The sequence below is a fragment of the Acinetobacter bereziniae LMG 1003 = CIP 70.12 genome, from assembly GCF_000368925.1.
GTDB lineage: Bacteria > Pseudomonadota > Gammaproteobacteria > Pseudomonadales > Moraxellaceae > Acinetobacter > Acinetobacter bereziniae.
Map to the genome: position 1 here is coordinate 57,672 of NZ_KB849755.1, position 115,070 is coordinate 172,741.

The window sequence follows — 115,070 nt, forward strand, 5'->3', positions numbered from 1 at the left end:
GATGATTTATTTTATAATCGAATTGTCAAAGATGAACGGCATATCAATTGTGAAATCTTATATTATGCAGAAAATCAGACATGCTTATTTTCACAATGGACGATGAAATTTTCCCCAATCAATAAAAAGATTTCAGAATTTTTTATGCAGTATCATTTAGAAGCGTTCAATCCTTACTTACTCACTGACGAAACAACAGAAAAATTTATATCTATTTTGGCTTGTGAACCTGAATATCATGTCAACGAGTTTGTTGCATAAGCCTCTTTTGTGACAGAACCACCACATGATTTTTAATCATAGAGGTGGTTTTTCAGACTGAACTTAAATTGTTTTCTCTTGATCTATTCAAAGTTGCCGCTGTCTTTCCTCTTCATTAATTCGTTCAAGACGCTTTGACCAATATTGGAAGGCATATTGATATTTGGCAAAAAAAGCAAAAAACATAAAGGTTAAAGCAGGTTTTAAAACAATTTGTTCTGCTTCACCCGTTACCCTGTCATAAATACTTTGACCTAGAGATAAAAAAGTTAAAACCATAAACATAAAAAAGCTTAATCTTAAAAAATTATCGAAACTTTTTCCTTTAAACATTTTATCAAACATAATTAAGAATACATCTCATTATCATATAAATTATAAGTATAAAATATTTAAGGACTTTTACAAGCTCTATAGATTTACGGCGTAGGATTTCTCAAAATTTTCTTTAAATTTAACTTGCTACGTAAAGTTTCATATACTTACGTGCCTCACGCTTCAACTACATTTTTTCACACAACAAATAGAATAATGCTTCATGATAAAAAATAAGCACTTAATTAATTTGAGGTTAATGAATATGTCAATCGATAACAATCATTCTCCAACTGAAGAAAGAATTGAGAAAGCACAAGAAAAGCGTCGTATTCCGAAATATATTTTATTTATAGTTGCATTATTTTTAATCGCAATTATTGTCTATATGCTCTCTACATGGCGAGGTTAAGCGGATAAGCATTGTTTTTAAATTTCTAAACAACCAACTCAACATAGTCATGCGCTATTCAACATTGATATTTATTGTATAAAAAAGGGCTAAAAATTTTTAGCCCTTTTTTAAATTTTTTAGCTACTTAACGTTTGGATGTACCATTTTTTCAGGTTGAACCACTTCGTCAAATTGTTCTGGAGTGACAAAGCCTAGCTCTACAGCGACTTCTTTTAAGGTTTTATCTTCTTTATAAGCAGTTTTCGCTACTTTTGCTGCATTTTCATAACCAATGACAGGATTCAGTGCAGTCACCAGCATCAACGAGTTATGTAAAAAATAATCAATTTTTTCACGATTTGGTTCAATGCCTGCTGCACAATGCTCATCAAAACTATTACAAGCATCACCAAGCAACTGCACAGATTGAACAAGATTATATGCAATAACAGGCATATACACATTTAACTCAAAATTACCTGCCGCACCTGCAAAATTGATCGTTGTATCATTCCCCATCACTTGTGCAACCACCATCGTCATTGCTTCACACTGCGTAGGATTCACTTTGCCTGGCATGATACTTGAGCCTGGTTCATTTTCAGGAATACGCAGCTCACCTAAACCACAACGAGGACCACTCGCCAACCAGCGGATATCATTGGCAATTTTATTAAGACTCGCAGCTAAAGTTTTTAATGCGCCTGACGCGAATACAGCTGCATCACGCCCTGCAAGTGCTTCAAACTTATTAGGGTTGGTAATAAATGGAAGACCAGTTAATTTAGCTAATTCTTCAGCAGCTTTTTCGGCATAGTCAGGATGAGCATTTAAACCTGTTCCTACGGCTGTACCACCTAACGGCAACTCATATAGCCAAATCAAAGCTTGCTGTAAGCGCTTTAGTCCATGATCCAGTTGCGACACATAACCACTGAACTCCTGCCCAAGCGTCAGTGGTGTAGCATCTTGTAAGTGTGTACGACCAATCTTGACAATGTCATTAAATTCTTCAGATTTACGATGCAATGTGTCACGTAAACGTTTGACTGCTGGAATGAGTAATTCATTGATTTGTAATGCAGCAGCCACATGGATCGCTGTTGGAAATGAATCATTGGTAGATTGGGCACGATTGACATGATCATTAGGATGAACAGGTTTTTGTGAACCTAAAGGATTACCAAGTTTTTGATTGGCAATATTGGCAATCACCTCATTACAGTTCATATTGCTTTGTGTACCAGAACCCGTTTGCCAAACTACTAAAGGAAATTGACTATCCCAATTTCCAGCAATCACTTCGTCAGCTGCTTCTACGATATATTGGGATAATTCTTGCGGAATTTGATTGAGGCTCGCATTGGTAATCGCTGCGGCTTTTTTAACAAATCCCATTGCTTTAATCATAGGACGAGGCATATGTTCGGTGCCGATCTTAAAGTTTTCTACACTGCGTTGAGTTTGTGCTCCCCACATCGCCTCACTAGGAACTTCAACTTCACCCATTGTGTCGTGCTCAATACGTGTCTGCATTTTCAACCTCTCAATCGTCCGAATTTAATTTTCAAGTGACAGCTTATAATGTGATCATCTTTATGCAATGAATACAAGCCATTACCCCAGCGAAATCTTATGCTAAACAAATAGGCAACCAATGTAAATGATAATTATTTACAATTATGCATTTTCTACATATCAACAATTATTCAAGGTATTTTGGTAAAAACGCCATTCATCTTGAATCATTTGTTTAAGTGAGCGTTTTGCCTCCCACTTTAAAACATCTAACGCTTTATGGCTATTCGAAGCCACTTGATCAAGTTCATGTATTTGGTAAACCGCATCAATTTGATGAATTTGCTGTGCAGTTACATCCTCGATCGTATTGATTAAATCTTGAATCGAACTTACAGTCCCTGAAATATCAAAACTTTCACAGACATTGTTCTGCTCTTGTAGCCAATAGATACTGGACTGGATCGCATCACAAACATCAAGTACATGTACAAAACTACGCTCAGTGGTTTTATCTTGGGTATTGGCGTGACGGTGAACTTCAATCAAATCTCGCTGTTGTGCAGCGACCTGCAATGCTAATGGAACAATATTTTTCGGTAGCGGAGTGACAAACTCCCCCAATACACCATGTTCAAAAGCACCAACCACGTTGGATACCCTAAGCGTTGCAATTTTCCATTCCTGATCCGTTCTAAAGGTGTCCTTGATGATTTCTTCAATCATCTGTTGAGATTTAATATAAGGATTCGGATAAGAATAATTAAAAGCAATTTCTTCGTTTAAATCTAAACTCGATTGTGCATAAACCATAAGGCTAGAAAGATGAACCAGACTTCTGACCCCTGTGCGTTGCATTGCTCGCAATAAACTCATAATACAACTGACATTGTCATTATAATATTCAAGAGGTTTCAGATTAGATTCTTCAATGGATTTGAACCCTGCACAATGTACAACGGTATCTATTGAATATTGTTCAAATACTTTATTTAGTGCAGGAGTATTACGAATATCAATTTTGACAAATGGGATATACATTCCTGTAATAAATTCTAAACGCTCTAAACACTGCAGATTTGCATTGGCTAGATTATCAACAATGACGACCTCTTGCCTTTGAGCTAGCAAACTTAAAACCACATGCGAGCCTATAAAGCCTAAACCACCAGTCACTAAAATCATTGTATAGATACTCCTTTTAAAAATCAATTACTTGCATAATTTCGGTGTTTATTTGGTGCGTTCATTAATTCATCCACTAGCCAGAAAAACTAAAACCAACTTAAATATCCTTAACTTATTAACCTACATGATCATTAATTTAATCTTACCGCCTTACAAATATAGTGTGTGTTGCAGTTCAGTTATGGTTGGAAATATAAAATCCACATTTCATCCACTTTTACAAAAAATACCTTATATTGGAAAAATAGCCGTAGACCAATACTTTTATTTTTGTGATAATTCGCCCTTTAGATTAATTAAAAAAAACACATAAAAACAAAAGTTTATTAAATTAAAAAAGTTTAGTAAAACTTGATATCAAGTTTGGTCAAAGTAATATTTTGCAAATTAAACAAATCCACAGTGAATTCTATAGATATAAGGGATATTGTATTTATACATAACATTCCGTTTTTTCATATCGAGAATAAAAAATGTGCTCTAACTATGAAATTCCTAAACGAAGTGCCCTCACCCGACTTGATGTCGAGGTTGGTCCGTTAGATTTGGAATTAAAACCGCATATTTACCCAGGGTATCATGCACCAATTATCATGAAAGATTTTGATTTGGATTTCGGTAAGTTTGGGCTTTTGCCCGCTTGGGCTAAAGATTTTAAATTCAGTTCTTATACTTATAATGCAAGAACTGAAACTGTCGCTGAAAAACCGAGTTTCAGACACGCATGGAAGTACAGTAAATTTTGCTTGGTACCCGTCCAAGAATTTTATGAACCTAAGTACATAGATGGCAAAGCACACTGGTACACAATAAAGCGTGAAGATAATCAGCCTTTTACAGTTGCTGCTATTTATGATGATGCTGTAATTAAAGACTCAAAAGTCAGATCGTTTTCGATGCTTACGATCAATGCAGATCATCACCAATTCATGAAGCAATTTCACGCTCCGACAGATGAGAAGCGTTCAATCATTGTCATCCCAGAAAAATATCGCAAAGACTGGCTCAATGCCGACAATGAACATGCTCACGAATATTTCTTTGAGCTTACAGACGAATATGTAACATTTTCACGTGACCATTCATCTGAATCAGTCAAACAAAATGACCTCTTCTAATTTAGTATTGATTATCCACAGCATTTAAATTTGAAATTTCATTTATTACATTTTAAAATCTTGATTATGTAACATATTCAAGTGGTGTAATTTATGAACATTAACCTAGATGTCAGCTCATCAAAAGAAAGACTTATGAGTCTAAAGAATGTAAATCTAGACCACTTGAAAGGTTCTAAAATCATTGATATTAGAGAGCATTCTTTAAAATCTCAGCATATTCCTGACATATCAAAAATCTCATCATTTCAAGCAATAACTAATGCTTCAATCCCCTTAGTTTTAAACAAAATTGCTGCCGGTTTTCCCTCCCCAGCCGAAGATTATATTGATAAAACTGTCGATATGAATGATCTATTGATCTCAAACAAAGATGCAACTTTTATTGTCCAGGTTGAGTCTCTTTCAATGAAAGATGTGGGAATTGAAGTTAACGATTACTTAATTGTTGATAGAAGCATTCGCTCTCAACATTATGATATTGTCGTTGCATTCATCGACAATGATTTCACCGTGAAAAGATTGATGATTACACAACAAATGTCACATCATGAATTGTTTGATATTTTTCAGAAGCAATATGATTTTAAAGATTTACCAGCCGTTTGGCTCAAACCTGAAAACATTGAGTATCAGCCAATACTTCCTCGATCAGAACAAGAATTGGTAATTTGGGGTGTTGTCACCAAAGTTATTAAGAACTTCAAATGAAACATGAAGAAAAGATATTTGCACTTATTGATATCAATAATTGCTATGTCTCGTGTGAACGTTTCTTTAATCCAAAGTTAAACAATGTCCCAGTCATAGTTTTATCTAATAACGATGGGTGTGCAGTTGCCCGAAGCAATGAAGCCAAGCAAATGGGAATTAAGATGGGGGTTCCTTTATTCCAGATTAAAGATGTTGTACAGAAAAATCATGTTCAAGTACTTTCGAGCAACTATGCAATATATGCGGAAATGTCACGCCGATTTCATTCGATACTTGCAAGTTATGTGGCTCCACACGAACAAGAAATTTATAGCATAGATGAATGCTTTCTAGATCTTACAAGCTTTAAACATAACTATGATTTGGTGGAATACTGCCAAGGTATGCGAGAACGTATTCAGGAGTGGATCGGTTTGCCTGTTTCAATTGGTATAGGAAGATCAAAGACAGAAGCAAAAATCGCCAATAATATGGCAAAGAAAGGGAAAAGATTTAACGGAGTGTGCGATCTAGCAACCATGGACCCGAAACATCGAGATTACTTTTGGTCGCTTGTTGAGGTTAGTGAAGTATGGGGTGTAGGGAGAAAGCAGAATAAAAAACTTAATGAAATGGGGATTAAAACGGTACTGGATTTATCTAATGCGAACCCACCAATCATGGGTAAGATGTTCACAGTATGCATGCAGAGAACAGTTTTAGAGCTTCAAGGTATCTCTTGTATGCAAATTGATGATCAACCCAAGCCTAAACAACAGATTGTTGCAAGCAGATCATTTGGCGTCAAAATCACAGAGCTGCAGGACTTGAAAGAAGCAATGTCGAAATATGTTCAAGATGCCGTAGGTCGATTGAGAAAGGAAAAATTATTATGTGGTGTGATCACAGCTTTTGTTCAATCTAATCCTTTTGATGCTTCTGTGCCGTATTACAGCAAAGCTCAAACATACAAATTTTCAGAACCTACTGATTGTGTTTTAGATCTGGTTGAAGTCGCTTACTTGTTATTAGAGAAAATTTATAAGCCTGGCATCAAGTATAAGAAATGTGGTGTTTTTTATTCAGAGTTAATTCTGAAATCAAATCATATCCCCGACCTTCTTTCAGATCATCAAACTAGAATTACGAATGAAAGCTTAATGAAAGCTTATGAAGAAATACAAACAAAGTTTGGCAAAACCAAAATTTCAGTTGGTCCATGCTATTTTAAAGATAGAAAATGGTCTATGAGTCGAGATATGCTTTCAAAAAACTATTTTACAAAAAACGGATTAATTAAAGTTAAGTAGCATTAAAAAATTTATTTAAATTTATTAGCAAAAATAGCCCTTATAGGGCTATTTTTGTTCATGGTTATCGAGTTACTCTATCCCAAGCATCTTTAACCGCATGTTTTGCTTCTTCCCATTTCAAACGAGACTCTCTTTTGGTTTTTTCCCATTGAAGTTTTAAATCTGCTTCGACTTCTTCAAACTTTGTTTCATAAGGGTAATTGCTTCTAGAGATGTACCCTAATTGATATGCATCACGATAATCACGATCGTAGTCAACATCATCATATAAGTTAATAGTATCTTTGTAGTAAGGTCGAGTGTTATAGGTTTCGCGCCAATAAACGTCTTCATCTGTTGGATTTACAGCTTCAGAAATGCTTTTTCCAGCTAATCCTCCAACAACTGCGCCTACTACTCCACCGACTGCAGCACCTACTGGTCCACCAACAGCTCCAATAGCAGCTCCACTAACCGCACCACCTGTTGCTCCTACACCAGTACCAACCGGGTGTGCACCTGGTTCACCAGAAATAGGATCGGCATTTAATTGCTTACGTTGCTCTTTAGTCATATTCTGAACAACTTCATTATTAATATTAGAATTTGACATATTTAATCCTCTATTTTGTTAAAGTTTTTAAATCCAACTAATCATTCAACGAAGACAATCGTAGAGTAAATATTTATTATAAATATTAATATTTGTTATATTCTTTAGATAGGTTTGTTTAAAACAATAGTTCTATGAAAAATTAAAAATTATTAAAACCCTTATATCCATTGATTGACGACAATTATCTAAAAATTTCATAAATAATATAAAATTACAATACAACAAATTTAAACATCATTCTTCATCAATCAAACACAAATCACAATAAAACATGTACTTAAAGTATTAATTACTAACAATTAGATATAAATTACTCAAAAATTGAGTAATAATTTAATTATCATTAAAACATTTAAAAGAGATGGATCCGGAAATTTGAACAACTCCTATAAGTGATACTCTGCTCCTCAAATGATGTTATAAACATCAATATATGGAGTATTTTATGGCACGTAGACCAAGAAGAAATCATTCAAATGATTTTAAAGCTAAGGTAGCACTTGCTGCGATCAAAGCAGAAAAAACACTTGCTGAATTGAGTTCTGAGTTTGATGTTCATCAAAACCAAATTATTGACTGGAAAAATCAATTGATCTCAGCTTCCTCACAAGCTTTCGATCAATCAAAAGCTCCATCAGAACCTCCCATTGATCTTAAAAAGTTACATGCAAAAATCGGTGAGCAGGCATTAGAAATTGATTTTTTAGAAGGTGTGTTGAAGAAACTGGGCCGCTTCAACCACAAAAGTTAATCGATCACTCACTTCAGATTTCAGTATCTAAACAAGCTAAGTTACTGAAAGTCTCTCGTGGTTGTTATTATTATCGCCCAAAACCTGTTAGCTCATCAGATCTGAAGCTGATGCGATGTATTGATGAATTACATATGCAATATCCTTTTGCAGGCAGTCGTATGATGCGTGATTTGTTGAATCGTCAAGGACATCATATAGGACGACGTCATACACGTACTTTAATGAAGAAAATGGGTATTCAGGCGTTATATTGCAAACCAAATTTAAGCCAGGCTAATCAAGCTCACCGTAAATATCCATATCTGCTCAAAGGATTGGCTATTCAGCGCAGTAATCAAGTGTGGTCTACTGATATAACGTATATCCCTATGGCAAAAGGCTTTGTTTATTTATGTGCTGTGATTGATTGGCATAGCCGCAAGGTACTTGCGCATAGGGTATCGATTAGTATGGAGGTGGATTTTTGTATTTCGGCTTTAAATGAAGCGATTGAAAAATATGGATCACCTGAAATATTGAATACAGACCAAGGCAGTCAGTTCACCAGTGATGCATTTATTGATGTATTGAAATCAAATGGCATTCAAATCAGTATGGATGGTAAAGGTCGATGGGTAGATAATGTGATGGTTGAACGATTATGGCGGAGCGTTAAATATGAAGAGGTGTATCTCAAAGCTTATAGCAGTGTCACAGATGCGAAAAAGCAATTGAGTGCATATTTTGAGTTTTATAATCTGAAACGACCTCATTCGAGTCTAGACAAAATGACACCAAATGAGTTTTACTATGATCAGCTACCCCAACAAAACAAGGTGGCTTAACTAGAGCGGAATATCACTTATAAATACGCTTTTAGTTGTTCAAACAAGTGGAACCACCTCTATGCTGTATCTAAGAATAATAAATTTTATCATTATCGTTGATACTTATCACTGTAAACACAAATTCTTTAAATTTTATTTTTTGATTGATTGAGACCGTTTCAAGCTCATCCCACAACTCAATGAAAAAAAACTCAGATGTTTCTGAGTAGATCCAAACCGAAAATTCATTTTTCTCCTTTGTAAAAGAATTGAAGATTATATCTTTTTTCTTAACAATTTTATGTAATTTAAATTCCGCATCCTGTAGAACTAATTGATATATATTCAAAAGATACTGCCTTATAGATTCAAAATACAATATACACCTTTTAAATATTTAATACAGCTTAATTATATTAATTTATTATTAGTGATAAATTTCAATGGCTTAGAGTTTAGAATTTCAGAAATTTTTCCTTTCGCTTGTTTTGTTTTTTTAATATTTTAAATTCCAAAACTATTACTAAGAACAAAGCCTTATTTAATTACCTAATCTTTATACCCTTCAAAGCTTTAAACTCAAAGTTTTTGTACTCATATGAACACCCCATTAAAAAAGCCTGTTACCAGACTTAATATTAGATTATTTCTTAAAGAAAATATCTATAATGACTTAAAAAAATTCATCTGAAAAGATTTAATAATCTTTAAGAAATTTTAACAATCTTAAAAATTTTACCACTTAATGTACTTTGAAAAAACATTTCAAAGCTAGGTCGTATGTCTTCACCTTCAACTGTAATATATTTTACATTAGAAAAACATTGAGTATTAGCAAAATAATTATCTACCGTTGCTTGAATGAGATATTTAATTCCAAACTGATCTTTAACACTTATATTTTGTTTATGCATAGCGATATCCTAATAAAATTATGGTAGAAATAATTGATCTGCCTAAGTATTCAAAAAATAATCGTGTTTTATTTAAACAACTCTATGATTTAATTTAAATAATTGATTTATAGAGGTGTAGAAGGTACGTCCATCTAAATTTAAATCAACTTCAATTCCAGAGGAAAGAAGAACTCTTTTGCCAACTTCAACCATTTTAAAACCTTCACGTGTGCTTTGTATTTTATTTAAAGGAATTAAAGACACAAGAATTTCTGTACCATTTTTAGATTTTGCAATTAAATCATTTATTTTTAACAATTTACATCCTAAATTTAAAATTATCGACAATCTTAAAATTACTAATAATAATTTTTAAGAGAAAATAAAAAGCACTAAATAGTGCTTTTATTTAGTACTGCTTTTAACTACTTATAGAGCAACAATATTTACAGCAGTTGGGCCTTTTTGACCTTGTGCAATACTGAATTCAACAGATTGACCTTCAGATAGCGTTTTGAAACCTGAGCTAGAGATTTCACTAAAATGAGCGAAAACATCTGGACCAGATTCTGGTTGAATAAAACCGAAACCTTTAGTTTCGTTAAACCACTTAACAGTACCTTTCATGATATTTGAATTAGACATAATAAATCCTATTTATTTTAAAATTTTAGTCATTTTATTGACTATCGGTAACATCGAAATAATAAAGAATGGAGCTTAAAATCTGAAAAAAACGAAGGATTATGACTAATACTGCGGTACTTAGAGAAGATTTACCAAACATAACTTTTTCTAGTTAAGTAAATTATATATGAAAAATAACAATAATCAAGTTTTCTTTTATAGTTATTTTAATTTTACTTATAGAATTGGATTGTTTTTAAACTTACACATTGAAAATTATATGTTTTTTACCCCCTAAAATCTAATATTATTTTTTACACGCAATAAAAACCTCATTAGTAAATTCTACTTTTTAATATTATTTATTTCCATCAATTATACTGACCAATATAATTCATAATGAATTTTTTGATAATTTATTAAAAATTACCAATTGTTTTTTAATAATTAAAATTTCATATGTCTTAATAAAGCAACTTTTAAGAACTGTTTTTGAAATATGTAATCCTTAACCTTCAATTATTTTTAATGTTTTAATTAAAGAAAACCCTCACTGAGAGGGCTTTATTCTTCGCAACATTTAAAGCGCTACACTCATTGTATTTGGCAAGAGTATCAATAATCCTAATTGTCATATGCTAATTTAAGTAGATTTAAAAAAAATATCTAAGCCTAACGTTGATTCCCTAAAGGGATCAAAGAGAATTTTTTCATTGCACTCAACAGCTTTTTCTAAAAATTTTATTATTTTTGAAATTTCATTTATGGAAACTGGATAAATTTCGATTAGCCTCTTAAACTCATTGATTAATTGATTTAGCTGTCTGTCACTAAATAAATCGTAGTCTACATAAGAAAGTTCAGAAATAAGTGGGAGTGTTTCTTCATCAGAAATTGAAACTAAAATATCTGCAAAATTTTTTGGAATCTGATAGGCGGATAGAGACTGTTGACCGTCTTTAACTGGATTAATTGTCCAAATATGAATTAAATACATAGTTAGAATTTTGCCTATAGCTTTTAATTTTCATGCTTTTATATCAGTATTTTATTTTGTATACAACATAATGATGATTATGCAAATTTACCCTCACTTAGAGGGCCACGCCTCACTCAATCTTTCTGCATCAGCTGCGTGTCCATCAGTTGATAGTGCTTTAGCTTAACTTCTCCCTTTCTTTAGGAATCATAAAAACGCGGGGAGGAAATTCCTTAAAATCATGATTTTTCAACTTATCAATACAATATTCCACATAGTAGCCTAGTCTCATTAGGAAGGTTAGAATACAAGAAAGGATTAAAAATTTCCTTAGAGCCTTATAAAAGTTTGAGTGAGTTCATGTTTGATATCAATGATGATTTAAGAAAAATTGAAAATACTAATTTTTTTTCTAAAATGGGAATTAACAATATCGATGATGATAGAGTTATTTTAATAGAAAATTTAGGTAAAGCTTTTTTAAGTCATTCAGACGAGGACTTTCAGGGAAAATATAACAAACTTAGATGGTTACCATCAAGTATTTCCCAAGAAGACCCATTTTACAAAAAACAAAAGAATACCTCAGAATTATTGAACTTGAGAAAATGTATTAATAAGAAAATTTTAAATGCAACAAGAGACATGAATAAGGAGTTGTTCATAATACCTCCACATGATTTTAGTCTTGCAGCTCGAGATTCAATTTGTTTCTGTTTCAGACAGTTAATGACTGAAAGATATTTACAATTAGGTCAAAAATGGGAGTTTATTGCTGAGTTATATTATTTAGGCCATTATCCTATTGGATATATTGACAATAAAATTGTAGCTATTTAAGCCTTATTCTTTATAAATCCATCACAAAGGCAAACTTGAATAAGCATAAAAACAATGAATTATATAATTTTAGAACTTTGGCCATGTGAGGTATGAGGTTTGGCCAAAGTAATATTTTGCAAATAATGCTTTAGGCTTCATTCACTTTGGTAGAAGTTACCCCACTCAACACTGGCAACTTATACCGCGACTCGGCTGGTCTATTGGTTTTACCATACCAGCGGAATTCCTGAAAATCTGACTCATTATATAGTGCATAACAAACCATATTTGACTGATTGCCGCCAATACAAACCAGCTTACCAGTTTTGATATCTCGACCAGCAACAAAGCATACATGACCACCACCGCTACGAGTTTTAATCGCTACGCAACCATAAGCAGGTTTTAATAGTTTAGAGCCATAATTGACATAATCTAATGCACGGTACCAGTGCTTTGGATATGCAATACCTGCAGTCTTCAGACACCAAGCCACAAAAGTACCACACCAAGGTGTTTCATCTTCTTGCCACCAAGCACCAAGCGATTTTAGCCATTTTAGGATTGTTGGGTTATGAGCTGTTTTGCTTGTGTTTTCTTTTAAGCCTAAATGCTTCTTGGCTTCAATCATCCAAGCTAAATCATTTGTAGTGGATACTGCTACCGATATCAGTGTATTGACACCTGTTAAATTCAACTGTGGTTCATGCAACTCAGGCTGTTTTTTCAAACGTGCTAAAATCATAGCAACACCAACAAAAGCGCCTACGTATTCTTTCCAATTTTCAGGAATTGAGTTTTTAATTTCCTGAGGAATCAGATTCCAAATCATTAAAAAGTGCTCAGAGAATAAGCTTAAGGCAAAAAAAATGGCGCTTAATGCGCCGATCTGTACTGATTTAAGTTTGTATGACTGTTTCCAGTTATCGATTAATTTCATTTGATACTCCACGTGTTTGCTTGACGTTTTAGCCAAGACTCAATAAATGTGCTTCCTAAAATCCCTAATGCCGATGCTATTGCAATCAATGCAAGAGGATTGATGTCAGGAATCTGTAAAACAATTGCTCCAGCGATTGTTGATGTTGCACCTCCTAAAATCGTTCGACCTATCGCTAAACGCCACGTCAGTTTTTCATCAGAGACAAGCAACTTAGCAAATCCAATACACAGCCCTACTACAAGAATGAGTAGAAAATTTTTCTCATGCTCCTGCATGAATCCCCCTAATTTTTGGCAATAAAAAAGCACCCGGTCGGGTGCTCATATTTGGTTAATTTCATACTTCTATCTGAACCACAGTGCCCTGCGGTGCAGATCTTTTGATTTCATTATTTGAGATAAATACTCGATCACCCGTTTTGTATTCAACTGAACTGGTGCACATCACTAAGCCTGAATTATCAGATACTAAGATTTTGTAATTTGGGTGATTTGATGAGGTGATTTCACCTACAAATTCTGGTGTTTTTGGCATTAAATCCATCAATCGTTTTAGTGCATTACTCATTGACTGTGCGCTCCACCTTAATTGATTGGCTCACAATAGCGTTAGTAAATGAAACACTTACAGCATCAACTATGCCCCACCACTCACCATTAAATGCCAAAATTTCACCTGGTACACACTCACCGATTTCATGAGTAATTGGAAAATCAAAATCATGAGATTCAACTTTGCCTGACTTAGCTAGCTTAGATTTACCAAATCCCCCCATACTTACAGCATTAAATAAAGGGTTACTTACTGGCTCCAATAAAATGTCACCTGCAGTATTGCGTCTACGGATTTGACCAACATTGCCGTTTCTAGGATTTGTTAAAGTGATTGCGTTAAAATCCAGCAACTCATCAAAACTATCACCATGTTGAATCACAATGCTTTCAGGTAAATTTCGATCATAGTCATCTAAATTTAAGGTATCCCAAAAAGTCTTTTTATAAAGTGGTCTGATTGAAAGTGTATTACTTCCCTTTTCACTATAAACAAAGCCACCCCCAGCTTCAGCGATAAGCTTAATCGCATCGATTGGCGCAAGATTCGTATAGCTCAAGCTTTCAGTTTCAACAATCCAGCCAAGCTCATCAATAAGCTGCCAATCCAATACAGTCTCACTGTTCACCCGATATAGTTCAGCTTGAACAAGTTGCACTGAAGTTCGTTCATTCTCTTGTAAGTAAGAGCGTACCGGTGAATATTTACTTTCAAGAAGTGCCGTTGGACTTCGTCCAGTTAAATTGTATGTAGTATCAGCAAACTTTTGAGATTTTGAATATTCTTCATACATCATCATGTGAATATTTCCATTCACATTAATTTTCAATACATCTCCTTTTTCAAGTTTTGTCATTTCATGCTCTGTGACAGTAAGACTGTATGACCAACACCATCGGCTACGATCTGTGTTGTAAGAGCCATTAAGCACCTTAATTTCTTCATTAGTGCGCGTATTAACAATCGATACGTCATTCACGATATACCACCAATTTTTATTAACTATTGAAGAGATACAATCATCAACACCAAAATTTAATATGAGATTGTGGGCATCAATTTCAGTGCAAGCACAAACAAAATTAAAATCTGTATCACCCTCAAACTGCAGTTTTTCAGGTTCTGGCCAAGGGGTAATAGAGTGCTTTCTATAATGTACTGGCTTGGCTTTATCCCAAACAAAGTTACAAGTCGTAACCAGCTCCAAACCCTTATCCCAATCGATTTGATATTGCATTTCAAAGTACTGAGCCACATCAAAACTACATGTAAACTGCTTACGTTTACGAACTAGCTCAACCCAATCTATAGACCTTTGAACAAGTAATTTATTGGACTCCTCAAAAACCAAAGATTTCGTTATTTTAATTCGTTCATTGTCTTGCCATGCTATGCATGAATCTGATTTCAATCCTGTAGATTCCTCAAAGATTAATTTAATCGAATGGCTGAGACTTGATGCTTGATCATGCTTTATCTTTGATTCATGAATAATGCTTAAACCATGGTCATAAAAAAAGGCACTATTGAGTGCCTTAAGTATTGGTTTTGAAAACTTGAGTCCTTTATTGCTCAATATTTGTTTAGTGAGTTGATAACTTGCACTAAGTTCAGCAAAGACACCCAGATTGAAGTTAATATCAAATTGTGCATTTAAGTTTGGGATGAAACTTGTATTAAAGTCAGCTTCAATTGTGCAGAACTGATCAATTCTAGTGGCTTCAATTATTGCAAGAAAACTTGTTGAGACTTCACACACTAGATGACTAATCTGACCTTGAAACACTTCAATTTCAGCACCAAACCCATTCTGTAGTTCAGCATCAAGAAGATTTAAAGTGAAGCTTTCAGCAAATATTTCTGAATTAAATGCTGTGTAGATCTCAGCAATTAATGAGGCTTCTTGAATCTCGTCTAAACCGAAATTTAATACAAGATTATGAGCATCAATGCTCTGAAGTTCATCTTTAAAATTAAGGTTAGTTTGCAATGGATCAGGTGGCGTATAGTTTGGCACATCTACACCCCTTTATTTATTGAAGCGTTGGTTTTAAAACAATGGAATTGAGCATTAATGTTGATCCAGCCACCAAAGTTGGATTGTTTAAAGTGATATGTGTGCCCACTTCAAAATCCGCAACCACTTTGCCTGCAGCAGAAAATAATCGAGCAAAAATAGCTGTACCATTTCTCAGTACGATTGCTGCATCAGTTTGCTGTAGCTCAATGCTGTCAGTATTTAATTTCTTAAAACAAGGCTTGGGCAATGTCATTGTAACCAGACGCTTTGATTCATCAGCTTCAATTGTTGTATTAGCAGGCTTATCACTACTATAAAAAACAAAGGTAGCATTTTCGCTACCTTGATCAATATAATTTGTCAGAGCTTGAAGTTGAGTTAGCCCAGCTTCAATTGATGGTATTACTGCACTCATTTCGCTTTCACTCCATCAGCAATTACAGCGTTATACTCTCGTTTGGGATCAAAAGCCGTTACAAAGCATTCAATTCCTACAGCTAAGTTTCTAAAAGCATATGAACCATCGGACTTGGATAAAGTGGTCCATAAAAGCTGTTTATTACTTCGCTTAAATACACAGACTTCTACACCTGGATAAATCACATTTAGCTTTTTGGTGCTCCCTTTGATTTGTCCAAAGCCTTGATCACTGTTAGCAACAGTAATAACCGGTCTTTGTAATTTCAGTATTTTATATCCAAGATTTTTAATTCTTTCGTAATTAGGATTGTACCCACCAACAAAAACCCTCATTATTTTAATCAATTTTAATCTCCTCAATAGGAAATGCTAAGAACGATGTTCTTGATCTATCCCCTCCACTTCCAGAATTTGAAATAACAATATTTGAGTTTAAATCTATATCTTTTGTAATAAGAGGTAGATTTGTTTTACCTAAAAGTGGTGCATTTGCATCATCACCGTACATACACATGTACGCACCATAACAAAATCCCAAATGTTGAGAAGTGGTTCGTTCAAAAATTTGCAAAGGCATTGCTGTAGTTGTATTAAATGAATCGATTGAGGATGATAAAACTGAAGATATAGCCTTATTGTTGCCGTCCGTTAACCCATTTAACAAGTAATTCTTATTTTCAAAAACTACTCGAATATTTCCAACTGTTGCATAACCATTATCACTGTAACTGTAAAAATTTCCGTAATTACTTTCACCATAAGAAACAGTAGTTGAGGTGGTTTTTCTTGCAATGATTACCGGGTAGCTTAAAGCATCATAATTTAAGGCAGCAACTGGCAGAATTGCATAAATTTCAATAGGGAATGGGGTTGCCCAGCAAGCTAATATTGCAAAATGATATAGGCTACCTACACACATAGCTTTGCCATAACTTGAATAACCTTGAGCATAGGTGTAGTTGTTTGCTTGGTTACTGGCTTCATATCCATCCCATCGTGGTAACCCCCAAGCACTAGGAGACATTACATCCTTGGTCAGTTGAAATGCATTCAGATCATTAATAAAACCTGTAGAAGAGTCAAAGGTTTTCCCAATACAAACAGCTATGGCATTACGATGATCAACATTATTTTGAAAACACAACCTTACAAATCGGTCAGTATCATCAATATGTTTCATCTTATAAACATGAATATTTGCTAGTTCATAAACTAGTTGCCAGCCAAGTGGTGCAACAGATGTAGTGAAACCACCCGAAATGGTTGTAGGCGCATTGTCTATCGTTAATGTAACAGTGTTGCTTGTTACACTATCAATCACATATTCGCCAGTTAAATTAACAGCATTTAACTTAAGTACCCGGTCTGCAACATAACCATGATTTACTCCATAAGTTAAGACAACTTGATTGCCTGTAACCACTACACTTGAGACAGTCTGTGTGTTATATCCTTGGGAAAGCATTTTTTTAAAGCGATCAGGGAACAGATTTTTAGAGCCTGCACAAAAATCCAATCCAACATCTGAAAAATCAAACATTTTGGTTTGCGTTTGCTTCATAGCCATTTTTATTACTCATAAAAAAGACCGCTTTAAGCGGTCATATTTGAACTAAGTTTAAATTACGCGATCAATGTCACCGCGTAACATGACTTGGAATTGATCTGTAAGCTCAGTTGGTTCTGATTGTTTGACTGTGCGTATTGCCCAGACTGGGTACATTGCTGAGATCGAGTTAAAGCGCAATACATTACTATTCGCCCAACCTGTACCCCAACCCTCTTTTTTAATCACAAAATATGGGACCAAAGTAATCGGATTGATTGGCGCAAAATCAGCATTTGTGCTTCCTGTACCCACTTCACCTGAATATTCACCCACACATTTAAAAGTCGTGCCACTAACAAACACAATCGCCCAACGTTCTTGGATTGCACCTTTATTCGTTATTTGGATTGGATAAATTGCATCATTGTAATTAGCAGAAATCGCACCACCAGATGCCTCATCTGCCCAAACATTATTCCACGTCTGCTGAACAAATTTTTGAGTGTAACGCGCCTGCATTTCATCAATAACCAAAGCCGATCCTACAATGGTATTTTCTGCATCATAGTTATGTGTAAGTTGCTTAGTAAATGTAAGCTGCCCATTGATCTGAACATCACGCAACAAACCCATATCTTGATAACGATATTGAGCTGTAAAAGGTGGTGTAAGCGCATTTACTGCAAAGTCACCAGATAATGTGAATTTGCCATAATCATAATCAACCACATATTGATCAAATGGAACTTTTACCCCTTTTGAGTCAATCAATTCACACCAGGAGATACGAATATCGGGTAGCTGATACGTTTTACCTGCCACATGATCTGGCATTGCATAATCCTTGCTCGCACTGACAACGCAAATCCCCCCAATTCTGAAAATTGGCACTCGTCCATCAAGCGGTAATCGAGTTGCTGATAATCCTAAAATCTCTGCATCTAAAGGGATATAGGTGTAAGCTACAGCGTTATATCTAGCAGATGAAGCGTCGATCCACACGGGGACATTTAAATACGTCTTAGCTGCTTCCTCATACTCAAGTAATGGGTCATACCAGGGTTTAGCTTCAATCTCAGGTCGGTTCGCTACAGTAATTTCTGTTTTAGTATAAAAGTAGATCTCTACAAAGCCAGTATCATAATTAATCTTGCCGTGTGCCCGACTTGTTTCAATCCCCCCATTTTCATCTGCTGATAATGTCAACTGACCAAAATCTAAAGATGAAATTACAACAGTTAAAGATTGTGGTCGAATTGGAATGATTGGTGTTCTGAAGCTAAATTTATTCACTGGTGGCAAATCAGTTGTTGTCGTTAATGATTGAAGTACAACAGTGTTGTCGATGTTCGGCGTCCACGTATCGAGTTCAACAACGCCATTGCCATAATAAATTGCTCCCGATGCAATACCACTATTCGTTGCAGGATCTACATTTCGATATAAAGTGCCTGTGCGATCAAGAAAAGTATCATTTCCTATTTTAAAACGAACTGATCCATTTAAAATTTGCTCATCGTATCCAGATGACAGGTCGAACTTAACTTTTTCTGCAATGATATTTTGCGTTGAAGAATTTACACTTGATGTATCACGATAGCTCACTTGAATATTTGTAGCAGAGTAAGCCCTTAATTCAACTTCTTTGCCTTGAATACTAGAGGCTTGTGGTGAATAAAATGACATATTTCCTCACTTATGCTGTTCCGTATACAGCAGTAGCGGTATAAAGAGTCTCGAAAACTCGTTTAATTAATTTGGGGGTGACTTCACACTGACCACTGGCATATGTGATTGAGCCTTGCACTTGACCTTGGTCATTGACCAAGTTTCCAATACTTGAACTAATTGGCGTATCTGTAAGGTCCACATAATCGGTCGATCCTTCAGGTGTGCTTACAGGGATCTTTAAACTCACACTGTTGGGTTGAATGGCTGATCCGGTACCAATGGTAAATACAAGTTTTTGCCCAGCATCTGGTTCAATATTTGTTCTATTTTGAGTTTGCTGTGGTCCAAAGTTATAGGTCACAACAAAACTAGTATTTTTCTGTGGTAATTTCACAGGGATGATTTCACCAATACCGGTTGTGTAATTAATCGAACCTGTTGCATCCCCTGTAAATTTACCTTGTGCATTGCTGACAGCTTTTTTAGCAACACCTTCAAGCAACCAATCTACAGTTACACCTGGAGCAATCCCCTCTTTTTGTAACTGAAAAGAGAACTTTGCTTTATTCACGGGCAAATCAGAACGTGTGAATGTGACGATTGGCGTTCCCCACAATAACAATATTGGTGAGCCAACATCTGGTAAGGCGCCTGCTGTAAGAGTCCAAGATCCTGTTTCATAATTGATTCGACCTGAACCAAATGAGGTGCTTGAACCTTTTAACTGCCCCGAACCATCATCTTTTAACTCATAGAACTTACCTTGAGCCATATAAGAAATAGACAAACTTCCTGGTGCAGGAATTGGAACTAAAACACCTGTCCAGTTTGTACTTTGATTATTTTGCGTGACTGGAATGGAATAACTTTGAAAATATTGGCTAGGCGCTGCAGCAGGTGTAAATGTAATCTCAAGTGCCGTGCTTCCAGTTCCTGCAGATGCTGTCCATTGAATTAAGCCACGCTGATAATCAATTGTTCCAACCTGAGTACCTTGCACATTCTTAAGCAATCCGCCCTGATCTATAACTTGCTGACCAAACAGAGCGAATGAAATACTTGAAGGCATTATACTAGAACCAATGTAGAGGTTTTGGCTTGTACTAACTGTTGTCACAAAATTTGCAGAAATTGCGCCTGAATTACCCGGCACTAAAACAACACTCTCACCTGCAGCATTTACATCAACAATTGGTGATTCAGTTTGCGCTGATGGAATAAGCTGAGTAAACACTTCGCCCACATTAACTGTGTATTCACCTAGTTGTGCATCTGTCTTTAGCTTTTTTGATGAATAGTACAGACCTGTATCAGCAACCAGTGTGTCACGTATAATGGTTTGGCTTTTCTCGCCTGAATACCATTGTTTAGCAGAAAGTCCGACATAATCTTGATCAAGCGGATCGTTCAGAGAATAAGTTGCAACTTTATACTCAACCTGTTTACCATCCACAATCATGATTGCAATACGAGTTTCAACTTTGGTAATTCGTACATATTGCTCATGTTGCAGCGCTTTCCCTTCATTCGATACAAGTACAATCGTATCACCCACAGAAGATTCAACCTCTTGCGGAAACATAACCGCTTGAAGGATCTTCATGCCTTGATAGTGTGTGTCCTGTGGAATACCCGCCATTTGACCACCTTTAGCCAAATAGTTTTCAATGCGGTTCTGTGCTGATTTACGCTGATCTGTCCAACTTCTTGTACTGAATAAAAGCGCTGACACATTCGGATCTTTCGGCAATTCAGATACAAAGACTGTGGCACCCATAAGTTTATCAGTATCAGCAGTTGTGACAGCTGGAAAAATCTTTCTTAAAGACACATTACCCATGGTTCGGTCAAGTTCGGATATATCATCAAATAGATTGTTGCTTAGACCGTCAACAATGATTTTTCCATTGTATTTGCCGCCACCATCATCATTATCAGTCATCCGCTCAGGTTCATAAATCACCAAGTCTTTAGTTTCAATCGGCATCGCTTAACTCCAAAAATCGCAAAGTCACGTTATATTCGTCATCATCCGAAATAGATGGATGCTCAAGCACTGGACTCGCCTCAATTGCTTTGTCTTGATGATTGAACAAGACATTAAACTTTCGTTTATCATGAAAATAATTAAATTGAAGTTCGAATTTTTCTTGCAGGACTGACCAATCTTTTAACTTGCTTACAACATGACGTTTAAGCCACGCCATGCTTTTATCAGCAGTCAAAGTGATTGGTCGTCCTGACTTTTTTATGCCCTCTTGAATGATGAGTGCACCGTCTACAGCACGATCCTGCTTTTGTTCAATAGGGTTCCAATCAAACTCATCAGACCATAAAAAGCCGTCAGACAATGTGACGGCTTCAGATGTACTTTTTCGAACTAGTTTCATGATTATGTACTCTTTTTAATAGTTTCCAACTCACTCAAAATTGAATTGAGGTTTGTTTCAGTTGAAGGAGATCCATAAACAGTTGCCTTATTCTTTCCAGTACTAATTTCATACTTCACTGTCTTACTTGAATCACCAATACCCATTGTTGATGATGAATTTCCAGCATATTGAGTATATTTCTCCAATTGTTCTCGAACATAGTTTGCGTTTGAAGTACCTCCACCGCCTCCTGCAAATGATCCAACAACATCCAAACCATTTTTTGCAAGCCAAGAAGTTGATGCATTTCTATATCCATCACCCAACTTTGAGCCCTGAAGAATATTTTTGGCGATTTCGGCAGCTTTTTTATCGTCGTAACCCATTGCTTTAAGTTCAGCTTCAACTTCAGACTGATTAAATGCCAATCGAGTTTTTTCACCTTGGGTTGTTGAATGCATACCACCTTGCTGAGAATCCAAAGCCTTTGCCCAAGCCTCAGATGAAGAAAGGGCTTCTTCTCGGGCTACTTCACCCATGCGACGATAAGCACTCGTTACACGATTGGATACTCTTGAAGCGTGATTGTCAGCAGCTTTATTCATCTCATCAAAAGATTGAACCGTTGCTTTTCCAGTATCTTCAATTTGAACAGACAATCCCAATGATGCGGCTTTGGCTTTTGTTGATGCGATAACTGCTTGATCACCTGAAGCAACCGCAGCCTGAATGGTGCGTTCATAAGCCTGTCTTAAACTTTCAGCGGTAGCTTGACCACTGCTTTGAATAGTATTGAAATCGGCTAAAGCTGATTGGGCGGCAAGTTTTAATTGCTCTTTAGTTTTAATGCCCAATCTTTCAAAGGCTTGCTCAACGGGATTCATATCATCAGGAAGCTTTTGCATCACTTGACGAATTGCTTGAACACCTAGTTCAACCTGTTTTGTAGATATAACACCTTGAGTCTCAAACTCTTTTAACTTTGACATTGCAAAGTCAATTTCAGCTTGGGACTTTGCTGTTTCAAGCCACTTAACCCACGCTTGATAAGCTACTTCAGCAGATTGCTTGCCTTTTACGCCCATTAACTCAAGACTTGCGGTAAAGCTATTTAGGTTTGCTTCTTTTGCCTTGAACCCCTCTGAGACCCTATTGAGAGCAATATCTAAATCTAGACCAAGAGCCTGAGCTCCCTTTCTGCCTGCTGCAAGTTTGGAATCTAAAGAAGAAACAGCATTTCCACTTTGCTCCATAGCAGTAACAATACCTTTACCAGTATTGTCAAATTCAACTTTTAAGCCCCTTGCAGCTAAAGTTGTTTGAATTGTTTTTTGAGTTGCAATATCTGAAGCTTTAGCTGTTCCGTCAATCGCTGTTAATTGAGCATTCACCCAATCTTGAGCAGCTTTGATTTTTTCAGAATTTATTTTCTGAGTTTCAACTTGATACGCTTTTTCCTTAGCTTCAAGATCAGCAATACCTTTAAGAGCTAAATCAATAGAGGCTTGATTGCCTGTTTTTTTGGCTTTATAAAGTTGCTGTTCAAGGACCAGCCGTTGATCACTGATTGCTTTGTAATCAGCCGAGTGTTTAGCTTCTTGAGCACTCAACTGATCAAGTGTAAGTTGATTTTTAGCAATTGAATCTGCATTTCTTTGATCTTGGGTTTTATTTATTTCATCCCAGGCTTTTTTTCCTGCAGACTCAAATTTTAAAGCACCATCAGACGCCTTTGTATAATACTCGTTTGCTTTAGTTGCCATTGCATCTGCATTGGCTGCAAACTCTTTGCTTACATCTCCCCAAGTTAAAGCTGACAAAACATTATTTGAAGCAGAAGCTATACTATAAAATGCACCCGTCAATAGATTAGCTGCAATTCCAATGCCTTTAAAACCATCATTTAAAAAGCCAAGCGCAACATTTAATACTTGTAATAGCTTTGTAAGACCATTGGTTTTATCTGACGCACTGTCAACGCCACTGTTGAAATTGAATATTGCTCCTAAAGCAGTATTGAGTAGATCAAATGTTATTTCAAATGCATCACCTACGGTACTTGCCAAAGATTTTAAAGTTTCATAAGCAGAAACTAATACAGACTTAAGTGTTTCAATTGTGGATGTGTCAATCTTATTGATTTGCGAGCCAATCCACTCGAAACCTTGCCCCATATCATTGAGCAATACATCTAAATCTTGAATGTTGTTTGCAATGGTAACAAGCCACAGGGCAACAGTAGCAGAAGCACCATTAGATTGGTCCATCTTACCTATTAAGATTTCCCAACTGGTTGAAATTCGTTGTAATGCATTGCTAATCGTAGTTGGAAATTTATCGTAAGTGGCTTGAACTGAAGCTGATTGGGTTTGTAAAGCTTTAACAACTCGCTCGGATGATAATTCCCCCGCTTCTGCCATTTTACGAAGTTCTCCGGTGGTAACCCCTAAACCTCTTGCTAAAGCTTCAGCTAACCCGTAGCCACCCTCCATAATTGAGTTAAATTCTTCGCCACGAAGAACACCGCCTTGCATCGCTTGGATAAATTGGGTTACTGCTCCATCCGCAGCCTCAGCAGATCCACCACCAATCTTAATGGCTTGAGTAACAGTTTTAGTTAAATCCAAAGCCTGTTGCTGAGTAACCCCCATATCCTTGCCAACAGCGTTTAAGCGTGCAAACAAATCAGCAGTTGATGTTAAATTAGAATTGGTAGCTAATGCGACTTGATGAACTCCCGACATAGCTTGAGTGAAATTACCGCCATCTTGAGTTGCAATCTTAATTCTAGCGGAAAGGTTTGTATAAGAATCTGCTGCTTGAGCTAGTTCACGAATTCCTAATCCTACACCTACTGCTGCAAAAGCACTGGCAACGAGTGTTAGACCCGTTTTTAAACCATTTAAACCTGTACTTAACTTTGCGGAAGAATTATTGGTTTCATTGAGTTCTTTGGCTACTTGAGCACTCTCATTTGCAGTATTTCGAGCTTCATTTGATAAACTATTAAATCCATTTTCAGTTGATTTTGATGCATTTTGAGCTTTATTTAATTCATCAATAATTTGCTGTATTTTTTGTTCTAATTCTGAGGACTCATTTGAAACTTTCTGTTCGGCTTCAGCAACATCTTTTAAGCCTTCAGATGCTTTTTTTGCATCAGTTGAAACTTCATCAGAGATCATTTTAGCTGTAGCTTTACTTGTTTCTTCTGAAGCCTTTTTTAATCGTTCCGCTTCTTGTTTTATTGAATCTAGAACAGAATTTACTGAGCTTTCAGACTGCTTTACCGCGCTTACTAGACCTTTATTATCACCATCTAGAATAAGTTTAAATGTTAAGTTTTGACCAGCCATTACTTTTCCTCAGGCAATAAAAAACCACCCGAAGGTGGCATATTTGAAAAAATCTTTTAAGTTAGCATACTTCCACAATGCTTACACTTAATTGCATCAATACGAATCAGTTCTTTGCAAAAGTTACAATTCTTCTGTTCAACATTTTTTTCAGTCAAAGATAATAGATGATCATTTTTTAATGAACTATTTTTTTGACGACTATTGATAACATGTAAATGGATATTTTGACTACCACATGAACTGCAAACCTTCCCTCCTGATCTTCTCCAAATTTCATAAATTAAACCCGGGAAAATACCGAAAAAAAGTAAGACAATTGTTATGATAAAACTACCCTTCGTTTTAGGCTTGCCAATTCGTCCGCAAGTTGAACATTCTACTTTCTGACTCACAATCAACGCTCCCACTGAATTCTATAGATTTTGCCTTCAAGCACTGTAATCGTGTATTTCAATCCATCGATACTGTAATAAAAGTCAGTGAAGAATACTAATTTTCCTCGAGCATCTCGCCCCGAGTATTCATATTTACCATCTGGGCGTCCAAGTTTAGACATCATTGTCCCAACAGAATCATTATATTCAACAATATCAGTGGTAGTTCTAATGCTTCGAGCATCAACAGCAAAGGCATTCGCTGAACTTAAAAGTGCAAGTGCTAATAATAATTTTTTCATGAATATCCCCTCATTATGAGAACAGGATATATTTCGAATGTTTGTTGCGCAATGTGAATTTTAAATAGATTTCATCTCTTTATTATACTTTTCAAATCTTTTAGCATCCGCATGATATGACACGCGCATAGCACCACTAAAACTTAATAAAGAATTTCTTTCATTACGTTGTGCAGCTTTTAAATACTCTATAAATGTACCAAAGCTGTAATCCAAAATATCTTTATGTCGATGCCCTTTGCTGATTAAAAACTGAAATGAATCAAACCAAGTATTTTCTGATTTATTATTTTGGCTTTTTGAATCCTCTTGATCAAAATATGCTTTATTTACATTAAGAACATTTCTGAAAATATCCAAAAATACATCAGCTTCATTGTTCATTAAATCTGAAAAATATTTAACATCATAAATCGTGGTAAACGAACAAAGCATTATAGCTGAAACAATATGCTGTTTTACAATTGATTCAATATTTTCTTTTGAATAATCATTATTTAAATATTTGCGAATAATTTCAGCAAACTGAGACCATTGATCCAAGTCTTTTACCGTTATTTGTTTTAGCTCTAAATCATGAACATAAATAGATCTATTAGAAGCCAGAAAAAATTCATTCATTTTAAATTCCTAAATACAGGCACAAAAAAAGACGCTTTTGCGCCCTATGTGCCTGCAGTTTAATTATGCAGCTGGAATTGTGACCACGTGACCATATAAGCCAAGTGTAGGATCTAAACCTTTTTCAATTTCTGATAATGCTTGTCCTGAAATTTCATATTGACCAAGCTCTTCGTGAATGAGTGGAAAAGTTGTTTCTGGTGATTTTTTAGTACGCCACAAACGCACTGCCATATTTTTACCTGTAGCAGTATTAATTCCTTTAAAGAACAATTCATATTCTTTATTAAATTCACTTGCGATTGTGGTATGACTAACAACACCAGTTGTATAACTTGCTGTAACAGGATCTGCAATTGCTTCATTGAAAATTACAGTTCCAAACACGGCATCAAGCACATATTTATCGGCTGTAATTGCGGTTGATCCTGCTTTAAATGAAACCTGAGTCAGACTATACCCATCAAGTTTGATTTCATTACCTGCTTTAACTGTACCTAATACCTGATCAGTAACAACCTTGCTTGCAATTTCAGATTTCATACCTGACAAGATGTATTGCAAATTGGCTTCATCCACTTCTTCAAGTTGCCCTTTGAAATTAACACCTGTTGTTTTGGTTAATACAAAATCTGTAGTACGTTGTCCAGAAGTGCTTTCTTGATGCTCAACTTGATCAGTCGTGATTTCAAGTTCAAATTCAGGCACGTTCCCGATATTGCGCATTTCAGCAGCTACACCATTTGCTATTTCGGACAAGTAAAACTTACCCTGTAAAGAAATATATTCCTTAGCCATCTGTTTTGACCTCTTTGCTTGGTTTTGTTTGAGCAGATTTCACCTCTTCAATGATCTTATCTGTCTCTAATTGTTTAATTTGGGCTTCAGTAAGACCGCCCACTGTATCGCCCTTACTAAAACGCCCGACTTTTTGCCGGGCGATATATTGTTTTGTCATGATGACCTCTAAATAAATTTTTGTGATTCAAAAATGACTGTAATGTATGTGCATGTTGGACTGTAACCCTCTTTAACATCAATAAGTGTTAAAGGTCGAGTTGAGGAACGAGGTTGCCAACCAGATAAGAGTTTAATCACTTCTTCAGTGAGCTCGCCCGCTTCATCATTTACAGCATTGCCATTGGTCATTTGAGATTGAGCATTTCGACAAGCAACTGAAACCGCCCATTGTTGCCCAAGCTGATTAACCTTACCCGCACCTGCATCAGCCTTTTTGACAATCCGGGCAAAGTTCACATGAGCTGATGGCGTTATCTGCATCATTTCAGTGATTTTTGCTGAATTATGAGGGGTGTATATTTCCTTAAAACTTGGAATTTCTTTTAGTCTATTTGCAATTTCATCACGAACTGCGAAGAATGAGCTCATTAATAAAATCTCCTACAATATTTAAAAGTGATTCTTCATTTTCAGGATTTATTCCAAGCTGTGTACGTGGCGGCAAAACAACCTGTTTAACTCTGCGATATTGCCCACCCACATTAAAGGTGATGTATGCGCCATTTTTAGGAAGAATAAGCGCACCAAAATGAAGAGGCGCTGCATATTCAACGTTTGTACCAACCTCAACACCATTCGGCAAAACATTATAGGTATAGGAATTCATTAAAATGCCTTTATCCCTTAATGTTTGACCTCCTTGCATTTCAGCTCGCCATGACTGCACCCAAGGGTTTCCATCAACACTGACACCATCCATAAACCTTAATTGAACTTGGTCCAGTAGCTCAGATCCAAGTTCATTAAAAAGCTTTGATTCTTCACGCTCGTAAGCCCCTAATGATTTAAAGATCGCTTCAAGTGGTGAACTCTCAGCAGTGATTGTTATTGCAATAGCCATTTAACCTCACTTGATGCTTGGCATTCTGTTAAGAATATCGTCTGCAAAAACACAACCTCGATAAGTTGTACCGATTGGCATAGCTGCCGGTGAGTTTTTCGGCTTCTCTTCAGTGACCTCATTCTCTTGGTTCAGGATATTGAGTACAGCTTTACCATCAGCAATGCGCTTCAAAAAATCAATTTCAGCTTTATAGCGATTCTCTACTTCATCAGTAGGTTGCTGAAAGTAAAGGCGGTATCTTGCAATATTGCATGCTATTCGCTGTAGAGTGCTTGGAATGTTAGGAAGCGGTAAGCTGTACTTTACCGCCACATAACTATCAATCTCCTCTGTAGCGTCCTGTAATGCTTCAGCAATCGCCCCCTCAGGTAAAATTGATTTCAGAGTTTCAACTTCATTACCAAATCGCTTAATCAAATCCTCTTCAGTCGCATACATATCGCCACCTATTTAGATTCAGTCGAAGCCTTTTCGGATTGAGCCTGAGGCTGCTCTCTATCCTTTGCAGATTTTGGTTTTGAAGCATTTAAAGCATCCTGCAACTTAACTAATTCTGCTTTCAGATTTGCGACTTCAGCCTCGGCTTTTTCTTTGGCATCAATAAGCAAAAGCTCATTAGCTTTCAGATTTGCGACTTCAGCAGCAAGTTCAGTCAATTGTTGTGCAGAGCCATCCTGTTTAGGCTTTTCTGGCGCTGCCTCTTCCTCAATAGCACCAGAAACTAAAAGGGCTTGAATTTGTTTATCTTCAAGCCCTTTGATTTCCTCACCAGGTCGAAAATGACCAATGGATTGTTTTGCGATGTACTTTGGCATGTAATTCCCCTTAAACAATAAAGCCTGTACCACCACATACACCATTTTTATTCGATGGCACTGCAAGTGGGGCTGATTCAGTCATCAAGAAGATACCGCTTGGATCTTCGCTATACCATTGACGATCAAAATATTTGGCAACCGCACCATTAGCCAACATATTTTTGATTTTACATTGCGCGATTGATCCTTGGGTATCCGAGATAGCACCAAAATAATCATCAGGAATAAAGCGCTTTACACTATTTTTTAAGCGATAAGTAGCGTCATAAACCCACAATTCTTTTTCATCTAAGTAGCCTTTGAATGAAGCGCCTTCTTGAACGTTTAAGCTCGGTTTATAAGGCACGGCAATACCGGCGTAAGGCTTAACAAAACGTTCTTTAAACTCTTCATTAGTCGATAACGCTGCCCAAACTTTGCCTGACATAATATAGAGTTTAGAAGGACCGCCATTTGCTTCAAGCAAAAGTTTTTCAATTGATTCAATATCTGTTACAGGTTTAGCACCAGCCTGATTCCAAGGAGTTAATGGAGTGAAATTTAGCGATGCATCACGTTCATAATCAACCATGTTATATTCATAATCATCAGATTGAAGTAGATACTTCCCTTTAAGCAATAACTCTGTTGTCATCAATAAAACTGAATTATCAATAGCGTCATGATTTCGCTTCATTACAGCAATCTGAGCAATGACCATCTTTTCCTGATCAGATAATTGTTGGCTACCTGTTGAAATAATTCCTGCCGAACGCAAACGCTCAATTAGTGCTTCATCAAAAGCTGTAGCAGGTGTGACCATGTTTTTAGGTTTGTAATATGCAGGTTGAACGAATTCTACTTTAGCTGCGCGTTTAGTATCGAATGGTTTACCAGGTTGATGAGGTGAGACCAGAGGTGCTAAATCATGGACAGTGCTAATTTCTGCCAACGGCACTTCATCTCGATCAAATGAAGGGCGATTTGGGAATAATTTATCCATCAGCCAAGTGTCCATTGGCTTGTAGTTACTGTGAATTAATGCAAGCTCACCAACATCAAGCAATTCAAGTGGTGCGCCATTAACTGTAAAAGATTGAGGCATTTTAAAAATTCCTTATACTTTTGAAAATTCAATATTGTTTAAAGTTGCTTTGGCACGAGCTGAGTCGTATTTAGAAACCTCTAAATATTCCCCTGCAATTCGAACAGATTCGATGCTAAATACACCACCAAAGTAAATCGGGATTTCAATCCCATCTGCTGCCATTTGGGTTGCTTGTTGCGCGGTAACATCTTGACCACATACAACATTCCAATTTTTTTCATCTGTGGCATGCGTCACCACATTGGAATCAGATAAAACCAATAGATCCCCTGCTTTATATGCAGTTGCCGCAGTCACTTTGGCATTTGCACGGCGTAGTTTTTCAACATCTAAGTTGAAAGGTCGTGTCTCGCGATTCACACTTCCTAGGTAGGTTTTATTGCTCATTTATTAAGCCCCTTTTTTCTGGTCAGCGAATGCTTGAGCACCAGATGTAAACTTGTGAGGTTGATCTGAATTAGATGCACCACCCTGCCCACCATTCGCTTGATGACTGAATAAATGAGCAAATTGATTTGGAATATTATTTCCCTTTGGTTGTTCAGTGGGTTGTTGTGTACCTGCTGAAAATTGCTTTAATTGCTGAGATAAGAAGTTAAAAGATACGTCATCCATATCTGTATATGACTTCTTTTCTTCAGCGCTAAATTGCTTGTTTAGAGATGTTTCCAAAGCTGCAATATCATCAGCACGTTTATCAGCTTTGAACTTTTTAAGTTCATTTTGTGCCGCGTCGCGCTCTTCTTCAGCTTTCTTTTGAGCAGCTTTCGCCTGTTCGAGTTCAGTCACGTTAGTGTCCTCTATTGGATTTGAGTTAGTTTTGCTAGAAAAGGCTTGGATGGATGTTTGTGTGTCCGCTCCTACACCGCAAATTGTGATTTCATGCACACGCACATTTCTAAAAACATGCAATGGTCCAGTAAATTCCTGTCCATTTACTGTGATTGTTTTTCCTGCTGAAATTTCTTCAATACTTTCAGGATCTGCCCACCAAGACATTTGAAATGGATACTCTTCATCAGCATCACTCACAATTTCTTGTGCACGTGGATTAGATAGAAAATGACCTTTAGCTCTAAACTTATTGGTTGTTTCAAATTCAGTAGCAACCCCAACACGTAGACCGCCAAAATGCTCTTCCACTAATCCTATTTTTGTTTTTAACTGTATGTTTTGAAGATCGATTACTACTCCGCTTCTCCCCCAAAAATAATGATTATCTATGCGTCCACCGCTATAGACTTCCGCATCAAAAGTACGGCGCTTACTTGTTCCATCTTCTGCTAAAACTATGGGTACATTTACAGCGGTAAATTGATGTTTTAACTGATCTTTGTTTTCCTCTGGCATTTTTCATGCTCCATTAAAAAACCACCCTATTGGGCGGTTAATAAATCTTAAAAAGTTATAGACTTGATATAAGTAACAGTAGCTTTTTCTCAGCTAACTTACTGTGTTCATAAACACACGGATCATTGCATTTAAGAGCATTAGATAAAGTTTCGATTAACTTCATCTTTTCTTCAAATGAATATGTTTGATCAATTGAAGTCTTTCCATCCCAGCACCATATAATTTCTTCAGGTATGAGATTGTTATCAGTAAACTCTAATTCGATTGAATCAATAACCAATCCTTTAAGCTCCATATTCGTTTTGTATTGCAATATAGAGCCATCTCTTAAATGTAATTTCATTTAATTCACCAATGCTTTAAGTTTATAAATAACTACCCCGCTCGCGGCTTCAATTGAAACAACTTCAAACGATAGACCTAATCCCAATAATGTGCCCTGACCAGCATTCAATTTAGCTAGATCAATACCCAAGCCTTTTGCATTCTCAATTTGAATCATGATGTTAGATTCACCTGCAATCAGCAAAGGAGAGTCTAGAGTGATGACTTTACCCACTTCCATCGATGCAACTTGACTCAAAGTCGAAGATCCCGAAATTACTTCGCTCGTATTTGCTGATATTGCTTGAATCTTAGACATATCCTCCTTGATCCATCGTTTAAGCACATCCTCTGCAAGATTGATTGAAGGTTGATTAAGATAGCTTGTTAGCCTGTCATCATTTCCCTGCACGTAATCTATAAAAGTTTTGATTGCGCTTGGTCTTATTTCAGGATCTAAGGGAATGACTGTATCTGAAATCACTTTGAATAAATCACGGCTTGAATCTGTCATCGGTGCAAAAAGATCAGTTAATCTTGATGATGCAGTCCATTCAGCTTGAACTACTTTCTTTTGCTCCAAGAGATATTCTTTATCTAAAATCGTTTCGCTGATTTTATTGTCTACTAATTTCGACATATCCCCGTAAGTCATAGGACTTGTAGACCATCCCATTTCTTGAGTAACTTCGGGCAGATCTTCATCCGATGTAATACCGTATTTCTTCGCCTGAGCTTCTGTAAGCGCAATCACAGTACATCGACACATAAAACCCCACGGCGGGTAATACAACAGCCAAAATGGGTCATCTATGTGACGTATGATTTTGTTTAAAGCCAAATGCTCTGGTCTAACCCGGCTATCATCAATAGCCGAGTACATTAAATACGGCTTTTTAGTTTTGTTCCGCTGTTGTTGCTCCCAACGTCCGTGACTGTAAGCTGTCTGTATATTGGTTCTAAAAACATTACTTAAATATGCTTCACTTAGAATAATGTCATTATCAGCAACGTACTTTTTAAAATCCTCAAAAGTCGTACCATCTGCAATGGCTTTATTAACCCCCTTAATCACTGTTTGAATTTGCTCAATACTCGATAAAAACCCGACCGTTGTTGCCAATTGTCGGGTCTTTAAGTCTATTGAATAAAATTCATCAGGTAATACGATCTTTCGGGATTCAGCGAATTTTAATGCTTCAAGAAAAGTAACTGGTTTCATGGTACCTCTCTCACTTGGCAGTTACACAACCTAAAACACCAGCCGTAAACAAAGCCTGTTCTAAATTCGCTGTAAATTCTGATTGTGTTGCAACTGGTATTAACTGCATTAAATTAAAAGCCAACTCTTCAGGCGATTTACTACTTTGAATCAGTTCATTTACTTGTTTCTGATCGAGTAATTTAATCACCTCTTGAGAAGCTGTAAGCTCTTCAACTTCCAACTGATCAGCCGAAAGATTTTGCTTACCCGCTTTAAATTTGAAAGGTAAATTAGGTAATGCTTTGAATTGTGCAGATGATAGTGGTTGAGATTCAACAATATCCCCATCTTGCAAACCATACTCACGTTGAAAATATTGAGGAGTAAAATTTGCTCCAGCATTTTTTAAGTTCGTATCTCGTTCAGCTTGATCTTTATTTAAAGCCTTAGGTTTTTCACCTAACATGATTTTATGCTGTTCCCATCCATTCAAATTACACAATGCATTCATTGCCGCTTGTAATGTTGGGGTTACCAAACGAATATCAGATTTTAATTTATCAGCTCTGACATTCTCATGAACCTGTCCTAATGCATAACTCCCTTTTCCATCTGTACCACTGGTCAACGTTTGCCCTAAAATCACCTTCTGCATTTGTTGAGCTAATGTTTTATTAAACATCTCAAATGCAGATCCAGCAGTACCGCTAGCGCCTGAAGTTCCTAACACTTGAACATCATCTTCAGAATCAATTGATAAAACACTTTGAGCATGAGCATTAAGTAATGCTTGGTTCATATCTTCTGTTTCAGTGTCTTTACATTTACCTAAAAGGATCGGTGTTCCAAATCGTTCAAGAAATTTAGCCCAAAACTTAAATCCATTTTGTTTAAAGAAAAACAACCAATATAGCGTTGATAAAAGCGCCTTTCCAAATGGCTGCTCATAAGTTGCTTTACGGCGTGTGAGGAAGAATTTAAATACCTGATCGACTTCGTGTTCATTACCACCACCATCTTGGCGATATATCAATCTTCCATCATTTTTTGGCTCGAACCATTGCATTGGTTTTTCACCCACCCACTTGAATCCTATATAGCCATCAGCTTTTAACTCATAAACTGCCTCTTGAACTGAATATCCAAAGAACAATGCATTTAATGCGCCTGAAGCAATTTCAAAATACCATTCGTCAAATTCTGCCTTTAGCTTGATAGCTTCTGGAGTATCACTAGGTTCAATTCTGAAAGGCGTTGCAAGCAAAGCATCTATTCGAGTTTCAATGGATTGAGCTATCTCATCATCATCAAGCAATACACTTAATCTGTGACGTGTAATACCTGCCTTTCGTAAGACCTCATCATTATCTGGTCTTCTTCCAAAATGAGTAAAAAAATTTGAAATCGCTTCTTGAGTGTAAAGACTTCCATGGGACAAAGCCTTCTTTGAATCTTTGCCCTTTTTAGACTTTGCCATAATTTTACCTTTAATAAGTTCGACTTCCTGCACCTGCAGGTTTTTTACTTGATCTGCCTTTTATCAAAGGCTGTATCCCATATCGGATACCATCCATATGATGATTATTTAAGTCCAGTATCTCTGGTAAGACGTCCCCAGCTCGATTGACCTTATATGAATACAGTTTGAATTCTCTTGCTGTTTCAGGGCAGTCTGGATGCACAACGATTCGTTTAAACTTCTTCATGAATGTCACGCCATCCTCTACTGAACCAGGCCATTTATCCGCAGCTTCAATTTTGAATCCCTGCCGCTTCATGTAACTTATCGTTTCAGGTCGTGAATTATCAGCACGAATCTTATGAGTTCTTGAGCCAGGCACCTCATCAAACAATTGAGGTAAATGATCAATTTCACATCCAACTTGATGAGCTTCATTTCGAATATAAAGAACATCATCATGTATGTAGATACGATTTAATGTTGTAGGATCTTGAGAAAAACCCCAGTCTGAGCCATAGAAGACATCTGTCCAATCATCCTCAGGTTCAAATTCATCAACTACATAACGACCAGAGAAAATAATTGCTTGACTGAACTCAAGATAAGCGCCATGCCAAACATGTTCAAACATAGGCCATGCATTTTCATCACCTGCATTCTGCATTCGTATTGCACGTTTTCGATCCTCCTCATATTCATCAAGAAGCGTTCGAGGTGCAAAAGGGTTATTTGTCACATTGATTTCAATGACAATTGAATCTTCAGGTGCAAATTCTCCCCTTAAAAAATCATCAATTGGGTCATCTTTAGATTCAGGATTCCAAGTTGCCCAAATTTGTGATCCTTCAGCTCGCATAGTTGGTCGTAGTAAACGTAAAGATTTAGCTGATAATCTATTTGCTTCTTCAACCCATGCAATTTTGAATCCTTCAAGAGATTTAATTGAATCTGCCGTGTGGTCTTGCATACCTTGGAAAAGAATTACACCATCACCGCCAATTCGTTTTATTAAATCTCTTTGTATTTCGAATAAATGAGAAACTCCTAGCGCTTTTATCTTGTCTTCAATAAGCTGTTTACTTGAATATTTAATCGATTTTTGAATTTCACGAATACATACAGCTCGAAGATTTTTATCAATCACACACTCTTCAACAAGCTGCTCAGCAACAAAGTGCGATTTACCAGATCCACGTCCACCATGCGCCCCTTTATATCGAGCAGTTTTAAACCAAGGTTTAGCCCATCGTGGAGTTTTGATTCTAAGCTCCACTATGGGCACCTCTTAATCTACAAACTCTCGAATAATTTTGATTTCAAGATCCGCTCCATCTTTACCCATGTGTTCAACCTTAGTGGTTCTTCCATCAGTTTCCTGCAAAGCTTGTTTTAGAAGATTTTGCTTTACACGCTTATTTCGACCTGAATCGTCATACATTTTTTGAAGTTCTTTTAGACGATAAAATTTATTTGCGATAGGGATATCAATTAATCCTTCATCGAATTTTTTTCGAGTTTCTTCAAATAGATCAACGTATTTTTGACTTAGATTTTTGCCACGGCGTTTTGTTGGATCATATGCAGCGCATTGCTGTCTATCAATTTCAATGCCAAACTCTTGTTTTACAAGATCGGCTACTTCTTGAGGGGTATCACGACATGCAAGAGCTTGAACAATATATATTTTTACAGGCTCTTTTAAGGCTGCCATAAATACCTCTTTGTATCACTACGTATCACAAGATAGCCAAAAAAAATCCCCAATTAGGGGATCATTTTAAAATGTCTCAGTGCATCTTCCACTTTGGACCTATATATATCCGGACAAGGGTGAACTCTTTTATTTGAATCTTGTCGATTTGGTGATTGTCTATTCGTCAAACCATAATCGCTTTTAACATGCGCTATCCAGCATGATTTAAAACTACGATTATGTTTGCTTTTAAGAAACTCTTGAATCTGTTTATATGTAGCCATAAATATTCTCCCGTTTCTTATAATCTATTAAACTTAAGATAAATATGAAAGTAGAAATGTGATGCTCTTTGCTCAACCAACTAGACAAGTTCCGCAGCATTTTGTGATTTCTAAATCTGAAACAAACGGCGGGTTTTGAGCGACCTCAATCATTCGCTTGACGTTTTCGCTTGCTCCCCAGCGTTTGACCACCCCGATAAATTCCTCTACGTCATGACCTGCTAAATAATGCTTAGGTAAGCCTGTATGATCACTGTAGAGAGTTTCCCCTTCCTCATCACGCTCTACACCAATGTGATAGAGCTCATGCTCAATCAATGCACAAAATTCACGATCGTTCGCACGTTCACAAAAGCTTGCATCTACAGTAATGAGATAAACAGGAACAAATCCAAACCAGTCACGCATTTGTTGCTCTTGCCGAGCTTTACGCCAACCGCCCTGGTTAAACATCACTTTTTCACATTGACCAAGTACCATCCGTTTTTTAGCTACAGCGGCAGATGACGCCCAAGCGAATGCTAAAAAGGTTTCATCATCATGAAGTAATTCAGCAATGTGATCATGGTCAGGATTATGCAATACACCGCCAAGCGTCAGAAAGTTGGTTACTACCCATTCTTTTAGATCCGCTGCAGGTGCCAAGCGAATCGCTTCCTCTTCATCAGCTTGATCAATCAAATCGGTTGGTGGAAAAGGTCTGATCTGTTCAATCATCTAAATTCTCCAGTTGACCTTTAATCCAATTAATCACATGACCTGAAAGAATCGAATCAGGATGAAACCGCTCAATCTTATAGTCCATATCTTCAGCCAAATCATATTTGTTAAATGAATTTGCTATCTTCTTACCGCCACGACCCACTGCCCAAGAGCTACCAACAATCTCAATGAGTAAATTCAGTTTCACAATATAGAAATCAAACCGCCAATTCCGAGTTGATTCGAACTGAAACTTACGGCGATAACCTATTAAGTTTTCTTCTAGTTCTTGAAATAAAGTTTCTTCAGCTTCTAAATATTTTTGGGTTGCTTTTGGTAACGGTCTTGTTCTTGGTTTTCTTTTAAGTGGCTTCTTTTTGGTTAGGCTGGTGTATTGGTTAATATCCATAAAGGAATCTCCAATAAAAAACCTCCCGGAGGAGGTTTGACTTATGTTACCAAGGGCAACTTTCTTTTTCACCATTAGCAACATTTTCATATTTCGGGAAACTACGTTTCCACATTCCAGTTGCCGCCACTAATTCCACTTTAATACTCTTTGAATCTGCGATTTTTGATAAATCTACATCTAATCCGTATTTTTTCGTTTTTGGTGACGAACCAAAATAAATAGAATATTTGATATGGTTACTATCTTTGGTTTTATCAAACCCTTGATCAACCCCAACCCGTGCATGATTTAAATATATTTTTGAATAGTCTAAGTTGTAATAGCATTTCTTAAAAAATTCATCAAAACTACTCTCAACAGTACCCAATTCCTTATCAACAATGAATTGATATCTGGTATTGCTTTTTTCCTGAAGTTCTTGTGAGCTCTTAGGCATACCTACACAAGCTGTTAGAGTAAAAATAAAAGAGATAATGATGATTAATTTCATATTTTTAGTTAACTATGGAGATTATTGTTAATAAAAATATCATTGACGATATGTAGTATTCAACCCTAATTCAATATTCTTCATATACTTATTTATCTGCTTCACTCTCGCCTCACATTGATTCTTAAACGCCCACGTGGAATTGAGATGATTAAGTGAGAGTAAGCGCGCTTTATCTTCTTCGAGTAGTTTGAGGTTCTTTTGTGCTTCAGTTTTGTCCATCACAACCGACCTTGACGTTTATACTTACGTCTTTTGGCTTGAGAAACTTTGTTAGGTTTTGATTTGGTTGTTACTGGCTCTCGCCATTTGATTGAATCCCAATCACTGGCAATTCTATTTTGCAGGTTCGGCAAACGCTGCGCTCATACCTAATGCTGCTAATACAATTCGACCTAATCTCATGGCTTTCTCCCTGATAAAATAAAACCCCTTTCGGGGCAAAGTAAACGTAGCGAAAGGTTATAGGCTTGCTTGCTGACCTACTGCACGAACAAGAGCCATAATGCCTGTCTGAATATCAGTCTTGCCGATTTGCGCCCATCGTAATGGCTCAGCTTCTTTGAAACGATTAAATTCTTGGTACTCAGGACTAGCAAAATCATTAGGTGCATGCTGTGAGTTTTGTGCAGCCACTTGCTTTACTTCGAAGTCAGTACATAAACGATTCGCTAACTCTTTTTGAAGCAACAACAATTCAGCGCCTTTTTCTTTAATACGATTCATCAAGTCGATTTCTTCTTGAGATAGGTCACGATAACCTTTGATTTTTTGGTGTTGGTTTTGCATCTTCACTTTCCTTTAGGCATTAAAAAACCACCGCTTGGGTGGTTAAAGGTTTCGAATTCGAAAGGTTTAAAAAGATTCACTCTCTTGTAGACCAATATCAGACACTGCATGCAACAATATTTCAGTTTGTGCTGGATGTTTGCTCAAAAGTATACGCATTATCTCACGTCTATCGATTCCGCCATCATCAGAAGAAATCTGGCTTGATTTCATATATTCCGCACTATTAACGCCATTGGCAACATAACCAATTAAATGCATATTTTGTTTGCCTTTTGGCAAAACCTTTTCAACCTTAGTTTGAAAACTCATAAGATAAATCCTAAATTAAATTTGAGTCTTAAAAGTATACTAATCTTAAGGATAGATCAAGCTAAAAACAAAATTAAGTTATTGATATTTAAATATATATCAATATATATTTGAGTGCAACATTGGCGAAGTAGATTCATCTAAACCTGCACCACCTTCCCACACTTCCGACACTCTCTCACCCTAAAGAAATCTGAATATTCCCAAACGTGTCGGCAGAAGATTTGTTTGATTCGGAGCATGTTGTTCTCATTGGAAATAATGTTTCAAAGAGATAGACCTACTATCTTTTCTTATAAGTCTTATTACCCTTGCTGTTGATACAATAGTGTCCACCACGTGGACCAACACAATAATCTACGACAGCACAAGAGCAATCACTATTGTATGACTTATTGCTTGAGCTATGACTCTTAGAAACAGCTTGTCTTGTATTTCGAGTTTCTTGTTGAGCAAAATATTGAGGCTTGGTATCAGTTTTTACTTCGTAACAGCCAGCACCTTTGCATAGTGATTTAATTGATACCCATTGTGGATCTGAACCATTATCAATAATCCTTGACCACCCATTTTTAATCTCATAGATGGAAACTGAGTCACCACGTTCTTTTTTACCTAATATTTTACCATTAGGCTTATCTCGAACATTTAGAGTTGCGGTATTTACATATCGTTCTTCAATTACTGTTTCTTTACTTTCCTGTTCTGTAGAACCGTTATTATCTTTATCAGTACCAGCAACTAAAGCTCCTAAGCCAACTACCCCTGCAAATACCCACCCAATATTAGATTTTTTCATATATTTAATATTCATTTTTAAAATGTAAAGATAACAAAATTAGGCAATTAAATATAACAATAATTTAAATAGTACATAAAAAAGACGCCTAAGCGTCTCAATATTTTTGATCCCCAAAAGGAAGAGAGCTCAATCAAAGGTTTGACTGAGCTCTATATGCACAAAGTATCTACGCTAACTAAGTTAGCCATATTTTTGCTTACTTTCGTAAACATCACTGCCATAACTTTATTCGCTGTGGCTTAAATCCACCAAACAACAGGAGAAAGATGATGAGATTATTAATCCTTTGCATCTTCATTATCTTAGCGTTGATTTCACAATCAACATACTAAAATAATAGCAGCCTCACACGAGGTTGTTTCCTGTAGTTTACAATAAAATATTTTTTAATCAATCATAAAAGCAAAAAGCCCACATTTCTGTGAGCTTAATTAAATATTTTTATCAATGTAATTCATTATCAATTTGCTTAAATCCTTTTCCATTAATTCTTCTGTAATCCATAATACTTGAACCTTCCCCTTAGAATTAACTTTTACCTTAAAGTAAGTTGTAATTGAGTTTGAGTCTTTATCTTCATATATGAAATAATCTTTTTTATTTGTTTTTCTAAATAATTCTGATTGTTTAATACCATCTAGAGGTCCACCAAAACATATATTCATATATCCCTCAAATTTTTTCTGTTTAAAAAACATACTACACTAAATCAAAACTTATTTGTTGTTTTTTAGGTTCTACAATTCCAAACCTTGACCGCAAAATTCACCACTTCACGTTCATTTTCCCAATCAACTTGATTGTATTCATCTTCCAGTGGATGTGACCATGGACCAATATCGATACTTGGAGAAGTTGCACCACATTCATGGCAGCTTGCTTGAGCACTCCATTGAGTTTGTTTTTCTCCACAAACCTCGAAATCTATAATTTTAGAATCAACAACGATTGAACTACTTCCACACCACGGACATGGATCTGCTTTTACATCTGGACGCATATTATTTTCTTGATCAGAATGCCAACGATTTTCCATGTAAGCCTCATTATTATTTATGCAAAAAAATACCCACTTCATTCAGAGTAAAAGTGGGCATGGAAATCAATAACAGTTTAGTCTCGGATAAACCGTAATACGACCAGTATAGAAAAATATACCCTTATTTTTGTACCTATGCAATCATAAATTGTATTCTTCTGCCACAGTATAGAAATAGCCTCTTAAATGAGCGTCCAGATCTATTCTCCAATCACACAAAATATCTAGAGCATGTTTCTCGTACTTATCATAAATTTTAATGTAATTATTTCGTGCTATATTCATACAAGAAATTCGATGCCGCTCTGATTGATTGTAAGCATTTTCTTTTTTCCCTTCGCATTTACTGCACTCAACATGCTTTTTTTCATTTTTTGAAAAGACAAACCCTTTTCCATTACATTTGGTGCACATACCTCGTTTAAATAAAAATTGAATAAGCGCTGAACGTGCAACACCTTTTGCTGCTTCTTTGGTGGTTATCTGTTTGGTTTTAAAACCATCTTCTTTAAACTTTAAGCGAATTTCTGAAGTTAGTAGATTGTGAAGTAAAGCAAAGTGACGATCTGTAGGATTTATTGAACGTACTAATGCCCACAACATTGAATAAACTTCTGGACTCATATCCTGCATCATTAGAGCAGCACTATTTGCCTTACTTCCAAATGTTGAAGGTCCACCTACACCATCCTTAAATCCATCCATTGTTTTTTGTGCTAAGTCGAGCAATGTAAAATCAACTTTTGAGCGACTTGGAGTAAATAATAAACGGCGTAAATCGTAAACTATAGTCTCGTTTCGATGTTTTTCAAATTTTGCTGTTGCTGTCATAAACTCACCCTATCAACCGTCTAATTTCTTCAATCGCTTTACCGCTCTTTACCTGCTCAGTGCTATACCTAAACACTGAATAACCCAACTCTGTGGCTGAGTTATACTTTTCCATATCTGCTATGTAGCCTTTACCTCTTGTATGTCTGCCATTGCTCCAAATACCTCCCTCAACTTCAATTAAAATTTTGGTACCAGTAATGTGAAAATCAGCCCTCCATTTTCGATTTTCATTAAACTGATACTCTTGTTCATATCCAATTCCATAAGCCTTGAGATGTTGAATTAAAGTTGCTTCTCCATCACTTACAACACGTTCTTTTTTAATCAAATTACGGCGCTTAGGTTTCCTTTTCTTTGTCGCATAATTCTTCAAATAATCAGCAATTGAGATGCTAGACAAAATCAAACATCCTCCCAATCTTCATATTGATCGTAAAGTTCAGTTTCATTTTCTTGTTGATCTCTGAAATGAGCACAACTCGTGCATAAAAATTCAGAATGTTGAGGCTCATATCGAACATCCTCAGCAATGAAGCAGTCCATACACACTGGTGTAGATTCAAGATTCATGCTCACCTCGCTTAAAATCAGAAATTCGCTTATTCATGCAAACCCTCCACGAATAAATTGCTGAATCCTTTCACCGATCCAATGCATTACCGTAACAGCCATTGAGTTCCCAAGGGCTTTATAACGTTGTGTAGCTGATGCTCTAGGTATGTTTGTATAGTTGTCAGCAAAACCCTGCAAGCGTTCGCATTCAATCTCAGTTAAGTAGCGTGCAATGTATTTATATACGACACTTGAGGGCACAATCCCTCCGCCTCCACTTGCGCGCAGCGTTCCGTTTATTTGTTTTGAAATTTTTGGGGTGGTATCAGCAATCATTGCGTACGCTTGTTCACACAAAACGTTTTCTTGACCATTATTTCTGCCTAAACAATGCGCTGTTTTTGTATTAATTATTGGATCTTGGGTTCCATGAATTACAACTCCATGTCTGTCCATTTGAGTAAGTGTTGGTGCTTGTTCTTCTTTAAAACCTATGCCTTGTCCACCCGAATTTAATGATCTACCTATAATATTTCCTTGAATACCGTAGGAATGAATAACATATCCTCGATCACTTCTACCTAATAAAGTTGGTGCTTTTTCTACAGTAATAGCTGAGTTTGCGTTAGTTCCTCCAACACCAATCGCATGTTTTATATAGTAATCACCACAAAACGCCTCTTGATTGCCTAACCATTTTTTCTGGGCATGTGATGCAAGCAATGGAGGAACTATTGTTTTTCCGCTGACCGTTTCGCTTGTTCTGTTAGTGTGTATTCCACTATGGTTGGCAATACTTTCCCTCTCGCTTTGGCTCTTCTCAATATCCCCAAACATGCCTTTTCGCTCAAATAGTATTTCGGTGATACATTCTGTTCGAGCACTTGCGATAACAAACACTCTTTTACGTCGTTGGGCGAGTCCGAAATATTGAGCATCAAGGACTCGCCAAGCGACTTGTCGAGATGGTCCAAACACACAACCAGCGTTTTTCCATCGTCCCCCTGGTGGTTGTAATTCACACCCTTCACCTGCAAGCCCTGCCAGTAAGCAGCCGAAAGCGTTATCTTTTGTGTTGAGCACTCCGGGTACGTTTTCCCAAACGGCAATGACTGGCTCAAGTCCCCGAATAGATCTTGCTGAATCAATTTCATTGGCTAATCTCACAAACTCAAGGCTTAACTGTCCTCGATCATCATCTAAAGAGTTTCTTAACCCAGCTACAGAAAATGCTTGGCATGGGGTTCCACCAACCAATATATCTGGTGCTTCTACTTCATTACTTTTAACTTTTTCAGCAATGGTGGTCATATCACCAAGATTGGGAGTATCGGGATAGTGATGTGCCAAGACTTGGCTTGGAAATTTTTCTATTTCTGCAAACCAGACAGGCTTCCAACCGAGCTCATGCCATGCAACTGTAGCCGCTTCAATGCCTGAGCAAACAGATCCGTATTTCATATCGAAACACCTTTACCCTTAGGTTTAAAACCTACGTCAGCAAGATATGATTTCCAGTTTTGACGTTCTGTTGGATCTGATAGTTTTGCAGCAATGCGACCAGCAAGATTTTCGTATGACTCACCTGCAGAGCTGTACTTGCTCATAACTTCAGGATGATGAGCAAGTTTGTTAGCGAACATGTACAACTGGCTTGGTGATGCAAATGAGATGAAATCAGGATTTGTATCTTTGATTTCAGATTTTGGGTTTTGGTTGTACTTATGACGATTTTTAAGTAACCAGTCAGCAAAGTGATAAATCATCAAGTCATCACACAAATCACGACCTGCATTGAAAAGTTCAAACACTTTCTTTTCACGCTCAAACCAAACTGCTTCGATAATGTCTTTTGGAATTACAGAGGGATCTGCTTGATCTAATTCCAAACGAAGTTTTTTAAAACAAAGCCACCCATTTTTATTTTTAGATTCTAATGGGAGATTCCTTGGGAGATTCTGTGTCCCAAAATTGGTACTGGTCTCGGTACCAATTTTGGGACTGGTTCCAGTTCCATTATTGGTACTAGTACCGTTTTTGGAACCAGTACCTAAATTAACACCAGTGTCGTTTTTGGTACTAGTCCCCTTTTTGGTATGGGTATCAGTACTATCTTCACGTCCAAACACACCAATCAATTGATAAACCTTAACCCCATTCCCTTTTATTTCACCTGTAAATTGGATCAATTTTTTGAGTTCAAGTTCATCTAAAACTTTGATAATCGTTTTACGATTTAGCGTAGTGTCTTTTTCCAAGCGCTTTAAACTTGGGAAGCACTTATGATCATCCCCGGCTCGATCAGCAAGAGCTAAAAGCACAAGCCTTTCACTTGCACATGAGACTGAAGCTTTCCAAGCCCATACGGTCGCATCTAAGCTCATAATTCACCGACCTTTGGCTTTACATATCCACCAAATGAAATGACCTGTTCAGCTTTGATCAAACTCGTAATAACCTGGTGTGCTAACCAAATTGTGATCTTGAATCGATAAGCCATCTTTTGAGCCAATTCCTCTTTGGTTACAGCTGCATTTTCTTCGTTGTAACCACGCATTCTTAAATTGCCTTTTTTGATATCATGAATGTGATTCAACAAAAGCAACGTTGGTTCATAAAAAGATTGGATTTCCTGAGTCTGTTTATGCTCAGGTTTAGTTTGAAAATGACTATTCATGAAACCTCCGCAATCGATTGCTCAATTTCATCTAAACGGCGTTTATGAAAAAGCTCAGGCAAAGTGGCAGATCGTATTTCATTTTCTTTAGCCAATTGCCCATTTTCCAATAGATATAGATCGTTGGGTTGATAAGCTTTTACAGTCTGTAAATTATTAATTTTGATGTGATTCATAAATACAACCACATCACCTTTCATGAATTTGCTTATATAATTTTCATGTGATAGATTCGGTGTCATTCGATACTCCTTGAAACCAATGAGTTATTGAAACCGTGATGAACTACGGGAAGCCTGACCTCGAACATCAGGCTTTTTCAATTTCAAAACCTGCCGTATATTTTTTCATTTGCTTAAGTGCCGCTTGGTCTACAGCTGTCGCCAATTCAATTAAATTCTGTGTGAGTTGGTGTATCTCTTCATATTCTTGAGGTGTTACAACACCATCTTCATAAGCGTCATAAACAACTTTGTTAGCTTTTCCTGATTTGATGTTGTGTTGCATCATTGCTTCAAAGATTGAAAGCTCATGATGTTTACTTCGATCACACTCAACAGGCAGCAATGCATAACCAAGCTCATGCGCCCAAATTTTTAATAAAGCTGGGTTTTGCGTGTAATACAGAATTGCTTCCAGTTTTTTTATGCTTGGTAAGTGATTTGGCATATTGATATTTGCGTAATTACAAACTGTGTTATGCGAATCCCCTAGTACTTGGGCAATGTCTTTAGGAGTAAAACCAGGTGTTTTACTTATCATTTGCCAAATAGCGTTTTGAGCTTCTCGGCTTAAATTAATTTCCATATGTGAATCCTTTTAATCATTCACGTTTAATTTTTAAGAACAAAAATCGATACTTTGCTCATGGTGGTTCCTAAGCGACATTTGTAGATTGTTTATGCTGATTCCATAAAGCCTCTAGATTTCTACCTAGATCATATGAAAGTCGTTTTCCGCAAGCTCCTCGCTCTAAGTCACTTACATAGTTTTGCGAACAACCAATTTCAGTGGCGATCTTTGCCTGTGTTAATCCTTGGTCTTTAAGATCAGAAATCATTTTTTGCCATTGATTCATGTGAGCCTCCGATATTTTTATTAAATATATAGGTTTTCCGATATTTATACAATAGCCAAACCGATTGAAATATGTATCAGAATTCCGATAAAGCAAGTTGAGATTTATCTATGAGTACTTTGGGTGAAAATTTAAAGAAATTGCGTAAGGCAAAAAAAATGACCCAGAAGGAATTAGCGCAAAAGTCTGGAGTTAAACAATCGGTAATTTCTGAACTAGAAACTGGCACTGCTAAATCAACAGGTTCAATTCTTGAGCTAGCTAGCGCATTAGGCATTACCGCTGAAGAGCTTAAAAAAGGTGTAGTTAGTGAATTTGACAATAACGTTGTACCCATTAGTTCGAGATTAATCCCTGTTTTGTCATGGGTTCAAGCTGGATCAATGACATCTATAGAGGAAATAAATCCATTAGATATTTCTGAGTGGTTACCACCTTTAAGCGCTGATGATCCTGATGGTTGTTTTTATCTAAAAGTAGTTGGTATTAGTAATTCACCCACTTACATAGAGGGTGACTGTATTTTAGTAAATCCAAAATTTCAGGTATGCGATTTGATTTCTGGAGATTTGATAGTTGTAAGAAATAACACTGATGCAACTTTTAAAAAACTTGTCATTGAGAGTGATGAGCGTAAGTATTTACAGGCTCTTAATCCAAACTTCCACCCTAATATTATTGAATTTGAAGATGGAATGGTGTTGGTAGGTTTGGTGATTGATGCATTTAGACCGCTTGGTGGTTCTCGCCCAAAACGAATGAGAAAAAGTTAATTTTGTATAATTTAAAGAAAAGAGAACACTATGATCGCAACACTGAATAAATCTAAAACTGCGCTAACAATTAATCGCCAAGATTTTAAATTGGCTTTATCTAAAATTGGTGCAGGTATTGATAAACAAATCGCCTCATTAAAAAAAGCCAAGCAAAGTTATGATCCTGCTGATATTGCTCGAGAAGTGATAGATGAAGCTAATATCTTTGAAATGATTATTGAAGGGTTTAACGAAGCTGAGGAAACCAATTTAAAACTTACGGACATAACCAATATCGATGCTGCTCAAGAGTGGATAGATGAATTTTTAGAAAATTATTCAAAAGTATAAGTTCTATAAGTAAATTTCAATCTAAACAATGAAATAGGCCCATATAATGAAAGATATAATTTTTAAAAACTTTGAAGAGGCTGGACAAACTGTTTTAAAATTTTTATCTCAGAAATTTGGATTTAATTTATGGATGATCACTCGTACTGAAGGAGATAATTGGATCGTTCTTCAATGTGAAGATAAGGGCTATAATGTTATTCCTGGACAAGTTTTTTCATGGGCGGATTCATTTTGCTCCCACATGGTTTTAGGAAAAGCTCCTAAAATAGCTCCTCGTTCAGAAGAAATCCCCTTATATTTAAATGCCCCAATAGCAAAAAAAATTGATATTAAAGCGTATATAGGTCAACCCCTTATAAAAGAAGATGGAACCTTATTTGGTACTCTTTGTGCTATTGACCCCAACCCTCAATCCGAATCACTACTACAGGAAGAGGAATTAATTAATCTTTTTGGTAAAATTTTAAGCTATATTTTGCAAGTTGAATTAAGGGAAAATGAACAAAAACGTCAAAAAGAGTTTTTTGAAGCCGTAGCCTTAAGTGATTCTTTAACAGGGTTATTTAATCGCAGAGGATGGGATCAACTTCTCGCACAAGAAGAAGCTCGATGTAAAAGTTACGGTCATCCTGCTGCTATTTTTATGATTGATCTAAATAATTTAAAAATTGTAAATGATCAATTTGGACATTTTATCGGAGACGAATTAATAAAAAAGACAGCAAATCTATTAAAAATTTGCGTCCGTAATAATGATATTGTGGCTCGGATAGGTGGTGATGAATTTGCAATCCTCAGCATTGAAAATACAAAAGAGGGAGCAGAACTTTTATTTGATAGAATTCAAGAAATTTTTGCAAATGCTAACATCAGCATTGCTGTTGGCTTCGCAATTCGAAATCCTTCTTATAGTTTATTAGAAGCGGTTCAGGAAGCTGATGAAAAAATGTATGAAAATAAACGCATGATCAAAAATTAAGATTCAATCAATTTAGTAAACTTCACATCACAATTAGCGTGAGATTCCTTTTCCTTAAAAAACCTATGAAGAACCTATATTATGGAAACCGTATCATTTATATGTTTGTTAACTCTTTCTATATTTGGTTGCGATAATTCAGAACAAATATCACCTGAACGCCAACACCTTATTGAAAAATTTCAAGAAGTTGATTTAAAAATGACTATGTATCTTGCAACGCTAGCAGGTCCCTCTACCCCATTGGAAGAACGCAAAAAAGTTATTTGCGAGGATTTCCCTGTTACCTACGAACAAGAATACCTTCCTATTTCTTTAAAGCTGGCTGATCCAAAAGATCTCAATACAAGTAAAGATCTTCAAAAAACAATAGATTCATATAAAGCTAGATATAATATTGATTGCTAATACAATATTTTAAAAAAGAAACCCTCCTATGTGGGTTTTCTTTTACCTTAAATAAAATCCAAGACAAAGCAAAAATACACCTGGTAACATGCATAGAAGACCAACAGCTTTGGCATCATGGACACTATTTACATACTTATGAAAATAATGTGGACCAAATACAATTCCCACAAATGATAGTAAAAAACCAAAAATTATTAAGAATGGTGACATAAGCATGATCCATATAGATTGATTTTATTGTACATCACCTCAAGAGTTGTTTGATTTCGTTTACCTGTAACACCGAAATCTTATTATTACCACCAAGGTTACTGAAGGATAACCTGTAATGACTAAGTTTGACCTATCTCGCCCTGCTATATGTAGGGTTTTCTTTTGTCTATTAAAGTATAAAAATTCTTAAAAATATCGGAATAAAAATAAAAATATCGGATTACCTATTGACTAATAATATCGGAAATGCGATATTAATTTCGTCAGCTAACAAAAAAGCACATCCGACCTCGAAATCAAATGTGCTTTTACTCAATGAGTGAGATAAGTATGAACACAAAACCAAATTCAATCAATCCCATTGTTACACATCGTGTACAGCCTTTTAGCTTCTTTAAAATCGCCACTGTCAGTGGACTATTGACCGCTGGGGCAATCGGTCTTGCTTATGACCAAAAAACGACTGAATACAAGCCACCAGTTGCCATCCCAAATGTTACACCCTCTACTTACACTGTTGATGCTTTAAAGCTCACTTCTGGAACTTCGGGCAAAGCGGTTATCAAACTTGATAGCTTCCTAGTTTTAGTCAGCTTTGATTTTGAATCTCATCCAGATAGTTACGGCGTACCAGGTTCTGAATTTACAGCCGTTGATATTACAAATTTGGCGGTTGAACAAATTACAGATGTGAACGGTAAAGATTGGAATGATTTCACCGATTACAACGATCACAGAAATATCAATCAGATGATTGTTGGTTATATCGAACGTAATCGATTAGTGGAGGCAAACTAATGACCTCTATTCCTCAAAAGAAAACTGAATTTATCAGCAATGAAAACGGCGAATTCCGCATGCGTATTTATTCATACGAATACATACAAAAAGATGGCGAAATTTATCGAGTAAGTAAATCTGGCTATTTGTTTCTTATCGAATTTGCTGAGCACTTAGAAAAGCCTTGGATTCGCCTCAGTTTTGAGCGTGAACGTAAATTTCAAAAGCGTAAAGCATTGGCTATTGGACTTCAAAATTCAAATATCCCCTCTTATGAACGTCGTGCGTTTAAAAAACGTATGGGCTGGGTTGGAGCATAATCATGACAAATTCGAATAATACAAATATGGACCTTTGGAATTCTTTATGCATAACAGATCCAAAGAAAGTTAAGCCGATTACAGGTAAATCTTATAAAGGCTCATCACCTCAACCCTATTGGTTAGTTCAACGTGCTACAGAAACTTTTGGTCCTTGTGGTCAAGGTTGGGGAATTGAAATAGTTCAACAAGGTTTTCAGCAATGTAATGCTGAAACAATGATGCATTATGCGACAGTACGTGTTTGGTATATGCAAGACGGTAAAAAGTGTTCAGTAGAACACATGGGCGGAACAATGGCTATGTATAAAACCAGTTCAGGAAAAATGATATACGACGAAGATGCACCTAAAAAATCTGTCACAGATGCAATGGTTAAGGCACTTAGTTTTATTGGTTTTGCTGGCGATATTTTCTCAGGTATATGGGATGATTGGAAATATCAAGAAATGGCTGCAGCACATTATAATGAGCAAAAACAACAGTCCTCTCAAAATCAAAATAATCAGCAAAACTCTAGGCAGGCTCAACAACCTAATCGCAATCAAAACAACCAGGCTAATGGTCAGCAACAAAAACCATTGGCTCAACGTTTTAACGATGCACTTTTAGCTATAAAAGATGCGAAGAAGCCTCAGACGTTAGACAAAGCAATTAACACATTCAAAGGTACTCAATATGAGATTGGTATTTCGAATGCCTGCCGTGCTCGAGCTGATCAAATGGGATGGAATACAGCACCACCGATTAACCAAGTTCAACAACAAAATCAAATGCAGCACTGAGGAAAATAAAAAATGAATATTTTGAATGGAAATGAAGCATTTGCGGCTTTAATGGCTGGTAAAAATATTATGTGTCGCGCTGCAGGTGGGTTGATTGAATTTGATGATCTCGATCAATTTCCTGCCACAGTATTCGCAATGCCTGATTATGAGTTCTGTATCAAGATAGATGAGATCTCAATAAATGGCTACACATTCTTAAAACCTTATTCATTAGAAGAACTTTCAGAGGGTCAAGACATATTTTTACTTGGTAATACTGGGACCATTGTTAAAGGACAATTTATTCCTGAATATGAAGAACTGGTATTAGCTGTAAAAAATGGTTCAGTTCAACGCAACTTTGAAAGTGCTCAAAATCAAGCGAAAGCTATGCAAAGCTTACTTGGTATAAATAATGATTTGGTCTTAAAAGTTGTAGATTTTCATGAGTTCATGAAACCTGCAGCAAAATCCAAAAAAACTACACGTAAAAAATCCAATGATCCTCAGACTGAAAATTCAACGTCTGAGGTAAATGCTCATAAAAATGATCAGGAAAACATTACTGAAACAGCGCCTAAAATACGCCCTGCTTTTACAGTAGATGAAGTTGCTGAAATTGAATCAGATCCAACTTTAATAATTGAAAAATTTGCTGCGCAGATTGCAAGCTGTACGACTACAGAAGCTGTACTTTCATTACGCCCAGTGTTTTTTGCTAACGGAAATTTACAGCGTGAGCACACTCAACATTTATGTAAATTAACTGAAGATAAGTTACTCGAGTTAGATCCTGAACAATATTCGCCAAAAGTAATCAATGCTGATCATCAAATTTATATCGATGGTATTAATGCTTGTATTTCTAAGGAAGAAATTAACACCACCCTTTATGATTTGAATGATCAAGGTTTTAGCGAAGAACAAATTTCAGAAATTAATCTAACAAAAGTCTGCAAACTTGCTGAATTTCAGACAAAATTTTTTGAAAATATTCATGATAATCAATACAACCAGTTACTTACAGAACTACTGGAACGTGCTCAAAAATCAAATTCACCGGCTGAAGCGAATGCTTTGTATAAATATACAACTCAATGGAATGAGGAACAGCGTAAACCATTAGTTTTAGCAATTCATAAAAGATTAGCTGAACTGAGCCCACCTGAAAAATCTCAATCATCTTTGATGGTTCGTATTCAAGAAGCAAAGACATTGATTGATCTTGCAAAGCTTGAAGAGGAAATAACTCAGTGCGACCCAGCTATTCATGAACGTTTATTGAGTTATGCAAATCAGAGACGGACTGATTTAACAATGGCGACTGACACACCTTGGGAGACAAAATAATGAAAACACCATTAGATTTAAATTCTGTTTTATTTGCACAGCTTGAACGTTTAAGTGCTACAGATCTCAAAGGTGAAGAGCTTCAGGCAGAACTTCAAAAGGCAGACGCTATTGAAAAAATAAGTGAACAGGTTATTAAAAATAACAACATGCGTTTAAGTGCTGCAAAATTAGTTGCTGAATACAGAGGCTTAAAAAATGCCGATTCAGTTGAAATTCCGCAAAATTTAATTGGGTGATTTATGCCAAAGGGATCAGCAATAAAATATAGCCCAGAGCAATTAGATTTCATTAAATCAAACTGCTCATTGGGACGAAAAGAATTAACGGAAATAGTAAACACCAAATTTAATGAACAATTTAGTGTTGATCAGATCAAGTCATTATGCACTCGTAATAAATGGAATACTGGTCGAACAGGTTGTTTTCAGAAAGGATCTGTTCCATGGAATACTGGCACCAAAGGGCTTACTTCAGCGAATAAGACTAGCTTCAAGAAAGGACGTCCTACATGGAATGCTAAACCTCTAGGTTATGAGCGGATATGCTCAAAAGATGGATATGTTTTAGTAAAAATAGGTGAACCAGGTAAATTTGGATTAAAGCATAGAATTGTTTGGGAAAAAGTTAATGGACCAATTCCGGAAGGACAAGTAATTGCATTTAAAAACCAGGATAAAACAGATTGTCGAATAGAGAATTTGATTCTAATGAGCAAAGCTGAAATGGTTCGGTATAGCCAAAGTTTTCACAAACTTGCCACACCTCAAAACAATGAATCTTGTTTGTTAATGGCAAAGATTAAAAATGTTAAACATCAATTATATAAAAAGGTGAATGCATGAAAGTTCTTCTAAATACTCACCCTCTAATAGGTACGACATATTTAATTTGGGATGAGCTGAATAAATGGAGGAAGATTGATGGGTGTTCTTAAATATATTATCACTGTCGAAAGCGATAGTCCTCCACAAGTAATGCTCGGTCAAAATATTGGTGGTGGAATTGTTAAAGAATTGAAGGAAGTGGAAGTTGAATTAGTTTCTGCAGCACAGCTCGCCGAAAAATATAGTCTATCCACCACGACAATTAGAGACCGTCTCGCATCAATAGATCAAGGTACACCTGGCAAGGCATTATACAACCCTCGCTTAGCCCATGATTTACTTAGCATTAAAAATAAAAAAAGAGGCAGACCGAGAGCTAATTAGCTCTCACTGTCATTAAACATCTCAACTAAATCCTGCGCATCCGGATTGTAATAAGTGTTAATTAATATCCCAATTGTCTTATGTCCCGTAATTTTTGCTAAAACCTCAACCGGTAATTTACGAACCTTAACCATCCTTGTGATGGCTTCATGTCGAGTATCATGAAAATTGATTTCAGGCAGTTTTGCTTTTTTCTTAACCCTCATCCACATTGCACAAAATATATTCTTATCAATTGGCAACAATTTGTCATTTTCTGCAGGTATCAATGAGAGCAAGCGTTTGGCTTCTTTTGAAAGTGGTACGTTACGAGACTCACCATTTTTAGTCATTGGCAAATGAATAAAACCATCACGTAAATCTGCTCTACGCATAGATAATATCTCACCCTGCCTCATTGCTGTTTCCAGAGCAAACAAAAAAGCCCACGCGACATATTGTCTAGAACTGACAGGTGTTGTTGTACCGTCCCACTGCAACACTTTTAATAGAGTTTCTTGCTGTTCTGGTGAAATTCTTTGATCCCGTGATTTTTCTTTATTTGGCATTGTTACTGAGTGCCAAACGTTAGACTCAATCAAAAACAACTCTTTCATTGCATAGGTAAACACTGCAGAATAAATTGCATGTTCATTTCTTAATGTAGCTACTTTAACTTCTTTTTTTCTATTATTGCGCCATTCTGCAATATCTGCAGGCTTAAAATCATAAATTGACTTTTCAGCCAGGTTTGGAGCGATACGGTCTAAGTTTTTTATTTTAAAGTTGATGGTACGTGCCGATCGCATATGTCGACCGTGTTCTTCATAATATTTATTACATAATTGTCGAAATGGATAAGCAGGTTTTATACCTTGTTCAAGATCAGCTTTACCAGTTTTAAGTTCAAGTAGCTTAAGTGATGCCCATTGTTCACATTCTTTTGCAGTATCTCTGGTCGCTGAATATCTCTTATTATCAAAAGTTACAGTAATACGCCAACTTGATCCACGTTGTATTGGTTTTGGAAGCTTCATTATTGGTGCAGATTTGGTGTAGATTTAGATTTATTTTAGCTATTTTATGGAAAAAAGGAAGAAAATATAGGGAATTTAGTGCAGATTAAATAAGATCTATAGTGACTTTGGGATTTGAAAAATTTAACTAAGTTCCTGTTTATTAATATATTTTAATGATTTATTTTTTTTAAAATTGAGAATATCATAAAAATGTCACCTAAAATCATTGTATACTACCTATCATTATCAAGTTTGAATGTTGCAAACTGTCCATTCTCCAAGTGAATCGCCATCAAATGAGTACTTTATTACTAATCACTGCTGCTCCAAGTTCAATTCATGCATGGCATGCATTGGGGTTAGCTCAGGCTTTAAAAGCAAAAGATCAAGAATTTCGTGTGTTCTTCTATCAAGATGGTGTACAAGTTGCCAACAACTTGCAATGGATTCCTGATGATCAACGTAATTTATCTGTAGAGTGGCAAAAACTCGCAATTCGACTTCCTGTCTGTGTGAGTGCCGCTTTAGCGCGTGGAATAACAGATCAAGAAAATGCTAAACGCCATCAAATTCAAACACATAATCTTGCAAAAGGTTTTAATCTCGTTGGACTTGGAGAACTTGCAGATGCAGTCCAATCTACAGATCGTCTCATTCAATTCTAAGTTGATCTTCCCATTAGAGTGTTGCATTTAAAAGGTGATTTGTGTGAATACTGTACTCGTGGTTATAACCCAAGCAAACTTAACCAATCTGCAAGTTTATGAAAGCTTGTCTGCCACTATGGTTTTAGCTACTTTTGGTTGTAAAGTCAAAGTGTTACTCAAGGGTGCTGGACTAAGTTTGTTAAAATCCGAACTGGCGTTTGATGGTTTAAAACAAGCATTTAAACTCGCGTCAAACATGGTGGATAGCTTTGAATTTTATGATTTAACACCAGTTTTAGTAGAGAATATGAATAAAAGCTCTGCTTTTGTTACTCAATCACAACAAGAGATTGAGTTCATCAATTTGAATAGTGAATTTATTCAATCTTTTGATCGTGTTTTATATTGGTAAGATGGGCAAGGTAGATTTAAATGTCAGATAAAACACTTTACTTAATTCAATCATGCTTTTCACATACAGATCAAGTTTTAACCCAACTAGATCAAATATACTCAGTAGATGATCATATTCTTTTAATGGGAGATGCAGTGCTATATGTATGTGATCACCGTTTAGAAAAGAAAAAAAATCTGTATATCTTGGAAAATGATACAGAAATACTTGCCGAAAAAGTTCCTGAGCATTTTAAATTGATCAATTATGCGCAATTCGCAGAACTGATTTTAGACTTCACACGTTGTATCAGTTTAAAATAAACCGCTATTTTACCCTTTGTTATCTCCCAAGTAATTTAATTGCTTTCTCAATCGAGTTACATCATTTAGGTTGTTTTATGAGTTTAGAATTAGACCAAGACGGTCACTTAGTGGATTATACGGTTTGGAATGAACAGGTTGCTCAAGAGCTGGCACAGAGTTTAGAACTCGAGCTTACACCTTGGCATTTCGAAGTTTTATATGCAGTTCGTCAATTCTATACTCAATTTGGACACTCTCCTGCGACTCGCCCATTGATTAAATTTTTAATGAAAAGCGTAAGCCCTGAGATTGATAATGCAATGTTGCAACAAAAATTTAATACTGGACTGGTTGCTCGACATTTGAGTCGTTTGGCAGGTATTCCTAAACCCGCAAATTGTTTATGAACTATTTATATAAATTGATTCGTTCACATATGTATTAGCGTGAACGAATCCCTGTAGATTATGGCTTAGATAAATAGATTATTTCACTCTTTTTCTAAGTAAATCCCATTGGTATTTGAAAAAATAGCTCAACGAAAAAGTGGGATTGCGTATAGCCCTTGACTTAGTCTTACCATTTTTTTCTTTCTCATCAATTTTTCTATGATCATAATCTAAAAAATTACCTGTCAAACCCGGTAAAAACTGAAAAGACTTGCCTTGGGGATTAATTTTTTGGGAGTCAAACAAATGAATCAATCCAAAACGATGTCCCAACTCATGTACAACGACTTGATTAAATATATCTTCAGGGCATTTGAATAAGGTAACACTATCCCCACCACTACCAACGCCTTCTTCTTTAAAAACATTTGTTACAAAAACATAATTTTTAGCTGCCAAGCTTTTATCTTGGTATTTTTTATAAAATTTACTTAAATCATCTAAAAAATAGCTGGTATTATTTATATTAAGTTTATTTAAAGAAATATTTACATCAACATCATTTTTACGATACTTTCTAAAATCGAATGCTGGAGCATTTATTATTTCTACATTAATTAAGGCTTGGTTAAATGATCTATTTTGTAAAAAATCCTCATAATCATATGAACGTCTCGGTTTTTTTTCATTCGTAATCACATCTACAAAAATAACTTTTAAACTCGGAATCACAGCATTATGGTATAGCATGAGCTGACCGACAACTTCTTTACAACCATTTTTTTCTGCATAGACTAAAATCTCTTCATGGTTTTCCAATGCACTTTTACATGAGATATTAACTGCATTAGAAACTAAATATTTCTGATCATTTTCTTGATTTGATAATTTTTTGTTATTTCCAAAAGTACTAAGAAATCGATTAATATTCATTTCTGAAGGGTCAATCACAATATTTGGGTTTGATGCTTCAAACTTGAGAATAGTTCCATTATTTTTTAACTCAAATTCTTTATTTTTATCAATTGGATTTAATTCACCATCATTCTTGCCTTCAATTAGATTTAGCTCTAAATCTAGTGCTACACTATAGTTCTCACCTTGACCCGAACGATGAACATTAAGCCACTCTGTTGAATAAATCGCCAACCATGCAGGTATGTATTCTTTGCCATAAGGCAAAATTTTTGTTTTTTGTCCATGTGTATAAGTGCTTTTGAGTGTATCTATATCGCCAGTCACTAAAGCAACTTTAATCCTTTCTTCGCTAGATGTTAAGGGTTGATAATAGGTCATTTTTTTTAAAAATTCAGGTCGATACCAATCAAAACCATAACGACCATCAAACACTCTGTCCTCTGCACGTCTAAAATGAATTGTAAATTCTTGAAGACAGGTTTGACTTGTTTTTCCAACTGTTGGGCTTGATCCAATTGCCATATCATCGCTCCGTATTACATATTTCTAAGTTATTGAATTTTTAAATTTAAATAATTATCATTTGCCCAACACTTATGCCTTTCTATTAAAACAAATGGTTATTGATTGTTAATGATCTCAATATAAGTTTTAGGAAAAAATTTATTATTCAGGTTTAAACGCAAATTTTTTATTCAAGTTTGAATTATATATTTTTTAGTATCATGTGGTATAAATTTCACACACTTTAACAAAAATCACTATACTAAAATAGTAGGCAGGATTAGATGTGTGTCCAACATTCTTCTTAATATATAAACGCATGTATAAATGCTGTTATTTAAATAGCGTGTAATACAATTAAGCTTATTCAAAGATATTCAATTTTCTGTTCTGAACTGTTTTTAACGTTTTGATCATTCATATTCAATTCATGCTTGATTGATACAATCAAATCATGCCTGTTTACTTTTCTCCAAATATTTAAAAAATGCAGGTGTAACGATTGGCTTTACTTGACGTGCAGTAATCGCTTGCTGACATTCCGAACAGACCAAAATCGCAGTAAATTGATGCCCACATGTTGTATGTTCAAGTGCCATTGGTGCACCTAAGCCTTCATCCATCCACTTATCTGCCCATGTCACCATCGTCAGTAAAATTGGATAAAGCTCTAAGCCTTTCTCCGTTAAACGATATTCAAAACGCTCTTGTCGTTCAACATATGGAACTTTGTTAAGTATGCCATGCTCAACCAAACGCTTTAAACGTTCAGCAAGCACATGTCGGGTTACACCTAAATTTGCTTGAAAATCATCAAAACGACGCATTCCCATAAACGCATTACGAAGAATAAGCATCGTCCAACGATCGCCCAAAACTGACAATGTGCGCGCAATTGAACATGGTTGATTGCCTATTTCTTCCCACTTCATACAAACGTCCAGATAAGCTATTAGCATCTAAAATTACTTTATGTATACTATGAAAGAAACATGACAATAAAGATAGTATATTTAATGAGAATTTTTTTCTTTGAGTTAATTTTAATGAGCAAAATTTTTATCCTCCCCCATTACGTTATAAAGTATACACTATAATTAAATGATCAATTGCCTATCGATGATGATGCAGCTCAATGATGATTGAATAAAAACAATACATGTTATTCAATATTAAAATCGCAGGATATTTCAAAGAGTTAAATGCAATAAAAGCCCAATATTGGGCTTTTATTGCATGTTTCATGTTTAGTTGTTGAGCAATTTATCGATTACACCAAATTTCTTAAAAATACTGGCACGACGTTTTGAATAAATATTGGCTTTATTCAAATCACCTTTATAGTGATCAAATACACGTTTATCCATGATCTTGAACCACCAAGCAGGGATCAAGGCTGGCAATAACATACTTGCATAACCACTTGGTAACTCAGGTGCTTCATCAAAATGACGTAATGCCTGGAATGGACGTGTAGGATAAGCATGATGATCTGAATGACGCTGCAACTGATACAGGAACAAATTCGTCACAATATTATTATTATTCCAACTGTGTTCAGGCATGGTACGTTCATATTTACCTTTTTCATCCTTTTGACGCAATAAACCATAGTGTTCGATGTAGTTAATAATCTCAAACAGACCAATACTATATGCAGATTGCGTAGCCAAGTATGGCAAAATTCCTTTACCAAACAACCCCACCATTGACGAATGGAATGCCGCAGTCATGCCCCAACCTTGCAACAACTCATTGTCTTTACACCAAAATCCAAGCCCTTTTCGTTTAAGGCGGTTGGTTTCGATTTCAATTGCAGACTTAAATGATCCAATGACTGTTCGTGGTAAAAACTCATAAAAAGTTTCACCCATTTGTGAAGATGCAGGGTCTTCTGGAGTTGCTGCACGCTTATGGTGTCCATATGGATGCTCAATCCGGAAATGATTATAGCCAGATGGAACTAATGCCAAGTGTGACAAAATATGATCTATACGATCATGCTTATGACTGAGTTCATGCGCTGTATTGATGGCGATACCATTAATCGCCCCCATCGAAATACCCAAGAGTATCTTATCAAGCAATGAAGTCTGCTTACGACCAACCAAATAGCATGCATACACATTTGCTGCATATTGAATCGGAATAAAAGATTTAACTAATCGAGAATAATAAGGGTCTTGTTCAAGTAATTTTACATCTTCAGCAGTTGGATTGTTTTGATCTTTACCAATCAAGGAGTCGATGGCTGGAATAATCACATGCAAGACAATCGGACCACCCAGTGCAAACACTTTTTTAAGTGGCTTAGGCGCAACATGATAGCCCGCTAAAATCCCTAAACCAATCACTGGCAAAGATGGACTAATCATCCAAAGGTAACGCTTCTTATCAAGTGCCAAACCTGACTTTGGTTTTATGTCCAGCAATTGCTGTTCAGTCAGTTGAACTGGTGCATTCATGGCTGTATCTTCCCTATCTTTCTACTTACCTATATATTTAAATAAAGATCACTTGAAAGACAGTTGTAAGCGTCCATAAAACCTATGAAAAAGTCTTTGGCATCTTCAACATAGAGATTGTCCTTTACGCACATGTTTTAATGACATCAAACCTTTTTATTATTTGAAAATAGGAAATTTAAACCATACTTATGGATGCTTTAAGTAAAATTTTTGATGATATTCATCTCAACCATTCAGAATATATTTATCTTCAAGCGCAAGGGGATTGGTCATTTCAAAGCCCTAAACAAGAAGCTGTCATTGCACATATTGTCTTATATGGTCACGCTTATTTAGAGTTTTCCCCATCGATGCATGTCACCTTACACACAGGTGATATGTTTTTAATTCCTGCAGGTTTAGCCCACACCGTAAAAAATCAGCCCAATACACAACTGGTCGAAAACTTAAATATTGAATCTCTGTTTGATGGACTTAGACAGGATGCCATTGAATTTGGTCAGGGAAGCTCAGAAAAAACTTTAATACTTACTGTCCGATGCCATATGAATGCCATTATGGCACGCCCATTAATCAATGCACTTCCTCCCTTTCTACACATTCAAAATGCGCTGAGTGATGAAGCACCTGAGTGGCTTAAAATTGGACTTTATTTTGTATCCGCTGAAACGCGTAGAACTGTCGCAGGCAAAAATAAGATCATGGATCATGTGGTCAGCATTTTAATGATTGAGTCTGTACGAGATTACATTGAGCAAATGCAAGATCATAATAACTGGTTGAATGCTTTGATTCATCCTGAACTATCAAATGCCTTGGCAGCCATCCATAGCCAACCCCAACATAACTGGACTGTTGAAAGTTTAGCTGAAACCTGTTGTATGTCCCGCTCAAAATTTGCCAGCCTGTTTAACCAAATTATTGGCGAGACACCATTGGCTTATTTACAACAACATCGTTTACGTCTTGCCAGTCAACTGCTCAAACAAGGTCAACTCTCTATTCAACAAATTGCCCACCAAGTGGGCTATTCTTCTGAAACCGCATTCAGTCAAGCATTCAAAAAACAATTTGAGCTTAGCCCGAGTCAATACCGCAATCAACTCTAAAACTTTACGAGGCAGCTACAGAATACATAATCCAATAAAAAAAGCGCCGAAGCGCTTTTTTTATTGGATGTTTTCTCAATTATTTAATCTTAGCTTGAGATTTTAAATAACGAGAATAATCATCAAGCAATTGTTCACCACGGAATTTTTGGTACATTTGAGTCAACTGTTGAACTTCAGCAGGATTCATTTGGGCAATATCTACTTTTTTCACATTGGCAACCGCTACAACAACCAATTCATCAGGTAACTTCGCAGTAGTTACAGACCACATACCTGCTTTGGGTACAGGCTGACTAAATGCAGCACGCTCAATTTCGCGTTTAAGCCCCTGTGAACGCGTAAATGTCCCTGCATGTACAAAATTAGATTGGTATTTCGCTGTCACTGCTTGTGCAGGTAACTTTTTAAAATCTTCAATCATTGCATTTAATTTTGCATGTGCTGCATCAAATGCTTTTTGTTCAATCAACTGTGCTTTTACACGCGCTGTTGCCTGAGCCAGAGGTTGAGTGCCCGCTGGGTGGTATTTACGAACTTTTATCCATACCACATCACCATTGGCAGTTTGTATATTACCTGAAGCTGTTGTATTGCCGTTTTTAATATCTTCAGCAAATAATTTCGTTTTAACCGCAGGATCTGCTAAAACTGGATTAGTTGTTGCTAAATTCACATTCTTCGCTGATTGGACCTGTACTGTTTTCACTGCTTGTGCCACAACATCAAGCGAATCGCTATTCACAACCTGGTCATTTAAACTATTTACAGTATCAGAGAAGTAATTTGCAGATTTGTTTTTCAGCACTTCGGCTGTTAATTCTGCTTTTTTGCTTTCCAATGATGGAATTGTTCCAGCGGGTGTATTGACTTCAATAATATGATAGCCGAACTCTGTTTTTACAGGTTTCGCCACTTGACCATTCGCAGTTGAAGCCACAGCTTTATCAAAATCAGCACCAAACACACCTGGAGCATAGGCTGCAAGTGCACCACCTTTTGCTTTAGAATCTGGATCTTCAGAATATTGTGCAGCCGCTTGAGCAAAAGTCATACCTGCTTGAATTTTTGCATAAACCTCATTCGCCAAAGTTGCAGCTTGCTCAGGACTACGTGAATCCGTTGTAATCAGGATGTGTTTTACATCATGCTTTAAATTTTGCTTATATTTTTCTACAAATTGCGCATAGGCTTGATTTAACTCCGCATCAGACACCGCAGCATTTGGTTGAGTCAATGTCGCAGGACTAAGCACAACATAATCAACATCTACAGCCGCAACCTGTTTAAATTTATTGAGATGTTTGTTGTAATAATCCGCAATTTCTTGATTCGTCACTTTAACATTCGCTTTATAATCATCCAGCTTCACACTCGATAAAAATAATTCACGTTGTTCAGATTGAAGATTAGCAATTTGTTGAATATCAGATTTACTAATCAAAGCATTATCTGAAATCGTTGAACTCAGAATACTCAATGCAAAATCTTGACGAATATTTTGAATAAATGCCTGACTGGTTAAGCCTTGTGAACGTAAATAATTCGCATATAGATTATTCGAAAATTTACCATTTTCCTGAAAAGCAGGAATCTGTGCAATTTTCTGTTCAATCTGAGTATCGCTTAAAGTCACACCTAATTTATCTGCCTGCTGTCTTAGAAGACTTTGACTGATCAGATAATCAAGTGCTTTATTTGCAATAAATTCTTTATTCAACAGTGACTCGTCCCCATGCACACTAGGATTTGCCAATAATTGATCCGTATAGCTTTTGGTGACCGTTTCTAACTCTTTTTTAGAAATATCTTGACCATTAACAGTTTTAGCGACATCTGCTTTTTGCCCACCACTGAAATAACCTTCAATACCGACCACGGCAAATGGCGCTAAAAATAACACAAGGAGAACTTTACCAAACCAGCCCCTTATGAGAGTGCGAAACGATTCCATGAGTATTCCAATATTATATTTCGTAAGGATTCTAACTGAAATTGTGAAATGAATGAACGAGCAATCACTGATAATTTAATTTTATTTCATAAAAAACGCGCCACGAGGGCGCGCTTTCGATAAGCTCAGATTAAGCTACTGAGTCTTTTAAGCCTTTACCAGCTTTAAAGCTAGGTACTTTGCTTGCTTTAATCTGAAGCTCTTCACCAGTTTTAGGGTTACGACCAGTACGTGCAGCACGGTCTTTAACACTAAAAGTACCAAAGCCTACTAAAGTCACTGTGTCGCCTTTTTTAAGCGCTTCACCAATTGAAGCAATAGTCGCATCTAATGCTTTACCTGCATCAGACTTTGACAATCCCCCTTTTTCTGCAATCGCATCGATTAATTCTGATTTATTCATGAAGATTACGTCCTCTTATTTCGTTTGTTTAAGTTCCAAGGCTGTAGATCAAAGGCCATGACGACTTTATAGCAATGCTTTGGGGGGAAACGCAAGACTCCAAACACGCTTTTCTCAAAAATTACGACTAAAAATGAGTTTTTTTTTTGATTCACCCCAATTATTTCATTTTTTGAGCAACTGCTCTCGTAAGTTTTGGTTCTCTTCTACTAAGGCATCCACCTTGTGATGTAATTGCATTATTAAGTTCTCTAGGTGCTGAAGATCCTTTGCAGTGACCAAACCAATTCGATTAAGCGAATGATTTACGCCATGATCGAGAAGCTTTTCTACCTTGTCCTTAGTTTCTGTGACAGACTCTTTAGTTTTCTCCGACACTTTGTTCACTGTTTGATCAGCAACTTCAACCGTTTTTGATTCAAGCTCTTCTCCAACTTTGACTAAAGAGTCAAATAACTTATTGCCTTCTTCTTCAGCACGCGAAAAAGCCCCCAACCCGGCCAACCAAATCTGTTTTGTATATTTTCTAAAATCCAATGCTGATTTTTTATGATGTCTAGGTTTTGTATGTGATACATGCTGTTCATTTTGGTCTTCCTGAAGACCGAATTGTTCTTTATTGCTCTTTTTCATATCCTGCTCCATTTGCCCAAAACTCCAGCTTTTAATGACCTATATGACCAAATTATGTAGAAAATATATCTATAATATCAAATAAAACTATTGAACCTTTTGCTAAACTGTTCTACAAAAGCAAAGTAATTGTTTAATGTTAAGGAACACTTGCCAATTCAACAATGGTCATTCAATTATTTTTTTTATATGATTGTTGAAATAATGTGTTTCATATCACAGATGAAATTGTTTCAAAGTTATTTTAGAGATCGGATTCTCAATTTGTTATAGGAATGTTTTATGAATGAATCGCAACAAAAGCAAGGTCACTCTCGTTTGTTGCTAAACATTGTCATGATTATCTTGGAAACCATTTATTCTTTTGTATTAAAACATGATCGTGTTGTTCGCTTACAAGCTAAAAAATTTGTCGAACAGCAAATGACCATCAAGATAAATAGTTACATTCCTTATTTTGATTTCTATATTCAATTTACAGACCGTGGCATTTTGTTTGACTTGCAAGCGCCAGAAAAACCTGTCGATCTTTCTGTGAGTAGCACATTAATTGATTTAATTCAGATTTTTGTTTTTGCCAATCGCCGTAGTATGAAAAAAATGCGTTTGGAAGGTAGTGATATGGTGAAAGATCAATTTCGTGATCTGGTCATTCATTTAACTGCACCCAAACTCTTGTCCGATTGGAAACAGTGGTTAACTCATCCTGATGATGACAGTCAGACACGTGCATCAAAAAAACGTATTGCACCCTTACTTGAAAAAATTGATCAGCAACGCTCAAAGATCAACACCCTTCAGGTTGAGGTGAAGCAATATCAAAATCGAGTTCGACGTCTGCAGCAAAATCAACAGCGTTTATATACGGCTTTAGGTGTAATAGGCTTTCTATTTGTTGCACTAATCATGTATAATTTATGGCAAATATTCATGTAAAATATTTTATTAGATTTCATCCTTATAACAATAATAATTAATTCTGACTAATTTAGTCAGAATTAATCTTAAAAATACTTGACTAATTTAGTCAGGATTCATAAAATTCATACATCTAGTCTAAAACATGTGTATCGAATCATGCGCCTAACTACTCGCGGTCGCTATGCAGTGACTGCACTACTCGACCTAGCATTGCAGCCTACTGAACAAACGATTACGCTTGCAGAAATTGCAGCCCGCCAAACGATCTCTGTCGCTTATCTTGAACAATTGTTCGCTAAATTAAAGCGTCATGGCTTAGTTTCAAGTGTTCGTGGCGCGAATGGTGGCTATCACTTAGCGCGTCATGCTGAAGAAATTACTGTCTTAGAAATTATTGAAGCTGTAAATGAAACTGTGGATGCAACTCGTTGTGATCATAAAGGCAATTGCCAAAATGGTGCGATGTGTTTAACTCACGATTTATGGCAAGAACTCTCTCTCCATATTGCCGATTATTTAGCTAAAATCACCCTTGCCGATTTAGTCGCACGCGACAATGTACAAACCGTTGCGGTTCGCCAAAATTCAGCACCACATGATTCAGCCCTTTTATCGGTTACAGGTATTTGACATGAAACGTCCGATTTATCTTGACTATGCAGCAACTACGCCTGTTGATCCTCAAGTAGCAGAACGCATGATGGAGTGTTTAACCTTTGATGGTACCTTCGGAAATGCAGCTTCTCGCTCTCATGCTTATGGATGGCAAGCTGAAGAAAAAGTTGAATATGCACGTGAACAAGTCGCAAATTTAGTTAAAGCTGATCCACGAGAAATCGTATGGACATCAGGTGCTACTGAATCTGATAACCTTGCGCTAAAAGGTATTGCTCAATTTTATGGTTCGAAAGGCAAGCATATCATTACCAGTAAAATTGAACATAAAGCAATTTTAGATACCTGCCGTGAATTGGAAGAAGAAGGTTTTGAGATTACTTATCTTGAACCAGAACCTAGAACAGGTTTAATTACGCCAGAAATGGTTCAAGCTGCACTTCGTCCAGACACCATTCTTGTTTCATTAATGATGGTGAATAATGAAATCGGTACAGTAACTGATGTTGCTGCGATTGGTGAACTTACTCGCGCCAACAAAACCTACTTCCATGTAGATGCTGCGCAAGCTGCTGGTAAAGTTGAAATTGATCTTTCAACCATGAAAGTAGACTTGATGAGCTTCTCTGGTCATAAAGTTTATGGACCTAAAGGCATCGGCGCATTATTTGTACGTCGTAGCCCTCGCGTACGTCTTAAAGCACAAATTCACGGTGGTGGTCATGAACGTGGTATGCGTTCAGGCACACTTGCTACTCACCAGATTGTAGGTATGGGTGAAGCATTTGAACTTGCAGGTAAAAACTTACATGCAGAACAAGCGCGCTTACGTGTACTTCGTGACAAGCTTTGGAATGGTTTACAAGATTTAGAACAAGTGTTCTTAAATGGTCACCCTGAATATAACGTTGCAAACTACTTAAATGTAAGTTTCAACTTTGTTGAAGGCGAATCATTGATGATGGCATTGAAAGATGTTGCGGTTTCATCAGGTTCAGCATGTACATCTGCAACACTTGAACCATCTTATGTGCTTCGCGCACTTGGTCTTTCTGATGAGTTGGCGCATAGCTCAATTCGTTTCAGCTTCGGTCATTATACGACTGAAGAAGACATTGACCATGTGATTAAAATTTCTAAAGCTGCTGTAGAGAAATTACGTGAACTTTCTCCGCTTTGGGATATGTACAAAGAAGGTATCGACTTAAATTCAGTTGAATGGGCTGAACACTAAGTTTCTAAAATCAAACACGGCATTTTATTGAAAATCAGTGAAATGCCACCATATTAGACTGTAGCAATACATATTATTAACGCTGACCCCGAGGTTTGGAGAAGCATCATGGCTTATAGTGAAAAAGTAATTGATCATTACGAAAACCCTCGTAATGTTGGTGTTTTGGATAAAAATGCAGAAAATGTTGGTACAGGTATGGTGGGTGCACCTGCATGTGGCGATGTGATGCGTTTACAGATCCAAGTAAATGACAATGGTGTGATCGAAGAAGCACGCTTTAAGACTTATGGTTGTGGCTCTGCAATTGCATCCAGCTCATTAGTCACCGAATGGTTAAAAGGTAAAACTTTAGACGAAGCACAAGCGATTAAAAATATTGATATCGCAACTGAACTTGCTCTTCCTCCTGTAAAAGTGCACTGTTCTGTACTTGCAGAAGATGCAATCAAAGCTGCTGTTGAAGATTACCGTAACAAGAAAACTAAAGCTTAATATCTGTTGTTTAAGTTTTACAGATAATTTTTTAATGGAGTTTTCATGATCAATTTAACTGAAAATGCTGCAACTCATATCAGCAATTACTTAAAGAATCGCGGTAAGGGTGAAGGTATTCGTCTTGGTGTGAAAACTTCAGGCTGTTCTGGTTTGGCATATGTACTTGAGTTTGTTGATGATATCGATGAACACGATCAAATTTTTGAACAGTTTGGTGTTAAAGTTTTTGTAGACCCTAAAAGCTTGGTGTATCTCGATGGCATGGAAATGGACTATGTAAAAAATGGTCTAAATGAAGGTTTCGAGTTTAATAACCCCAATAAAAAAGGTGAATGTGGTTGTGGTGAATCTTTCACTGTATAATCACCCTGCACTTTTTTCATGTTAAAACAGTGTCTTGCACTGTTTTAATCATATTTAATTACCCTGTTTTCTTGTAAAACATCGTGGATGAGTATCTCCCATGAGTCATTTTGAGTTGTTCGATCTCCCTGAAGCACTCGATATTGATTTAGCAACATTAAAAGCTAATTTCTTAAACTTGCAACAGCAATATCATCCTGATAAATCGGATGATAAAGACAAAGCTTTAATTAAATCGAGTGAGATTAATCAAGCGTATAAAGCCCTATCTCATGTAGATAGCCGTGCAGCATATTTACTTTCACTCAAAAAGCAAGATCATCATTTAGATCAATCCATTAATGATTTTGAATTTTTGCAGTCTGCCCTCGAAATTCGTGAGCAACTCGATGAAGCAACCAATACAGAACAGTTGCATTCTCTCAAAAAAGAAGTGCAACAATGGATCGATGGCTTAGTTCGTGAATTCAAAATTGATTTTGATGAAGAAGACTGGGCTGAAGCACGTGATACTGTACGAAAATTGCGTTTTTTCCAAAAAGTCATGAATGATATTGATAAAGCCGAAGATCAACTTCTTGATGATGAAGATTTTAGCTTAGATGATGATTTCTAACTTTTAATTTTAACTACATGTTGAACATGACTTTGTTTTTAGCTTTTATTTTAAGGATGTAACAAATGGCACTCTTGCAAATTGCTGAACCAGGACAATCAAGTGCGCCACACGAACACCGTATTGCCATTGGAATAGACTTGGGTACAACGCATTCGTTGGTTGCTACAGTACTTTCAGGCAAAGCCAAAGTGCTGAATGATGAACAAGGTCGTGTGTTACTTCCCTCTATTGTGCATTATTCTAAAAACTCAACAGAATACGGTGATGCTGCAAAACCATTCATCACAACTGATCCCAAAAATACGATCGTTTCTGTAAAACGTTTTATGGGGCGTTCAAAAGCTGATATTAAATTTCAACATCCGCATACTTTAACAGGCACTGATAATGAAATGCCGACTTTTGAAACCACACAAGGTCGAAAAACACCTGTAGAAATCTCAGCTGAAATTTTAAAGCAATTAAAAGATCGTGCTGAAAAGAGTCTAAGTAATCCTGTAAATGGTGCTGTCATTACAGTTCCTGCATATTTCGATGAAGCTCAGCGCCAAGCTACACGTGATGCAGCAGAATTGGCGGGGCTGAATGTATTACGCTTATTAAACGAACCTACTGCGGCAGCCGTAGCCTATGGTTTAGATCAAGACACCAACCTTGCAACAGATCGTAATTACGTCATCTACGATTTAGGTGGCGGTACTTTTGACGTTTCTATCTTACGTTTCTCGCAAGGTGTTTTTGAAGTTTTAGCCACAGGTGGTCACACCGCACTCGGCGGCGATGATTTAGATCGTTTGATTGTGAAATGGGCAAAAAAACAACTTAATATTGAGACTTTGGATGATGCAGAATATGCACATTTCATAGTTTCTGCACGCAAAGCCAAAGAAGGCTTGAGTGATGCAGAATCTGTTGATATAAAAGTACTGACACACCATCTTACACTAGATCGCGCAACCTTTGAACAAATTATCCAAGTAGCACTTGATAAAACAATAAGTGTATGTAAACGCGTAATGCGCGATGCAAAGCTTACACTTGATGATATTCAAAATGTGGTACTTGTAGGTGGCTCTACTCGTTCTTATGCTGTTCAAAAAGCCGTTCGTGAAGTATTTAACCAAGAACCACTCTGTACAATTAATCCTGATGAAGTCGTTGCCATTGGAGCATCTATTACGGCTAATCAACTGATTGGCAATTCAAAAGATGGTTCATTACTGCTCGATGTAACCCCTCTTTCACTGGGTCTTGAAACCATGGGTGGGCTGGTTGAGCGTCTAATTTCTCGCAATACAGCAATCCCTGTAGCACGCCGTCAAGAATTCACTACCTATCAAGATGGTCAAACTGCCATGTTGATTCATGTTGTTCAAGGTGAACGTGATTTGGTCGAGCATTGTCGTAGCTTAGGGCGCTTTGTATTACACGGCATTCCACCTATGACCGCTGGTCAAGCGCGTATAGAAGTGACATTCCAAGTTGATGCCGATGGTTTACTTTCCGTGTCTGCAAAAGAAACCACTTCTGGTGTTCATGCCAAGATTGACATCAAACCTTCTTACGGTCTTTCAGAAGCAGATACCGAACGGCTTTTAATTGATGGTTATAAGTTCGCTGAAGAAGACAAGCATTTACGTCACTTGAATGAAACAAAGGTTGAGGCTCGTCGTGAACTCGAGGCATTAGAACAAGCATTGAAAGTGGACAGCAAATTACTCGATCCTGAACAATTGCAAGGATTAAATCTTGCAGCCGAACATTTAAAAGTACAGCTTGAAACAGACGATATCAAATCTATCGAACATGCTGTTGAGCAATTAAAAATTCATAGTGATGCTTTTGCTGCAGAACGAATGAATCAGCATATCGATCAAGCGCTCAAAGGCACTAAACTTGATGACTGGTCAAACTCAAACTAATTTATAAGGTAAAGACTATGCCACGTATTAAAGTACTACCTCATGCAACAATTTGTCCGAATGGTGCTGAGTTTGAAGTTGAACCAAATGCCAATCTTTGCCAAAGCTTATTAAGCAATGGTATTAAAATTGAACATGCCTGCGATATGTCTAAGGCATGTACAACATGTCATGTCATTGTACGCAAAGGTTTTGATGCACTTGAAGAAATGGATGATATTGAAGCGGATTTACTTGATCGTGCTTGGGGCTTAGAACCTGACTCACGACTTTCTTGCCAAGTTAAAATCACAGATGAAGATATGGAAGTTGAAATTCCTAAATACACCATTAACCATGCTTCTGAAAACCACTAAATAATTTTTAAAAGTGCTGAATAAAAAGCAAATAAAAACCACTCAACATGAGTGGTTTTTATTTGCTTTTACTTATTGCTCAGTCTTTAAGTGATAACAACAGACTTGAAAGTTCAATGTAAAATTTTAAACCTATCTAGCGAATTTCATCTTCAGCATTTAGTCTTGCAACACCTTGCGCATTGGTCAGTCGCTGCTGAACTTTAATACGATCGACCATTTTTTCAAGTACTTCAACCAGCTCTGGATACTCAAAGTTTTGCACTTCTTCTAAATTAAGCACCAAATGAAAACCTTTATATTCATAGTCAAACCATTGCTGATTTTCATTTTTACTGGCTGAGTATTTCTCCATGACCTGCCAAGTTCTCACTTTACCTTGAATACCTTTTAATTCAATTGGTGATTTTGGCGCACAGAGATAATCATTTTTAATCAATTTATAGGTTTCATCTGAAACAAGAATTTCATCAATATCCGCAGCGTACTGTAAACGCGCTGCCAAATTTGCATCGCGACCAACAATCGTATAAGCCATACGATGTACAGCACCGTAATTTCCAACGTGACAATTGCCCGTACTTACCCCCATACGGATATGCAATGGCGCATAGCCCATTTTCACCCAACGTTCACGTAGAAACTTCATTTGCTGTCGCATGGCAATTGCCATATCGATGCAGTTTTTAGCATCTTGTTCCACACCTTGTGAATCTGGATCACCAAAGAAAATCAGAATCGCATCGCCCATGAATTTATCAATAGTCGCACCATATTGCTTGGCAATTTCAGTCATATGACTGAGATAATCATTGAGTACAAATGCCAAATCATCAGGAATTAATGTTTCTGATAACTCAGTAAAGCCCTGAATATCTGAAAAGAAAACAGTGATCTTTTTACGTTTATATTCAATTTTCGCTTCAGTATCACCACGCATGATGGCTTGCCAAAGCTGCAATGGAGCATATCGACTGAGTTGATTTGATAACTCAATATAGCGATTCATTTCATTAAAATAGGTATTTTTTTTGATTTCTACACTTTTAATACGACGATTTTGATAATAATTACCGATATTAACAAACAAAATAATTCCAATAAAAGACAGCACAGAAAGTTCAGGGCTGGTTTGCTGGAAATAATCGTAAAAGCCAAAAATGAAAATAATATTGGTATAGAAAACAATAAAAGCAATCAAGATAGCCAAAGAAGCCATCATGAAAGAAATTTTACTGTTGATGGCGGTATAGATCAGCGCAAATAAAAGTACAAAAGAAACAACTAGACTTAAATGTACTGCTGCTAGTGCTGTCGAAACAACAATAACATCCACCAAAAAATAGATATTTTTACGGATTTTTGAGCCGTATGAATATTCCAGCCATCGAGAAAATTTGGGGCTGGCTAAGAAAATAAAACCAATAAAAAAGGGAACATAGAACTGATAGTTAGCAACAGGAGAAGTAAAATAATAAATGATAACAAGCAGTGCAATAATCAAATATCCCATAAAGCGCTGGAATATTTCAAATTGCTTAGGCTCTTTATCTAACATACGTTCAAATGGCAAAATATTTTACCTCGAATGTCATTTTATTAAACACTTCCCTTGTGCTGTTTTAAAAACTTAGTCCATACGCCAATCAAACGGCATATCACCTTGACCACGCAATGCCAACATTAATGTCTGACGCATATGTGCCAACACTTCATTGGTATATGGAACAGCTTGTAAACCAAATACAGGCTTAGGCCAAGCTACATCATTTTGATAACGCACGACATGATGAAAATGCAATTGTGGGACCATATTACCCAATGCAGCCACATTCATCTTGTCAGCGCGGAAAACACGTGACAGTTGACTAGATAACCAGCTCGACTCACGCAAAAACTGTTCTTGATCAGCTTGACTCAATTCATATAATTCAGTGATACCAGGTACACGTGGAATAAGAATTAACCACGGAAATTGCATATCATTCATTAAACGACATGTTGAAAGCGGAAAGTCGCCTACAAAAAAAGTATCTTGAGCAAGTTGTGGATGCAAACTAAACATATCTTTATAAATGACGCAAAATTAAAAGGATGGCTAATACTAACACATCGGTTTTCGTGTGAATATTGGTTATCTCGTGTTTCGGTACAAATAAACACAGTTTGCTTTGAACCTGATCACAATTACACTTTATAGAATCATTGTTTTTTTTCAAGATCATCTCTGAAAAAATTTCATGATTTTTTCTCAGTTCTGAATAAAGATTATTCATCTTCAACATATTGATAAATTAACGCTTTAATTCAGCAAGCAAGTTATTCAATAAATCTTGTACAAACTGAATGCGCTTCTCATATTCTTCCAACATCACCATCACTTTCAGACGTTGACCACCTTCCATACGGAACCAGGTCGGATGTTTTTGCATCATTTGAATGATACTGATTGCTTGCACGGGTGTATCAGGTGAAAATTCAATCACCCCACCATGTGCCCCAATATCAATTTTGGTGACTTCTAACTGCTCTGCCTTGATACGGATTTGATGCACACTAAATAACTGCTTGACGGGTTGTGGCGGCACACCAAAACGGTCTATCAGCTCCATCCGAATATTGTCTAATTTGTCGGCTGTATCTGTATTACTGATCCGTTTGTAGAACATCAGTCGTTGATGTACATCACCTAAGTATTCATCAGGTATTAATGCTGGCATGTGTAAAGTAATTTCAGAGGTGAGCGAAAGTGGTGTATCAAAATTAGGCGTTTTACCTTGTTGAATGGCTTTCGTCGCTTTGGCCAACATTTCCATATATAAACTATAACCGATAGCATTCATTGAACCACTTTGTTGTTCACCCAGTAACTCACCAGCGCCACGTATTTCTAAATCCTCTGTCGCTAACATAAACCCAGCACCAAGATTTGATGCTCTTGAAATTGCGTCTAAACGTTTTTCTGCATCACCTTTTAGACCTTTAAGCGAAGGTACCATCAAATATGCATACGCTTGATGATGTGAGCGCCCTACACGACCACGCAGCTGATGTAATTGCGCAAGCCCTAGCTTGTCCGCACGTTCAATGATAATCGTATTGGCATTCGGGACATCAATTCCCGTTTCAATAATGGTCGAACACACCAAGACATTATATTCTTTATGATAAAACTGCTGCATGACTTGTTCTAATTCACGCTCACGCATTTGACCATGTGCAACAGCGACACGTGCCTCAGGAACCAATTGACGAATATTCTCTGCAGCACGTTCAATGGTATCTACTTCATTATGTAAGATGTAGACCTGACCGCCACGAAGCAATTCACGCAAAATTGCTTCCTTCATGGTTTCATTAGTTTGCTCATTGACAAAAGTTTTCACAGCTAAACGGCGTGCCGGTGGCGTTGCAATGATCGAAAGATCACGCATTCCCCCAAATGCCATATTCAGCGTCCGCGGAATCGGTGTAGCTGTCAATGTCAGCATATCCACATCAGCACGCATGGCTTTAATGCGCTCTTTATCTCGCACACCAAAACGATGCTCTTCATCCACAATCATCAAACCTAAGTTTTTAAATTGCACATTTTCCTGAAGAATTTTGTGGGTTCCAATGACAATATCAACTTTTCCCTCGACCAAATCCTCAATTGTTTTGACATGACTTTTACTGGTACCAAAACGTGAAAGTACTTCAACACGGATGGGCCAATCAGCAAATCGGTCTTTAAAGGATTCATAATGTTGTTGTGCCAACAATGTGGTTGGAACAAGAACCGCCACTTGTCGATTGTTCTGAACGGCAACGAAGGCTGCTCGCATCGCAACTTCTGTTTTACCAAATCCCACATCACCACAGACCAAGCGATCCATCGGTTTGGCTTGTTGCATATCATACAATGTTGCTTCAATTGCATTGGCTTGATCTAGCGTTTCTTCATAGGCAAAGCCACTGGAAAACTGCATATATGCACTTTGATCCAATTCAAAACTGATACCCGGTTTTGACTGGCGTCGCGCTTGAATATGTAATAATTCAGCAGCGACATCGTGAATTTGTTCGAGGGCTTTTCGTTTCGCTTTGTTCCATGCATCAGTTCCAAGCTTATGCAAAGGCGCTAAGTCTGGATCACCACCACTAAAACGACTAATAAGATGTAGATTAGTCACAGGCACATAAACTTTTGCATCATCTGCATAGTTGAGTTGCAAAAACTCATAATCCTGATCATCGATATTCAGTGTAACCAAACCCGCATAACGACCAACACCATGATCGATATGAACTACAGGTGCACCAATATTCAGTTCAGTCAAACTTCGAATCAAAAACTCTTCTGAAACTTCCTGTTGACGCTTACGACGGCGCTGTACAACGCGATGTTCATAAAGCTGATTTTCAGAAATTACCGACAACTCATCACTAATCACTAGACCGCGGTCTAAAGGCGCATTTGTGATCGCAACGGAAAAATTTGATTGCTGAAAAATTTGGAAATTCTCTACAACAGGAATTTCCCCTAAACTTGCTCTTAACGCATCTTTTAAGGTTTCACGACGTCCAGCACTTTCAGCCACCAATAACACAGGATGATTGGCATCATCGACATATTTCTTGACGACCTTAAAAGGTTGCTCTTGCTTCGGATCAACAGGTAATTTTGGCGGTATTTCAACAGATAAATTAATACAGCCTGCTTTTAATTCAATCTGCTCTGTAGATGCAATAATTCTTGCAAATTGATTCAACTGTTCAAACAGTTGATTGGGCTGTATAAAAATTTCTTCAGGTGGCAGTAATGGCTGATCAATATTGTGCCGTCTATCTTCATAACGACGCATGACATCTGCCCAAAACTGGATTAAACCGTCTTCAATATACTTATCTGTAATGACAATTGCATTGCCTGGTAAGTACGATGTCAAACAACTTTGTGTCTGCATTGCAGTTTGGGTAAAAAATAATGGAAAATAAAAGTCTAATCCTGGCGATGCAATTCCCTCTAATACATCTTGATAAATTGGATTTTTCTTAGGATTTGCTGTTGGAAAGCTTTCCGCATAGCGATCTCTAAATATAGAGCGTGCTTCTTTTAAAGGAAATTCTTTTGCGGGTAATACAGTGAAATGCTCAAGTTTTGTTGTGGTTCTTTGGGTCTCAGGATCAAAAAATTTTAAACTGTCGATTTCATCATCAAACAGATCTATACGAATCGGTGCACTTTGCCCAGATGCATAGATATCCATGATGCTACCGCGTACCGCAAACCCACCGTGATCATAAACCGTATCGACTAAATGGTAACCTGCTTGAACTAGTTTTAATTTTTGTTGTTCTAAATCAAACTTCTGACCAACCTTAATATCAAAATGTTCCCCTAAAATCCATGATGTGGGTGCAACACGCTGTGCCAATGTTGTAGCCGATACCAACAAAATACCTTTTTGGGGCATATTGGCAAGAATAGACAGCCGTTCAGACACAATATCTTGATGAGGTGATAAACGATCATATGGCAATATTTCCCAATCCGGAAAAATTGTCGGTTTAACACCATAAAATTCAAGTTCACTTTCAAGTTGTGTTAAGTGCTGATTATTACGCGCGACCAGCACAAACAGTTGCTCAGACTTCTCCGTTATTTCCTTAAAAAGTAAGGCAGCAGAAGAACCAAGCATTGTACCAATCCAGCGCTTTTCGCCTGCTTTCAATTGTTTTAAATTAAGGTCAGAGATTTCTTGTTTAAACATATTTGTATCGGGTCTAAAAGACATAAGCCATAGTTTAACATGATGACTTTGTTGAGTTCAGTGATTTTATTTGTTCAATTTATTTGGCTGATGACTAAATACGACTAATTTCCCATCAGGATAAAACCCATGCCAACCACAAGGTAGACCGCCTGCATAATAAACCTGTAAAATCTCTTGCCAAATCGGTGGAAAATAGCCATTTGCATAACAATTAAAAATATAACCGATATCATGCATGATTAATTCGTGAGCTATTCCTATTCCATCAAATGTTGTCCACTTTTCAAGTAATCCATTCAAATTTTTTGTGAACAAATCGTAATAGTTATTTTGCTGTAATTGATAATCAATTCTTGAATTCAGTTTCCAATCAAAATCTTCTGGAAACTGTGAGTCAATGACTGTTTCCCAATCTGTAAATTTCTCCCAACTATTGTCCGTTGCAAAATCCATGGCTAAGCTGATGTCTGAAGTAATAAAATAATCTTTATTCGATGTATAAGGTTGACTAAAAAAATTATCACCCTCTAGAAATTGAATAAATTCTCCAGCTAGCTCAACAACTTCAACCCAATTATTTGCAATTAACATTAGGGTCTGTGGACAATTCGTCTATGTTTGCGACTATGTGTGGTTTTTAGACGATTCTAGGCGCGAAATACGAAATTTAGTCATTCTAAATAAGTAGTTCGTAACGACGAAGCGACAAAAAACACGCTAGTCCCCGCTGCGCCTTGCGCTCAAACAAAGCAGTGCTTTGTTCTTGCTCAGGGTTGTGGCTAAAATTATCTCAGGCTACGTTATGAAACTTAAAAATAGTCTCGCTATTCTCTTCATTTCCTTGCGGAGTATACTCCTCATACCTGCTCAATTTTAACCTACAACGCAAGCCATTTATGAAATGTCCACAAACCCTATCTATCTTTTCCAGTTCTTGTCATCATTAAAAAAATTCCGCACATGCTTCAAATCATTTATCTATATCTATGAATATACATTTTGCGAAAAAGTTAATAATCGTCATGGAGCCTAACATTTATATAATGATTTATTTTTCTCTTTTAAATTCTTTATAGTAATCATTTAGTTTCCGAACAATTTCTTTAAACTGCTTTAGATTTTCTTCAGTATTTCCTAATCTAGCGACATAACGACCAGAGGCTATTTCTAAATCAAGTTTTTCATTGATCAAGATTGCTTTATAAAACAGTGCCTGCAAATCATCAAAATTATTCAGTTTACGATTAGAAAAGTATTCAAGTCGTTCCGCCAATTCTGTATTTAAAACTATACCATCAACAACAAAACCATTTTCAGCATCAATTTGAATATGATGTTGTTGTAAAAAAGCTTGTTCCGCTGAGTTTCTATTGTTTTTAAATAAAGCTGCTATCTTCGTTAACATGTTTAAAACTCAACCCATAAACAATACAAACCGGTATCTTAACAAATTCAGCTAGAAATCGCTGTAAGAAGGACGTTTTCACGCCCTTCTTTGCTCATACCAATTAATGATTTATTCATCGCCCAAGTCATCTAAGAAATCTACGGTAGGTACAAAGAAAAGTGTTCCTGTTACAGCCGTACTAAAATCAAGCAGACGATCTAAATTTCCTTCATCATCCCCTTGAAACATATGCTCCAACATTTGTCGAGTGACGCTAAATTTTCGGGCATAACCAATAAAGAAAGTACCATATTCGTTCTTAGATGGATTGGAAAAAGGCATATTTGCACGCATGATTTTTAATTCATTGCCTTGCTCATCATGCGCCTTACTGACCACATTGTGTGCTGTTTTGGGTTTGACATCATCCCCCAACTCAACATCGTTAAACTTTTTCCGTCCAATCACTTTTTCTTGTTCTTCATCACTTAGCTCTCGCCACTTATCCATATCGTGCATATATTTTTGAATGAAGGCATAACTGCCACCTTTAAATAATGGATCTTCATTACCCACTAAAGCGTATTCAGCGGCAATTTCCGTTTCAGGATTCTCAGTACCATCCACAAAGCCAATAATCGCACGACCATCAAAATATCGAAAACCATTCACCTCATCAATCGGATAACTCACCTCTTTTAATTGCGTATTGATGATATCCGCCAGTTCAAAACATAATGCTTGGCGATTTGCTCGGATATGAAAGAATAAGTCTCCATCAGTAGATACCGCAGTGTATTTAGGTCCTTGTATTTCTTTAAACGTCTCTAATTCTTGTGGCTTAGGGTGATTTGGAAATAAACAATCCCAAGCACGTGCACCAAATCCTAATACAGCACTAAATTGTTCATCAGGATAACGGTTGCTTAAACTACGTGTTAATGCAGAAAAGTTAGCTGCGAAATCAATCACCGTATCGACAACCTCAGCCCCTTGTTTTAAACCCAATACAATAAATAAGGCATTTTCTCCTGGGCGATTTATCACAGGTTGAATTCGAGTTAAAGTCATTCCAGTTCTCAAGTATATTTTATTAGTGACAATCTATCATAGACTGATTTTAAGCTTAAGTTTTATCCGTGTAATCATGATATTTTTCTATGGAATTGATGGTTTAGACAACAACAAAAAAGCATAGTTCACATATTTAAAAAACAAAATCAACTCGCTAATCATATAAGATGCTGATGAATGGTGTTTTCAATCCTTTTGCTATCGGTATGCATAAATCTTAAAACTACCGTTGTGTTCGTATTCCTGATACATCACATTCAAACTTTTCAAAATATTTCGAAATTGATCAGTCTGATCTAAAATTTTGTCAGCAATTAAACGCCCTTGATGTTCACTTAACATCGGTTTTACAATCAGATATTCAATAGTATTAAAAATAGGCATGCCTTCTTGATAAAATGGTTGCCAATCCCCAAAGTACCACGGGACTGTATTTAAGAATTGTGTTTCCGTATTTTGATCAATTGGATCTTTGAGCAGTTTCGTCATAAAAGCAGGTGCAAAATCCAAGCGATTGATGGCAACTAGAAGTCTGATCCATTTTGAATCACTCATATAGGATGCCAACTGTCGCTGCTGTACAATTTTTCGGATCTTCAAAACCTGCTTTTTATAATTAGAATCATTTTTCAATGCATCTATATGATACTGATATTCGATATAATTTTCAGGGATACCCACATTACACTCTTTACACAAAGCAGCTTAAATCAGGTGCTTTAGTTATGTTAACTCGCCATATTGCTTTTGCAAATAATTCACAATTGACTCAGATTCAAACAGTTTTGCGCCTGTATTTGGATCTTCCAAATATGGTACTTGAATGTCCTGCTTAACTCTGCCCATGACAGGAACAATTTTTTCACGCTTTCCACCCTTTAGTGGTACATATTTACCTGGTTTTAAGCGTAAAGCGGCTGGTCCCTGATCTTGCCAACACTCTTTCGCTACATTGTGAAATACAAATGGAATTTCTAATTCCGTCAAAACACCACGCACGATTCGTGTATATGGACTTGCTTCAAAGCCCCACAAGTTGAGTAGCTTTTCAGGCGCATCTCGATCAACAATTTTTGGATTTACCCATACACCACGTGCACCATTGATGACAGTTCCCACCAAAGCAACCACTGGGTATTTCGGATAATGTGCATATTTCTTCGGTGTTTTGCCACTTTTGCCATAATGCTTGAACAGATAATCAATAATAGCCACAGATTCATACATGGCTGTTCCTGTATTTTCATCCACAAAATAAGGAAAGCGCAACTTGCCACCATTTTCTTTGACAAATTGACGATATTTAGTACCACCTTTAGGACATGGATAAACTTCATAGTCCAAGTTCAGCAAAGTTAGAACTTCTCGCACACGGCGGCAAAATGGAGAACCTTCAAACTCATAGAGCTTTAAGGCTTTTTGAGGTTGATTCGGAAATGCTGTTCCAGTCACTCCGCGTCCTCCAGCAGTCAGCGTTGAAGCTAATGCTTGTACAACTTTAATTTGATGATGCACCATTTTGCTACCCTCGAGCAGTCACTCTATATTTTTTATAGAGCGCCTATAAATCCAATAGTTTTTCTTTTGAAACCACAATTCCGTTGTTGTCTGCATAAACATAATCACCAGAATTAAAGCTTACACTGCCAAAATATAGTGGAAGATCAACTTCGCCTATGCCCTTACGATGACTTTTTTGCGGAATTGAAGCCAATGCATGCACCCCCAAATCAAGCTCAGCAAGGGCATCTACATCACGAACACAGCCATAAATAATGACGCCATTCCAGTGATGTTTTACCGCAGATTCAGCAATCATATCGCCCATTAATGCACAACGCATGGATGCACCGCCATCCACAACCAAGACTTTACCAGCGCCCTCTGTCGCCAATAACTCTTTTACACGAGAATTATCTTCAAAGCATTTCACTGTTACGATTTGACCGCCAAACGTTTTGCGTGCCCCATAACTTTTAAAGAACTTGCCATCTAATGAAGGGATCAGCGTTTGAATTTCTTTATCTGGATTGTCATCAAGTAAATCACAAGTTACAAAAGGTACTGTTGTCACGTTAGTTCTCCCTAATTAGGCATTTTGTATGTGTAAATTATCATAAATTTCAATTTTCTGAGTTTGCATTTGTGCAGCCTCGACCATAGTATGAGCCACTTGCTGTGCTGTCACTGGCTTATATTTAAAAGAATTAGGTACCCAGTGTGAAAATCGTCTATAAAGCTTTTGTGACACATCCTCAAAAAATCTTTTTTCATTTCTTTCACCCAACAATAAAGATGGTCGAATAATTGAAAAGCGATATAAATCTAGTTTCTGAATATAGGTCTCAAGTTCACCCTTAACCCTGTTATAAAAAATTGGTGAACCCGCATTTGCGCCCATAGCACTGACTAAAATTAAATGTGTTTCTGTTGTTTCAAATAAATCTGCAAAGTGCGCATTAATTTCAAAATCAATATTGTAAAAAGCTTCTTTAGAGCCTGCTTTTTTGATGGTAGACCCTAAGCAACTAAAGGCATGACTATAGCCATTCACATCTTGATCATTTAATAACAGAAAATCCTCTAAGACGAATTGCTCAACTTTTTTGTATGGGTTAAATTCAGCAATTTGACGACGAACAATTACGGTAATTTTTTCACATTCTGCAAGCGAATTAAGTTGCTCAATTAAACATTGACCGACTAAACCTGTTGCTCCAATCACAATCGCATTTTTTATCGAATTAGTCATTTTTTAAACAATCTCCTAGATTTACTACTAATCTAACGTTTTATTTCAAATTTTTCTTCAACAAAAATGTTGTCAAAGCATGTCAAGACTTGACTTTGCCGACCTCTTTAATCACAATATGGCACTTGTTTACGGGCTGGTGATAATCCTCTGATGTTGGTTTTCAGATGTGATTTCAGCCCGCCCAGACCAATCTAATCAAGGAGTGCACGAGTGGCAAACTCTGCTCAAGCAAAAAAACGTGCTCGTCAAAACGTTAAAGCACGTAAACACAACGCAAGCTTGCGTTCTATGGTACGTACTTATATCAAACGCACAATCGCTGCAATCGCTACTGGTGAATATGCTGCTGCAACTGAAGCTTATAAAGCTGCGGTTCCAGTAATTGACCGTATGGCTGATAAAGGTATCATCCATAAAAACAAAGCTGCTCGTCATAAGAGCCGTTTAAATGCACAAGTTAAAGCTTTAGCTAACTAATTTATGCATGTAAAAAAAGCCCTTTACAGGGCTTTTTTTGTACCTAAAACTCAATAACTTACACAAGGTATCTACAATATTTTCGAATAAATCAAATGGACTTTATTTTTTAGAGATCATGTATTGACTATCTGCTTATATAGCATTTAGGTCAATTAAATGTTCTTCAATAAATGCTTGTTGCTTTGCAGTGAACTTTGACATATTTCCTCCTGCAAAACTCAAGCCCCCACCTTTAAGCCATTTATCTAAATTAAAGCTTATTAGCTTTTCTATCTCTGAGAGCTATCACATTCTCTTTAAAAAAAGGCAATTATTATTTCTACTCACGCCTTAACATGATGTGAAATCAAAACTGTTGCTGTTGACAATATTCCTTCCTGACGCCCTGTAAAACCTAATTTTTCTGTGGTTGTTGCTTTCACACTAATTTGAGTTACTTCAACATCTAACACATCAGCGATACTTTGACGCATTTCCAAATTGTGCTTGGCTAATTTTGGACGCTCACAAGCAACCGTAATATCGGCATTATTCAACACATAGCCACGATCTAAAACCAATTGATAAACGTGTTTTAATAATTTTCGGCTATCTGCTCCTTTAAATTCTGCATCCGTATCAGGAAAATGCTGCCCAATATCACCAAGTGCCAATGCGCCTAACAAGGCATCACACAATGCATGAAGTACTACATCACCATCTGAGTGGGCTTTTAAGCCATGAGTATGAGGAATTTGAATACCTGCCAAAGTGACAAAATCACCCTCTTCAAAGGCGTGTACATCCATTCCTTGCCCTATACGAATCGGTATGCTCATTTTCAACTCCCTTTATGCAGTTTTTAAGTTGTAAAAATCTTGTATTCGTACTTTCTCTTTCGCTATAGTACGTATGCAAACATTGTGAAAGTATAAGCGATCATGCTGTTGAATACAGAATTTAATCAAATTAAAACACTTTTATCTGGTCTCATTTTGAGCTGTATCAGCACGTCTGCTGTTTATGCACTCCCGATTGACTGCAAACATGAAGACTCTGCTTTATTAAAGAAACTGTGTAGTACACCCTACAAAGAACTTCGTGGTCAGCTTAATGAAAGTTACCTCACTACCTATCTGGTTACTGATGCGCCTGTACGCTTAGTCAATGATACCCATCAATTATGGCTTAACCGTTTAAGCCAATGTAAAACTTCAGATTGCCTCAAACAACAGTTTGATATTCGCCTTGAAGATTTAAACTTTTACACATCGATGAATCAAAGCCTTACACAGCACTTTATTAAATATGAACATGGAAAAATTGCAAAACAACCGATTCATTTGCAAATACACCAATTAAGTAAGGATCGCATTAAAGTTGAAGGGATTGCATACCGTAATCCTAATAATCGCAAAGAAGCTCAAACCGTTTCATTGCTGGCATATACGACCCCTGAAAAAAAGAATGAAATCTTAGACAACGAACACGACTGTAAATACACATTAAACTTCCAAAAAGCGATTTTATCTGTTTCCACACAACAAAAAGGTTGTGAACGTTTTAGTGGTATCTATCGCCTTTATGATTAGCAATTAAAACACGATCAGGAGAAAATAATGAATATAAAACTTGAGCTTGATCCAGAAAAATTAGCGATATTATCAGAATGCATACAAAACTATGATGTGGGTTCAGACCAAGATGAATGGCCGAATAATATTCTTTCACGTTTTACCCAAGTCTATAATGATGGAACGATTACAAAACATCCAACACGTCTAAATCACATAATTGATGAGAACGAATTAGCGTTGTGCCAAAAGCTCAGTACTCAAATTACCAAGATTATGGCAAATGTAGAAGTTGGCATGGGATCAAATTCTGGTGATTATTTTCAAGCATTTTATATCGCCTATGCAAATGGTTTAAGCAATAAGACAATTAGCGCTGAGCTCATTCAACACGCATTTGCCAATACGATTTTTCCGCTTGCAACAATTACGGTAGAACCATTCTCTACGAATACAATATGGTGGAATGAAGTTGAGCAAGATGGTGAAGGATCACCTGAAAGTTATTTTGAACCTTGGCAAAATATGCGAGCTTGGTTTACTCAACAACAAGATTTTATTGACTCCGCCTTTATCCGTATCGGTGATGCAACATTATTAGAGCAAATTGATGATAAAAACTATCCCAAAGGAACAGTGATTACGGGTTGTGTATTACCAAGGCTTGCCTTAGGTTTAACAGCCAATGGGAGCTTAATAGGGTTGTTTGGTTATGTTGTCCAAACTTAGTTTTTTCTAACATATTCAACCAAACTTGGGCGATATTTAACATGGATAAAAAATTTATTTCGCTACTATTACGTAATCAATTCTATCCACTTTTAAAAGCACAAGGCTTTACTAAAAAAGCTGATGTATTCTGGCAAGTGGATGGTGAAGTGATTCGAATTGTTGATATTCAGCATTTCAAAAAAAGACACTGTTTTCAAATTAATCTAGGCATACATCTTATTCCATTAGGTGAATATGTAATGGGTTGTACGGGGAGACGCTTAGAGTTTGAAAAAATGCGTGATTATGACTGCGCATGGCGTGGTTCAATTATTTCTGGTTTAGTGAATGACTATGATAGTGATTGGTCATATACCCAATCAGAGCAAGATGCGATTCAAATGGTTGAATTTTTAGTTTCTGAATGGGATCGCCAAAGTCAGCTTTTTTTTGGAAAAATGGCGCAATGGCCAGAAGATTTCATCAAAAAGGCAACACAGGCAATCAAAGAACCTATACATCCAAGTGAAATGTGTACTTTATGCTATGTCTCTGCTGCTGCAGGTGATTTGGAACTGGTAAAAGATTTAGCAGAAGTTGCACTTCCCTCTGTCCCTGAGCGTGCAACATCCTTGAAAGCCCGTTTAGAAGCTTTCCTTCAAGACCCAAGTTTGGCTATTCCGCAAATCACCCAATGAATCTCTAAATTCAAACTCAGTGTTTATTCATCAAATTGAAATATTTGTTATATTTTCTAACAACTTTAAATATACGATTTAAATCATTACACTTTATTTCCCGCCCCATTTCACTTATATATAAGTATATATAAATAGTCTGATGACATATTTGTTGTAAATACCGAACACCAAATGATAGAGGATAAAAGGTGTTGCTATGGATTTGAACATGTATATCACCAATAAGTTTAAGAATTTCAATGAGTTTCTAGAAACTCATTGGCATGACTACCCCAATAAATACAAAGAAATCCAAACCTTGTTGTTTTTTCAGGCTTACACCACTACCCCATTTTCTGATAAATTTGAAATCAACATTTACCAAGCTTTAAAATATCCAACACTTAGACATTATTTCCAACTAATTGAAAAATATATTAATACCCCGCCGAAACAACTTTTTCCAAGCTCATTTCATCGCCCTTATGAACACATTTTAAATGAATTAAAATACTTGAGTTTCTATCAGGATCCTTTTGAGGTTCATAAAAAATTAGAAAAAATCAGAGATACCTTCAATAAAATTTCTATACCTGTTTCAAGCCATGACATTTATAGAGACATTTTGCAGCAACTTAGCGCGAGCTTTGAATATATTGCAAACCCCAAAGTTGCAAATGATCTAAAAACCAAACTGATTTATCAATGGCAAGATATTCATAATTTAGAAACCGTAACGGCTTATAAATCATTAGAAAAAATTAAAAATACTTTAAAAAATTATCAACAGATTGCTCACTCTGACTTCTATTTGAATCTGATACAACTGGGTGAAAATCAAAGGGTCGAATTTAAAGAGCGCACTACAGATTTACTCACCAATCGTAAATCTGACAAATGGGTGAAAGCCTGTTTTGCCTTTATGAATACAAGAAATGGTTATGTGTTTATTGGGGTAGCTGATGATCTAAAAATCGTGGGGGTTGAACAGGAACTTGCTGAACATTTTAATGATTCACTTGATTTAATGAAAAGAAGTTTGATTGATAAACTTGCCCATGAAAGCAATAAAATCTCAAATATTTACACGACTTTGGAAGAAATACAGATTCAAGGAAAAACTATATTGGTGTTCAAATGTAATAAGTCCGATCGCCCTTTATACTATAAAGGTGAATTATTTATGCGAACCAATGGACAAACAACACGAGTCCCACCTGAACTTATCGAAAGTTTTCGTGTAGAATTTTATTGTTAGCCTCGTTACTTAAAACATTGATCGAGAAGAATTAAAATATGAATTATCCCCAGTTTAAATATCATTCCAATGCATACAAACTGAATCTGTTTGAAAAAGAAAATGGTATTTGTTCGATTTGCAATGAACAACGTGATTTAAAGTACGTATGTTCTTTCTATAGCGTAGATGAACCCGATTATATCTGTCCGTGGTGTATTGCCAATGGTGCAGCAGCACAAAAATATGATGGTGAATACAATGATTACTGTAGCATTGAAGGCGTTTCTTCAAACCCAGATGATGCATCCCCGAAAATCGATCCTGAATTTTTAAATGAAATCTGTACCCGAACACCAAGTTATCATAGTTGGCAACAAGAAGTTTGGTTGGTACACTGCAATGAGCCATGCCAGTTTATCGCTTATGCAGATAGTGAAATGCTTAAACCGATTTGGGAAGAAGTCCAAGCCGATATCGAAGAAAATGGTTATCCAGTAGAGCTTATCCAGGATCACCTCAGGATCGATGGTGATTTAACAGGTTATCTGTTTCAATGCCTTCATTGCCAACAACATCGCTTACATATCGATTGTAGTTAAAAAGAGAAATAAAACAGCATACTTGTGGCTCAATAAATAGTAACTTTATCAATCGCCTAGCGAGATAATAATTGAGTCAAATGCTGTTTAATCTCAAGCCACTCTTCTTTCAAAATACTATACATCACCGTATCTCGAACAGAGCCATCTTTTCTTAGGGCATCTTGACGTAGAATACCATCACGTTGAGCACCCAATCGTTCAATTGCTTTTTGACTCTTTACATTGCGTATATCCGTACGTAAGGCAACTGAATTGGCGTGCAAAGTCTCAAAAGCATATTGAAGAAGTAAAAATTTACAACTGGTATTGATGTGGCTACGTTGAGCAGATTGGGCATACCAGGTATAACCAATCTCAACCCGACGTACATCCCAAACAAAATCTCTAAAACTGGTTGTACCGACGATACGATGTGTATGTTGATCTAAAACTACAAATGGAACACGTAAACCTTGTGACTTTTGCTCAAGCGCTTTAGCGATATAAGTCTGAATCTGCGTGTAATGTGGCACCGAAGTATATTCTAGCTGCCATAGTTTTCCATCTTTACATACCTCGATTAGCGCCTTTTCGTGCTCAACCTGCAAGGGCAACAGCTGTACATGCGGTGTTTGCAAGGCTGCATAAAGCGGTGAAAAAATATCTTGATTCATAGCAGTTACACCGATGTAGAGGAAGCTCCCCGATTGTCCGCTATATTTTTGAATCTTTTATGATCAAAATATGAAGTTCTCATGACAACTTTTCAAACGAAGGCAAGAGATTATTTTTTAGACCATGATTCCACAACGCAATTCGTTAAAAATTTGAAAATTTAAAACGCTAAAGCCACAGGTTAATTTTAGAATCTAAATCGCCAACGCTAGGCAAATCACACCGAGTAAACCCAAAACTAAACCTAAAGCTGTAACAACTTTGAGTTTTTCTTTAAAAATTACCAAACCTGCCATCACCCCCATTAAGACCACCAAAATATTCATTCCAGCAAAAACAACTGCAGGAGAATCTTTGAGTAAAAGATGAGCTTTGACATACAATGCAATATTGGCAAAATTTAAAACGCCTAACGCCAGTCCTGCACATAAATTTTGGATTTTCCATTGTGTCTTTTGAAGTACTAAATAGCCTATTGATAAGACAAAAGAACAGATAAACATCAGGGTGAGTGTGACTGGAAATTGAAGCCCCAAACTGGTTGTATATTTCAATAAAATATCAACTAAGGCATAGCCTCCCCATACACTGAGTAAGTAAAGCATGCCCTTTTTATTAATAGATTGATTTGATGCATCCGAATGTGAAAGTACAATACATAAAACTGCAAAAATCCCTAAACCAATACCGATTATTTTTAATTGGTTGAACTGTTCTTGAAATAAAAAATATGCAGCCAAAAGTGATAAAACAACCGATAAACGCTGAGCGATTTCAGTTCTCAGTATTCCTGCACTTTGTAATGATTTAGACAAACAAAAGAAAATACTCGGTAATACAACCCCAAGCCCAACAATCAACCACCAAGGTGTATTTGAAATTGAAATATGCACCAAATCTGGCTTAAACCAAAGATAACTCAATAAACTTGCAATCGCATAATTCCAAGCAATCATCTGTAATGCATCAAAGCCTTTTTGTTTGGTAAATTTTAAAAGCATTGAGACCAACACACTACATAAAGCTGCTGAAAATATGATTTCCATAATTGAGTTTCATCCGATCAGTTTGTTGGAGAAATTTTCGAAAAATTTATCCCAGAATAACGTTGTCTAACATTTAGCCAGCAAAAAGCCCACTACACTAGAGTGGGCTTTCTATGTTCAATCATTTTTAAAAATTATTTATAACGATCAACCATTTTTTCTAAAGAAATTGGGCGAATTTTGTCTGCATTACCCGCAGTACCAAATGCTGTGTAACGATCTACACAAATTTGTTTCATTGCTTCGACAGTTTCACCAAAGAATTTACGTGGATCAAATTCACTTGGTTTTTCAGCCATCATACGACGCATTGCACCTGTAGAAGCTAAACGTAAATCTGTATCAATATTGATTTTACGTACACCATGTTTGATGGCTTCAACTAATTGCTCAACAGGAACACCATAAGTTTCTTTGATGTCGCCGCCATATTGGTTAATCACAGCCAACCACTCTTGTGGTACAGAGCTTGAGCCATGCATAACAAGGTGAGTATTTGGAAGTGCTGCATGAATTTCTTTAATACGATCAATCGCTAAGATGTCGCCTGTAGGTGGACGTGTAAATTTGTAAGCACCATGCGAAGTACCAACAGCAATAGCTAAAGCATCAACATTGGTATCAGATACAAATTGGCGAGCTTCTTCAACAGAAGTTAGCAATTGAGAATGATCAAGAACGCCTTCAGCGCCCACACCATCTTCTTCGCCTGCCATACCTGTTTCAAGGCTGCCTAAACAACCAATTTCACCTTCTACCGAAACACCACAAGCATGTGCCATTTCAACAGTACGGCGAGTTACATCGACATTATATTCATAAGAGGTTGGTGTTTTACCATCAGCACCCAATGAACCATCCATCATCACTGATGAAAAGCCTAGTTGGATTGAGCGTTGGCAAACGTCTGGGCTTGTACCATGATCTTGGTGCATCACCACTGGAATATGCGGCCACTCTTCGATCGCAGCTAGAATTAGATGACGTAAAAACGGTGCACCTGCATACTTACGCGCACCAGCAGAAGCTTGCACGATTACAGGCGAATTTGTTTCGTCAGCGGCTAACATAATTGCGCGCATTTGTTCTAAGTTGTTTACATTAAACGCTGGAACACCGTAGCTATGCTCACCGGCATGATCCAAGAGTTGGCGCAATGAAATAAGAGCCATAATATCCTCCCAAGTAATGCCCCATATTCTACATGCTGATTTATTTCAATTCAGCAACAATATTGACTATTTCATAAAAAATCCCCGCGTTTGCGAGGACTTTTAACAAATAACAACATTTAAAAAGATTATTGAGCTTTAGGCGCTTCTTCTTCTGTCGCTGGAGTTGCTGCATCAGCAGGTGCATTGGCTTTCTCAGCAGGAACATCAGTATTTTTTTCATCCAAAACAGGTTGATCAATTGCATCAATCGCAGCTTGTTGTTCTGGAGTCGTATTTGCTGATTCAGTTGCAACAGCTTCAGAAGTAGAAGTTTGTTCCGAAGCTGGCGCTTGTTCTTTTTTAGAACATGCTGTAAGAGCCAAAGGAGCAAGAATAAGAGCGACAAGTGCAAATTTTAATTTCATCACATTTCCCAGTGTTGGTGATTGGATTTATCTTAGTTTATTGCAGTTATATTTCATTTTTATTACTTTAAAGTGAATCAACTTTATGAAAAAAGGCTGACACATGGTCAGCCCTTCATAAAAACGTCATCATTGCTTAAATATCAATTATGCACGCTCAAGCAAAACTGCAACTGCTGGAAGGGTTTTTCCTTCAACAAACTCAAGGAATGCACCACCACCTGTTGAAATATAACCAATTTTGTCAGCAACTTCATATTTATCAATTGCAGCTAAAGTATCACCACCACCTGCAATCGAGAATCCTGCCGATTCAGCAATTGCCAATGAAAGTGTCTTTGTACCTTCACCAAATTGATCAACTTCAAAAACGCCAACTGGACCATTCCAAAGAATTGTTTTCGACGTCTTTAAAATCTCTGCAAACATTTGCGCCGTTTCAGGACCAACATCTAAAATCATGTCATTGTCAGCAACATCTTCAACCTTTTTAACAACTGCTTTCGCTTTTGCCAATGAACCTAAGAAGTCTGCAAAATCGATTTCAGCAGCATCCGCAACCACAACATCTGTAGGAAGTGGAACGGATACTTTAGTAGCGATTGCTTTAGCCGTATCAATTAAATCATTTTCACATAATGACTTGCCGACATTGAAACCTGCTGCGGCTAAGAAAGTATTGGCAATCCCGCCACCCACAATCAATTGATCGCAAATGTCTGAAAGTGATGTTAAAACATCAAGCTTGGTTGAAACTTTTGAACCTGCAACAATTGCAACCATTGGCTTTTCAGGTGTTTGAAGCGCACGACCTAAAGCATCTAATTCTGCTGCAAGCAATGGACCTGCTGCTGCAACTTTTGCTAAACGAGCAACGCCTTCGGTAGAAGCTTCTGCACGGTGCGCAGTACCAAATGCATCCATGACAAATACATCGCAAAGTGCTGCATATTTTGCTGCAAGATCAGCATTATTTTTCTTTTCACCGACATTGAAACGACAGTTTTCAAGTAAAACAACTTGACCTGCTGCAACCTCAACACCATCTAAATATTCTGTAAATAATTTAACTTCCTGACCCAATGCCTCAGTTAAATAAGCTGCTACAGGAGCCAATGATTGTTCTTCTTTTGGTTCACCTTCAACTGGACGACCAAGGTGAGAATAAACCATTACCGCAGCCCCTTTCTCAAGGGCTAATTTAATAGTTGGTAACGCAGCGCGTAAACGTGCATCACTGGTAATCACACCATTTTTAACAGGTACGTTTAAGTCTTCACGAATAAGTACACGCTTGCCTGTTAAATCGAGGTCAGTCATACGCTGAAAATTCATGTATAGCTCTCTTATAGATATTAAAAATCGCGTAGATTCTAAATGATTACACAAAAAAAGGTTAGATACTTTTGTAGAAAAGCTGTAGAAATGTTGAGATTTGATTATTATAGGACAAACTTTTTAATTTTATACGCTTATGTCTTTTCATCCAGATCCTAAAATCAATGGTTTAAACGTTTTAGGTGAGCCTTTAGCAAGTTGTTGCTTTTCACCCATCACTGGTTATTTTCGTAATGGTTTTTGTCATACAGCCACAACGGATTTAGGTCAACATACCGTATGTGCTGAAATGACCTCTGAATTTCTCAATTTTTCTCAAAAAGTGGGTAATGATTTAATTACACCTCTTCCTGAACACGGCTTTCCTGGACTTCAACCTGGAGATTTCTGGTGCTTATGTGTCACTCGTTGGGTTGAAGCTTACCAAAATGACATGGCGCCTCGGGTGAAACTACAAGCATGCCATCAAGCTGTTCTGGCATATGTGCCTTTAGATCTTTTAATGGAATACGCAGTATAACTGGGCACATAAGACGAAACATGACTCATTCTGAAATTATTTTGGCATCTTCCAGTCAAACCCGTAAAGATTTAATGAATCGTTTAGGCTTGGAGTATCGTTGTATTTCACCTGATATTGACGAGTCTCCAAAAAATGAATCTCATGCAGATGATCTGGCGAAACGCTTGGCTTTTGAAAAAGCTAGAATCATTGCAAAGGCACATCCCAATGCAATTGTGATCGGGTCAGATCAAGTCGCATGGCGTGAAAATGCCCCTCAAGAATTTATTGGAAAACCCTTAGCCGTAGATAAGGCAATTCAACAACTTCAAGCAAATTCTGGTAAAAATGTCTTTTTTAGTACTGCTTTAAGTGTTCAGCACTTAGCTACAGGCTTTGAACATACTTTGGTCGAACATTATCATGTGAAATTTCGTGATTTAACACTTGCAGAAATTGAGCGGTATATTGAAATCGACCAACCTTTACATTGTGCTGGTAGTTTTAAATGTGAAAGTCTAGGCATCAGTTTGTTTGAACAAATGATTGGGCAAGACCAAACAACCTTGATGGGTATGCCCATGATTCAGCTATGTAGAATTTTAAGAAAGTTGGGACTAGCATTACCTTAATTAATGCTGTGATGAAATTATTACTATCTTTTGATTTAATTCAGCTTCGCATAGGTCATTCGCTTGTGTTTCATCGACTACTCAAGCTGGCAAAGACACCTGCTTGCCTTTGATAATAAGTTGCCGATATGCGCATAATACTGGAAGCGTTTTGTGCGCTATTACTTTTTGGGATCAAAATAATAAGAAATCAGAACAAATCCATATCCATCAATCCAATTGAAAACTTTCTTTTAAATCGAAACACTTTTCAAAGATATTGTAGTTTTTTTATAATCATAGCTGATAACAGACTTTTTACTTTAGAAAAGTAGGGATAACTCTCATTTTATATCCATATATTTTGAATAAAATTACAAATACTTGCACCGACTTTCATCTCATAAGACAATAGCACATTATAGATTCAAATTTGCTTAGGCTATTTTCATGTCACTTCCTTTAGATGTTCTTGGTGGAATTACTGCTGAACAATTTCTCACAGAATATTGGCAAAAAAAACCATTATTGGTCCGCAACGCACTTCCTGAAATTGCTGATATTTTAGTACCTGATGACGTGATGGAGCTTGCACTTGATGAAAACATCACTGCACGTCTAATCAAACAAAAAGACAAAGACCCAAATCAATGGTCAGTAAAAACCTCCCCTCTCATCAAAGGTGATTTTCAAAAAATGCCTAAACTTTGGACCTTATTGGTTCAAGCAGTTGATCACTACTCTTTCGACTTGGCAGAACTTTGGAAGAAATTTCCTTTTATTCCTCAATGGCGCCGTGATGACATCATGGTCTCTTACGCACCTAAAGGTGGTTCAGTCGGTCAGCATTTTGACTTTTATGATGTTTTTCTCGTACAAGGCTTTGGACATCGACGTTGGCAGTTGGGGCAAATGTGTGATGCTGAGTCTGAGTTTGTCGAAGGACAACCTTTAAAGTTGCTACCAAATATAGAGATCAATTTTGATGAAGTTTTAGCACCCGGAGATTTGCTTTACGTACCTCCAGGCTTAGCACATTATGGTGTTGCAGAGGACGAATGCCTCACCTACTCTTTTGGTTTCCGTATGCCAAATATTGCCGATATGATGGATCGTGTAAGTGATAAGTTTGTAGAAGACCAACGTTTACGTAATCCACTATTAGATGTGTTAAGGCATAAGTCAAATCCAATTGGGCAAGTGACTCAAGCTGAACTGGATTATTTAAAAGCAGAATTATTAGCGCAATTAAATCAATCTGATGTATTAGAAGACGCGATTATGAGTTTGATGGCTGAACCTAAATATCCTGAAAATATTCCAGACGCGGAAGCAATTGGGACGGGTGATTTGGAAGAAGTACTTGAGCAAGGTTACTTACTCCAAATCGAACCTGCATCAAGATTGATCTATCTTGAACAAAACAATCAACTATTGTTCTGGGCAAATGGTGAATCTATCTGTATTTCTACTGTATTTACACCATTTTTAAAACAGATTGCAGATGGTCACGCTGTAGCATTAAATCCTCAATTATCTGAACAAGAAATTTTAGAAGATATTGCGGGCTTATTAAATGAATCTATCTTGATGCTTGTTCCCACTGATGAATAAAATTCGCAATCTAACTCTAACAATGCAACGCTTAGATAAAGCCTGAAAATTCAGGCTTTATTTCTATCAATTTACTTTCAGTATAATTTTAAGAAATAATTCCCTCATCCTTGCTTAAGCTGATATTTGAGTAAGTTTGAGAACTTAATTGAAGCATTGAGTGTATGTGACTTCAGTTCTATTAGAGTATAAATTTTCATAGCTATTACAAAAGTAAAATTCAACATTTCATCTCACTAGAGATAAACACTTTACTGTGACTTTAAGTCCTTTTATCATCCTATTTTTTACTTATAGTTTTCGATAAACTCCGAAATCCATTGTCAATATTTTTTGTCGTTCAAGTTTTTCAAAAAAATCTAAAGTACTACTAAAGGGATGAACGAAGTATTTTGTTAAGTGGTTGAATTCAACTGTTGTCTTTAGAAAATTATAAAAGAAATATGGGTCAAGATTGCCAATGCTTGCTTTGTTTCCAAGCGAAACTTCAAGAATTTGCCCTGTTATTAAGTTCTCAAACATACAGTGTTCACCATGCACAAAAAAAGACCAATCATCCGATAGCATTTTTTGTCCATTTAAAAAATCAGCATCTTGTATTTCGTAATAGTGTCCTGCGTTAATTTTTTCTTTTTCTGGTTGGTCAGTTTCTGTAATCAATTTATCAATAAGCTCTTCAGCAATGGCTTTATATTTGTCCATTGCTGTTAATAATTCCTTTTCTACATCAGAAGTAAGATCGATCATATAATTACTGTCAAAATTTCAAAGCTAAATAATTAAAACTTATCAAACAAAGCCTGAAAATTCAGGCTTTATCTCTATCAATTCACTTTCAACATAATTTTTAAGAAATAATTCCCTCATGTTTGCTTAAGCTGATATTTGAGTGAGCTTGAGAACTTAACTGATGCTTTAATGTCTCATTTTCCTGCTTTAGATTTTTTATTTTAAAAAACTGGAAGAATAGCCCGATATAAGCAATAACAACAATCACAGAAACATAAATGGCTAAAAAACTGATACTAGGGTTTAACAATTTTGTCAGAAATTCTTCAAACATTTTCGATTCCTTTTTATTTTCGATACATTATTCGACACACAATATAGGCAAAGTACCTCAAATCTTCAAAAAAAGAAATCATTCCTGTATTAATCTAGAACCATTCTCAAGTCTAACAAATCGTTACTTGAGCTCTTTTGTAAATTTAGGCAACTTAACACCAGATAATGAAAGAGATATTTCCAACATGGCAAGCCCTGCGCAAGCAATTCGACATCAACTTTTAAATACATTTTTCTCCCGTTATTCCGTTTGGTTTATTTGTATTTTTCTCTCGTTATTTTTAACTTGGATTATTTTTTTTAATGAAGGTCATTATATCTATTATTTCTTTTCAGACACCGTTCTGAATTTAGCATGGGTTGTTTTCTCGATCCTTGCTGCAATAGGTTTTGCAGATATTATTCAAACACAACATTCTATTCTAAGAAATTACCCTTTGATGGGACATTTTCGCTTTTTCTTTGAAGACATACGCCCAGAAATCCGCCAATACTTTATCGAGTCTGATAATGATGCCCTGCCTTTTTCAAGAGCACAACGAAGTCTTGTTTATCAACGTGCGAAAAATGAAAATGCAGATAAACCCTTTGGTTCAATTATCGATGTATATCAAGAAGATTATCGCTTTTTAACCCACTCTATGACGCCAAAAACTCCAGCCGACTTTAATACTTTTCGAATCAGTATTGGTAATGATCAATGTACGCAACCTTACAGTGCATCTATCATGAATATCTCTGCAATGAGCTTTGGTAGTTTAAGTGCAAATGCCATTTTGGCTTTGAATACAGGCGCAAAAAAAGGTAACTTTTATCATGATACTGGTGAAGGAAGTTTAAGCCCTTATCACCTCAAACCAGGCGGTGATATTGTTTGGGAAATTGCCAGTGGTTACTTCGGTTGCCGTACTCTTGATGGTAAATTTGATCCTGAAAAATTTAAGCAACAAGCGGCTTTGCCCCAAATCAAAATGATTGAAATTAAACTTTCACAAGGCGCAAAACCGGGTCATGGCGGAATCCTGCCAAAAGATAAAATTACTAAAGAAATCGCTGAAATACGTGGTGTTTCAATGGATGTTGACTGTGTTTCACCAGCGTCACATTCAGCATTTAGTACACCGATTGAAATGATGTACTTTATTCAGCAATTACGTGAATTATCGAATGGTAAGCCTGTCGGATTTAAACTATGTATTGGTCAGCCTTGGCAGTTTATGAGTATTGTCAAAGCAATGTTACAAACCAAAATTGTACCTGACTTTATCGTTGTGGATGGTTCAGAAGGTGGTACAGGTGCAGCTCCAATTGAGTTAATTGATCATATGGGAACACCTCTACGTGAAGGTCTACTGTTTGTTCACAATACCCTCGTCGGCGCAGGTTTACGCTCCCAAGTTAAAATCGGGGCAAGTGGTAAGATTATCAGCGCCTTTGATATTGCAAGTACGATGGCAATGGGTGCAGATTGGGTTAATTCCGCTCGAGGCTTTATGTTTGCAGTTGGCTGTATCCAAGCTCAAAGCTGCCACACCAACCAATGCCCAGTAGGTGTCGCAACACAAAATAAAGAACGCCAAAAAGCACTTGATGTTCCATCAAAAGCAGATCGTGTATTCAACTTTCAAAAAAATACCTTAAAAGCACTGGCTGAAATGATTGCTGCAGCAGGATTACAACACCCAGCTGAAATCAAAGCACATCATCTTGCGCAACGTATTAATGACCGTGAAATCAAGAATTATGCTCAATTGCACTTTTGGATGAAAGATGGTGAGTTATTGTGTTGTGAAGATAAAGATGAAGAAAATTTCTATTTTAGAATGTGGAATTTAGCAAGCGCTGAACGCTTTTAAACAACCAGAACTAAGCATCTGATTAAGGAGATCATCATGATCTCCTTTTTTCGATGTTAAATCCTGTACGACTTGGTCGTGCAATTGCAGCTAGATGTACGGGTTTAAAATTGCCTTGCTTCAATTCTTTAAGATTTACCATTTGAAATAATTCAACGGATTGATATCCCAAATAAGCATAAATATCTTTGCTGAATGAAAATTTTAAGAAAACAGCATAACAAAATTGAAAATAATAATAGCCTGCTATACTGATAATAAATGCAACACAGGCTGCAAAAATATCAAATAAGATAAAGCTAACTAAAACAATAAAACCTAATATTAATCTTAAAGTTTCTATATATTTTTCGTGGTCACGTAGCGGGAATTTCGGTCTTTGCAGTGCCTGTAACAACTCCTCATCTATGGTTAAATACTGATGATAATCATAAATCAACCAAGCATATTGACCTATTGAATCACCTTGTTGTGAAATGATCATCTTTACATCAGTATCTTGAACAAAGTGAAAGTCATCCAAATAGCTATAGAAATTTGTTCCTTGCAGATTAAATCTCACTTCAGTTAAAGCATCAGGATATGCAGTGGTTGATTCCCTCTTTTCTATTATATATTGATCCAATCTTCCAGAAATGGATTCCACTTTAAATTTGGCAAGTTCATGTTGAGTTAAACCAAACTGGACCAATTTTTGAGTGTGCTGCGCTAATTGAGTTTTTAATTCTCTATCATTTCGACCACGCCTCAACTGATTGATTAAGCTTAAATCATACAATTGATCAAACTCATAGAAATATGAATTCGTGAGTTTTAAACTGTCTAAAGTTCTTTTACTCAAGACAGGTAGCTTTAACATATGAAACAAAGTTTCAATATTGCTGGTTTTTTGTCGATTTAATTTTAGACATTCAAAAATAAAGTAAACAAAGCAACTGACCAAAGTCAGTATTGCCAAATGCATAAACGTATCGAAATAATAAATAGTTCCATCCATAAAATATTGATAAAAAGGATATACAACGACAGCGAACAACAAAACAGCCATGCTAAAACTGAATGATTTACGCAAATTCAATACTGCATCAAAGTGATCAACTGATTGAATCTGATCATTTAAATAAAGTATTTGCTTGGTTTTATTGAATACCGCATATATATCCTTATCCAAAGAATTAAAAATTACCTGGACATCATCGTGTAATTCAAAAACTTGTGATTGTATTTTCGTCCCACGATATTTTCTTTTTTCAATTTTTAAGAGGAATATCCCTGTTGCTGTATATTCTACAAAACTAATATTTCCACTTTCTTCAGCAAGATTATCTATATGCATCATTTCTTATAAGCTTAAATTCTATCTAAAGATATTGTTTAACCATATCTTTTTCATATTAAAAACAGCAATTGATTATAACCCGAATATTGATGGATACTGATAACAAAATAAAGTTTTAAATCATCATTTTTCTACATATTACATTTAAGTTTAAAACATCTGTATCTGACCATTTTACATCTACAAGTAAATGCTCACCTATCACATTTCATTATCCAAACAGGAGGATAAATGGTTAAAAAATATCGACATTTTCACAGATTCCTCACTCTATAAAAAAGCAGAGAAAGAACGAATTTTATATTTAATCAGGTGTTGAAAAAAGTGAACAAATAAAGTCTGTAGTTATACAACACATGAATTACTTAAAGACTACGTTTAATTGGATGAAAATTATGCAAAATAACAAACACGCATCAAAAGAATATCAACTCATGCACTTTTTAAAATACTTATCCATCGGCATGACTCTTACAATGTCATTACATTGTTATGCTACTGTGGGAGGGGGTCAACACATTGAAGTACTCGGCTATGAAACAAAAGAACAAAAACTTTATTTACTCAGACATTTTGAAGATGAAAGTGGACGCCTAGCACAATTATATTATTACCAGTTAAATAGCAAATCACCAGATCGTTTGATTGAAGTTAAATCCCTCTACGTTCATCCTAAAACTCACCAAATTGATTATGATCAAGATGGTACTCAATTTGAAAAAGACCTCGCGAAAATAAAAAAGCGATTGATACCTCTGCTCACTGGCAATGCCAATACGGCAAAAATTCAGATCGTGAAAAGTCAAACACGATACGTTCCTGCTTGGCATGATCAATCAGAAAAGATTCCTGAATACAAAAGCATATACAGCGTTAACACCCCTGTTTTAAAAAGCAACAATCAACAGGCTGTTCACTATGCTAAAACAATAAAAATTAGTCAGAATTATGTTGTGCCAAATCACAACAAGATGTTAGTGATTGTCAAATATTACGGTATTCCTGAAGAAACAGGTTATGATATTGAAGATCCTATTTTATTATTACCTAAAAAATGATGAGGCAAAAATGTCAAAAATAATCGCATCAAGCATTTTACTGATGTTCAGTTGTGCAGCTTTCGCAAATGATTACAGTAATATTACGCTGCAAGTTCTCGGTTATGATTCAAAGACTAAACATGTATTTGTTGTTGAAAATTCAAAAAGTTATTCCGTTCCTAAAGTTTATTATTATCCCCTAAACGAGAAAAAGTATGATTTACCAAAATATGATGAAAGATTCTCTACAATTAAAGACCAAGCCACATTTAATCAAGCATTAGTCAAGATTCATACCCAACTTAAGCCACTTAAAGCATTAGATGTACGTGATTTTAAGCTTAATTTACTTGAACAAAATGTCTCATCAGCACAAGGTACAGAATCATTGAGTAAAGTATACAGCTCAATATTCACAGTTCTGAATGCCGAAAATCAAAGTAAAGCAATGAATTTAACCAGTTACAACCCTGACATTAAACTGAAACAAGCTTTTGAACTACCAAAAAACAAAGGTACTCTGATTACTTTTGAATCTCTGAGCTTACCGTTTGATGAGGGGTATACACGTGAAGAAGCGGTCATTCTTTTCCCTAATGGTCAGCTTCCTCAATAAGTAAAGCCTCCTAGGAGGCACTACTATAAAATAAACATATCATCATCCATCAATTTTATTTGGCGTCATTAAAACATTCTTAACATACAATAAATCAATATCCATCTTACTTTCCTGTAAGTTGTTAAGGATTGAATCCTCATGATTACTCAAGGAATATGCTTTTAATTTTCTAAAATTCATATTTAAAACTCATTACATCTCGCCCCCAGATGAACGTTATCAAGTATAAAATTATACTAACAAAGTATCATTTACCTTTAAAAATCATGATCTAATAATTAAGTTTAAATAAAAAATAAACGTTTTATATGCTTTTTATCTGTTCTCGATCCAATGATGTGAAACCGCAATCACTTTATAAATTAAGGAAAAGTTATGAAATTTGAAATCAACAACCCTAAAAAAACTGCACTGTTGATCATAGACATGGAAAACGATTTTGTTAAACCTGATGCATCCATGTGGGTCCCAATGGCAACAGAAATTGTTCCCAATATAAAAAGTTTAGCTACGATAAGCAGAGAAAAAGGGTTAACAATAATCTATACAACTCATGTACATCAAAAAGACCGAAGCGATATGGGGCTGATGTCAGATTTTTGGTCTCCGATAGATCAACAATCAGCTTTGGTAGATGACACCGAAGGTGTTGAAATTTACCCTGATCTTGCACCGCAAAAAGATGAGCTTGTTATTAAAAAAAATCGTTACAGTGCTTTCTACAACACCGATTTAGATCAGTATCTAAAAAAATTAGGAATTGAGACGCTTATTATTACAGGAACAGTAACAAATATGTGTTGTGAATCGACTGCCCGTGATGCACATTTTAGAAATTATAAAGTGATTTTTGTATCTGATGGTACAGCCACTATGGATCATCCCGATCTGGGTGCTGGAGCAATGAGTGCACAAGCGGTTCAAAAAGCGACTTTAACAAGCCTTTCACTCTGTGTTGCAGAAATTTCATCAACACATGAGGTGATAAAAAGATTATCGTTTTTTCGTTGAACAATACATAGATAAAGCCTGAATTCAGGCTTTATCTATAAACATGCTAATAATTGAAAATTAGGCAGCTGAACGTTCAGCGATTGGAACAACTTTACGAAGTTCTGGTCCTGTATAATCCGCACTTGGACGAATAATACGATTGTCTGCACGTTGTTCCATGACATGTGCAGCCCAACCAGTAACACGAGACATCACAAAAATTGGGGTAAACAATTTAGTCGCAATATCCATAAAGTGATAAGCAGATGCATGGAAGAAGTCTGCATTACAGAACAATTTCTTCTCACGCCACATCACTTCTTCACAACGAACAGATACTGGATAAAGTACTGTATCACCTACATCTTTTGCTAAACGCTCAGACCAAATTTTGATAATGCCGTTACGAGGATCATTGTCTTTATAGATCGCATGACCAAAGCCCATGATTTTTTCTTTACGCTCAAGCTTGCCCAGCATTTCACGCTCAGCTTCTTCAGGAGAGGTCCAGTTTTCAATCATTTCCATAGCCGCTTCATTTGCACCACCATGCAATGGACCACGAAGTGAACCAATTGCACCTGTAATACATGAATGCATATCAGACAAGGTTGATGCACAAACACGCGCAGTGAATGTAGATGCATTAAACTCATGCTCAGCATAAAGAATTAACGAAACATTCATCACTTGTTCATGCAATTCATTCGGTTTCTCACCACGAAGTAAATGCAGGAATTGAGCGCCAATTGAATCATCATCGGTATTTTCTTCAATACGCACGCCATCATGGCTAAAACGATACCAATAACAAATGATTGCTGGCAAAGTCGCTAGAATACGATCTGCAACATCTTGCTGTTGTTCAAATGACTTTTCTGTTTCAAGATTACCTAACATTGAAACGCCTGTACGCATCACATCCATTGGGTGTGAATCAGCAGGAATACGTTCCAAGACTTCTTTTAACGCTTGTGGTAATTGACGCAAAGATTTTAATTTTGCCTTATATGCAACCAATTGTTCTACGGTCGGTAATTCACCAAAGAAAATCAGATAAGCAACTTCTTCAAATTGGCAATTTTCTGCAAGGTCTTGCACATCGTAACCGCGATAGGTTAAACCAGCGCCACTTTTACCAACTGTAGAAAGTGCTGTTTTACCAGCAACTTGACCGCGCAGTCCTGCGCCTGTGAGTACTTTTCCTTCAGCCATTTTATTATTTCTCCTGCGTGAACAGCTTGTCTAGAGTATTTTCAAAAGTGTGATAATCAAGGAATTCGTAAAGCTCTTTACGTTGTTGCATGGTATCCAATACATTGACTTGAGTACCATTTTCACGAATAGATCGAAAAACTTCGAGTGCAGCTTTTTGCATTGCACGTGTTGCAGAAAGTGGATATAGCACCATGCTAATACCCTGCTCACCTAACTCTTCAGTGGTGTAATACGGGGTATCACCAAACTCGGTAATGTTGGCAAGTACAGGTACACCTACTGCATCGCATACGGTTTTATACATAGTGATGTCCGTCATGGCTTCAGCAAATATTGCGTCAGCACCCGCTTCAACACAGGCACATGCACGGTCAATAACCGCTTGTAATCCTTCTTTTTGTAAGGCATCTGTACGTGCCATTACGACAAAGTTTGAATCGGTTTTAGCATCGACTGCTGCTTTAATACGATCGACCATTTCTTGCTGAGAAACGATTTCTTTATTTGGACGGTGCCCGCAACGCTTTTGCGCCACTTGATCTTCGATATGAACAGCAGCAGCACCTGCACTGATCATTTGTTTTATTGTACGTGCAATATTAAAGGCACCGCCCCAACCTGTATCAATATCGACCAATAATGGTGTGTCTACACGTTCTGTAATACGGCGAACATCTTCCAATACATTGTCTAAGCTCGTCATCCCTAAATCTGGTAAACCATATGAATAATTGGCTACCCCAGCACCTGAAACATAGATTGCTTTATAACCCACTTGTTTCGCCATCATTGCGGCATAGGCATTGACTGTACCAATGATTTGTAATGGTTTTTCCACTTCTAGCGCTTGTCTAAATCTTAAGCCTGCAGACGTTTGTTGTGTCATATTCCCTTCCACAGTGGTCACTTGTTTATTGAGTTTTGAGTATAGCCATAATTTGTAAATCGCATATGACCATTTAGGCATATTACTCTAAAACTTTAGTCAAAGAAAAATGAATTTTGATTCATTTTTTCAATTTAATGCACAATTTCTAACCAAACAAGACAAATCAATACTGACAAAGAAATTTATTGACATTTTTGCTATAATAATTACAACGTACTTTTTATTCGCAATTTATGAACCAAGATTTAGCACATATTGAAGCCTCTGGATGTGATTTTCCACAAACAAAACGTGGTCATGAACGTCGTTTGGCATTATTGATTAGTGCAAATCAACTTTTTTTGGAACATGGTTATGATGCGGTATCACTCGATGACATTGTCAATCATGCGGGTGGTTCAAAGGCGTCGATTTATAAGTATTTCGGCAATAAAGAAGGTCTATTTACCGCAATTTGCGATTATCGCCGTGATCTTTTTTTTAAAGATATCTGCCGACCGTTCAACCCATCATGTAATGATCTTCGTGCTTATCTAATTACCACCTTAATCACCTTCTATAAGCATATGATCATGCCCGATAACATTGCATTTATACGTCTGATCTTTGAACGCTCACAAAAAGATCCACAATTGGCACTCTATATTCATGAAAAGGGTCCCAAACAAGTCCAACTTTCGATTGCTAGTGCTTTAGAACGTTATGCAGAAAACCAAAAACTGGTCTGTGAAAATCCACTTTATTCAGCACAATTCTATTTTGGCATCCTTAGAAATTTAGAATGGCGAATCTTGATGGGGATTGAAATTAAAGATTCTGATCAAGAAATACTCGATTGCATCAGTTATTGCGTAGATCGCTTCCTACAAGGGCATCAAAAGGTCTAATTTTTTTGCGTTTTCATATTCATATAGTATATTAGATGATTCTCCTTTTTATTTTCATCAACCAACAATGAATTGTTGGTCAATTCGCTATTGGCTTTGACTAGACAATTATTGTGGAGTAACCATGGCTCTACGACATTTTCTTACTTTACGTGACTTATCCACTGCTGAACTGAATCGCATCATCGAACGCGCTATAGAGTTAAAGCGAAAACAGCACAATAACGAAGTATTCCAACCTTTTGTTGGAAAAGTCATGGGGATGATTTTTGAAAAGTCGAGCACCCGTACTCGTGTCTCCTTTGAAGCTGGTATGAGCCAGTTTGGTGGCAGTGCAATTTTTCTATCATCTCGTGATACACAACTTGGACGTGGTGAGCCGATTGAAGATTCAGCTCGAGTCATTTCTAGTATGCTTGATATCGTCATGATTCGTACTTTTGGTCATGATATTGTCGAACGTTTTGCTGAATATTCTTCTGTGCCCGTGATCAATGCATTGACCGATGACCATCACCCATGCCAGTTATTGGCTGATGTACAGACCTATGTTGAACATCGTGGTTCAATTGAAGGAAAGACAGTGGCTTGGATTGGGGATGGCAATAATATGTGTAACTCCTATATTGAAGCAGCACATATGTGGGGTTTTAAATTAAAAATTGCTTCGCCAAAAGGTTATGAACCAAAACCAGAATTTCTTTCTGAGTTTGCCCATTGTGTTGAACTGTTTGAATCTGCTGAAGATGCTGCTGTAAATGCAGACCTCATAGTCACCGATGTTTGGGCAAGTATGGGACAAGAGGAAGAACAAAAAATTCGTGAAAAAGCTTTCGCTGCTTATCAGGTCAATGAAAAATTGATGGATTTAGCACATCCTGATTGTTTATTTATGCATTGTCTTCCTGCACATCGTGGTGAGGAAGTTTCTGAAAATATGTTGGATCATAAAAATGCAGTGGTGTGGGATGAAGCAGAAAATCGCTTACATGCACAAAAAGCATTGGTTGAATTCTTGATCAATGAAAACTTAAAAAAAGATTAGTTTTCTAAAGTTAAGATCAAGTCATATCCATAAAATAAGCACCAATTATGGTGCTTATTTTGATTTGAAGGTTGTTTTTATACTTCCATGACTTGATCATATTTTTTTGGGTAGTTTCAATATTTAGGGCTTATCAATTATTACATTTATCTACAATAACTATTTATTAAAATTAAATCATATTAAAATCATTGAATATTCGAGTTCGTGTAAATACGGTATTAACAATGAAAAAATTTATATTCAGTTGCTTTTTAATCACAGTTACATCAATTCAACATGCAAAAAACTTAATCATAACACTTGATCTATATGACACATCTGGCACATTGAGTCAGCAACAAAAAAATGAAATGCTAAACATACCGATTGAAGGTTATGCCGTCTATCATCCTAATTACAGTGTATTAGGTCTAACTGGAACAGTAAAAAAATGTGGTTTTCTAGGATTACCCTGTATCGAAAAAAAATATAAACAACTCAAAATTACGGCAATCAAAACAAACAACTCAAACACTTTAACATTTGATGTTCCTTTATCTATTGCTGCTATATACAAACTTAAAAACTTTAATGTTAGTTTTCCATTCCAAACAAGGTCTTTAGGTAGTTTACAAATTCGAACAGCAGCCTCTGAACACAGCCGTTTAGTACAGCCTGTGTCTATAAACAATGGTTATCAAGGTGTATATGGTACATTAACCTTAAATCAATTAGGCTTTACAATAGGAGATCAGGTTCTAGGTGCTTTAAATCCTGATCAACCTCCACCTTATCAATTTTTTAAAACTCACAAATATAGAGGCTATTTTGACAATCAAAAAATTAGATCAATTCCTAATTACAAATCATACACACTAAAATCCCCTTACCCAGATGAATTAGAAAATTTAGAAAAAATTTATAGTGCAAATCGATATGATGCTGAGCTAGATGGATATAAATTTACCGCAATCAATATAAGAGCAAAGAAAAAAAATAATTCGAAATGTGAAAATTTTTTTGGAGATTATCAATACAATTTATTTTTTATCAATCAAAAACTAACTTATTATAATTCTACACTTGCTGATATGGATCAATGTGAAACCAATGCTATGACTGTGATTTGGGATGATCATAACCAAGTGTATGACTATAGGGTAAACAAAACGGCAAATTATAGTTTATTTCATCGCGGTGATTGGAGATACACCTGTGATGTCGAAAAAAACTCAAATTTAGGTATGTGCAATATACAACCACCTGATCAAGACGCTTTAAAGCATTTTGAAAAAGAAGCAAATCGAGTTCTGCATTTTTTTCCAACACCTTAAATAGGTGAGTAATGTAAGCTTTTGATAAAAGTAAGTCACAACACTGGTACATATTGTTTGATTGAGTATAATAAATCCATATTTTTAATAAGTGTATTATTCAAATGAATTTCAAAATAATATCTTCATCAATAACAACCCTTTTACTGAGCTTATCCATCCCGAGTTATGCAACTGAATTGGATGACTATTTAATTCAAAATCAACTCATTGAACAAAATTACAAAATTAAGGATTCAAAAAATTTAGATGATGTTTTAAATGCCTTAAGTGATGAGGATTCACGTGTATTACCCGTTCAAATTGACCAAAATACTGTGATCGAAAAAATACGTTTGTATCATGATCACATTGATCTCGAAGGAATTATTACATCCGAAAATTTCAAACAATTTTCTGACAGCATGGGTAAAGAAAAAACCCAGCAATTTCTCATGCAAGGTATGCTTGAAAACTGTGGTTTAATTTTTGAAAATGAATTCCAAAGACGAAATCCCTATTATGTGAAAATGAAACTAAGTTCAGCAGAAAAAGTATATGAGCTAAAACTTAAAAATGATCAATGTCAATTTTAAAATTAACACTTACACGCTTCAACAGTTTGATAGAACAAGATGTTGAAGCGATATCCCCAAGAACCCCTGTTTAAGTATCGTTTTAAAAATAATTTACAAATATGTTAAAATTGAAATAATTTTCAATATTTTAGCTAACTGTAACAATTTTGTCATGTAGAATACTTACTATGCCCATCAAGGTCGTTAAGACAGTTTCAAATGACGCAGATCATGCCCGCTTCAAAAAATTTATCCTCAACTGAATTTCAACACAGTTCAAGTAGCTACATCAATCGTGAAATTTCATTGCTAGAATTTCATAAACGCGTATTGGCACAAGCCAAAGATAAAAATCATCCCTTACTTGAACGTTTAAATTTCTTAATTATTTTTTCACGTAATTTGGATGAATTTTTTGAAATTCGTGTAGCTGGACTCATGAAGCAAATTGACTTCAAAACCATTACTAGTGCGCCTGATGGTATTCCCAATGAAGTGATCATTGAACAAATCTCAGCAAGTGCTCACCTTGCGATTCAAGAGCAATATGACACTCTAAACCACATACTGTTACCAGAACTTGAAAACTATGGCGTTAAATTCATCCAATATCACAATATCTTAGAAAAACATCTGGATTGGATTAAGCACTACTTCTTTAAACAAGTTCAACCTGTGGTTACCCCTATCAGCTTGGATCCAGCACATCCATTTCCTCGACTGGTCAATAAAAGCTTAAATTTTATTGTCACCTTAGAAGGAAAAGACGCATTTGGTCGACAAATTGAATTGGCAATTGTTCCTGCTCCACGTTCATTACCGCGTGTGGTGCGTCTACCTGATGAACTGACAGGTGGCGAAGAACATTATATTTTGCTGTCTGCAATCATCCAACAACATATCAGCGATTTATTCCCAGGAATGACTGCAACGGGCTGTTACCAATTTCGCGTGACACGGAATGCTGATTTGACACTCGCAGAAGATGTTGATGACCTCGCTGTTGCTTTGAAAGACGAGTTATCCTCACGGCGTTTTGGTCGTGCGGTTCGATTAGAAATTGCTGACAATTGTCCTCATTCAATCAATCATTATCTTTTAGAACAGTTTGATCTTGATCCACAACACCTATATCAAGTGAATGGTCCTGTTAATTTGACCCGATTAATCACCAACTTTGATATTCCTGAATTACGTTTTAAACCTTATCAAGCTGTTATTCCTAAAGCACTTCGAAATTCGAATAAAATCTTTGAAGTACTGACTAAGCAAGATGTACTTTTACACCATCCATTTGATTCATTTAAACCCGTCATTAACTTATTGCGTGAATCGGCACAAGATCCAAACGTACTTGCCATCAAGCAAACCTTGTATCGTAGTGGACCCGATTCAGAAATTGTACAAGTGTTGGCAGAAGCTGCTCGCAATGGCAAAGAAGTTACGGCCATCATTGAATTGCGTGCACGCTTTGATGAAGAATCCAATATTACAGTAGCTAATATTTTGCAAGAAGCTGGTGCAGTTGTGGTTTATGGAATTGTTGGCTACAAAACCCACGCCAAAATGATTTTGATTGTACGGCGAGAAGCTGGGAAACTAAAACGTTATGTTCATCTTGGCACGGGAAACTATCATGCTGGAAATGCGCGTATGTACACCGATTACGGTTTACTCACGACACATGAAGAAATCTGTGAGGACGTTCATAAAATCTTCCAAGAACTAACTGGTATGGGGAAACTGTTAAAGCTGAAAAAATTATTTCATGCACCCTTCACCTTACATGCACAGCTTTTGCATTTGATTGAACAAGAAACAGCACATGCCAAAGTAGGTAAAAAAGCCAGAATTATCATTAAAGTAAATGCTTTAACTGAACCAAAACTCATCTCAGCATTGTATACAGCCTCTCAAACTGGTGTTCAGATAGATTTGATCATACGTTCAATCTGCTGTTTAAGACCGCAAATACAAGGGCTTTCCGAAAATATTCGCGTGCGTTCGATTGTAGGACGCTACCTGGAACACACCCGAGTTTATTATTTCTATAACGATGGTCAGGATGAGTTGTATTGTGCCAGTGCAGACTGGATGGGCAGAAATCTGTTTTCACGTGTTGAAACCTGCTTCCCAATCGAAGATAAAAAACTTAAAAAGCAAATCATTGACTATGGTTTACTCAGCTATCTAAAAGACAATGTTCGCGCTTGGGAATTAGATGCAAATGATCAATGGCATGCAATAAACCCAAAAGCTGCAGAAGAAGTACATATTGCACAACAAGTGTTAATGCAACAACGTACACTTCCAACCACAGCTTAAACAACAATTACATCACTTAGCAAAATCATATGTATTCTCCAGCCTTTCTTTTATCTTTTAGAAGAAAGGCTATTTTGATTAACTCAGATGAAGTGCTGATCATGTACCACAAAGTGCATTCAATATTTGTGTATTTTTAACTGTGTTTAAAGACCGATTCCATCAATAATGCCCTGTTGTTTAAATGCTTGTAATTCATTATCAGTATAGAGTTGCTCTAGAATCTCTTTTGTATGCTCTCCCAAACGTGGGGGAGCATTGCGATATTGAATCGGTGTTCCTGACATTTTGATCGGTGAACCAATCATTTTAAAGTCAGTATTATCCACATGTGGAATATTGACAACCATGTTACGAGATTGGATTTGCGGCTCTTGTAAAGCATCCGCAACAGAATTAATCACACCTACAGGCACTTTGACAGCATGAATGGCATCCACCCAATGTCTAGCATCATGCGTCAAGAAATATTCAGACAAAATCGCTATTAATTCATGCCGATATTTCACCCGATCTTGATTACGAAGGTAATTTGAATTATCCAATAATTCAGGTTTGCCTATCGCAATACACAAATCTTTAAATTGCTTGTCATTTCCACAGGCAATAATAAATTCTTTGTCTCGCGCTTTAAAAGTTTGATATGGCACGATATTAGGATGACTATTGCCCATCCGTTTAGGTGTACAACCTGAACTTAAATAATTCATTCCTTGATTCGCCAAACCAGCAACCTGTACATCGAGTAGTGCTAAATCAATGTACTGACCTACTCCTGTTTGCTGGCGAGCAATAATCGCAGCTTGAATCGCAATGGTTGCATATAAACCCGTTTGAATATCCACAACCGCCACACCGACTTTTTGTGAACTTGCGCCCAACTGACCTTCTTGTTCTCCCGTGATACTCATCAATCCTGACATGCCTTGGATGATAAAATCATAGCCTGGCTCTTCAGCACGTGGTCCATCTTGACCAAAGCCTGTAATTGAGCAGTAAATTAGCTTTGGATTAATCTGGCTCAAGGTTGCGTAATCCAAACCATATTTTTTTAATGATCCGGCTTTAAAATTTTCGATGACCACATCCGCGGTTTGAGCAATATGTTGTACCAGTTTTTGACCTTCTACAGTTGCAATATCAATGGCAACAGAAGATTTATTACGATTTGCAGATTGGTAATAACCTGACTCCCGAGTAGTTTGACCATGTTGATTCAGCATCCAAGGTGGTCCCCACATACGGGTATCATCTCCCACTTTAGGGCGTTCGATTTTAATGACTTCTGCACCTAAGTCTGCCAACACTTGCCCACACCACGGACCTGCAAGTACTCTACTGAGATCTAAAACTCGAATTCCTTTTAATGCACTCATTTATTTTGCCTCTATTCGAGGAGTGATGAACACTCCCTCAAACTCATGATTGAATCGGATTTACAAACAATTCGTTATATTTACGATATGCCATAAGCGCTTAATATGCTTAGATCAATAACTATTGTTGTTGTGGATCATATTGACGGTCTTTAATAAATAATCCAGGAAGTACGCCTGCGACAAAATATGCAGCCCCCATAACAATAAAGGCAGTCATAAAAGTCCCTCCTGAGGCTAAAAATCCGATGGTTGCTGGCGCAATTGCAGCACCAACACGTCCAATGTTATATGCACCACCAATTGCTGTACCTCGAACGTCAGTCGAGAATGATTCTGCCATATAGGTTGCATTCACACCGTAAGGAATTCCATACAGGAAGCCAAACGTGACCAATAAATACAAAATGTTGTCTGGTGTATTAAAGAAAATAATGACTGGAAGGAAAATCGCACTGGCAAGCGTACCAAATACGAATACTGCTCGACGATTAAATTTATCTGCGAGATAACCTGCCAATATTTTACCTAGAATCATCGCTGTATATGAACCTACCATATAGCTGGTTAGATTTTTAAAATTCATATGCACTTCAGTTTCAAGATAGCTTGGCATCCAGTTATTGATACCGTAATAACCAAATTGTAAAAAGAATGCCGTCGTCATCCATAGTAAAAACATTTTACGATGTTTAAAGTTGGCAAAAATCTGCTTGTAGATGCTGCCACTTTTTGGTTTTTCTCGAATTACAACTTCAGGCGTCTTTTTCGTTTGCATTTGATCAATTTTGGTCAACTGCCAAGATTTTGGTTCTGGAACAAATCGTTGTAAGAAAATATTGATAAACGCAGGAATGACCGTAATGAAAAATAATACCCGCCAACCATGTTCAGGAATAATCGCACCCGCCAAAAGTGTTGCTACAATGTAGCCTACTGTTTGCCCAGTCTGTAATGTACCCAATACAGTTGTGCGATAAGTAGTAGGCACATACTCAGCCATTAAGGTATTACATGCCATATATAACGCACCGATTCCTAATGCACCAATAAAACGCAATGCCATAAATTGCTCAAAGCTTTGCGTAAAACCCAATAGACATGTTGCTACGGAAAAGAAGGTCACCGAATTTGCAATGGTGCGCACCCGACCAAACTTATCACAAGACCACCCTCCTAAGATTCCACCAATCCCCATTCCTGCTAATGATGCACTCCCTAGAGCACCCGCTTGAAAAGTAGATAATGCAAACTCACCCTTTAAACTGGTTAAACTATAGGACAACAACATAATATCTACGCCATCAACCACCATGGCAAAATATGCAAATAACAATGCCCATTTCCATGTGTTGGGTCCTATTTTTTCATAAGTCCCAATATTCGAAGGCATTGTGCCTTTTGCTGTAATCGCAACAGATTGAACCACATTGTTCATTTTTCCTTTACCTCATTTTCCCAAATGAGTCATCGCTTATCTTTCATCTTTACTCTATTGCTTTCTTTATTATTTTTATTGAGTACCATCTAGGAGTGAAGTTAGGGTATTTAAGTAGAATAGTTAAAGATAATGAGATATTTTCACGATGAATCCTTCTATCGTTTATATGTTTACCTTATTTTTGTGAAATTTAAGGTAAAAAAAGCCTCAAGGGATGCTGATTCAACATCCCTGTTTTAAAACTTATAAATTAATTAGAAAAAGCAGCGATACCCGTTTGTGCGCGTCCAAGAATCAAGGCGTGGACATCATGTGTACCTTCATAGGTATTAACCACTTCAAGATTGACTAGATGGCGAGCAACCCCAAATTCATCACTGATGCCATTTCCGCCCATCATGTCTCGAGCAACACGAGCAATATCTAAGGCTTTACCGCAGTTATTACGTTTAATTAAGGAAGTTCCTTCCACCGAAGCAATTCCCTCATCTTTCATACGTCCAAAGCGCAAAGCAATTTGTAAACCTAGTGCAATTTCGGTTTGCATATCTGCCAACTTCTTTTGCACCAATTGGTTTGCTGCCAAAGGACGACCAAACTGTTTGCGATCCATTGTATATTGATGAGCAGTATGCCAACAGAACTCAGCAGCGCCCATTGCACCCCATGCTATTCCATAACGAGCGCTGTTTAAGCAAGTAAAAGGACCTCTTAAACCACGAATTTCAGGAAATGCATTTTCTTCAGGAACAAAAACATTGTCCATGACAATTTCGCCAGTAATCGAGGCACGCAAACCCACCTTGCCATGAATTGCAGGTGCTGAAAGTCCTTCCCAACCTTTTTCTAAAATAAAGCCCCGAATCTCACCGACATGACCTTCCGCTGAAACTTCCTTTGCCCAAACCACAAATATATCTGCAATTGGACTATTGGTAATCCACATTTTCGCACCCGTCAGACGATAACCACCTGCAACTTTTTTTGCCCGTGTAATCATACTTCCAGGGTCAGATCCATGATCAGGTTCGGTTAAACCAAAACAGCCAATAAACTCACCAGATGCCAGTTTTGGTAAATATTTCTGCTTCTGTTGTTCTGAGCCAAATTCATTAATAGGTACCATCACCAATGAACTTTGTACACTCGCCATTGAACGATAGCCCGAATCCACTCGCTCGATTTCACGTGCAATCAGACCATAGCTCACATAATTAAGCCCTGCACCGCCATATTGCTCAGGAATTGTAGGTCCTAATAACCCCAATTCCCCCATTTCACGAAAAATTGAAATATCTGTCTGTTCATGGCGAAACTGCTCAAGCACTCTAGACATCAATTTATCTTGTGAATAGGCATAGGCAGCATCACGGATCATACGCTCTTCTTCAGTGAGTTGCTGTTCCAATAAAAAGGGATCTTGCCAATTAAACTGTACACGTGGTTTTTTTGCTGAATTGACCATTTGATTCATCGCATCCTCTGCTTGATGTATTTTGTGTTCTTGCCCTTGATGTTATGTGTGAAAAATCATTCTTTCAAACGATAAATTCTCATTCAGATATTCCATTTACGCATATCTTATGTTCTTATAAATCTAAGGATAAATCATATTTTATTGTTGAAATAATCCATACAACTGCTCATCTTGCTGTATTTTTATAGGCTTTTTAAAAATATTAAAAATTATGGAACTATTGTTGATGATTTATTTTTGCTAAAACGACATCCGTAGATGTTCAGTCTGACTTCGAAATAAACCAAGCTATTCAAGGAAAGAATATGCGTAGAATGATTCCCTCATTACAATCTTTAATTTGTTTTGAAGCTGCTGCGAAACATTTGAGTTATACCTTTGCTGCACAAGAATTGCATCTCACACAAAGCGCAATCTCTCGTCAAGTCCAGCAATTAGAAGATTTTTTGGGACTACATTTATTCAATCGAACTCGACATGGCGTTGAACTGACCCAAGCAGGTGAACACTATTATAAAAATATAAAATCTCATTTATTGGGTATTGAACAAAGTACGCTTGATTTAATCAGTCATAAAGGTTTAGGCGGTACATTAAAGCTTGGTGTGGTTCCGACATTTGCTACACGTTGGTTATTGCCCAGACTTTATAAGTTCAATGCAGTCTATCCAGAAATCACCATTCACCTTGAAACCAGCACCAAACCCTTTTTATTCAGTGAACATATTTTTGATGCCGCCATTTATACGGGAACACCCGAACAAATCGAAAATTGGCCTGGTGCAAAAATTCATTTTTTAATGAATGAAGATGTGGTACCTGTCTGTTCAGCTGATTTAATTTTTAAGTATTTCCCCGAATTAAAAGCACCTTCAGGACATTTAAGTCGTAGCTTGACTGCGGAAGAAATAGCAACTTTACCTTTACTACAACAAACCACACGCCCCTATATTTGGAAAGAATGGTTTGAAGTGAATGGCTATGAACATCCCTTTGCCTTAGAGGGACAAAGGCATGAATTGTTTTCAATGCTTGCTGTAGCAGCTACACATCATATGGGTGTTGCACTTATTCCACAGAAATTGCTGGAAAAAGAACTACGCTCAGGTGATTTAGTGATTGCCTCTGATATTAAACTCAAAGGCTCACGTGCCTATTACTTTGTCTATGCAGAACAACAACAATCGCCATTGATTGCGAAATTTGTTGAGTGGCTGCTTGATGAAGTAGAAATCTCCCAACATACATTTATGAAATAATCAGCTCATATGGATCTATATCGAGTATTTTTAAATTAGATTTAAGCACTAAAGCCGATATAGCGATAAATTTCTTGAGCACCGACGGCACCTAGGCTGGTTTTGAAAATGATATAATCTGCATAGGTACTTTGACTCAATTCATTGAAGATGTT

General features: G+C 36.6%; 134 protein-coding genes and 1 pseudogene (2 of these 135 cut by a window edge). 50 read left to right on the forward strand and 85 right to left on the reverse strand.

Features of this window, described 5'->3' with window-relative positions:
• A protein-coding gene (locus F938_RS02005) for a BLUF domain-containing protein (protein ID WP_004830862.1) crosses the window boundary here: on the forward strand, positions 1-261 show its 3' portion. 183 nt of this gene lie to the left of the window's left edge; the window shows 261 of its 444 coding nt (coding positions 184-444); its start codon lies beyond the left edge, outside the window; its stop codon occupies positions 259-261.
• An 87-nt stretch (positions 262-348) separates the two neighbouring features.
• On the opposite strand, the gene F938_RS02010 is transcribed toward F938_RS02005, so the two are convergent.
• Positions 349-606, reverse strand: a complete 258-nt coding sequence (locus F938_RS02010; RefSeq protein ID WP_005028935.1) for a hypothetical protein — start codon at positions 604-606, stop codon at positions 349-351.
• Between the two features lie 235 nt (positions 607-841).
• Between F938_RS02010 and F938_RS24420 the strand changes: the two genes are divergently transcribed.
• Positions 842-988 carry a hypothetical protein gene (locus F938_RS24420; protein WP_004830864.1) on the forward strand — a complete coding sequence of 49 codons (147 nt, stop codon included), beginning with the start codon at positions 842-844 and terminating at the stop codon, positions 986-988.
• Positions 989-1,111: 123 nt separating this feature from the next.
• Here F938_RS24420 and fumC read toward each other — a convergent pair whose 3' ends face one another.
• The gene (gene fumC, locus F938_RS02015; RefSeq protein ID WP_005028937.1) at positions 1,112-2,506 is read right to left on the reverse strand and encodes a class II fumarate hydratase; all 1,395 of its coding nucleotides are present in this window, start codon (positions 2,504-2,506) and stop codon (positions 1,112-1,114) included.
• Positions 2,507-2,668: 162 nt separating this feature from the next.
• The gene (locus F938_RS02020; protein WP_005028938.1) at positions 2,669-3,673 is read right to left on the reverse strand and encodes an NAD-dependent epimerase/dehydratase family protein; all 1,005 of its coding nucleotides are present in this window, start codon (positions 3,671-3,673) and stop codon (positions 2,669-2,671) included.
• Between the two features lie 476 nt (positions 3,674-4,149).
• On the opposite strand from F938_RS02020, the gene F938_RS02025 reads away from it, so the two are divergent.
• The 3 genes from F938_RS02025 to F938_RS02035 all read left to right on the forward strand — a co-directional run bounded on the left by F938_RS02025 (position 4,150) and on the right by F938_RS02035 (position 6,797).
• Positions 4,150-4,794 (forward strand): SOS response-associated peptidase, encoded by a 645-nt coding sequence (locus F938_RS02025; RefSeq protein ID WP_005028939.1) that lies wholly within the window; start codon positions 4,150-4,152, stop codon positions 4,792-4,794.
• 93 nt (positions 4,795-4,887) lie between these two features.
• Complete coding sequence (locus tag F938_RS02030; RefSeq protein WP_005028940.1) at positions 4,888-5,505, forward strand: LexA family protein; 618 nt, start codon at positions 4,888-4,890, stop codon at positions 5,503-5,505.
• Positions 5,502-6,797, forward strand: a complete 1,296-nt coding sequence (locus tag F938_RS02035; RefSeq protein WP_005028941.1) for a Y-family DNA polymerase — start codon at positions 5,502-5,504, stop codon at positions 6,795-6,797. Before F938_RS02030 ends, F938_RS02035 begins: the two co-directional genes overlap by 4 nt.
• A 64-nt stretch (positions 6,798-6,861) precedes the next feature.
• On the opposite strand, the gene F938_RS02040 is transcribed toward F938_RS02035, so the two are convergent.
• Entirely contained in the window at positions 6,862-7,392 is a 531-nt protein-coding gene (locus F938_RS02040; protein ID WP_005028942.1) for a hypothetical protein, read from the reverse strand.
• A 436-nt stretch (positions 7,393-7,828) separates the two neighbouring features.
• Here F938_RS02040 and F938_RS23625 point away from each other — a divergent pair.
• Positions 7,829-8,973, forward strand: a protein-coding gene (locus tag F938_RS23625) for an IS3-like element ISAba14 family transposase (protein ID WP_099046175.1) whose coding sequence is annotated in 2 segments (ribosomal slippage) — positions 7,829-8,093 and positions 8,093-8,973 — 1,146 coding nt in all. Because the reading frame shifts where the segments join, the coding sequence is not laid out codon by codon here.
• A 689-nt stretch (positions 8,974-9,662) separates the two neighbouring features.
• Here the strand turns inward: F938_RS23625 and F938_RS02060 are convergent.
• From F938_RS02060 to F938_RS02075, 4 genes are all read right to left on the reverse strand, one after another.
• A complete protein-coding gene (locus F938_RS02060; protein WP_005028947.1) occupies positions 9,663-9,869 on the reverse strand; it encodes a hypothetical protein in 207 nt (68 codons plus the stop codon).
• Between the two features lie 72 nt (positions 9,870-9,941).
• A complete protein-coding gene (locus tag F938_RS02065; protein WP_005028949.1) occupies positions 9,942-10,169 on the reverse strand; it encodes a hypothetical protein in 228 nt (75 codons plus the stop codon).
• A 111-nt stretch (positions 10,170-10,280) separates the two neighbouring features.
• Positions 10,281-10,496 (reverse strand): cold-shock protein, encoded by a 216-nt coding sequence (locus F938_RS02070; RefSeq protein ID WP_005028951.1) that lies wholly within the window; start codon positions 10,494-10,496, stop codon positions 10,281-10,283.
• A gap of 625 nt (positions 10,497-11,121) precedes the next feature.
• Positions 11,122-11,466, reverse strand: coding sequence for a hypothetical protein (locus tag F938_RS02075; protein WP_094195030.1), 345 nt, complete (start codon positions 11,464-11,466; stop codon positions 11,122-11,124).
• Between the two features lie 351 nt (positions 11,467-11,817).
• Here F938_RS02075 and F938_RS02080 point away from each other — a divergent pair, with 351 nt between their 5' ends.
• Positions 11,818-12,297, forward strand: coding sequence for a hypothetical protein (locus F938_RS02080; protein WP_005028955.1), 480 nt, complete (start codon positions 11,818-11,820; stop codon positions 12,295-12,297).
• A gap of 130 nt (positions 12,298-12,427) precedes the next feature.
• On the opposite strand, the gene F938_RS02085 is transcribed toward F938_RS02080, so the two are convergent.
• The 45 genes from F938_RS02085 to F938_RS02305 form a co-directional block, all read right to left on the reverse strand.
• A complete protein-coding gene (locus F938_RS02085; protein ID WP_005028956.1) occupies positions 12,428-13,219 on the reverse strand; it encodes an NlpC/P60 family protein in 792 nt (263 codons plus the stop codon).
• Positions 13,216-13,497, reverse strand: a complete 282-nt coding sequence (locus tag F938_RS02090) for a phage holin family protein (protein ID WP_005028957.1) — start codon at positions 13,495-13,497, stop codon at positions 13,216-13,218. The genes F938_RS02085 and F938_RS02090 overlap by 4 nt, the downstream gene beginning before the upstream one ends.
• 61 nt (positions 13,498-13,558) lie before the next feature.
• The gene (locus tag F938_RS02095; RefSeq protein WP_005028958.1) at positions 13,559-13,789 is read right to left on the reverse strand and encodes a hypothetical protein; all 231 of its coding nucleotides are present in this window, start codon (positions 13,787-13,789) and stop codon (positions 13,559-13,561) included.
• Complete coding sequence (locus F938_RS02100) at positions 13,782-15,791, reverse strand: hypothetical protein (RefSeq protein WP_005028959.1); 2,010 nt, start codon at positions 15,789-15,791, stop codon at positions 13,782-13,784. Before F938_RS02100 ends, F938_RS02095 begins: the two co-directional genes overlap by 8 nt.
• 16 nt (positions 15,792-15,807) lie before the next feature.
• On the reverse strand, positions 15,808-16,209 hold the full coding sequence (locus F938_RS02105) for a hypothetical protein (RefSeq protein WP_005028961.1): 402 nt from the start codon (positions 16,207-16,209) through the stop codon (positions 15,808-15,810).
• A complete protein-coding gene (locus F938_RS02110; RefSeq protein WP_005028963.1) occupies positions 16,206-16,559 on the reverse strand; it encodes a hypothetical protein in 354 nt (117 codons plus the stop codon). Before F938_RS02110 ends, F938_RS02105 begins: the two co-directional genes overlap by 4 nt.
• A complete protein-coding gene (locus F938_RS02115; RefSeq protein WP_005028966.1) occupies positions 16,552-17,781 on the reverse strand; it encodes a hypothetical protein in 1,230 nt (409 codons plus the stop codon). Before F938_RS02115 ends, F938_RS02110 begins: the two co-directional genes overlap by 8 nt.
• A 51-nt stretch (positions 17,782-17,832) precedes the next feature.
• Positions 17,833-19,449: a hypothetical protein gene (locus F938_RS02120; RefSeq protein WP_005028972.1), complete on the reverse strand. Its 1,617-nt coding sequence runs from the start codon at positions 19,447-19,449 to the stop codon at positions 17,833-17,835.
• Between the two features lie 10 nt (positions 19,450-19,459).
• On the reverse strand, positions 19,460-21,421 hold the full coding sequence (locus F938_RS02125; RefSeq protein WP_005028975.1) for a hypothetical protein: 1,962 nt from the start codon (positions 21,419-21,421) through the stop codon (positions 19,460-19,462).
• Positions 21,411-21,824: a hypothetical protein gene (locus F938_RS02130; RefSeq protein ID WP_005028978.1), complete on the reverse strand. Its 414-nt coding sequence runs from the start codon at positions 21,822-21,824 to the stop codon at positions 21,411-21,413. The genes F938_RS02125 and F938_RS02130 overlap by 11 nt, the downstream gene beginning before the upstream one ends.
• Positions 21,825-21,826: 2 nt before the next feature.
• Positions 21,827-25,162: a tape measure protein gene (locus F938_RS02135; RefSeq protein WP_005028981.1), complete on the reverse strand. Its 3,336-nt coding sequence runs from the start codon at positions 25,160-25,162 to the stop codon at positions 21,827-21,829.
• Positions 25,163-25,218: 56 nt separating this feature from the next.
• The gene (locus tag F938_RS02140; RefSeq protein WP_005028984.1) at positions 25,219-25,557 is read right to left on the reverse strand and encodes a Pmp3 family protein; all 339 of its coding nucleotides are present in this window, start codon (positions 25,555-25,557) and stop codon (positions 25,219-25,221) included.
• Between the two features lie 2 nt (positions 25,558-25,559).
• Positions 25,560-25,841, reverse strand: a complete 282-nt coding sequence (locus F938_RS02145) for a hypothetical protein (protein ID WP_005028986.1) — start codon at positions 25,839-25,841, stop codon at positions 25,560-25,562.
• 60 nt (positions 25,842-25,901) lie between these two features.
• Positions 25,902-26,462 (reverse strand): hypothetical protein, encoded by a 561-nt coding sequence (locus tag F938_RS02150; protein ID WP_005028988.1) that lies wholly within the window; start codon positions 26,460-26,462, stop codon positions 25,902-25,904.
• A 63-nt stretch (positions 26,463-26,525) separates the two neighbouring features.
• The gene (locus F938_RS02155) at positions 26,526-27,260 is read right to left on the reverse strand and encodes a phage tail tube protein (protein ID WP_005028990.1); all 735 of its coding nucleotides are present in this window, start codon (positions 27,258-27,260) and stop codon (positions 26,526-26,528) included.
• Entirely contained in the window at positions 27,253-27,420 is a 168-nt protein-coding gene (locus tag F938_RS24425) for a hypothetical protein (RefSeq protein WP_005028992.1), read from the reverse strand. Before F938_RS24425 ends, F938_RS02155 begins: the two co-directional genes overlap by 8 nt.
• 8 nt (positions 27,421-27,428) lie before the next feature.
• The gene (locus F938_RS02160; protein WP_005028994.1) at positions 27,429-27,851 is read right to left on the reverse strand and encodes a phage tail terminator protein; all 423 of its coding nucleotides are present in this window, start codon (positions 27,849-27,851) and stop codon (positions 27,429-27,431) included.
• Complete coding sequence (locus F938_RS02165; RefSeq protein WP_005028996.1) at positions 27,826-28,323, reverse strand: phage virion morphogenesis protein; 498 nt, start codon at positions 28,321-28,323, stop codon at positions 27,826-27,828. Before F938_RS02165 ends, F938_RS02160 begins: the two co-directional genes overlap by 26 nt.
• 6 nt (positions 28,324-28,329) lie before the next feature.
• Positions 28,330-28,764 carry a gp436 family protein gene (locus F938_RS02170; protein ID WP_005028999.1) on the reverse strand — a complete coding sequence of 145 codons (435 nt, stop codon included), beginning with the start codon at positions 28,762-28,764 and terminating at the stop codon, positions 28,330-28,332.
• An 8-nt stretch (positions 28,765-28,772) separates the two neighbouring features.
• A complete protein-coding gene (locus tag F938_RS02175) occupies positions 28,773-29,141 on the reverse strand; it encodes a hypothetical protein (protein WP_005029000.1) in 369 nt (122 codons plus the stop codon).
• A 10-nt stretch (positions 29,142-29,151) separates the two neighbouring features.
• Positions 29,152-30,228 (reverse strand): major capsid protein, encoded by a 1,077-nt coding sequence (locus F938_RS02180; RefSeq protein ID WP_005029003.1) that lies wholly within the window; start codon positions 30,226-30,228, stop codon positions 29,152-29,154.
• A 12-nt stretch (positions 30,229-30,240) separates the two neighbouring features.
• A complete protein-coding gene (locus tag F938_RS02185) occupies positions 30,241-30,618 on the reverse strand; it encodes a hypothetical protein (RefSeq protein ID WP_005029006.1) in 378 nt (125 codons plus the stop codon).
• 3 nt (positions 30,619-30,621) lie between these two features.
• The gene (locus F938_RS02190; protein WP_005029008.1) at positions 30,622-31,581 is read right to left on the reverse strand and encodes an HlyD family secretion protein; all 960 of its coding nucleotides are present in this window, start codon (positions 31,579-31,581) and stop codon (positions 30,622-30,624) included.
• 55 nt (positions 31,582-31,636) lie between these two features.
• A complete protein-coding gene (locus F938_RS02195; RefSeq protein ID WP_005029010.1) occupies positions 31,637-31,927 on the reverse strand; it encodes a hypothetical protein in 291 nt (96 codons plus the stop codon).
• Positions 31,928-33,130 carry a phage head morphogenesis protein gene (locus tag F938_RS02200; RefSeq protein WP_005029011.1) on the reverse strand — a complete coding sequence of 401 codons (1,203 nt, stop codon included), beginning with the start codon at positions 33,128-33,130 and terminating at the stop codon, positions 31,928-31,930.
• A 10-nt stretch (positions 33,131-33,140) separates the two neighbouring features.
• Entirely contained in the window at positions 33,141-34,589 is a 1,449-nt protein-coding gene (locus tag F938_RS02205; protein WP_005029013.1) for a phage portal protein family protein, read from the reverse strand.
• A 10-nt stretch (positions 34,590-34,599) separates the two neighbouring features.
• Entirely contained in the window at positions 34,600-35,847 is a 1,248-nt protein-coding gene (locus F938_RS02210) for a PBSX family phage terminase large subunit (RefSeq protein WP_005029015.1), read from the reverse strand.
• A 12-nt stretch (positions 35,848-35,859) separates the two neighbouring features.
• Entirely contained in the window at positions 35,860-36,285 is a 426-nt protein-coding gene (locus tag F938_RS02215) for a DUF2280 domain-containing protein (RefSeq protein WP_005029017.1), read from the reverse strand.
• Between the two features lie 338 nt (positions 36,286-36,623).
• The gene (locus tag F938_RS02220) at positions 36,624-37,265 is read right to left on the reverse strand and encodes a putative metallopeptidase (RefSeq protein ID WP_026040370.1); all 642 of its coding nucleotides are present in this window, start codon (positions 37,263-37,265) and stop codon (positions 36,624-36,626) included.
• Positions 37,261-37,662, reverse strand: coding sequence for a hypothetical protein (locus F938_RS02225; RefSeq protein ID WP_005029023.1), 402 nt, complete (start codon positions 37,660-37,662; stop codon positions 37,261-37,263). Before F938_RS02225 ends, F938_RS02220 begins: the two co-directional genes overlap by 5 nt.
• 46 nt (positions 37,663-37,708) lie before the next feature.
• Positions 37,709-38,155, reverse strand: coding sequence for a hypothetical protein (locus tag F938_RS02230; protein WP_005029026.1), 447 nt, complete (start codon positions 38,153-38,155; stop codon positions 37,709-37,711).
• Positions 38,156-38,617: 462 nt separating this feature from the next.
• Positions 38,618-38,944: an Acb2/Tad1 domain-containing protein gene (locus F938_RS02245; RefSeq protein WP_005029031.1), complete on the reverse strand. Its 327-nt coding sequence runs from the start codon at positions 38,942-38,944 to the stop codon at positions 38,618-38,620.
• A gap of 66 nt (positions 38,945-39,010) precedes the next feature.
• Entirely contained in the window at positions 39,011-39,256 is a 246-nt protein-coding gene (locus F938_RS02250; protein WP_005029033.1) for a hypothetical protein, read from the reverse strand.
• 283 nt (positions 39,257-39,539) lie between these two features.
• Positions 39,540-40,055: an SH3 domain-containing protein gene (locus tag F938_RS02255; protein WP_010591370.1), complete on the reverse strand. Its 516-nt coding sequence runs from the start codon at positions 40,053-40,055 to the stop codon at positions 39,540-39,542.
• Between the two features lie 434 nt (positions 40,056-40,489).
• On the reverse strand, positions 40,490-40,756 hold the full coding sequence (locus F938_RS02260; RefSeq protein WP_010591371.1) for a hypothetical protein: 267 nt from the start codon (positions 40,754-40,756) through the stop codon (positions 40,490-40,492).
• A gap of 32 nt (positions 40,757-40,788) precedes the next feature.
• Complete coding sequence (locus tag F938_RS02265; protein ID WP_005029040.1) at positions 40,789-41,094, reverse strand: Lar family restriction alleviation protein; 306 nt, start codon at positions 41,092-41,094, stop codon at positions 40,789-40,791.
• 144 nt (positions 41,095-41,238) lie between these two features.
• Positions 41,239-41,928, reverse strand: a complete 690-nt coding sequence (locus F938_RS02270) for a hypothetical protein (protein ID WP_005029042.1) — start codon at positions 41,926-41,928, stop codon at positions 41,239-41,241.
• Positions 41,929-41,932: 4 nt separating this feature from the next.
• Positions 41,933-42,331: a PDDEXK family nuclease gene (locus tag F938_RS02275; protein WP_026040371.1), complete on the reverse strand. Its 399-nt coding sequence runs from the start codon at positions 42,329-42,331 to the stop codon at positions 41,933-41,935.
• A 2-nt stretch (positions 42,332-42,333) separates the two neighbouring features.
• Positions 42,334-42,501, reverse strand: coding sequence for a hypothetical protein (locus F938_RS24430; RefSeq protein ID WP_005029047.1), 168 nt, complete (start codon positions 42,499-42,501; stop codon positions 42,334-42,336).
• 33 nt (positions 42,502-42,534) lie between these two features.
• Complete coding sequence (gene dcm, locus F938_RS02280) at positions 42,535-43,944, reverse strand: DNA cytosine methyltransferase (RefSeq protein WP_005029049.1); 1,410 nt, start codon at positions 43,942-43,944, stop codon at positions 42,535-42,537.
• Complete coding sequence (locus F938_RS02285; protein WP_005029051.1) at positions 43,941-44,867, reverse strand: helix-turn-helix domain-containing protein; 927 nt, start codon at positions 44,865-44,867, stop codon at positions 43,941-43,943. Before F938_RS02285 ends, dcm begins: the two co-directional genes overlap by 4 nt.
• Positions 44,864-45,160 (reverse strand): hypothetical protein, encoded by a 297-nt coding sequence (locus F938_RS02290; protein WP_005029052.1) that lies wholly within the window; start codon positions 45,158-45,160, stop codon positions 44,864-44,866. Before F938_RS02290 ends, F938_RS02285 begins: the two co-directional genes overlap by 4 nt.
• Positions 45,157-45,402 carry a hypothetical protein gene (locus tag F938_RS02295; protein ID WP_005029054.1) on the reverse strand — a complete coding sequence of 82 codons (246 nt, stop codon included), beginning with the start codon at positions 45,400-45,402 and terminating at the stop codon, positions 45,157-45,159. The genes F938_RS02290 and F938_RS02295 overlap by 4 nt, the downstream gene beginning before the upstream one ends.
• A 67-nt stretch (positions 45,403-45,469) precedes the next feature.
• Complete coding sequence (locus F938_RS02300) at positions 45,470-45,967, reverse strand: phage regulatory CII family protein (protein WP_005029056.1); 498 nt, start codon at positions 45,965-45,967, stop codon at positions 45,470-45,472.
• A 70-nt stretch (positions 45,968-46,037) separates the two neighbouring features.
• Positions 46,038-46,238: a helix-turn-helix domain-containing protein gene (locus F938_RS02305; RefSeq protein ID WP_005029058.1), complete on the reverse strand. Its 201-nt coding sequence runs from the start codon at positions 46,236-46,238 to the stop codon at positions 46,038-46,040.
• A gap of 110 nt (positions 46,239-46,348) precedes the next feature.
• On the opposite strand from F938_RS02305, the gene F938_RS02310 reads away from it, so the two are divergent.
• The 11 genes from F938_RS02310 to F938_RS02360 all read left to right on the forward strand — a co-directional run bounded on the left by F938_RS02310 (position 46,349) and on the right by F938_RS02360 (position 53,378).
• A complete protein-coding gene (locus tag F938_RS02310) occupies positions 46,349-47,011 on the forward strand; it encodes a LexA family protein (RefSeq protein ID WP_005029061.1) in 663 nt (220 codons plus the stop codon).
• A gap of 30 nt (positions 47,012-47,041) precedes the next feature.
• Positions 47,042-47,344, forward strand: a complete 303-nt coding sequence (locus tag F938_RS02315; RefSeq protein WP_005029063.1) for a hypothetical protein — start codon at positions 47,042-47,044, stop codon at positions 47,342-47,344.
• 46 nt (positions 47,345-47,390) lie between these two features.
• Positions 47,391-48,326, forward strand: coding sequence for a sensor domain-containing diguanylate cyclase (locus F938_RS02320; RefSeq protein WP_005029066.1), 936 nt, complete (start codon positions 47,391-47,393; stop codon positions 48,324-48,326).
• An 81-nt stretch (positions 48,327-48,407) separates the two neighbouring features.
• Positions 48,408-48,734 carry a hypothetical protein gene (locus F938_RS02325; RefSeq protein WP_005029070.1) on the forward strand — a complete coding sequence of 109 codons (327 nt, stop codon included), beginning with the start codon at positions 48,408-48,410 and terminating at the stop codon, positions 48,732-48,734.
• Positions 48,735-49,280: 546 nt separating this feature from the next.
• On the forward strand, positions 49,281-49,748 hold the full coding sequence (locus F938_RS02330; RefSeq protein ID WP_005029074.1) for a hypothetical protein: 468 nt from the start codon (positions 49,281-49,283) through the stop codon (positions 49,746-49,748).
• Positions 49,748-50,050 (forward strand): hypothetical protein, encoded by a 303-nt coding sequence (locus tag F938_RS02335; protein WP_005029076.1) that lies wholly within the window; start codon positions 49,748-49,750, stop codon positions 50,048-50,050. The genes F938_RS02330 and F938_RS02335 overlap by 1 nt, the downstream gene beginning before the upstream one ends.
• A 2-nt stretch (positions 50,051-50,052) precedes the next feature.
• On the forward strand, positions 50,053-50,835 hold the full coding sequence (locus F938_RS02340) for a hypothetical protein (protein ID WP_005029078.1): 783 nt from the start codon (positions 50,053-50,055) through the stop codon (positions 50,833-50,835).
• Between the two features lie 12 nt (positions 50,836-50,847).
• Positions 50,848-52,167, forward strand: a complete 1,320-nt coding sequence (locus F938_RS02345; RefSeq protein WP_005029080.1) for a hypothetical protein — start codon at positions 50,848-50,850, stop codon at positions 52,165-52,167.
• Positions 52,167-52,406 (forward strand): hypothetical protein, encoded by a 240-nt coding sequence (locus tag F938_RS02350; protein WP_005029082.1) that lies wholly within the window; start codon positions 52,167-52,169, stop codon positions 52,404-52,406. Before F938_RS02345 ends, F938_RS02350 begins: the two co-directional genes overlap by 1 nt.
• Before the next feature lie 3 nt (positions 52,407-52,409).
• Positions 52,410-53,012 (forward strand): HNH endonuclease signature motif containing protein, encoded by a 603-nt coding sequence (locus F938_RS02355; RefSeq protein ID WP_005029084.1) that lies wholly within the window; start codon positions 52,410-52,412, stop codon positions 53,010-53,012.
• A 78-nt stretch (positions 53,013-53,090) separates the two neighbouring features.
• Positions 53,091-53,378: an HTH domain-containing protein gene (locus tag F938_RS02360; RefSeq protein ID WP_005029087.1), complete on the forward strand. Its 288-nt coding sequence runs from the start codon at positions 53,091-53,093 to the stop codon at positions 53,376-53,378.
• Here the strand turns inward: F938_RS02360 and F938_RS02365 are convergent.
• The gene (locus F938_RS02365) at positions 53,375-54,394 is read right to left on the reverse strand and encodes a site-specific integrase (RefSeq protein ID WP_005029089.1); all 1,020 of its coding nucleotides are present in this window, start codon (positions 54,392-54,394) and stop codon (positions 53,375-53,377) included. The two genes, F938_RS02360 and F938_RS02365, sit on opposite strands and share 4 nt — an antisense overlap.
• A 278-nt stretch (positions 54,395-54,672) precedes the next feature.
• On the opposite strand from F938_RS02365, the gene tusD reads away from it, so the two are divergent.
• The 4 genes from tusD to F938_RS02385 all read left to right on the forward strand — a co-directional run bounded on the left by tusD (position 54,673) and on the right by F938_RS02385 (position 56,129).
• Positions 54,673-55,041 carry a sulfurtransferase complex subunit TusD gene (tusD, locus tag F938_RS02370; RefSeq protein WP_004830867.1) on the forward strand — a complete coding sequence of 123 codons (369 nt, stop codon included), beginning with the start codon at positions 54,673-54,675 and terminating at the stop codon, positions 55,039-55,041.
• A gap of 43 nt (positions 55,042-55,084) precedes the next feature.
• Complete coding sequence (locus F938_RS02375) at positions 55,085-55,435, forward strand: hypothetical protein (protein ID WP_005029092.1); 351 nt, start codon at positions 55,085-55,087, stop codon at positions 55,433-55,435.
• A gap of 20 nt (positions 55,436-55,455) precedes the next feature.
• Entirely contained in the window at positions 55,456-55,740 is a 285-nt protein-coding gene (locus tag F938_RS02380; protein WP_005029094.1) for a DsrH/TusB family sulfur metabolism protein, read from the forward strand.
• 77 nt (positions 55,741-55,817) lie between these two features.
• A complete protein-coding gene (locus F938_RS02385) occupies positions 55,818-56,129 on the forward strand; it encodes a TusE/DsrC/DsvC family sulfur relay protein (RefSeq protein WP_005029096.1) in 312 nt (103 codons plus the stop codon).
• Between the two features lie 78 nt (positions 56,130-56,207).
• Here the strand turns inward: F938_RS02385 and F938_RS02390 are convergent, their stop codons facing one another.
• The 3 genes from F938_RS02390 to F938_RS02400 all read right to left on the reverse strand — a co-directional run bounded on the left by F938_RS02390 (position 56,208) and on the right by F938_RS02400 (position 59,998).
• Positions 56,208-57,551 carry a metallopeptidase domain-containing protein gene (locus F938_RS02390; protein ID WP_005029098.1) on the reverse strand — a complete coding sequence of 448 codons (1,344 nt, stop codon included), beginning with the start codon at positions 57,549-57,551 and terminating at the stop codon, positions 56,208-56,210.
• A 434-nt stretch (positions 57,552-57,985) separates the two neighbouring features.
• Positions 57,986-58,465 (reverse strand): winged helix-turn-helix transcriptional regulator, encoded by a 480-nt coding sequence (locus F938_RS02395; protein ID WP_005029101.1) that lies wholly within the window; start codon positions 58,463-58,465, stop codon positions 57,986-57,988.
• A 315-nt stretch (positions 58,466-58,780) separates the two neighbouring features.
• Positions 58,781-59,998 (reverse strand): alkane 1-monooxygenase, encoded by a 1,218-nt coding sequence (locus tag F938_RS02400; protein WP_005029104.1) that lies wholly within the window; start codon positions 59,996-59,998, stop codon positions 58,781-58,783.
• Positions 59,999-60,189: 191 nt separating this feature from the next.
• Between F938_RS02400 and F938_RS02405 the strand changes: the two genes are divergently transcribed.
• Entirely contained in the window at positions 60,190-61,110 is a 921-nt protein-coding gene (locus F938_RS02405) for an AraC family transcriptional regulator (protein WP_004830880.1), read from the forward strand.
• A 79-nt stretch (positions 61,111-61,189) separates the two neighbouring features.
• Here F938_RS02405 and F938_RS02410 read toward each other — a convergent pair whose 3' ends face one another.
• The 3 genes and pseudogenes from F938_RS02410 to F938_RS02420 form a co-directional block, all read right to left on the reverse strand.
• Positions 61,190-63,064: a SurA N-terminal domain-containing protein gene (locus F938_RS02410; protein ID WP_005029107.1), complete on the reverse strand. Its 1,875-nt coding sequence runs from the start codon at positions 63,062-63,064 to the stop codon at positions 61,190-61,192.
• A 130-nt stretch (positions 63,065-63,194) separates the two neighbouring features.
• Positions 63,195-63,467, reverse strand: coding sequence for an HU family DNA-binding protein (locus F938_RS02415; protein WP_004720620.1), 273 nt, complete (start codon positions 63,465-63,467; stop codon positions 63,195-63,197).
• A gap of 165 nt (positions 63,468-63,632) precedes the next feature.
• A pseudogene (locus tag F938_RS02420) lies at positions 63,633-64,016 on the reverse strand (phasin family protein); the annotation flags it as partial.
• A 366-nt stretch (positions 64,017-64,382) separates the two neighbouring features.
• Between F938_RS02420 and F938_RS02425 the strand changes: the two are divergent.
• The 8 genes from F938_RS02425 to fdx all read left to right on the forward strand — a co-directional run bounded on the left by F938_RS02425 (position 64,383) and on the right by fdx (position 70,628).
• Positions 64,383-65,036, forward strand: a complete 654-nt coding sequence (locus F938_RS02425; protein WP_004830883.1) for a hypothetical protein — start codon at positions 64,383-64,385, stop codon at positions 65,034-65,036.
• A gap of 141 nt (positions 65,037-65,177) precedes the next feature.
• The gene (locus F938_RS02430) at positions 65,178-65,651 is read left to right on the forward strand and encodes an Rrf2 family transcriptional regulator (RefSeq protein ID WP_004830884.1); all 474 of its coding nucleotides are present in this window, start codon (positions 65,178-65,180) and stop codon (positions 65,649-65,651) included.
• A gap of 1 nt (position 65,652) precedes the next feature.
• Complete coding sequence (locus F938_RS02435) at positions 65,653-66,870, forward strand: IscS subfamily cysteine desulfurase (protein ID WP_004830885.1); 1,218 nt, start codon at positions 65,653-65,655, stop codon at positions 66,868-66,870.
• 108 nt (positions 66,871-66,978) lie between these two features.
• Positions 66,979-67,365: a Fe-S cluster assembly scaffold IscU gene (gene iscU / locus F938_RS02440; protein ID WP_004830886.1), complete on the forward strand. Its 387-nt coding sequence runs from the start codon at positions 66,979-66,981 to the stop codon at positions 67,363-67,365.
• 45 nt (positions 67,366-67,410) lie between these two features.
• Entirely contained in the window at positions 67,411-67,731 is a 321-nt protein-coding gene (gene iscA, locus F938_RS02445) for an iron-sulfur cluster assembly protein IscA (RefSeq protein WP_004830887.1), read from the forward strand.
• 100 nt (positions 67,732-67,831) lie between these two features.
• Entirely contained in the window at positions 67,832-68,347 is a 516-nt protein-coding gene (hscB, locus tag F938_RS02450) for a Fe-S protein assembly co-chaperone HscB (RefSeq protein ID WP_004830888.1), read from the forward strand.
• Positions 68,348-68,412: 65 nt separating this feature from the next.
• Positions 68,413-70,272 carry a Fe-S protein assembly chaperone HscA gene (hscA, locus tag F938_RS02455; RefSeq protein WP_005029111.1) on the forward strand — a complete coding sequence of 620 codons (1,860 nt, stop codon included), beginning with the start codon at positions 68,413-68,415 and terminating at the stop codon, positions 70,270-70,272.
• 17 nt (positions 70,273-70,289) lie between these two features.
• A complete protein-coding gene (fdx, locus tag F938_RS02460) occupies positions 70,290-70,628 on the forward strand; it encodes an ISC system 2Fe-2S type ferredoxin (RefSeq protein WP_004830890.1) in 339 nt (112 codons plus the stop codon).
• A 136-nt stretch (positions 70,629-70,764) separates the two neighbouring features.
• Here fdx and F938_RS02465 read toward each other — a convergent pair whose 3' ends face one another.
• The 10 genes from F938_RS02465 to F938_RS02510 all read right to left on the reverse strand — a co-directional run bounded on the left by F938_RS02465 (position 70,765) and on the right by F938_RS02510 (position 81,600).
• Positions 70,765-72,201 (reverse strand): adenylate/guanylate cyclase domain-containing protein, encoded by a 1,437-nt coding sequence (locus tag F938_RS02465; RefSeq protein WP_005029114.1) that lies wholly within the window; start codon positions 72,199-72,201, stop codon positions 70,765-70,767.
• 57 nt (positions 72,202-72,258) lie between these two features.
• Complete coding sequence (locus F938_RS02470) at positions 72,259-72,693, reverse strand: HIT domain-containing protein (RefSeq protein WP_004830893.1); 435 nt, start codon at positions 72,691-72,693, stop codon at positions 72,259-72,261.
• A gap of 229 nt (positions 72,694-72,922) precedes the next feature.
• The gene (gene mfd / locus F938_RS02475; protein ID WP_010591588.1) at positions 72,923-76,384 is read right to left on the reverse strand and encodes a transcription-repair coupling factor; all 3,462 of its coding nucleotides are present in this window, start codon (positions 76,382-76,384) and stop codon (positions 72,923-72,925) included.
• Positions 76,385-76,450: 66 nt separating this feature from the next.
• On the reverse strand, positions 76,451-76,978 hold the full coding sequence (locus tag F938_RS02480; protein WP_004830896.1) for a hypothetical protein: 528 nt from the start codon (positions 76,976-76,978) through the stop codon (positions 76,451-76,453).
• Positions 76,979-77,435: 457 nt separating this feature from the next.
• Positions 77,436-77,792, reverse strand: coding sequence for a hypothetical protein (locus F938_RS02485; RefSeq protein WP_005029118.1), 357 nt, complete (start codon positions 77,790-77,792; stop codon positions 77,436-77,438).
• Between the two features lie 111 nt (positions 77,793-77,903).
• The gene (locus F938_RS02490; RefSeq protein WP_004830898.1) at positions 77,904-78,845 is read right to left on the reverse strand and encodes a Dyp-type peroxidase; all 942 of its coding nucleotides are present in this window, start codon (positions 78,843-78,845) and stop codon (positions 77,904-77,906) included.
• A 201-nt stretch (positions 78,846-79,046) separates the two neighbouring features.
• Complete coding sequence (locus F938_RS02495; RefSeq protein WP_005029120.1) at positions 79,047-79,529, reverse strand: DUF6678 family protein; 483 nt, start codon at positions 79,527-79,529, stop codon at positions 79,047-79,049.
• Positions 79,530-79,571: 42 nt separating this feature from the next.
• Complete coding sequence (locus F938_RS02500; RefSeq protein WP_005029122.1) at positions 79,572-80,366, reverse strand: glutathione S-transferase N-terminal domain-containing protein; 795 nt, start codon at positions 80,364-80,366, stop codon at positions 79,572-79,574.
• Between the two features lie 43 nt (positions 80,367-80,409).
• Positions 80,410-80,922: a ribonuclease E activity regulator RraA gene (gene rraA, locus F938_RS02505; protein WP_004830901.1), complete on the reverse strand. Its 513-nt coding sequence runs from the start codon at positions 80,920-80,922 to the stop codon at positions 80,410-80,412.
• Positions 80,923-80,937: 15 nt separating this feature from the next.
• Complete coding sequence (locus F938_RS02510) at positions 80,938-81,600, reverse strand: Rossmann-fold NAD(P)-binding domain-containing protein (protein ID WP_005029124.1); 663 nt, start codon at positions 81,598-81,600, stop codon at positions 80,938-80,940.
• A gap of 213 nt (positions 81,601-81,813) precedes the next feature.
• Here F938_RS02510 and rpsT point away from each other — a divergent pair, with 213 nt between their 5' ends.
• A complete protein-coding gene (gene rpsT / locus F938_RS02515) occupies positions 81,814-82,080 on the forward strand; it encodes a 30S ribosomal protein S20 (protein ID WP_004720657.1) in 267 nt (88 codons plus the stop codon).
• Positions 82,081-82,406: 326 nt separating this feature from the next.
• Here the strand turns inward: rpsT and ispF are convergent, their stop codons facing one another.
• On the reverse strand, positions 82,407-82,901 hold the full coding sequence (gene ispF / locus F938_RS02520; protein ID WP_005029128.1) for a 2-C-methyl-D-erythritol 2,4-cyclodiphosphate synthase: 495 nt from the start codon (positions 82,899-82,901) through the stop codon (positions 82,407-82,409).
• Between the two features lie 102 nt (positions 82,902-83,003).
• Here ispF and F938_RS02525 point away from each other — a divergent pair, with 102 nt between their 5' ends.
• The 5 genes from F938_RS02525 (at position 83,004) to F938_RS02545 (ending at position 86,866) form a co-directional block, all read left to right on the forward strand.
• On the forward strand, positions 83,004-83,654 hold the full coding sequence (locus tag F938_RS02525; protein ID WP_005029131.1) for an A1S_1983 family putative colistin resistance protein: 651 nt from the start codon (positions 83,004-83,006) through the stop codon (positions 83,652-83,654).
• Between the two features lie 27 nt (positions 83,655-83,681).
• On the forward strand, positions 83,682-84,365 hold the full coding sequence (locus tag F938_RS02530) for a hypothetical protein (protein WP_005029133.1): 684 nt from the start codon (positions 83,682-83,684) through the stop codon (positions 84,363-84,365).
• A 41-nt stretch (positions 84,366-84,406) separates the two neighbouring features.
• Complete coding sequence (locus F938_RS02535) at positions 84,407-85,045, forward strand: DUF4304 domain-containing protein (protein WP_005029136.1); 639 nt, start codon at positions 84,407-84,409, stop codon at positions 85,043-85,045.
• Positions 85,046-85,244: 199 nt separating this feature from the next.
• Positions 85,245-86,285: an AlbA family DNA-binding domain-containing protein gene (locus F938_RS02540; RefSeq protein WP_005029137.1), complete on the forward strand. Its 1,041-nt coding sequence runs from the start codon at positions 85,245-85,247 to the stop codon at positions 86,283-86,285.
• A 38-nt stretch (positions 86,286-86,323) separates the two neighbouring features.
• Positions 86,324-86,866 (forward strand): CbrC family protein, encoded by a 543-nt coding sequence (locus F938_RS02545; RefSeq protein WP_005029139.1) that lies wholly within the window; start codon positions 86,324-86,326, stop codon positions 86,864-86,866.
• A gap of 56 nt (positions 86,867-86,922) precedes the next feature.
• Here F938_RS02545 and F938_RS02550 read toward each other — a convergent pair whose 3' ends face one another.
• The 5 genes from F938_RS02550 to F938_RS02570 all read right to left on the reverse strand — a co-directional run bounded on the left by F938_RS02550 (position 86,923) and on the right by F938_RS02570 (position 91,483).
• On the reverse strand, positions 86,923-87,522 hold the full coding sequence (locus tag F938_RS02550) for a GNAT family N-acetyltransferase (protein ID WP_005029141.1): 600 nt from the start codon (positions 87,520-87,522) through the stop codon (positions 86,923-86,925).
• Positions 87,523-87,717: 195 nt separating this feature from the next.
• Positions 87,718-88,569 (reverse strand): EamA family transporter, encoded by an 852-nt coding sequence (locus F938_RS02555; protein WP_005029143.1) that lies wholly within the window; start codon positions 88,567-88,569, stop codon positions 87,718-87,720.
• 134 nt (positions 88,570-88,703) lie between these two features.
• Positions 88,704-89,741, reverse strand: a complete 1,038-nt coding sequence (gene fba / locus F938_RS02560) for a class II fructose-bisphosphate aldolase (protein WP_004830911.1) — start codon at positions 89,739-89,741, stop codon at positions 88,704-88,706.
• Positions 89,742-89,869: 128 nt separating this feature from the next.
• Complete coding sequence (locus F938_RS02565; RefSeq protein ID WP_004830912.1) at positions 89,870-90,148, reverse strand: hypothetical protein; 279 nt, start codon at positions 90,146-90,148, stop codon at positions 89,870-89,872.
• A 147-nt stretch (positions 90,149-90,295) separates the two neighbouring features.
• Positions 90,296-91,483 (reverse strand): phosphoglycerate kinase, encoded by a 1,188-nt coding sequence (locus F938_RS02570; RefSeq protein WP_005029145.1) that lies wholly within the window; start codon positions 91,481-91,483, stop codon positions 90,296-90,298.
• A 139-nt stretch (positions 91,484-91,622) separates the two neighbouring features.
• Here F938_RS02570 and F938_RS02575 point away from each other — a divergent pair, with 139 nt between their 5' ends.
• From F938_RS02575 to F938_RS02585, 3 genes are all read left to right on the forward strand, one after another.
• Positions 91,623-92,006, forward strand: a complete 384-nt coding sequence (locus F938_RS02575; RefSeq protein WP_004720680.1) for a DUF2237 family protein — start codon at positions 91,623-91,625, stop codon at positions 92,004-92,006.
• 20 nt (positions 92,007-92,026) lie between these two features.
• Positions 92,027-92,620, forward strand: coding sequence for a Maf family protein (locus F938_RS02580; protein WP_005029148.1), 594 nt, complete (start codon positions 92,027-92,029; stop codon positions 92,618-92,620).
• Positions 92,621-93,049: 429 nt separating this feature from the next.
• Entirely contained in the window at positions 93,050-94,213 is a 1,164-nt protein-coding gene (locus F938_RS02585) for a ribosomal protein uL16 3-hydroxylase (protein ID WP_005029151.1), read from the forward strand.
• Positions 94,214-94,504: 291 nt separating this feature from the next.
• On the opposite strand, the gene F938_RS02590 is transcribed toward F938_RS02585, so the two are convergent.
• Positions 94,505-94,960 (reverse strand): DUF6896 domain-containing protein, encoded by a 456-nt coding sequence (locus F938_RS02590; RefSeq protein ID WP_005029153.1) that lies wholly within the window; start codon positions 94,958-94,960, stop codon positions 94,505-94,507.
• A gap of 100 nt (positions 94,961-95,060) precedes the next feature.
• Positions 95,061-95,276, reverse strand: coding sequence for a hypothetical protein (locus tag F938_RS02595; RefSeq protein WP_005029156.1), 216 nt, complete (start codon positions 95,274-95,276; stop codon positions 95,061-95,063).
• A 187-nt stretch (positions 95,277-95,463) separates the two neighbouring features.
• Here F938_RS02595 and F938_RS02600 point away from each other — a divergent pair, with 187 nt between their 5' ends.
• On the forward strand, positions 95,464-97,134 hold the full coding sequence (locus tag F938_RS02600; RefSeq protein ID WP_004830921.1) for an FMN-binding glutamate synthase family protein: 1,671 nt from the start codon (positions 95,464-95,466) through the stop codon (positions 97,132-97,134).
• A gap of 34 nt (positions 97,135-97,168) precedes the next feature.
• On the opposite strand, the gene F938_RS02605 is transcribed toward F938_RS02600, so the two are convergent.
• Entirely contained in the window at positions 97,169-98,473 is a 1,305-nt protein-coding gene (locus F938_RS02605; protein ID WP_005029158.1) for a hypothetical protein, read from the reverse strand.
• Between the two features lie 434 nt (positions 98,474-98,907).
• Between F938_RS02605 and F938_RS02610 the strand changes: the two genes are divergently transcribed.
• From F938_RS02610 to F938_RS02620, 3 genes are all read left to right on the forward strand, one after another.
• Positions 98,908-99,531 (forward strand): hypothetical protein, encoded by a 624-nt coding sequence (locus F938_RS02610; protein WP_034715089.1) that lies wholly within the window; start codon positions 98,908-98,910, stop codon positions 99,529-99,531.
• A 10-nt stretch (positions 99,532-99,541) separates the two neighbouring features.
• Entirely contained in the window at positions 99,542-100,129 is a 588-nt protein-coding gene (locus F938_RS02615) for a hypothetical protein (RefSeq protein ID WP_005029163.1), read from the forward strand.
• Positions 100,130-100,507: 378 nt separating this feature from the next.
• Complete coding sequence (locus F938_RS02620) at positions 100,508-101,143, forward strand: isochorismatase family protein (RefSeq protein WP_005029167.1); 636 nt, start codon at positions 100,508-100,510, stop codon at positions 101,141-101,143.
• A 60-nt stretch (positions 101,144-101,203) separates the two neighbouring features.
• Here the strand turns inward: F938_RS02620 and prpC are convergent, their stop codons facing one another.
• Together prpC and prpB are read right to left on the reverse strand one after the other, a co-directional pair.
• A complete protein-coding gene (gene prpC, locus F938_RS02625; protein ID WP_005029169.1) occupies positions 101,204-102,340 on the reverse strand; it encodes a bifunctional 2-methylcitrate synthase/citrate synthase in 1,137 nt (378 codons plus the stop codon).
• Between the two features lie 4 nt (positions 102,341-102,344).
• Complete coding sequence (prpB, locus tag F938_RS02630) at positions 102,345-103,229, reverse strand: methylisocitrate lyase (protein WP_004830929.1); 885 nt, start codon at positions 103,227-103,229, stop codon at positions 102,345-102,347.
• 236 nt (positions 103,230-103,465) lie between these two features.
• Here prpB and F938_RS02635 point away from each other — a divergent pair, with 236 nt between their 5' ends.
• The 5 genes from F938_RS02635 to ppk1 all read left to right on the forward strand — a co-directional run bounded on the left by F938_RS02635 (position 103,466) and on the right by ppk1 (position 109,362).
• The gene (locus F938_RS02635; RefSeq protein ID WP_005029173.1) at positions 103,466-104,119 is read left to right on the forward strand and encodes a TetR/AcrR family transcriptional regulator; all 654 of its coding nucleotides are present in this window, start codon (positions 103,466-103,468) and stop codon (positions 104,117-104,119) included.
• Positions 104,120-104,243: 124 nt separating this feature from the next.
• Entirely contained in the window at positions 104,244-105,164 is a 921-nt protein-coding gene (gene argF / locus F938_RS02640; RefSeq protein WP_005029175.1) for an ornithine carbamoyltransferase, read from the forward strand.
• 227 nt (positions 105,165-105,391) lie between these two features.
• Entirely contained in the window at positions 105,392-106,480 is a 1,089-nt protein-coding gene (locus tag F938_RS02645) for a hypothetical protein (RefSeq protein ID WP_005029177.1), read from the forward strand.
• A gap of 104 nt (positions 106,481-106,584) precedes the next feature.
• Positions 106,585-107,055, forward strand: a complete 471-nt coding sequence (locus F938_RS02650; RefSeq protein WP_005029178.1) for a hypothetical protein — start codon at positions 106,585-106,587, stop codon at positions 107,053-107,055.
• Between the two features lie 201 nt (positions 107,056-107,256).
• Positions 107,257-109,362, forward strand: coding sequence for a polyphosphate kinase 1 (gene ppk1, locus F938_RS02655; RefSeq protein WP_005029180.1), 2,106 nt, complete (start codon positions 107,257-107,259; stop codon positions 109,360-109,362).
• Positions 109,363-109,508: 146 nt separating this feature from the next.
• Here the strand turns inward: ppk1 and F938_RS02660 are convergent, their stop codons facing one another.
• The 3 genes from F938_RS02660 to F938_RS02670 form a co-directional block, all read right to left on the reverse strand.
• On the reverse strand, positions 109,509-110,738 hold the full coding sequence (locus F938_RS02660; protein ID WP_005029182.1) for a CaiB/BaiF CoA transferase family protein: 1,230 nt from the start codon (positions 110,736-110,738) through the stop codon (positions 109,509-109,511).
• Between the two features lie 121 nt (positions 110,739-110,859).
• Positions 110,860-112,176, reverse strand: a complete 1,317-nt coding sequence (locus F938_RS02665) for an MFS transporter (RefSeq protein WP_005029185.1) — start codon at positions 112,174-112,176, stop codon at positions 110,860-110,862.
• Between the two features lie 253 nt (positions 112,177-112,429).
• The gene (locus F938_RS02670) at positions 112,430-113,653 is read right to left on the reverse strand and encodes an acyl-CoA dehydrogenase (RefSeq protein WP_005029188.1); all 1,224 of its coding nucleotides are present in this window, start codon (positions 113,651-113,653) and stop codon (positions 112,430-112,432) included.
• Between the two features lie 308 nt (positions 113,654-113,961).
• Here F938_RS02670 and F938_RS02675 point away from each other — a divergent pair, with 308 nt between their 5' ends.
• Entirely contained in the window at positions 113,962-114,915 is a 954-nt protein-coding gene (locus F938_RS02675; protein ID WP_005029191.1) for a LysR substrate-binding domain-containing protein, read from the forward strand.
• 41 nt (positions 114,916-114,956) lie between these two features.
• Here the strand turns inward: F938_RS02675 and F938_RS02680 are convergent, their stop codons facing one another.
• Positions 114,957-115,070: the end of a hypothetical protein gene (locus F938_RS02680; protein ID WP_005029192.1), read on the reverse strand. Its footprint extends 222 nt past the window's final position; only the last 114 of its 336 coding nucleotides appear in the window; its start codon lies off the right edge, out of view; it ends in the stop codon at positions 114,957-114,959.

Excerpts from the sequence above, each read along its gene's own strand:
- F938_RS02010 (WP_005028935.1), bottom strand. The coding sequence starts at position 606 with ATGTTTGATAAAATGTTTAAAGGAAAAAGTTTCGATAATTTTTTAAGA.
- F938_RS24420 (WP_004830864.1), top strand. The coding sequence starts at position 842 with ATGTCAATCGATAACAATCATTCTCCAACTGAAGAAAGAATTGAGAAA.
- fumC (WP_005028937.1), bottom strand. The coding sequence starts at position 2,506 with ATGCAGACACGTATTGAGCACGACACAATGGGTGAAGTTGAAGTTCCT.
- F938_RS02020 (WP_005028938.1), bottom strand. The coding sequence starts at position 3,673 with ATGATTTTAGTGACTGGTGGTTTAGGCTTTATAGGCTCGCATGTGGTT.
- F938_RS02025 (WP_005028939.1), top strand. The coding sequence starts at position 4,150 with ATGTGCTCTAACTATGAAATTCCTAAACGAAGTGCCCTCACCCGACTT.
- F938_RS02030 (WP_005028940.1), top strand. The coding sequence starts at position 4,888 with ATGAACATTAACCTAGATGTCAGCTCATCAAAAGAAAGACTTATGAGT.
- F938_RS02035 (WP_005028941.1), top strand. The coding sequence starts at position 5,502 with ATGAAACATGAAGAAAAGATATTTGCACTTATTGATATCAATAATTGC.
- F938_RS02040 (WP_005028942.1), bottom strand. The coding sequence starts at position 7,392 with ATGTCAAATTCTAATATTAATAATGAAGTTGTTCAGAATATGACTAAA.
- F938_RS02060 (WP_005028947.1), bottom strand. The coding sequence starts at position 9,869 with ATGCATAAACAAAATATAAGTGTTAAAGATCAGTTTGGAATTAAATAT.
- F938_RS02070 (WP_005028951.1), bottom strand. The coding sequence starts at position 10,496 with ATGTCTAATTCAAATATCATGAAAGGTACTGTTAAGTGGTTTAACGAA.
- F938_RS02080 (WP_005028955.1), top strand. The coding sequence starts at position 11,818 with ATGTTTGATATCAATGATGATTTAAGAAAAATTGAAAATACTAATTTT.
- F938_RS02085 (WP_005028956.1), bottom strand. The coding sequence starts at position 13,219 with ATGAAATTAATCGATAACTGGAAACAGTCATACAAACTTAAATCAGTA.
- F938_RS02090 (WP_005028957.1), bottom strand. The coding sequence starts at position 13,497 with ATGCAGGAGCATGAGAAAAATTTTCTACTCATTCTTGTAGTAGGGCTG.
- F938_RS02095 (WP_005028958.1), bottom strand. The coding sequence starts at position 13,789 with ATGAGTAATGCACTAAAACGATTGATGGATTTAATGCCAAAAACACCA.
- F938_RS02105 (WP_005028961.1), bottom strand. The coding sequence starts at position 16,209 with ATGAGTGCAGTAATACCATCAATTGAAGCTGGGCTAACTCAACTTCAA.
- F938_RS02115 (WP_005028966.1), bottom strand. The coding sequence starts at position 17,781 with ATGGCTATGAAGCAAACGCAAACCAAAATGTTTGATTTTTCAGATGTT.
- F938_RS02120 (WP_005028972.1), bottom strand. The coding sequence starts at position 19,449 with ATGTCATTTTATTCACCACAAGCCTCTAGTATTCAAGGCAAAGAAGTT.
- F938_RS02125 (WP_005028975.1), bottom strand. The coding sequence starts at position 21,421 with ATGCCGATTGAAACTAAAGACTTGGTGATTTATGAACCTGAGCGGATG.
- F938_RS02130 (WP_005028978.1), bottom strand. The coding sequence starts at position 21,824 with ATGAAACTAGTTCGAAAAAGTACATCTGAAGCCGTCACATTGTCTGAC.
- F938_RS02135 (WP_005028981.1), bottom strand. The coding sequence starts at position 25,162 with ATGGCTGGTCAAAACTTAACATTTAAACTTATTCTAGATGGTGATAAT.
- F938_RS02145 (WP_005028986.1), bottom strand. The coding sequence starts at position 25,841 with ATGAAAAAATTATTATTAGCACTTGCACTTTTAAGTTCAGCGAATGCC.
- F938_RS02150 (WP_005028988.1), bottom strand. The coding sequence starts at position 26,462 with ATGAATGAATTTTTTCTGGCTTCTAATAGATCTATTTATGTTCATGAT.
- F938_RS02155 (WP_005028990.1), bottom strand. The coding sequence starts at position 27,260 with ATGGCTAAGGAATATATTTCTTTACAGGGTAAGTTTTACTTGTCCGAA.
- F938_RS24425 (WP_005028992.1), bottom strand. The coding sequence starts at position 27,420 with ATGACAAAACAATATATCGCCCGGCAAAAAGTCGGGCGTTTTAGTAAG.
- F938_RS02160 (WP_005028994.1), bottom strand. The coding sequence starts at position 27,851 with ATGAGCTCATTCTTCGCAGTTCGTGATGAAATTGCAAATAGACTAAAA.
- F938_RS02165 (WP_005028996.1), bottom strand. The coding sequence starts at position 28,323 with ATGGCTATTGCAATAACAATCACTGCTGAGAGTTCACCACTTGAAGCG.
- F938_RS02170 (WP_005028999.1), bottom strand. The coding sequence starts at position 28,764 with ATGTATGCGACTGAAGAGGATTTGATTAAGCGATTTGGTAATGAAGTT.
- F938_RS02175 (WP_005029000.1), bottom strand. The coding sequence starts at position 29,141 with ATGCCAAAGTACATCGCAAAACAATCCATTGGTCATTTTCGACCTGGT.
- F938_RS02180 (WP_005029003.1), bottom strand. The coding sequence starts at position 30,228 with ATGCCTCAATCTTTTACAGTTAATGGCGCACCACTTGAATTGCTTGAT.
- F938_RS02185 (WP_005029006.1), bottom strand. The coding sequence starts at position 30,618 with ATGAGCAATAAAACCTACCTAGGAAGTGTGAATCGCGAGACACGACCT.
- F938_RS02190 (WP_005029008.1), bottom strand. The coding sequence starts at position 31,581 with ATGCCAGAGGAAAACAAAGATCAGTTAAAACATCAATTTACCGCTGTA.
- F938_RS02195 (WP_005029010.1), bottom strand. The coding sequence starts at position 31,927 with ATGAAATTACATTTAAGAGATGGCTCTATATTGCAATACAAAACGAAT.
- F938_RS02200 (WP_005029011.1), bottom strand. The coding sequence starts at position 33,130 with ATGAAACCAGTTACTTTTCTTGAAGCATTAAAATTCGCTGAATCCCGA.
- F938_RS02205 (WP_005029013.1), bottom strand. The coding sequence starts at position 34,589 with ATGGCAAAGTCTAAAAAGGGCAAAGATTCAAAGAAGGCTTTGTCCCAT.
- F938_RS02215 (WP_005029017.1), bottom strand. The coding sequence starts at position 36,285 with ATGGCAGCCTTAAAAGAGCCTGTAAAAATATATATTGTTCAAGCTCTT.
- F938_RS02225 (WP_005029023.1), bottom strand. The coding sequence starts at position 37,662 with ATGGATATTAACCAATACACCAGCCTAACCAAAAAGAAGCCACTTAAA.
- F938_RS02230 (WP_005029026.1), bottom strand. The coding sequence starts at position 38,155 with ATGAAATTAATCATCATTATCTCTTTTATTTTTACTCTAACAGCTTGT.
- F938_RS02245 (WP_005029031.1), bottom strand. The coding sequence starts at position 38,944 with ATGCAAAACCAACACCAAAAAATCAAAGGTTATCGTGACCTATCTCAA.
- F938_RS02250 (WP_005029033.1), bottom strand. The coding sequence starts at position 39,256 with ATGAGTTTTCAAACTAAGGTTGAAAAGGTTTTGCCAAAAGGCAAACAA.
- F938_RS02255 (WP_010591370.1), bottom strand. The coding sequence starts at position 40,055 with ATGAAAAAATCTAATATTGGGTGGGTATTTGCAGGGGTAGTTGGCTTA.
- F938_RS02260 (WP_010591371.1), bottom strand. The coding sequence starts at position 40,756 with ATGTTTTTTAAACAGAAAAAATTTGAGGGATATATGAATATATGTTTT.
- F938_RS02265 (WP_005029040.1), bottom strand. The coding sequence starts at position 41,094 with ATGGAAAATCGTTGGCATTCTGATCAAGAAAATAATATGCGTCCAGAT.
- F938_RS02270 (WP_005029042.1), bottom strand. The coding sequence starts at position 41,928 with ATGACAGCAACAGCAAAATTTGAAAAACATCGAAACGAGACTATAGTT.
- F938_RS24430 (WP_005029047.1), bottom strand. The coding sequence starts at position 42,501 with ATGAATCTTGAATCTACACCAGTGTGTATGGACTGCTTCATTGCTGAG.
- dcm (WP_005029049.1), bottom strand. The coding sequence starts at position 43,944 with ATGAAATACGGATCTGTTTGCTCAGGCATTGAAGCGGCTACAGTTGCA.
- F938_RS02285 (WP_005029051.1), bottom strand. The coding sequence starts at position 44,867 with ATGAGCTTAGATGCGACCGTATGGGCTTGGAAAGCTTCAGTCTCATGT.
- F938_RS02290 (WP_005029052.1), bottom strand. The coding sequence starts at position 45,160 with ATGAATAGTCATTTTCAAACTAAACCTGAGCATAAACAGACTCAGGAA.
- F938_RS02295 (WP_005029054.1), bottom strand. The coding sequence starts at position 45,402 with ATGACACCGAATCTATCACATGAAAATTATATAAGCAAATTCATGAAA.
- F938_RS02300 (WP_005029056.1), bottom strand. The coding sequence starts at position 45,967 with ATGGAAATTAATTTAAGCCGAGAAGCTCAAAACGCTATTTGGCAAATG.
- F938_RS02305 (WP_005029058.1), bottom strand. The coding sequence starts at position 46,238 with ATGAATCAATGGCAAAAAATGATTTCTGATCTTAAAGACCAAGGATTA.
- F938_RS02310 (WP_005029061.1), top strand. The coding sequence starts at position 46,349 with ATGAGTACTTTGGGTGAAAATTTAAAGAAATTGCGTAAGGCAAAAAAA.
- F938_RS02315 (WP_005029063.1), top strand. The coding sequence starts at position 47,042 with ATGATCGCAACACTGAATAAATCTAAAACTGCGCTAACAATTAATCGC.
- F938_RS02320 (WP_005029066.1), top strand. The coding sequence starts at position 47,391 with ATGAAAGATATAATTTTTAAAAACTTTGAAGAGGCTGGACAAACTGTT.
- F938_RS02325 (WP_005029070.1), top strand. The coding sequence starts at position 48,408 with ATGGAAACCGTATCATTTATATGTTTGTTAACTCTTTCTATATTTGGT.
- F938_RS02330 (WP_005029074.1), top strand. The coding sequence starts at position 49,281 with ATGAACACAAAACCAAATTCAATCAATCCCATTGTTACACATCGTGTA.
- F938_RS02335 (WP_005029076.1), top strand. The coding sequence starts at position 49,748 with ATGACCTCTATTCCTCAAAAGAAAACTGAATTTATCAGCAATGAAAAC.
- F938_RS02340 (WP_005029078.1), top strand. The coding sequence starts at position 50,053 with ATGACAAATTCGAATAATACAAATATGGACCTTTGGAATTCTTTATGC.
- F938_RS02345 (WP_005029080.1), top strand. The coding sequence starts at position 50,848 with ATGAATATTTTGAATGGAAATGAAGCATTTGCGGCTTTAATGGCTGGT.
- F938_RS02350 (WP_005029082.1), top strand. The coding sequence starts at position 52,167 with ATGAAAACACCATTAGATTTAAATTCTGTTTTATTTGCACAGCTTGAA.
- F938_RS02355 (WP_005029084.1), top strand. The coding sequence starts at position 52,410 with ATGCCAAAGGGATCAGCAATAAAATATAGCCCAGAGCAATTAGATTTC.
- F938_RS02360 (WP_005029087.1), top strand. The coding sequence starts at position 53,091 with ATGGGTGTTCTTAAATATATTATCACTGTCGAAAGCGATAGTCCTCCA.
- F938_RS02365 (WP_005029089.1), bottom strand. The coding sequence starts at position 54,394 with ATGAAGCTTCCAAAACCAATACAACGTGGATCAAGTTGGCGTATTACT.
- tusD (WP_004830867.1), top strand. The coding sequence starts at position 54,673 with ATGAGTACTTTATTACTAATCACTGCTGCTCCAAGTTCAATTCATGCA.
- F938_RS02380 (WP_005029094.1), top strand. The coding sequence starts at position 55,456 with ATGTCAGATAAAACACTTTACTTAATTCAATCATGCTTTTCACATACA.
- F938_RS02385 (WP_005029096.1), top strand. The coding sequence starts at position 55,818 with ATGAGTTTAGAATTAGACCAAGACGGTCACTTAGTGGATTATACGGTT.
- F938_RS02390 (WP_005029098.1), bottom strand. The coding sequence starts at position 57,551 with ATGGCAATTGGATCAAGCCCAACAGTTGGAAAAACAAGTCAAACCTGT.
- F938_RS02395 (WP_005029101.1), bottom strand. The coding sequence starts at position 58,465 with ATGAAGTGGGAAGAAATAGGCAATCAACCATGTTCAATTGCGCGCACA.
- F938_RS02400 (WP_005029104.1), bottom strand. The coding sequence starts at position 59,998 with ATGAATGCACCAGTTCAACTGACTGAACAGCAATTGCTGGACATAAAA.
- F938_RS02405 (WP_004830880.1), top strand. The coding sequence starts at position 60,190 with ATGGATGCTTTAAGTAAAATTTTTGATGATATTCATCTCAACCATTCA.
- F938_RS02410 (WP_005029107.1), bottom strand. The coding sequence starts at position 63,064 with ATGGAATCGTTTCGCACTCTCATAAGGGGCTGGTTTGGTAAAGTTCTC.
- F938_RS02415 (WP_004720620.1), bottom strand. The coding sequence starts at position 63,467 with ATGAATAAATCAGAATTAATCGATGCGATTGCAGAAAAAGGGGGATTG.
- F938_RS02425 (WP_004830883.1), top strand. The coding sequence starts at position 64,383 with ATGAATGAATCGCAACAAAAGCAAGGTCACTCTCGTTTGTTGCTAAAC.
- F938_RS02430 (WP_004830884.1), top strand. The coding sequence starts at position 65,178 with ATGCGCCTAACTACTCGCGGTCGCTATGCAGTGACTGCACTACTCGAC.
- F938_RS02435 (WP_004830885.1), top strand. The coding sequence starts at position 65,653 with ATGAAACGTCCGATTTATCTTGACTATGCAGCAACTACGCCTGTTGAT.
- iscU (WP_004830886.1), top strand. The coding sequence starts at position 66,979 with ATGGCTTATAGTGAAAAAGTAATTGATCATTACGAAAACCCTCGTAAT.
- iscA (WP_004830887.1), top strand. The coding sequence starts at position 67,411 with ATGATCAATTTAACTGAAAATGCTGCAACTCATATCAGCAATTACTTA.
- hscB (WP_004830888.1), top strand. The coding sequence starts at position 67,832 with ATGAGTCATTTTGAGTTGTTCGATCTCCCTGAAGCACTCGATATTGAT.
- hscA (WP_005029111.1), top strand. The coding sequence starts at position 68,413 with ATGGCACTCTTGCAAATTGCTGAACCAGGACAATCAAGTGCGCCACAC.
- fdx (WP_004830890.1), top strand. The coding sequence starts at position 70,290 with ATGCCACGTATTAAAGTACTACCTCATGCAACAATTTGTCCGAATGGT.
- F938_RS02470 (WP_004830893.1), bottom strand. The coding sequence starts at position 72,693 with ATGTTTAGTTTGCATCCACAACTTGCTCAAGATACTTTTTTTGTAGGC.
- mfd (WP_010591588.1), bottom strand. The coding sequence starts at position 76,384 with ATGTTTAAACAAGAAATCTCTGACCTTAATTTAAAACAATTGAAAGCA.
- F938_RS02480 (WP_004830896.1), bottom strand. The coding sequence starts at position 76,978 with ATGTTAATTGCAAATAATTGGGTTGAAGTTGTTGAGCTAGCTGGAGAA.
- F938_RS02485 (WP_005029118.1), bottom strand. The coding sequence starts at position 77,792 with ATGTTAACGAAGATAGCAGCTTTATTTAAAAACAATAGAAACTCAGCG.
- F938_RS02490 (WP_004830898.1), bottom strand. The coding sequence starts at position 78,845 with ATGACTTTAACTCGAATTCAACCTGTGATAAATCGCCCAGGAGAAAAT.
- F938_RS02500 (WP_005029122.1), bottom strand. The coding sequence starts at position 80,366 with ATGGTGCATCATCAAATTAAAGTTGTACAAGCATTAGCTTCAACGCTG.
- F938_RS02510 (WP_005029124.1), bottom strand. The coding sequence starts at position 81,600 with ATGACTAATTCGATAAAAAATGCGATTGTGATTGGAGCAACAGGTTTA.
- ispF (WP_005029128.1), bottom strand. The coding sequence starts at position 82,901 with ATGAGCATACCGATTCGTATAGGGCAAGGAATGGATGTACACGCCTTT.
- F938_RS02525 (WP_005029131.1), top strand. The coding sequence starts at position 83,004 with ATGCTGTTGAATACAGAATTTAATCAAATTAAAACACTTTTATCTGGT.
- F938_RS02530 (WP_005029133.1), top strand. The coding sequence starts at position 83,682 with ATGAATATAAAACTTGAGCTTGATCCAGAAAAATTAGCGATATTATCA.
- F938_RS02535 (WP_005029136.1), top strand. The coding sequence starts at position 84,407 with ATGGATAAAAAATTTATTTCGCTACTATTACGTAATCAATTCTATCCA.
- F938_RS02540 (WP_005029137.1), top strand. The coding sequence starts at position 85,245 with ATGGATTTGAACATGTATATCACCAATAAGTTTAAGAATTTCAATGAG.
- F938_RS02545 (WP_005029139.1), top strand. The coding sequence starts at position 86,324 with ATGAATTATCCCCAGTTTAAATATCATTCCAATGCATACAAACTGAAT.
- F938_RS02550 (WP_005029141.1), bottom strand. The coding sequence starts at position 87,522 with ATGAATCAAGATATTTTTTCACCGCTTTATGCAGCCTTGCAAACACCG.
- F938_RS02555 (WP_005029143.1), bottom strand. The coding sequence starts at position 88,569 with ATGGAAATCATATTTTCAGCAGCTTTATGTAGTGTGTTGGTCTCAATG.
- fba (WP_004830911.1), bottom strand. The coding sequence starts at position 89,741 with ATGGCTCTTATTTCATTGCGCCAACTCTTGGATCATGCCGGTGAGCAT.
- F938_RS02565 (WP_004830912.1), bottom strand. The coding sequence starts at position 90,148 with ATGAAATTAAAATTTGCACTTGTCGCTCTTATTCTTGCTCCTTTGGCT.
- F938_RS02570 (WP_005029145.1), bottom strand. The coding sequence starts at position 91,483 with ATGAATTTTCAGCGTATGACTGACCTCGATTTAACAGGCAAGCGTGTA.
- F938_RS02575 (WP_004720680.1), top strand. The coding sequence starts at position 91,623 with ATGTCTTTTCATCCAGATCCTAAAATCAATGGTTTAAACGTTTTAGGT.
- F938_RS02580 (WP_005029148.1), top strand. The coding sequence starts at position 92,027 with ATGACTCATTCTGAAATTATTTTGGCATCTTCCAGTCAAACCCGTAAA.
- F938_RS02585 (WP_005029151.1), top strand. The coding sequence starts at position 93,050 with ATGTCACTTCCTTTAGATGTTCTTGGTGGAATTACTGCTGAACAATTT.
- F938_RS02590 (WP_005029153.1), bottom strand. The coding sequence starts at position 94,960 with ATGATCGATCTTACTTCTGATGTAGAAAAGGAATTATTAACAGCAATG.
- F938_RS02595 (WP_005029156.1), bottom strand. The coding sequence starts at position 95,276 with ATGTTTGAAGAATTTCTGACAAAATTGTTAAACCCTAGTATCAGTTTT.
- F938_RS02600 (WP_004830921.1), top strand. The coding sequence starts at position 95,464 with ATGGCAAGCCCTGCGCAAGCAATTCGACATCAACTTTTAAATACATTT.
- F938_RS02605 (WP_005029158.1), bottom strand. The coding sequence starts at position 98,473 with ATGATGCATATAGATAATCTTGCTGAAGAAAGTGGAAATATTAGTTTT.
- F938_RS02610 (WP_034715089.1), top strand. The coding sequence starts at position 98,908 with ATGCACTTTTTAAAATACTTATCCATCGGCATGACTCTTACAATGTCA.
- F938_RS02615 (WP_005029163.1), top strand. The coding sequence starts at position 99,542 with ATGTCAAAAATAATCGCATCAAGCATTTTACTGATGTTCAGTTGTGCA.
- F938_RS02620 (WP_005029167.1), top strand. The coding sequence starts at position 100,508 with ATGAAATTTGAAATCAACAACCCTAAAAAAACTGCACTGTTGATCATA.
- prpC (WP_005029169.1), bottom strand. The coding sequence starts at position 102,340 with ATGGCTGAAGGAAAAGTACTCACAGGCGCAGGACTGCGCGGTCAAGTT.
- prpB (WP_004830929.1), bottom strand. The coding sequence starts at position 103,229 with ATGACACAACAAACGTCTGCAGGCTTAAGATTTAGACAAGCGCTAGAA.
- F938_RS02635 (WP_005029173.1), top strand. The coding sequence starts at position 103,466 with ATGAACCAAGATTTAGCACATATTGAAGCCTCTGGATGTGATTTTCCA.
- argF (WP_005029175.1), top strand. The coding sequence starts at position 104,244 with ATGGCTCTACGACATTTTCTTACTTTACGTGACTTATCCACTGCTGAA.
- F938_RS02645 (WP_005029177.1), top strand. The coding sequence starts at position 105,392 with ATGAAAAAATTTATATTCAGTTGCTTTTTAATCACAGTTACATCAATT.
- F938_RS02650 (WP_005029178.1), top strand. The coding sequence starts at position 106,585 with ATGAATTTCAAAATAATATCTTCATCAATAACAACCCTTTTACTGAGC.
- ppk1 (WP_005029180.1), top strand. The coding sequence starts at position 107,257 with ATGACGCAGATCATGCCCGCTTCAAAAAATTTATCCTCAACTGAATTT.
- F938_RS02660 (WP_005029182.1), bottom strand. The coding sequence starts at position 110,738 with ATGAGTGCATTAAAAGGAATTCGAGTTTTAGATCTCAGTAGAGTACTT.
- F938_RS02665 (WP_005029185.1), bottom strand. The coding sequence starts at position 112,176 with ATGAACAATGTGGTTCAATCTGTTGCGATTACAGCAAAAGGCACAATG.
- F938_RS02670 (WP_005029188.1), bottom strand. The coding sequence starts at position 113,653 with ATGAATCAAATGGTCAATTCAGCAAAAAAACCACGTGTACAGTTTAAT.
- F938_RS02675 (WP_005029191.1), top strand. The coding sequence starts at position 113,962 with ATGCGTAGAATGATTCCCTCATTACAATCTTTAATTTGTTTTGAAGCT.